The following is a 115,343-nucleotide window of genomic DNA, read 5'->3' on the forward strand; positions in this document are numbered from 1 at the left end:
ACAATTTAATCACAACTATCTGCCATTCGTCAATAAAGGGTTGAAACTGGTCGCCGCGCCAAAACCTATCGCTCCATTCCGCAATCAAAAAAACAAGAAGTGTCTTCAAACCGCTAAACCACTAAACGAGGGATTGATAGCGTGATTCCAGCCGTTCTAGACGGATAAGCCGCTTTTGCCCTATCATCGTTTGTGAATCGCCCTGTTTGAAGACACTCCCTAGCTAACTTCATTTTTTGATCATGACAGAGGCATTAGGAAGGATCGTCAGCTTCCGGTTCACCGAATACCGGATTCCCATCCTCATCCCAGTCGATTTTTTTTATTCTGGCATGGCGATTGGGGTCATACAGTGGATTGCCCACAATCTCCTTATAGCTCCGCGCATGATAGACAAGCACATTCTCCAGCCCGTCCTCCGCAACCGTGAAGCAGCTATGTCCAGGTCCGTATTGCCCTGTCTGCTCGCTCGTCTGAAACACCGGCTGTGGCGATTTGCTCCAAGCAGCCGCATCAAGCGGATCACAGTCCGCATTTGCTGTCAGAAGTCCCATGCAATAATGATGATCCGTTGCGCTTGCGGAATAGGTGATAAACAGCTTGCCGTTTCGCGCTAGCACGGCTGGCCCTTCGTTCACCTTGAAGCCTATGATTTCCCATGAAAGCTCCGGCTTCGTCAGAAGCACCTGCTCGCCGCGCAGCGTCCAAGGATTTTCCAGCTCTGAAATATACAAATTGGAATTGCCTGCAATATGCGGCGCTTTCTGCGCCCATACCAGATACTGCTTGCCCTTATGAGAGAAGCTGGTCGCATCAAGCGCGAACGTGTCCCAGGCGGTATGGATTTTTCCCTTCTCCGTCCAATTGCCTTCCAGCGGATTGGACGAAGCATTTTCAAGGACAAACATGCGATGGTTGAATAAGCCGTCAACGATTTCCTCGGAAGGCGCCGCCGCGAAATAGATGTACCATTTTTCTTCAATGAAATGAATTTCTGGTGCCCAGATTAGAGCGCTCATTGGCCCCATGTCCGGCTTCGTCCATACAACGACTGGCGTACTTTCGGCAAGCTCCGTCAGCCCCTTTGCCCTGCGCAGCTCAATTCGGTCGAATTCAGGCACGGATGCTGTAAAATAATAATATCCGTCCGAATGCCGGTAAATCCACGGGTCCGCTCTTTGTTCGATAAAGGGATTAGGAAAAAGCTGTTTATTTACTGGATTAGCTGCATCTTTCATCGTTGTGAGCCTCATTTCGTCGTTAGCCTTTTACCGCGCCCGCCGTTACGCCGCCAATAATATAGCGCTGAGCGAATCCGTAGAAGATCATAATAGGAATCATGGACAGGATAATAGCTGCGAATGCCATATTCACCTGAGACGTATATTCGCCGAAAAACTGGAATTGCACGAGCGGCAGCGTGGAAACCGCTTTTTTCTGCACAAGCACCATAGAAACAACAAAATCGTTCCACGCCCCCAGGGCGCTAAGTACGATGATCGTCATGTTAATAGGCTTCAGCAGCGGAAAAATAATACTAAAAAACGTACGATACCGTGAAGCTCCGTCCAGCAAAGCCGACTCCTCCAGCTCCCTCGGAACCGTCTTGATAAAGCCGACATAAAGGAAGCAAAAATAACCGATTTGCACGCCCGTCAACGAGGTGATGAGCCCCGGCAGCGTATTCAAAATATGAAGGTCCGCCCAGGTTTTGTATAGCGGAAACATCAGCACCTGAAACGGCAGCATAATGCTCGACATAAATAAATAATAGAAAAACGTATAAAAGCGGTTATTGTTTCGGGCAATGACGTAAGCTCCCATGGAACAGACGAGAATCGTCAGAGCAACCGTCGCCGACGTTGTCACCACACTGTTGCGCAGCGCAAGGAAAAAGTTGGAGGCTTCAATAGCATCCGCATAATTGCTCCATGAAATGTGCTTGGGAAAGCTGAGCGGACTTTCGGCCGTCTCCATCGGCGTCTTAATGGAATAGACGATTGCGATATAGAAGGGGAACAAGAACAGCAGGCCGATTGCATAAAGGATAGCAATGCGAATTCGTTCCACCCACTTAGAGCGCTTGGTTGCTCGCGATGTGTTCAATATTCCACCTCCCTTCTGCGGAAATAGCCGGTAACGAGAACGGTAATAAAGAGAATGAACGCGAAAAGCACAATGGCGGACATCTGCCCGTAGCCTGCCTTGAAATAAGGGAATTCGTAATTGTAGACATACATAGCCATCGTCTGGGAAGACGTTCCTGGACCGCCTTTTGTCGCAACCATCGAATAATCAAATTGCCTCAACCCCGTACCGAGCCACAAAGGAATGCAATACGTAAAGGCAGGCATCAGCAATGGGATTGTAATGCTGCGGAACTGCTGTACGATGCCAGCGCCATCAATGCGGGCCGATTCATACATGTCTTTGGGAATGGTTTGCAGGCCCGCATAATAGATGACCATCGCAAGACCTACCTCTTTCCAGACAGCAATGATGACAATGCCCAGCATGGCAGTTGAAGGATTGCCAAGCAGACCGCTATCGGTGTGGAATAAAATCGGATAAATATCACTGTAAATATAGCGCCAAATAATGGAGGCCAACACAAGGCTGATGACCATCGGCATAAAAATGAACGTCTTTAACAGGTTGACCCCTTTGAATTTGGTATTGAGCGCCACGGCTAGCAAAAGACCCAATACGTTGACGAGAAACGTCGTGGAAAAAGCGAAAAACAACGTATTTTTAATCGGCTCGATAGCATCGGTGTCGCTGAACAGCAGCTTGAGGTTGCGCAAGCCAACATAGTCATAGGTTGGGCTGATGCCATCCCAATTGGTAAACGCAATGTTCAGCCCGCGGAAAAAGGGGAAAATGACAACTAAAGAAAAAAATAAAAGAGCCGGAATCAGGAACGTAAAGGTTACGAGGTTTTTTTTGTATAGTCTCTTCATCCACTCACCGCCAAATCTTTAATAAGAATGTAGAGCTTTTCGGCGCCCCTATACGATTCAAGCGCCGAAAAGCTAGAGCTGTTAATTCATTTTATTGATTTTTGCAAAGCCATCATCCAGCTTCTTAATCGTCTCATCCACATTGCGCTCGGCAGGGTCGGTAACGAGGAAGAAGGTCATCACTTTTTGCCATGTATCGTCATATTGGCCGTACCAAAGCGGCTTCACCTGATTGTTGACAATTTTTCCGGATTGGAAAACGGCTTGGAACTCAGCCGAGATCGGGTCCTGCTGCACTGGTTTAATATCTTTGGATATCGTACTGATGGTCTGTACGCCATCCGCCCAAATTTGCGCTCCCTCATCGGAGGCCATAAAATCAAAGAATTTTTTCGCCAGCTCGACATTCGCCGACTTGGCCCCGATCATCCATGTGTCATCCGTGGAATACGTCATGTAGTTGTCTTCTGGATTATCAGTCGCCGGGTACATAAACACTCCGAAATTGCCACTTGGATTGTAACTGCGAATGCTGCCAATCGCAAAGCTGCCCATAATATCCATCGCTGCTTTGCCTTGTGCAAAATATTGCAGGGAACGGTCATAATCAATATCTTTCGCGTCGCTGTTCGCATAGGCGCTAAGCTGGTTTACGCGCTGCAGGAAGTCTTTATAGCCAGCAACGTCCGAGAAGCTTTTTTCGCCAGCTATAATTTTGCTCGCATAATCTGGGTTGTTCACGAGCAGCGTCCCCCACATGTCCGGCCACATAAAGCTCATGTAGGAAGCTCCATCCTTCCATGAGGCTGCAAATGGCGTAATCCCTTTGGATTGCAGCGTCTCCGCAGCCTTCAGCAGCTCCGAATAGGTTTTCGGCACCTCAACGCCTGCCTCTTTAAATAAATCCTTGTTGTAAATGACGGCATTCGTCATCAAGTCAATCGGCAAACCGTATACCTTGCCTTCATAAGTGACATTTGGAATATAGGCTGGGTCGACCCTTTTAACAAAAGTCTCATTCGTGACGTCCAGGAAGGCTCCAGCCTTCGTCATGTCAACCATGCCTGCAGGGCGTCCAAATATAATGTCAGGCGTATCTCCTGCGCTGACTTTCAACTTAATGTTATCGTTGTATTTATCTACCGGCATAACCGAGATATCGAAGCTTACGTTTGGATTCAGCTCAGTGAATTTGTCTGTCAGCTTCTTGAAGGTATCTACCTTCGGCTTCTCAACCATGTAGTGAACGACGCTCAGCGTAACTTTCTCACCTGCGTCTGTTTTAGCAGGAGCGGACGCCTGCTCCGATGGAGATGCACCTGTCTTGGAGGAATCCTCATTGCCATTGCTTGCACTTCCGCAACCAGATAACATCGTTACTGCCAAAAACAAGGTGCTTGCCATTGATAACGCTTTCGCTTTTCTCATTTTGTTGACCTCCGCTTTAGTTATGGATGGGCATTTCGAATTGTAACCGCTTTCTATTTGGATTATAGAATAAAAAATAGCGATATTATATATCCAATTGGTTATAAAAATCACTTAATTATATTTTTCTTTTAACTCCCTCTATTTTGATGATATAGTATAATTATCTTTCCTTTTGAGGTGGCGCCAATGGGCAAATTGCCTTTATACAAACAAATACAAAGCTATTACAGAGAGCGGATTTTAACAGGCGAATTGCGCTACAAGGACAGAGTTCCTTCCGAGCAAGAAATTATGGAGGAATTCCGGGTCAGCAAAATTACGGTGAAAAATGCCTTGATCTCGCTGGCGGAAGAAGGACTGATCACCCGTATACAAGGAAAGGGCACCTTCGTCGCTCAAGTGAACGATGAGGCCCTCAGCGTAAAAACAGAGCTGCCAAGCCGTCCGCCTGCTGAAGGTTTGAATGACATTATTGGGTTTATTATTCCTACTCTGAAGACGAAGGTCATTCAAAAGCTGGTCGATTACGTAGAGCTTCATGCGAAGGAAGCCGGGTACCAGACGATTTTGCATATTACGAGGGAGTCCTCTGTGGAAGAGTCAAAAGCGATTAACAAATTGACCGAAATCGGGGTAAAGGGAATTATCGTTTTCCCAACCGAGGACGAGAAATACAACGAATCGCTGCTGCGATTATCGCTCGATAAGTTTCCCTTTGTATTTATTGACCGTTACCTGCGAAACATTGATACTTATCAAATTATTTCAGATAACGCAGCCGGGTCCTACGAGACGATCAATTATTTATTAAGCAAAGGGCATCAAAATATTGCTTTAATCTCGCCCGACAATACGAATACAGCGATTGAAGACCGCACGCTGGGCTTTGAGAAGGCATATATCGATAAACGTATCTCCATTGACAAAACACTGTGGTGCCATGTTCCGCTCGATATTTTACGTACAGACCAAGCCGAGCCATACGTCACGGCCTTCCTTAGCCTTCATCCCGAGGTGAGCGCCATCTACGCTTTATCCGCCGAAACGGCTCAAATTGCCTATCAATCGCTTGGGAAGCTTGACCGCCGGGAAACCGAAATCGTCTCCTTCGATAATCCCGACCTTCCGGGCATTTCCTATGTCAGCCAAAACGAAAATCGGCTTGCCCAAGCAGCTGTCACCTTGCTTAAATCGCAAATGGAGGGAGAATATTTGCCGCAGCAAACCGTCATTGAAGTAGAGCTGATCTTATTTGACTAGCTGCACCAGCTGCCATAGAATGAGAAAAAAACCGTTTCAAACCAAGTAAAGCCAAGAGGAAATTCCTCCTGGCTTTACTCGGCTTGACGGCAAAACGTTGCAGTATTGCCTGACTATCAGACCTTCTGGTACGAGAATAACGGTTTGCCTTCCCAAACCTTGCTCGGAATTTCCCGCTTCAATACCGGAATGACATCAGCGGCAAAACGCTCCATCTGCTCGCGCTGCTCCGCCTCCGTCAGCCCATCCACGCTTATGCTCAGCACCTCGTGCCCAAACGCTTGTTGATAATCCAAAATCTTCTCAATCACATGCTCCGCACTGCCGACAAGGGCGGGACCATTCGCAATATTATCCTCCAAATCCTTGAACGGCGATTGATTATGCTTCGCAGAATCCGTTGACTGAAAAGCGTTATAATAGGGGCGGTAGCGCCTAATCGCTTCTTCATTCGTGTCCGCCAAATATAAGCTGCCGGCTCCCGAGCCAACGACCGCATCCTTCGGATCATGCCCGTAAAACGCCCAGCGCTCACGGTAATGATCAATCAGCGCCTTATATTTCGCCTGTGGATGAAAGCTGTTGGAGGAAAAAATCGGCTCTCCGTATTTAGCCGCCAGCTCCGTCGATAGCGGGCTCGATGCGCTCCCATGCCAGATTGGAATGCGCGCTTGGAAGGGGCGCGGCTGCGTCGTCACCTTGTCGAGCGGAGTGCGGTAGCGGCCTTCCCAGCTTACCTCTTCCTCGGTCCAAAGCCGATTAAGCAGGGCATACCGCTCCGCCATCGATTCCCACTGCTCCTCTTCCGTAATGCCAAACAGCGGATAATGCCGCGGATCATTGCCCTTGCCAATAATGAGCTCCAGCCGCCCGCCGGACAGATGGTCCAGCGTTGCATAATCCTCGGCTACGCGCACCGGGTCAAGCACGCTCAATACGGTAACTGTCGTAAGCAGACGAATGCGCGACGTTCTGGCGGCAATCGCCGTGAGAATGACCGGAGGCGACGAGGACAAAAACGGCGCGCCATGCCGCTCCCCCACCCCATAAGCGTCAAAGCCAAGCTTTTCTGCCAGCACCGCCTGATTTAGCACATTTTGAAATTTTTGCTGCGTGGTGAGCGCCTCTCCAGTGACGGCATTGGGAATATTCATCAGCAAGCTGAATAAAGCAAATTTCATGCTTGTGGCTCCTTTCAGGATAAAAAGTCAATATACCACTATTCACATGATTATAATATGAATTAAGTTAAATTCACCTTATCACCTGTTTCCTGCTGCCGTCTAATAGAGATTATTGATTTTCCAATTTAAATAATGAATACGAAAACGAATGGCACTGGGCTCGCGGAAAAGTCGGGGCTCTTTGGATAGTTACTGGGACAAAGGCACGCGATACACGCCTTCACTGCCGCCTGGCGCAGTCCCGATATATAAATAACCGTTATGATTGACCGCTGTCGTTATGCCATAAAGCGTGCCCTCCGGGTCATGCCAGCTCTCAAGCAGCTCCCCTTGCGGGCTGTATTTGGCGACAAGCCCATGCTTCACCGGGGCGCTGGCACCATTAAGCAGCGCTTGCGGCACTTTAGCCATCAGTCCAGCCAGCCACGGGCTGCTGTGCATTTGATCGGCAAACGCCAAGCGGGTCGTGAAAATGCCGACCCAGAAGTTCCCTTGTGCATCGCGCGTTACATTGTCCGGGAAGCCCGCCATATTTTCAGCAAAAATATCCGCCGTCCCCTGCTTCTCGCCCGCAAGCCAATAACGGGTCATCTGATAGTGATACGACTCCGCCACCAGTACATAATCCTCATCAGCAGACAGCGCAATTCCATTGGCAAAATAAAGACCGTCCAGCAGCACCGAGGTTTGCTTCGTCGCCGGATCATATTTCAGCAGCCGTCCATGCGGCTTGTTTTCCGCCATCTCCTTAAAGCTCACCTTGCCATAATTCGATGTATCTGAAAAATAAACCGTGCCATCCTTCGCGATATCGAGCTCATTGGCTAAATAAATCGGCTCGCCATCGACCGAATCGGCAAGCAGCTCTACCTCCCCTGCTGGAGATACCTTCAGCAGGCCTTTCTGTACATCGGTCACAATAAGATTCCCGTCAGCATCAAACATCATGCCATTGGGTGTTCCTTGCGTATCTGCAAATACTTCTGCCTGACCGGGATTGCCCTGCGCATCGAACGGAACCTTATAGATTTTACCGTCGGAATCGCCTGTATAGAGCTGTCCCTCCTTATCAAAGGTAATAAACTCTGGAAAATGCGGGGCATCCGTAACCAGTTGGGCGGAGCTGAGCTTGTCGTTCTGCTGCCAAGGCCCTTCCGCCTCGAAATCAGGCGCGGTTGGCGCGATCCATTTTACCGGGTCGACTGGGGATGGTATTGCAACAAACACCAGCGCACCTGCCACGAGCAGCCCTACTAGGGATAAGGCCACCCGGCTGATGATTTTTCTTTTGGCGGAAGCTTTCGGTTTTTTCACTGTAGTTGTCATTTAAATAACTCCTCTAAGTTGATGTAATTGCGAATGGGATGGTTAGCGCGGCTTCAGCATGCCGCCTACGATACGAAGCGACTGCCTGCGGGTGACGAAGCGCGACAGCTGCGCACCGAGATAATTTTGCATGCCAGGTACAAAATACGACTTGCCTTGCGCCAGCTTGCGCAGCGCCTCCTTGACGATTCTTTCCGGTGTATCTTTTTTCCCGACGGAAGCGGATTCCGTACCTACGACCTTAAAGAAATCCGTATCGGTCGAGCCGGGACAGAAGGCAAAAAATTTCACGCCGCGGTTGCGATTTTCCCACGATAGAGCATCCGTGAACGATAAGACGAAAGCTTTCGTCGCCCCGTAGACGGCCATATAAGGAAGCGGCTGAAAGCCAGCGGTGGATGCTACATTAATGACGGTTCCTGAGCTTCTGCGCAGCATGCCCGGCAAAAATAGATGGGTCAGGTTCACTACCGCTGCAACATTGAGCATAATCTCCTCATGCTGGCGCTCGCCCGATACTTGCTCGAACAAACCATGTGTAGCAAAGCCTGCATTATTAATAAGCAGCTCAATATCCAGCTTCAGCTGCTGGCATTGCTGATACAGCTCGCTCGGCGCACCCTCCTTGGACAGATCCAGCGCAATGACCTTTGCTTGTATGCCGTGCTTCTTGCTAAGCTCGGTGGCCAGACTTTTCAGCTTGCTCTCCGACCGCGCTACAAGCACCAAGTGACTGCCTTTCTCCGCCAATTGTCTGGCGAACTGCTCTCCTATACCTGATGATGCCCCCGTAACAAGTGTCCATTTCCCCTGAATATTCATATAACGTCCTCCTATTAATATACAATGTATTTTTAAAGAAACACTGTTACCAAACCTTTAAAAATAAGCACCATTACCGTGGGTTAGCCAAGTGAGTTTTTGTTTGGTAACAGTGTTTCTTTATAGAACCATAGTAATTCAGTCTGTACATACTGTCAATGCTTTTTTATCAATAAATAAAATTCCTCTACAGCCGGTTTCTAAGCTGCTCGGCCGACCTTCCACCATACTCCGCTTCCAGCCTGCTGTTTATTCGCATTGACAAGCCCTCCCCGTCTGTATAGAATTTGGGTAAGCAATTTGGAAACTCTGTTTCTGATTAAAAACAGATTGACCGAGACGAAGGTGATAAAAATGAGTGAACAGGATCGTTCCCTTAATACGAATAAACGCGAGCTGAAAACCTACCAGGAAGCACGGCTGCAAAATACCGAAAATCTCCGCAAGCTCGTCGTAGATGCTGCGGCTACTATTTTGCAGGAGGAAGGCCCTGAGGCGGTTACCGTTCGTAAAGTTTCACAGAAAATGGGCTGCTCCACCAAAATCATTTACAGCTTGTTTGTGAATAAAGAGGGTCTAGCCCAGCAGCTGTACCTCGATGGCTGCAAAATAATGGCTCGCGAGTTTGAAGCAACGCCTGCACTAGCCGACCCGAGAGCGCATTTGCTCGCTTTAGGCGAAACCTACTGGCAGTTTGCACAGCGCTACACCAGCTACTACAAGCTGATGTTTGGCGGAGCATTCGGCGATTTCAAGCCGGATGAGGAAAGCATGCAGGGCACCGTGACGGCTATGCGGCAATTAATCCATGTCATCGGCAGCGCCCAGCAGCAGGGTCTCTTATCAGCGGCGGCACCGACGGATACGATAGAAATTGTCCGCCTCGTCTGGGGCGCCCTCCACGGTGTCATCCATCTGCAAATGGGCGGGCATTTTGGCGATGTTCCCTCCGCCCACGCCACTTATCAGCAAACGATCTCCCTATTAGCGAGCACCTTGTTCGTTAAACAGGAAGGTTAAAATCGCACCCTGCCACTTAGCTGTTAGTCAAACTGCTAGATGATTAATCCGACGTCCTTATCCCAGCGTGAAAAAGCCGCCAATCCTCTAAACAGGACTGGCGGCTTTCTACCGATTATTTTTGATTCGCCGTCATGACGCTGACGACTTTCTCCAGTTGAAGCTCCAGAGAATACGGATCTTCCATAACGAACTCATCGCCGTTTTCGCCAAAGGTGCCGTATTTATATACTTGGCCCTTTTGCACGGCAGGCAACTGCTTCCACAGCTCGCTGTTCAATATTTCCGCGCTTCCTTCGTCCTCTGCCCCGTATAAGAAGATATGATCGCCCGTATATTGAGACAAAACCTCCAATGAAATACTTGCAAAACCATCCTTCATATCTTTCGCCTGCTGGGTTGGCGGCAGCTCCAGCATTTGATAAATGGTCGAGCTGCCATAATTGCCGCCCTCAGCCGCGATGACATACAAGGCTTTGTATCCGAATTGAACGATGGAGACCGTTTCGCCTTCCTTGACGATTCCGGCTATTTTCGCTTTGGCCTCTTCAACCTTTGTAGCATACTCTGTGATCCACTGTTCGGCTTCCTTCTCCTTCCCGAATATTTTGCTGACGTTCCGGAATTTCTCCAGCGGTCCTGCTGTCTTCAGTTCTTCCCAATAAGGCAGAAACACCGTCGTGCCTACCTTCTCGTATTGCTCAATATTTTCATCAATAGAGCCAATAATGAGATCTGGCTCCAAATACGTCAGCTTCTCCAAATTCATTGGAAAACCGCCCAAATCCTCTATGCCATCCAGTACATCCTGCGAAATGCCGGAATCCCCAAGCCAGGCCTCATTTAACATAAAACTTCTGACCCCAACTGGAATAATGCCCAGCTTCAGCAGATGGCCCATATATTGATCAGCGGCAACTCGCTGCGGATTGGCAGGCACCTCTACGTCTCCTTTAGGCGTAGCTACGATTCTCGTCGCAGCTTGCGGCTCCGCTTGCTGAGCCGCAGGCGATGTCTCCGCATTTGCAGCACCAGCCGACTGGTTAGGCGCAGAACCCGAAGGGCTGACACTTGTATTTGCTGCTCCCCCGCATGCACTTACGAGCAAGGTAAAACACATCACTAAAGCCATAACTGCTATTTTCGTTCTTCTTTGCATCAATAACTCTCTCCCTGTCCGATAATGAAAATGATTTTCAGTATCATTATAAGGATAAAACGGAGGTTGCAGAACGGCAATTCCTTGCATCGATAAGGGCAAATCCCGACCTTTCCCTTCCATGCCAACCTTCTCTCTATATCGAGCTGGAGAAATCCCCTTATATTTTTTGAAGCTGCGGCTTAAAGAATGGGCATCCGGGAAGCCTACGTTTTCGGCAATTTCCTGCAAGGTGGCATCCGTCCGCAGCAGCAGCTGCGTCGTTCGCTGGGTGCGAATCAGGCCTAAGTAATGCATAGGGCTGCTGCCTGTTTTATTTTTGAACAATCTCGATAGATGCCCTTCACTGCATTCCAATGCCGCAGCGATCGTTTCCAGCGTGAGCGGATTATTGTAATGTTCATGAATATAGCGAACGGCCATTGCTGCCAAGTCCGGCCGAATCGGGGCCATTTCCTGCTGATGCCATTGCCAGAGCAGCTCATACACGAACTGGTAAAAGCCCGCCTTCACCTGCAGCCTGCCAAGCCCCGTCTCCTGCCTCCACTCCTCATACAGACGCTCGACTTTATCGAATAAAGCAAGCGGAGCACTGGGCTCAAACGCATATTGATAATGGAAAGGGTTATCCTTCTCTATCCGCTTCGCCAAATCCTGTGCGCTTGGCAGCGCAAGTGTCGGCTTGTACAAAATCATATAATATTCCAGCTCGTCCTCTGCTAAAATAGCCAGATTCATGCCTTTGCCGCCATGAAAAATATGAAATCGCTTGGCCAAATGCATTTGGCGGTCCAGCCAGATTTTCGCGCTTCCGCGCACCGTATACATAAACACACTAGCTGGCAGCCGATAAGAGGACAGCTCTTCCCCTTTGTCCATTGCCGAATAGCGAATATCAATTATTTTAATGAAAACATGGTTCCATAATCGTATATGTTCATTTAATTGCATACTGCCGCTCCACTCCTCTATTGCAAGCCCATCCGAACGATTATATTTAACCCCATTATAATTGATAATCATTCTTAGCGGCGACCTGCCACAATAAAAAACGCTCTGCTCTGAATGATAAGAGCAGAACGTTTTATTTTCAACATAGCCGCCTTACGGTCACTTGCTCGCTGTGGTCGCCAGCAAAGCGTTCGTAATGACATCCAGCTGCGTATTCAAGGAATAAAGATCGGTGTAATAAAATAAGCCAAAATCAGCTTCGATGACTTTTCCAGCCTTCACCGCAGGCAAGCTGCTCCAAACGGCATGCTCAGACAGGTCGTCCATCCCCTCCCATGAGGAGCGCAGCACGTAATCACCCATAAATTGTGGCAGCACTTCCATGGATACCATTTCGCTTTCTACCGTTTTCGTCTTATCGATCTTCTGCTGAATAATCTCCGGCGCTTTCATGCCTAAATAATCATAGACGATTTGCGAGCCCCGTCCGTACTCCTTGCTTTCAATGACCAGCATTTCTTTATTGCCGCCTTCGACAATCGTAATCGTCTTGTCCAGCAAGCCCGCTGTGCGAAGCTTTTCTTTGCTTTCTTCTACTTTGCTCTGGAAGCTGTCCAGCAGCGCCTGCGCTTCCTTCTCCTTGCCGAATACTTCGCCAAGCTTCTTAATCCGCTCCTCTGTCGAGATTTGATCAGCTGGAATAAGCACGGTCGGCGCAATATCCTTGAGCATCCTATAATTATCCTCGGAATTGGCAATAATCAGATCCGGATCAAGCGCCATAACCGCCTCCGGGTTCGCTTCATTCCAGTGGCCCAGCGATTCCACACCTTCCAATTGCTCAGAGAAGGCTGCTCCATCATAAACCTCAGAAATACCGATTGGCTTAATGCCAAGAGCAACCGCATCACCAAGCATATACAGCACAACGATCCGTTTCGGCTCCGCTGGCACAACAACATCTCCTTTTACAGTGGAAATGGTCCTTGTACTCGCTTCACCAGCCGTATCGGCATTGGCCGCAGAAGTTGCTGTTACGTTCGTCGTAGTCTGGGATGTGTTTGAACCCGCATTGGTTCCTCCCGCTGAGCAAGCGCTAAGCAGCAGCGTCAAGCTGAGCAGCACGCTCAATACTAGTGCTGAATTTTTATTTCGTTTCATATTTGTAAACCCTCCGCCATAATATTGATAATGATTATCACCACCATCCATACTATAACGTTGCTGTTCGTACGATCCAATGGACAATTTGGTACTGCCGAATGGACTATCTTCCTTTATGCCGCTGCCTCGCTCCTTGGCCTGATAACGCGCTGGCGATAGGCCCGTCTGCTTCTTAAATAAACGGCTGAAATAATATTCATCCGCATAACCGACATATGCCGCGATATCGCGAAGTGTGGCACCCGTCTCCAGCAGCAGCTTTTTCGCTTCCTTAATGCGAATTTGAATAAGATAGTCAATCGGGCTTGCGCCCGTCTGCTTCTTGAACCTCATCGACAGATACCGCGGACTGTAATTAAAGCGATTGGAAAGCTCATCCAGCGAGATGCCCTCCTGATAATGCTCGTGCAGAAAACGTATCACCTGAGTCACAAGATCCGGCTCGCTGACGGCCGCCTCCGTTGTTTTCAGCTGGCCCAGCACCTCGTGCACAAATTGGTAGAAGAGCCCCTTAATTTGCACGCTGCCGAGACTTCCTTCATTTCTGAGCGTCTGATTCATCGTCGACATCAGCACGAGCATAGCCAGAGGTTCATCGGGCTCAAACCCATATTGCATTTCAAAAGGGCTTCGGCGCTCCAGCAGCTGCCGAATTTCCCTCCAGCCAGAGAAAGCAAGCTTTGCCCGATAATACAGCAAATAAAATTCAAACTCTTCCTGGGCCTCGATTTCCAGCCGCATGCCCTTTGCGCCATGCAGCAAATAAAAACGCCGTGATTTATGAAATTGGCCGTCCAAATGCAAGCTCGCTGCACCTTTTACCCCATACAAAAAACCGCTAGCAGGAAAACGATAGTCGCCCAGACGCTCCCCCGCATTCATGACGATATGTCTGATATCAAATATTTTTACCGCTGTATGATTCCATACGGCTATATGCTCACCCAGCTTCACCCTGCTTCTCCCCTACTGTAGCCAAACCGCTTTTCCCCCATTATAAATGATAAACCTTCTCAATAAAAGTTGAAAAGAATAGCATGTGCCCAATGCGCATGCTATTCATCAATACGATTCACCCGCTTCCTGCTGCGGGAGCTGTTATTATAGGCTGAGCAGGTTTCGTGTTGCCCTTGTTACAATCCGCTTCGTTTGCTTCGATTCGGACTGCTCCTGCCAACGCTTGCAAACCTGAAGCACCCAATTTGGATTCGTTTTGCCAGCATCATTCAGCCAATTGCTTACCGAATCCTGCACATATTTTGCCGGGTCGGAGCAAACAGCCTCCAATAGCGGCAAAACAGGAGCAGGCTCTTCCTTTAAAGCCGCAATATGCTTGGCCCATACGCCTACCGGGCGCGTCGCTTCAATGTCTAACCGCCGAATATGGGGATCGGCATCCGTTACCCAGCCCTTGAAACAAGCCAATGCTGCGCTTAATTCGCGAATAATGGGCTCTCTGACGGCCATCCAAGCGATTTCGCGCACGCCAAAATGAGGGTCTGCTGCATACGGACGGATGCCAGCCAATTTCTGATGCGAGAGCGAAAAGTTAATTTTAGTGAATTCGCCCGCGCTCGTAAGGCCTGAAGTCCTTGCCGAGCCGCATAAGCGCATGCAAAATTTTATCATGCAGGTTCCCGAGCGCCAAATGCTGCGTCAACTGGCTCATGCCGTTCAGGCGTTCGCTTAATACTTGAAGCAGTGATAGCATAAACCGGGGCCGATGCAGCAGAAAATTTTCAAATCGCTTCGGGTCCATTAAGCAAATATGGCTGTCTTCGGCCGCTTCAATGTAATGGTTCCGCATACCAAACGAAATCATCGCCATTTCCCCAAATACATTGCCTTCGCTCAAAATATCCGAGGTGAACTGCTTGCCCTCCGCGCTAAGCTGATACAAGCGCACCTTGCCCTTTTTCACAAATTAAAGTCCTTCGGCAAAGGAGGCCGGCGTCTGAATAAATGTATTTTTCGGAAAAGGCGTAATGACGGTAAGCTCCTCCATCTCGATTAAATCTTCCATCGACAACGAATGAAGCAGATTAAATTGCGACAAATATTGAATTTTATCCACTATGGGCCTATTCGCTTCGCACATAAACGAGCAGCTTCTGCAGCCAAGCGACGTCGCTCTGGATCAAATGGTAGGCATGGTCCGTCAGCAGCTCAAGTGGCTGCTGCTTGTCCTGCGGAATTTGCAGCGTATCCAGATCGGTTTCCTCAATCAGCCTGAGTTTAGCCTGGCGCTTGTCAATCGCTTCCTCGATCAAATAAGCCAGCTTGTGTTTATCGATCTTGTCCAAATAAAAAAGCGTAGCATATAAAGCCGTTATGCTCGTGACGTTCTGATAAGCGGCATAAATTTCGGTTTCCAGCGCTTTGAGGCCTTTATCTGTAATGCCGTAAGTCGTCTTTTCTGGACGATTATCCGATTGGACGACCTCAAGCTTTTGAATAAGCCCTTTTTTTTGCAGCACATCAAATTGGTAATATAGCGTTCCATCGTTTATGGGAATCGTATTGCCGAGCGACTTAAGCAGCCGTTTTTTTATATCATACGGATGGCTTTCCGCTTCGCTCAACGTTCCAAGAATAAAAATTTGCAAGGTCATTGCATCGCCTCCATCACTAGCTTAAAGGGCTGGCAAGCTGCTAATCCGCCTGCCAACCCTTTTATTTTACATGAATTGCGGCTGCGCTGCAGTCGTATTTTCCTCGGTCGTTGTTTTAACCCCTTTAAATTGGTGAATCAGCGTATTGATCAGCAGTGCTCCAACACCAATTAGCGCGAGCCCAAGCAAATACTTTGACATCTGCCCCCCGCCGAAGAGCAGGTTGTAATCCAGCTGAATCGTATAAAACATCGGGGAAATGTAGCTGATGGCTTTGAACAAGCCTGGCATCATTTCCTGCGGCATCATCGCTCCGCCTGCGATGGTCTGCGACAGCAGCAGCGGCATATTAAGCAGCATGCCCGCTTGGCCGGCTAGCATGCAGAAGATGCTCGTAAACGAAATAGCGGTAAATAATTCAAGGGCGTGCACCATCCACACTTTTAGAAAAGTCTCGGCACCATAGCCATGAATGGAGAAATAAATAGTCAAGCCAATGAGCGGAACGATCAAGGCCAGCAGCGCATTAAGGCCCTGCAAACTGAAAAAGGCTTTCCATTTGCCAAGCTGCCCTTTCAACTGCTGCAAGGCGCCAACACTAATCATGGAATAAATCATGGCCCCAACATAACCAGCCATCGCCAGAAACATAGGTGCCATCTGATTGTGCATGCCGGCAGGCTTCGGGTTGGTCACAACCATATTGGGAGTAACTTTGGTCATGACGCCTTCCACCATCTGCTTCGCCTGATCCTCTGACAGCTTCATATTTTGCAGCAGCCCTTCAAAGCTTTGCGTCTGAATTTGGGCGACCATTTTGCTGGAAATTTGGTCAGCCACGCTTTGCATCGCACTGCTTGTCGTAGCCGGATTAGAATCATTCATGAAAAAATCCAATTGGGCCTGTTCACCCGGCTGCGAAAGCTGCTGCGTAAAATTTTGCGGAATATGGACGATTAAATGGACGTTGCGATTGTCCAGCTCGGTTTTGGCCTGCTCCAGACTAAGCGTAGTATTGATATGGAATGGCAGCTGCTCTTTCAATTGCTCAACCATCTTCGCTCCGGTCTGCTCATCCTCGCTTACAATCGCCACCGTGAGATCAGGCAGGTTTTTCGGTACCGCACTGTACCCGTACATAAACATCCCGATCATCGCGATTTGATAAAAAACCATCATAAAAATGCCGCCGATTACAATTTTGTTTTTCAAAAATGCTTTCATGCTCCACTCCACCTTATACTTTATTTTATATACTTTAATTAGAGTAATTAATTTAGTGTATGCTGTCAATGTAAAAGGCTTCCATATTTTGTTCGGTATAAAGTATACCGCTAGCTGGTAATGAGCTTTCCCATCTCGGCAAGCCACGTGCCTGAACAAATAAAGAGACGGGAAGCGGCTGCTCCCCATCTCTTTATTTGTTCACTATAAGGCCTGCTGATTCATTCGCTCCAGCTTATCCGGATTGCGGATAATATAAATATTTTGCAACAGCTTGTTTTTCATATGGAGGAATACGGCGGAGGTTATGCGCGCTTGCTGCCTGAACATGATGGTGGTCTGGCCGTTCAGCTGCTTGATTTCGATGCTGAAGCGATCGTCCTCTCCTTCGCCTGCCTTGCGAATGATGCCCAGCAGGAAACGCGCCACATGCTCGCTCGTCTGGATCGGACGAATAGCGGCACTCACCTTGCCTCCTCCATCGGATAGCAGCATGGCGTCTTCAGCAAGCATAGACAGCACCGTATCGACCTTACCCTCGGACAAAGCTGCGAGAAATTGCTGCGCCCACTCGTCGCTAACTGCGCCTGCCCCCGCAAGCTCCTGCTCCGAAACGCCCATTTTTCCCCGGGCCCGGCTAAGCAGCTTGCGGCAGTTCATTTCACTTTTGCCCGTAATTTCCGCTATAGCGGCATAATCGAACGAGAGCGCTTCTCTGAGCACAAATACCGCCCGCTCGGCCGGAGATAGACGCTCTAACAATGCAAGCATCGCATAAGATAGCAGTTCACCGCGGATGATGGCTTCAAATACATCCTCAGCGTTCATTTGCAGCGGCTCGGGCAGCCATGGCCCAATATACTGCTCCCGGCGTTTGCGCGCAGATTTGAGCAGGTCATAGCAATGATTCGTCATCATTTTGCATAAATACGCCTTTGGCTCCTGCAGCCGCGCCGGGTCCACTCGCTGAAGCTTGATGAATACATCCTGAACTGCGTCCTCCGCGTCACATACCGAACCGGTTAGCTGATACGCCAGCTGGAATAAAAGATTTTTGTACCGTTCATAAAGCTCCGTCACTTCGCATGCCCCCATCTATGCTTGCCTGCACTACTTGTATCGATCATATCAAGCACACCATTAGGCGTCCATACGCATCATTAAGCAAGCCCCTTGTCTCCTGTAAATCCATTTGCCCATATAACGAGGAGAGGCTGGTTTTTGTGACATTTTGTGTTGATTTGAATTTTTGTGTGAAATGAATTATACTTGGCGATATGTTTAAACAATTAAACCATATAGCGGAGGAGTGGAGCCATGAGCGAATTTATCGGCAATCAGAAAGCGATTCACATTTTTGAAAGTTTAAGCCCTTATTTTCAAGGCTTGGGGGACCCTGTTCGCCAGCAAATTATATCGCTGCTAATCGATAAAGACAGTATGAATGTAACGCAAATTGCTGAGCATATTCCGATGTCGCGGCCTACCGTTTCCCATCATCTAAAAATATTGCGCCAGGCAGGGCTGCTTACCGTTCAGAAAAAAGGAACCGAAATGTATTATCGGCTTGAAATCAATGATGCGATTGCGCTTATGAAACAGCTTGTCCAATTCGTAGAAGAGGAATGCCAATGCTAGTGCCAATATGAGGCTAGCTTGCTGCCATTCCTTTTTCAAACGGCTATAGGTTGAATAACTTAAACATATAAACATTTAATCGGAGGTTCATTTTATGAATAGAAACAAGGTTCTTATCGTTGGGGGATATGGAGAAGTTGGCAGGCAGATCGCCCACATTTTACTTGAGCGGCATGCGAATTTGGAAATAGTATTGGGAGGAAGGTCACCGGAGAAAGCGAAAGCCTTCGAGTCTCAACGCGTACATACTGCCGTTGTAGATACGAATGCGGAAGATCCGCTCCAGCATGCAGGCGAGCATATTTCGCTCATCATTAGCGCAGTCAACGATTTGCAGGATAAGCTGCTTCTTGCTGCCGTGAGAAGAAAAATCCCGTTTATCGACGTGACGCGCTGGACGGAGCTATTCGAGCAGGCTTCTGCTAAATTGAGAAAGGTGGAGCTCCATGCTCCTGTCGTGCTGTCTTCGGGCTGGATGGCAGGAACGGCCTCGCTATTCGCTATGCTGCATGCCGATTCGCTTGACAACGTAGCTGTCGATATCCATGCCCTCTACTCCCTACAGGATAAAGCAGGCCCGGATTCTACCGCATACATGGATCGGATGACCATCCCCTTTCATATTACGGAAGCGGGAAGAAACCGGCTTGTCCATCCGATGACCGATCCGGTGAAGGTCCAGTTTCCCAATGGCTACAAGGCAAAATGCTATCGGCTGGACACCCCTGATCATGTGACACTGCTTAAGGCAAGCCATATTCACACAGCCAGCTTCCGCATCTCCTTCGACAGCAAAGCATCCACCTCTCTGCTTGTGGGACTCGTTAACAGCGGCATATGGAAGATAATCAGTGGAAAAAGGTTCCGCTCGTTCAGACAGCGTCTGCTCTACAATCCAGGTACCGGCAGCGCCCATCATGTGCTTATTCACCTAAAGGGACACGACCCTAATGGACGCCTGGTAGAGCGGCGAATCGCCATTTCGGACCCGCTTGGCCAGACTCACCTTACCGCTTTGGGAGCTGCTGTCCAAGCCGAGAAATTGCTGTTGATGCCTGAAAATGAACCGCTCGCCCCCGGCGTTTATTATCCAGAGGACCTGCCGGACTCGCGGATGGACAAGGCTGCGATTATGGGCTTTTTCAAACAATATGGCGTTCTTTTCTCCTACTAAATTAGAGCGTCATGAAGCTTCCGTATTTGGCCAAATACTGTTCCTTTTCTTTATAATCCGGCATAATGCTGCCTACGCGCCGCCAAAAGGAACGATCATGATTCATATGGAATAGATGGCAAAGCTCATGAATAATGACGTAATCAATGACATCAATTGGCGCCATCGCCAGACGATAATTGAAGGTCAAATGCTTAGTTGCGCTGCAGCTTCCCCACTTCGTCGTGGACTCTACGATTTCAACCGTTTTGGGCTTTACCTTCAGCTGCGCCTGATAAATAGGCAGACGTTCGCCAATTATTTTTTTGCAGCTTGAAAAATAAAACTTTTTGAGGTTTTTTCGCAGCTCCTCCTCTGTTAAACCGTTTGTCTCGATTAATTCATGCAGCAAATGCTCTTTGCCAAGGTAGAGAAATTTTTCTTTATCTTGGTATTGCTTCGTTTGGGGCGCTTTATTAGCCTCCCCAAGATGCCGCGTCTGCTCCAAAATCCATTTGCCATGCTGCCCGACGGCCCGTTTAATGACCTCTTCACTTGCCGCCTTCGGCGCTTTAACCGTGATGAAGCCTGAAGGCTCGATCTGAATGGAGATTTTCTTTTCCCGATTGCCATATTGAACATGAAACGATATCGTATGATTTTCAAATTCAATGTTCATCGGCTAGTTATAGGTCATCCAGGCTGTCGTGCCGAGCACTTCAAAGTTTTGTTTATACCAGAAGTTCCGTGATTTATCCAGCGTGTACACATACATTCTCTTTTTCGGATATTTCGCTTTAAGCCAGTTGATAAAGGAAGCCGCATGGCCTTTGCCTTCATATTCCTTCAGCACATCGAGCGCTTCGATAAAAACAAAATCCTTTTTATTTTTAATGTCGATATAAAAGTCTTTTTCCAAATATTTTTCGTCATCGCTAAAATAATCTTTTTCCGCTTTTTCGATCAGCTGCTTGCCGCTCGCATATTCCCAGATGACGCCGTATCCGACCATCGTCTCGTCTGTTTCAATTATATAAATGTTTTCCGGCAGCTCCGCTTGGTCCTTCTGGCTCAATTCGCTTGCATGATAGGTCGTCGTAATCTCGCCGAGTGTGTTCTGCATTTCTTTATCAAATGGTTTCGCTATAATGCTAGACATGATTTTGATCTCCTTTTTGTCTGAAAGCTTATCTTCTAGTCGCTCTGACTCGTGACCGTTATCATACCATATTCGATGTATTGAAAAAATAAAAAAGACACGGAGTGCCCTTTCCGTGTAGATTCTATTTCAATTTATATTTAGCTATTTTATTTGCTTTTTTCAAGTGAGAAAATACAGTATTGTCATTATAATAAATGATCTCAGCATCAGTATCATTTAGTACGAACTCTTGAAGTACAGATAATTTTTTCTGATCAAGAACATATTGAGCTGTTCTAAGATTTAATAATATATTATCGTCTCCTGTAATTTCTGCTAATGGATATATCGGAATTTCAGTATTCAAATTACTAAATGTTTGCTTTGCTACAAGTCCCTTTGTATTATACAATGAGACCGTTTTATTTAAGTAAACCATATAATTGTCTCCGGCTGCAATGATCTCTGAGTTTCCTGGAATATCACGTCCCCACAACACCTTGCCTTTTGATGAAAGGGCTATGAGACGATTGCCTGTTTTGTTCAAATTAGCCCTAAAAATAATATTCCCATTAGATAACAGCAGAGAATAGCTTAGATCTGTATAAGAGCCTTGCGGAAAGTTATAACGAAAAACTCTGTTCATCGAAGAATTGTAGATATCCGCTTTAAAATCTGTAAAGGATGCCGAATGATTTTCTACTATAATTAAAGTATCTGATACTTTTGCAACAGTCCCTTTAATTAATTTTTTAAACAATTGTTTACCTTCCTTATTATATCCATACACCGTACTTGTTTCCTCTCCAGCTTTAGATGAAGTAGAAACGACATGCAGCAATGTGCCATCTTTCATTAAGTGCATTTTTCCTTGATCTGGAAGTCGAATCATCCAATTTTCTTTGCCGCTTGCATGAATTGAAAAGAGAACATTTTCCCATTCAAAGTAGGCGTACACCGTTCCATTGGGAGCGTATAAAAAAGAATTATCTGTATTAAAATAACCAATGCCCGCTTTATAAAAATGATATGTCCATTTAATTTTCCCTGTGTCTAAATCAACAGCCTTCAGAGTATCATAAGGCCATGCTTTGGTATAAACTTTTTCATCTTGCATATGCATATAAACTGTTTTTTTGTTGGGCAACACATGAATGTCCTTTTTTACTTCCAGATAATCAGAGCCAGTCCCTTGTGTCCATTGAGGAGCTGGCAACTTGCTCCACTTTTCTGCCGAAACGCTTGCACTGGATGATAAGAATAATAGGCAAGAAACTAACAGAGCAGCAATTGATTGTTTCATGGAAAACGCAACCTTTCGATCATCAATATTTGGCCCATTTCTTTCATTAAAAATGGAAGAAATGGGCCAACTTTTATATACATAATACGACTATAAACTATAGTAGAAATGCAATTTTAAATTCCCATTTTACAGAAACATATAGGCTATAAGCTGCCGCTTCTGCCTTACATAGTCCCAATCCGCTTCGACAGCTCTGCCAAATCCTGTCCTTTCAGTGCGCCTTCCACAAGGGCAGGAAGCAAGGCGGGTGTACAGGCAAAGCACGGCGTGCCGTCGCGTGACAGCTGTTTGGCAAGTCCCTCGTCGTAAAATGGCTTGCCCTTGTCCGACAAAGCGAGCAGGCACATCGTACGCACACCCGATTCCCGCATTTCACGCATTCGGCGAATAAGCCCGGATTGATTGCCGCCCTCATAAAGATCCGAGACAATGATGAACAGCGTTTTCTTCGGCTCTTCAATAAATTGCTCACAATATTTAACCGACTTATGAATATCCGTGCCGCCGCCAAGCTGAATGCCGAACAGCATATCCACGGGATCGTTGGCACATTGCTCGGTCAAATCCACAACCTCTGTGTCGAATACGACTACTCTTGTATTTAGCGCCGGGATGCTGGCAAAGATCGAGCCGACAACCGAAGCCCAAATAATCGAATCGGCCATCGAGCCGCTCTGATCAATGTCAATAATGACCGTCCATTCCCTGCTTCGCTGCGCCCTGTCAAAATAATAAAATTTCTCAGGTATGATTACCCGCCGCTCCGTATCATAATGCTTCAAATTCCGCTGAATGGTCCGTTTCCAGTCCAGCCCGCTCAGGGACGGCAGCGGCGAATGCTGCCTCTTGTTGAGCGCTCCCGTCACCGCGCGGCGAATATCGGTTTCCAGCAGCTTCACCAGTTCATCTACTACCGCTTTCACAAGCAGGCGCGCCGTATCTTTCGTTTTCTCAGGAATTTTCCCCTTAAGCGACAGCAGCGTACCCACGAGCTGAATATCCGGCTTTACGGATGCGAGCAGTTCCGGCTCGAACAGCAGCTGCTTCCAGCCTTTGCGCTCCATTGCATCATTTTGAATAATAGAAACGACATCCTCGGGAAAAAACGACCTGACATCGCCGAGCCACTTGGACAGGTGGAGCGCCCCATGTCCTGAGCTTGACCCTCTTCCAGCTCCAGTGCCTGAGCCGCCCTTCGTACTGCCGACCGCACCGCTTTCATCATAAATGGCTGCCAGCGCCGCGTCCATAATAAGCTCTTCTTCCGTCAGGCCAAGCTGTCCGTCTTCATTGCAGCTAGCCAATTGGCTTTCCGCTTCTTGTCCCAAAATCAGCCGCCAGCGCGATACTGTATTTTCTTTCCGATTTTCCTCCATACGTTAAAGATCCTCAAAGTCAAAATCATTCAGATCGTCCAGCATTTTTATCTCTTCCTCCATTAGCTCACCTGTTATTATTTCTGCAGCCTGCTCCCCGCTTACTCCCCACAGCTCGCCCAGCAGCTCGCCGATCATCGTCTTCTCCCTTGAAGAGAAGGAGCTGAACGCTCTCCGTAAAAAGACAAGCGCCCGCTTAAACTCATCGTCCTGCAGCGAATTAATGTAATGGTTCAGCTGTTCCCACAAGCTTGTCCGTGAGAGCAGGCTGTAGCGATTGCGCATCGATAGCCCTTCAAACCAGCCTGCACCAAGATCAGCCGTAATGCCTGGGGAAAGACGCCGTGAAACTTCCGCAGCACACTGCTCCGCCGTAATTGCACCCCGTTCCATCAAAATAGCGCAGGCAAAGCCGGACAATTTGGGATTGCGGTCATCCCGCTCCGATAAATGCAGCAGCTCTTGCACCCACTGCTTGTCGTCAATGATTTCACTATGATCCTGCGAAATGCGGTTGAGCTCATTTATCGCCGTAATCATGCCGCCTGCTGCTTCATCATTGCAGCCCGCGCCATCCAGCAAATACAAGGAGCCGCGGTGGAACAGCTGCTCCAGCAGCGGAATAAGCGGCTGTGTATCTACCTTGCGAATATCGCCATAGCCAATAATCATCGATAATCCCCGTGCCGCCGCTGCAATTTGCACGACATCGCGGCTGTCGGCAGCCAGCGTCTGCAGCACTCTGCTGCCCTCCTCCATCTGCGAGGTCATTCCACAGCAGCAGGAAACATGAATGAGCGCCGAAGCTTCTTCAATAGAGCGGCAGGCAAGAAGCTTCTCACGAAGCACATAAGCACACGCTACTTCAATCGTTTCCCCGAGCAGCGTCGCTTCCACAACTTGAATTTCAGCTTCCGGCGACCACTGGATGAGCCAATTTTCCGCCCAGGTTGCTCCTTCCTGACCGCTTGGCTGACTCTTCACAAAAGATATGCCAAGCAATAGCAATCGGTGGCATAAGATGGAACGGTTTAAGTCCAAAAAGGCAGCTTCCACTGAAGCGACCCTGCGGTTTTCTCTGAGATCAAGCGTTAGGGTGCTGGCGACCGTCGTCTTGTACTTCTCCAGCTTTAATCTTTTTAACTGCCGGTTCAAATCGTCTTGAATAGGGGTTTGGCTCACTCCCTCTGCCAAGCGGCCTATCGCCGTTCCCACGTCAACTCTTGCCAGCGCCTCAGCGACAGCAGATAACTCCCCATGCCCGAGCAGCGTTTGAGCAGCATCATGAAGATCGCGCAAAGTAGGCGCACTGCCGTCATGCATTGCAGCGAGCGACTCTGCCATGCGTACAGCTTCAATCACCTCGGCGGTAGAGCGGTGAGTGCCCCCGCTCCTTACAAGTCTGGCAACCGAGGCGAGATAACGGTGTGGAAGCTGCTCCAGCATTCCGCCCTCCATCGCCTCCCACATCATTTGGAAATAGTGGGGCGCATCATTTCCGGCACCATAACCCGACATCGTCGACAGCTTATAATAAGAGTAAGGCATTAACGTATGCTTGGTGCTGCGGGATGGCAGTCCCGCTGCCTCTTCATCGCTCATCGCCGCTGTCAAATCCGCTAGTGCAGCAGCATGATAGGCGCCGCAGACGACCACGATTCGCTGGGGGTCATGACCTGCCGCAATCGTTTGCTGGATTTGCCGCCGCATATAAGACTCCCGTAATGCATTATAGGCATGCTCAGCCGGGTGCTCGCGCTGCTCCTTCGCCTCGCCAAGCTCTCGCATCTCCGCCGAAAAAGCGAGAATGGCTTCCCGGTATGCGCCGGGATTGGCATTATGCTCAAAGCTGCGCTCCCAATACATATCATAATCGCTCTCACCCGCAAGCTCGGCAATCCGGCTGTAAATGGAGCGTTTCTCCTCCCCTTCAGGTACAGCAGAAGGCTTCTTTCCCTTTGACCGGAGTGCATCCTGCAGCGCTAACGTCACGGAAGAAGGAAGGTCAATAAATGCCGCGGATGCGCCATGCTCCTTGGCCCATTTCATCGCCTGAAACTCCGGCGAATATACAGCGAAGGGCCATAACACCGTACGCACGGGAAGCTCTTCGGTAAAGGCTAATATGGCTGCGGGCAGTTCAGTAGCGGCATGTGTCAAGTGCTTGATCTCGCCAGTCGCATCCGAGGGGCCTTCAATAAGCACCGCCGTCGGCTCACGCTCATTCAGGTACTCAAGCAGCTGCTTCGCCCCGCCAGGAGACAAATGGCGCACTCCGAAAATAAACACCTGATCGTCAGCATTTACATTCACTCGTTCATCTCCTTGCACGCTTGATACAAATTCCGCCACTCCGCTCCCCGCTTCTTCATGACGTTGTCCAAATATTCCTTCCAGACGAGCTTGTCCTTATCATCATCCTTGACAATGGCGCCCTGCAGACCGGCAGCCAAATCGCTATCTGTCAGCTCCCCGCTGCCGAAGCTTGCGGCCAGCGCCATGCTGTTGGTCAGCAGAGAGATCGCTTCCGCAGTCGAGATGACACCTGCTGGCGATTTCAGCTTCTCTTTCTTGTCGAGCGTCATGCCGCTGCGCAGCTCGCGGAATATCGTAACCACCTTGAGCAGCGCCTCGTCTGCTGGAAGGGAAGCCTCCAGCTCATAGGACGCCGCAATTTCGCCGACCCTTTTTTTCACGATTTCAAGCTCTGTTTCTAGATCCGATGGTGCCGGAAGCACAATGATGTTGAACCGGCGCTTGAGCGCGGCAGACATTTCATTCACTCCGCGATCCCGGGTATTGGCTGTCGCTATAATCGAGAATCCTTTGCGGGCGCTCGTCTCTTTTCCAAGCTCGGGCACCGATATCGTCTTCTCGGAAAGGATCGAAATGAGCGCATCCTGCACCTCCGACGCACAGCGGGAAATTTCCTCAAAGCGGGCAATGCCGCCATCCTCCATCGCCCGCATAATCGGACTTTTCACAAGCGCCTCAGGCGTAGGCCCATTAGCCAGCAGCATGGCATAGTTCCAAGAATAACGCACCTGCTCCTCGCTCGTTCCGGCAGTTCCCTGCACGACGAGCCCGGAATTGCCATAGATCGCGGCTGCCAAATTTTCCGACAGCCATGATTTGGCGGTGCCCGGCTCCCCAATTAACAGCAAGGCGCGGTCCGTAACAAGCGTAGCAATCGCCATCTCAATTAAGCGGGTATTGCCGATATATTTAGGCGTAATGATTGTCTTGCCGGCTTTGCCGCCAATGATGAACGTCAGCACCGAGCGAGGCGACATTTGCCAGCCTGCCGGAATTTTCCCTTTGTCCGCCTTGCGCAGCGCCTCCAGCTCGTGACTGTACAAAACCTCTGCCGGCAGCCGCATCATATCCTGAAGCTGTTCTTGATCTGTTGTCATTCGTACATCTCCTTTAAGTTTAAATAGGCTGTTGAACATTCAGCGTTAGGGCAGCCCCCTTATTTTCGCAATAAGCCGATAATTTCTTCCAGTTGTCTCGCACAGTCATATCTATAGCTAGGAAGAATAGCTTCCAAACGGTCAGCATAGCTCTTAGGGAAATGAAACATCAAATGGAACAGATAAACGGAGAAGCTGTACAGGCTTTTGTCCTTTGAATCCTCCAAAATCTCCATCAACAGCTCGAGGCGCCGAGTTTCTTCCACTCCGGCATGCTCCAATCCTTTAAAAACATGCACGCCAATTGTATTTAAACCGCTTTTCTTCTTCTCTTTCCACTCTTGCAGGCTCTGCAGTAGAAATTCTTCTACCCTCTTGTGCCCGGGACGTGCAAAAACAGCGACCAGCTCCAAATGTTTACGATCGATGAGCCAGTCCAGCCAGCGGGCATCCCAAGCTTCAACCAGCGGCGCTGCAGTATTTATCTCCCCATTGTAGTAGTCATAGCTGCCTACCATATACTCCATCGTATCGAGCAGTTGGCGCTCGCGAGCGCTTGATGCTTTGGTGACGACCGATTTCAGCTTGCTCGCAGTAGAACCCACATAATGCATGTATACTTCCTCAGGAGGCAAAAGGCGCTTCGCCATGCGGAATGAATACGGCAAATAACGATGATTTTTGTGATCCAGCTCCTGCAGCAGGCTTAATACTTCCATGGAATTCGTTTGTTCCAAATATTGCGCTGCTTTGTCCAGCAGCGTGATCCAGCTTAAAGCGGTGAAACGGTCCGCTTCACGCACAATCTGATCATAAAGCTCCTCAAGCTGGGGCATGCGCACATATTCGAACGCTCTCAAAAACGGCTGGACTTTCGCCCACGCTTTATCGCTAGCCTTCTCATCCTTATTATTCACTGGAGCCTGATCCAGCTCTGCCCTAAACAGGGGAATAAGCCTTTCCGTCAGCGGCTCAGAGGGCCAGCTGTTGAGCGCTTCTGCCGCAAGCTCGATGTCTTTTCCAGAAAACGCCGCAAATAAACGCTCTGTGCCCTGCGCAGAAGCTCCTGCTGCCAAGGCGGCATAAGCCGCTTCACGAATGGGCTTCTTTTTGTCCAGCGTCCAGCCTATTAAGGCATCGGCATACTCCTCATGAGCGGCAAGACATTCAATGGCAGCGACCCTAATTTCATCTGCCCCATTCTCCGCCGCATCAAAGATGAGATCCAGCTCCGCCGCACCACCTGCCTTATAAATAACACGCAGCTTGCGCACATCGCTTTTGCCGCCGGAGCGGTTAAAGCATTGGATCAAATACGGAACTACTGCTGAGCCATAGGCGGGCAAAATTTTATCCATGGCAAATTCGGCCATTTCGGAATAGGGATCGTCCAGTGCACGTATCGCAAATGGAAATAGGCGCAAATCGTTGAACAGCCCTTCGGCAAAAGCATCGGTCACGATTTCGTAGCGGCCGCTGCCTGTCGTAGAAAGCGCCTTTTGCACCTCGGCCAGCTTGCGATAGGAGTAGCTTGTGGATAATGGAACCCCTCCGCCTGCCAGATCCAAAACCTCGCCATCCACCGCTGTATGGCCTTGCGTGTAGAGCACGGAGCCTAGCAGCACGGCCAGCTCTTGCAGCTTCACAGCTGCTCCCGTGCCTTCGGCTGATTCAAGCAGCGCTGCAATGCCCTCTCCCAATTTTTTGAAAATGGCTGCGCGTTCGCCTAGCTGCTCGAATTGCGGCAGAAGGCGCTTCAAACGAAAATCTCCCGCAGCCAGGTCGCTCCCGGCAATATAAAGCCTTCTTACCTCTTGATGAAGCTCTTGCAATAACGCTGTACTCATGGGTTGTCCCCCTAAATTGATAATAGAAGCTAGTATAAAAGCCGGGTTATATTTTCACCCTTTATGATAGTCAGCGGCTGGGCAACAAGCCGCCCTTGGTCCATCCGGTGCTCAAACATGACCAGAACGCAGCAGTCCTTCAGTTGAGTGTCATTCAGGTAAGGCAGCAGAGATACGGTGCCTTGCGGCAGCGCTGCAGCATCCTCCAGCACAAGCTGTCCTCCCGCTTCGTCTATTAGCGCAAACTGCCCGCTTTCGGTTGCTCCGACTTTGGCGGCGTGCAGCAGCATAACTGGCGACTTGTCGCCGAGCGGGTTTTTCAGCTGGTTCTTTACACGCTTGACCGCTTCTGCATAAGTACCGTTCGCCTTGGAAGATACGTTCGCCAAATCAGCAGCTGTCACAGCTCTCGGCACCATTTCCTCAAACCGCACCCGGGCATTCATATCTCCTGGATACTTGTACAAGGAAGGCACCTGAGCGACTTCAAAAAAGCTGTCGTCCTCGCGCATATGCTTTGCCGCTTTGCGGGGGCGATATTGCACGGTGCGGTGAATTTCGCCGCTAGCCGCTTCAAGCCAATAGCCGACATCTACAAACTCTTGTCGGGCATCATCGTCATAGCTGTAGAAGGCCAACTGCAGCAGCTCTGCTTGTTCTGTTACAAGGCCAAATTCCTTCAGCTCGGTTAACTGCCAGGCATGGCCCAGCCACTCCTCAATTGTTGACGTATGGTCCAGCGCAAGCTCCGGATCTTCCAGCTTGGAGAGCAGATAAGCTCGTCCTTTCTTGATAAAAGCATGCAGCCTGGTCAGCTGTTCCGCCGCATCGGTATAACTCGCTTCCCGGTCACGTTGATCGGCGAGCAGCAGCGCAAACCGCCGCAGCTCAACCTGCGCGCCCGACAAATAATAGTTGCCCAATTGCTTAACGTGCTCTTGGATAGCTTTAAGCATTTTGCTGTCGATGGTGCCAAGGCCGCTGCGAACGAGCGAAAGAATGAGCTTTTCCAGCACATCAAGCCCCTCTAACTGGGAAGCTATTTTTTTCTTCAGGGCTGTCTTGTTCACCTTCTTCGGTTTTGGCGGCTCATCACTATTTTCCTTTTGTGCTTTATTTTCAACGCGTTTTTCTGCTTTTTCGCGTTTGCTTATAATATCTTCAGGAATTGGCGCCACTTCAAAGGACAACCCATCCGTGTACGCGTATAATAAGCCTAAGCCATGCTTGCAAGGAAATTGGCGGCTAGGGCATGTGCAGCGAAAGGTCGGCTTCTCTGGGATGACAAAGTCAACCGAGCACTCATAGTTGGACTTGCCGCTGCCTGAGCATTGCCCAAACAATAGCTCCCCTGCCTCGGAACGGTTTAATTGCACAAAGCTGTTTTTCTTAACGAGTCCTTGCCCGTTCTTGATAGCCGCAGCATTCGGAGCAAGCGAATCGACATAGGATGCTGAAATTTCAAGCAAAAAAGATTCCTCCCTACTCATTTCCTATAATTTACTTCACATTCTATTATAAGACATTTGCTATTATTTTTGAAAGAGCATTAGAATCTGAATAAATCATCTATTTTTAAATATTTTGTTATAAAAATAGGTCTTTCTACACAGAAAATATTGTAATTAATCTATTTTTACTATTGTTCATTATCACGTCGGATTAGGCACGCCGCCAGCAAGCCGATGCCGAGCACAAGCGCCAGTAGGAAGAACGTTATGCGATAACTGCTTATTTTCATGAAAAATAACGAAAGCATCGGCCCAAAGCTGGTTCCCGCGAACAAAATAAACGTATAGACGGATACGGCGATCCCCCGCGATTTCCCGCCTAACTGCCCAATCAGCGACACAAGTGACGGGACAGCGAGTGCTATTCCAGTAACAAATATGACGCTCATTACGATTAATAAGGGCAGGCTGCGCGCGAGCCCCAAGGATGCCAGTCCCGCAACCGCTAGCATGAGCCCGCCTCGCAGCACCAAACGGACGCCAAGCCGTTTCGCAAGCGCTCCTGCGAAAGGGGAAACGAGCATACCGACTACTCCTATGGCACGTACGTAAAGCAGCTCCTGTTTGCCTAGTCCAAAAGCCGGTCCGCTTAAATAGCTGCCCAGCACCGTATACATGCTCACGAAGGACATAAGCAGCACGAAAGCGACGATGTAGCTTAGCACCAAATAAGGCTGCTTCCACACGGTTCCCATTTCCCGCAGCGGTGCCCAAACGCTCGCATGCGCTTGCTGCGCATTCCCCTTCGGCAGCAGCGACTGTACGAGCAGTGCTGTCACGGTATATACAACGGCAAGCAGCATAAAGACGGCATTCCAGCCATAATGCTCGCTTATTAGACTGCTCATGACTTGACCAGCGATTCCCGCGACCAGAAATCCGGTGCTAATAAAACCAATCGTCGTTACCCGTCTCTCTATCGGAAACATTTCCACAGCATATGCAAGTGCCACAGGCGAGAAGGTTGCAGCCGCAGCCCCCTGCAAGCCTCTAAGCACAAGGAGCCATGGAAATTGGTCAACTAAACCAATCGCCAATGATAGCACCGTTAGAGCGGCCAGCCCGATAACAATAATCTTTTTGCGGCCATACTTTTCGGATATTGCCCCATACAGCAGACAGCCTATCGCAAAGCCGAGCGAAAAAATGCTGCCTGCGGCGGCAGCTTGGGTCAGCGTTACGCTGAAATGCTCCGCGAATAGAGACAGCAGCGGCAAGGTAACATAGAGACTAGACATAACTGCCATACCGGACCAGCACAAAATCAAGGTCATAACGGAATAGTTGGCAGATCGAGCGGGTAGAGTGACAGATGAAGCATCTTTTTGTAACATACAGCACCTCTTTCAAAAAAATGATTGGATCCTTTATAAGGGTTCACTAATTTAATTAGATTATCTAACTATTATCACAAAAAAATTATCTTCCCACCCCCAGTCTCTTTTCGATGCTTGCATTCAGCTTTACCATTACCTTGTCAAAAACCTGCTGTTCTTCCGGCTCAAGCCCGATTGGCAAAGATGAACAGGTCGACCAAAACACCGGCAATATTCGGCTCACTAAGTCGCGGCCCTCCGATGTAATGCTCACATGAATCATGCGGCGATCAATAGCGCTTTGTTCGCGGGCAATCCAGCTGCGCTTCTCCAGCCAATCCAGCAGAGCCGTTACCGAGGCTCTGCGAATGCCAAGCCGCTCAGCAAGCGCGGATGGCGTCACAAGCTCCCGGCCTTCATGCAGCGTTAGCAGCAGCAGCAGATCGAATTTGCTTTCGGTAATGCCAAATTCGGCTAAGTCGTTATCCATGACGTCCAAAATATGATCGCCTAGCCACAGCATAAGCAGTCCGATTGAAGCCGATTTCCGGTCCGTGTCCTGTGCAGCCGTAGCCTGCATGAGCTCCAGGTAGGGACTTGCTCCGAGCTTTGGCAGCTGCTCAGCCGTAAGCTCCTTATTATTTTTTCTAGCCATTGCGTACCTCCGCCTTTGCGGCTGCCTTGGTATCTCGTTTTTGCAAGGCAACGATTATAGTTAGATAATCTAATTAAATTTAATTTACGCTATTTTTTGCAAAAAGGCAAGGGCGTCTATGAAAAAATAAGCCTTGCCCCGCGGCAAGACTTTCAAATCCAATTTATGACAGAAAAATATTAGATTCCCTAGCAACCTGCAGCGCCTGGACGCGATTGCTCACACCAAGCTTTCTATATATGCTCTTAATATGCCACTTTATCGTCTCGCTCGCATTGCCGAGCTTGGCGGCGATTTCCTTATTTGCCAAGCCATCAGCAATGAGCCGCAGCACCCGCATTTCCTGTTCCGTTAAAATCATTTTCACCTGCTGCTTCTCTCCTGCTTCCACATTCAAAGCAAGAAGCAATGCCCTAACATAATCCAGCGTCACAACGGGCACCCGCTGCTCTTTAACGCTCTTATATGCATGTCTATTCCGTGTATAAGCGATTAGCAATAAGGCCATCCGTTCGCCTTCATCAATGAAGCTGCGAATGTAGCCTTCCGGCTCGGCAAGCCGCAGCGCTCCCTCCAGCTGTGCAAGCGCAGCATCCATCCGGCCCATTTGCTCAAAAATTAAGCTTTGCAAAATCATGCTTTTTATGCGGTCGCGAAGCCGGTCCTCCGTGCTTAATAGCTGAAGCAGCCGCCCTAGCAAATGCAGCGCATCGTCCGGCCTGCCGCAGGCAGCAAGCACTCTGGCCAATATGAGATGCTCAGGCACACGGCCTAGCGATACTTCGTCCGTATGCCGCATGCCGCAATGATGGAGCCAATTTTGCGCCTCTTGGATGAAGCCTTGCCGCAAAGCAAGCCGAGCTTGCTCCGCTTCAATTCGCAAATGGAACAATACCGCATCGGGAGAATCGATATGCGACTTTAGCTGCATGAGCAGCTCCGCGGCCCGCTCGCTATTTCCCTTAGCCTGCTCAATTTGTGAAGCGCTAACCGCTAATTGAATCATAATTCGGGCAAAAGGCTTAATATCGCCGCGTCCAAGTGCTTGATTCGTATAAAACGAAGCGTCATCCAGCCGATTCCATTCATAAAGCAATTTGCTGTACGACACGTTGAGGAAGCCGATAAACGGGTATTGTTTTTTATCCTCCCATGCTTTAATCCATCTCAGTAAAAATGCACCAGCCGCATGAAGATCGTTTATAAATGCCAAGTGGTCGTCAAAAGCATCATAGCCTTGATAGCGATTGCGTCCCATCGTTTGAAAAAAACTGCCCTCTGGCATGTATTGCTCCATTTGCTCCAAATATTCCGACGTCAACTTGAGGTCTTTATGTAAATAGGAAACGATGGAGCAAAAGAAATAAATGTTGCCCATTGCCCGCTTCCAATCCGCTTCAGCTAATTGCTCTTTCAATAAAGCAAAGCGAATTCGGGCTTGCTCTATTTTGCGGAAAGCGGCTTTCCATTCCCCCACCCCGAGCAGAACCGAAATATAAAACATTTCAACCATCGGCTTATCTGCAAAGGTGCTTTCCGGCAAGACGGACAGCCATCTATTTAATACAACGCTTTTCGTTTGCATGAAAGCAATGAGATTTTTCTCTATTAAACGTACGGCATCGCTATACTGCTGGCCCTGCAGAAAATGCTCAACTGCCCCCTGCTCAAACCCCTGGCTCTCCAGCCATTGTGCGGCACGAATGTGCGCTTGCAGCTTTTTATCCGGCTTTTCCCTCAGCAGCAGCTGCTGCAAAAAATCCGAAAGCAAATGATGATACCGATACCAGCCACGCTGCTCGTCAAGCGGGATAATAAATAAATTCAATCGTTCGATTTTCTCCAATTGCGCCTGGCTGTTGGCACAGCCCGTTACCGCCTCGCATATAGAAGCGTTCAACCTTTGTAAAATTGACGTTTCCAGTAGAAAATCGCGCAATTGAATCGGCAGCTGACTAAATACTTCCTCCAGCAAATAGTCCGAAATATGATGATGATGCCCATTAAACTGCTCAATCGATTCCGGAATATTGCCGCTCTGCTTTAAGGAAATGGCAGCCAGCTGCAAGCCGCTGATCCAGCCCTCCGTCTGAAGGCACAGCAGCGCCACCTGTTCTTTCGTTAAATGCAGCTCTGTCAAATCGCGAAAAAAAACAAAGCCTTCCTCCAGCTCAAACCGCAGATCGGGCATCTTGATTTGATGAAATTCCCCTTTTGCCCGCAGCTTTGCTGTAGGAATGGGAAGTTCATTGCGGCTGGCGATATATATATGAATATGGGCAGGCAAGTGCTCCAGCAAATAAATGAAAGAATGCTGAATAGACGGCAGTTCAATAAATTGAAAATCGTCAAGAATGATGGAAAGCTCGCTATCCAAGCCGGCAAGCTCATTCAGCAGCATGCTCATCGCAGGCTCTGCGGATACCGATGGCCCTTTCTCTATCAAGGCTCGAAGGGAAGGAGCAAACCCGGCAACACGGGCTTGAATGGACGCTGTCACATAGCTCCAAAAGGCAATCCAATCATTGTCATGCACATCCAGTGAAACCCATGCCACTGGCGAGCTGCATAATCTCGCCCACCCGCTCAAGGCTGTCGTTTTCCCATAGCCGGCTTGTGCGGAAACGACGGTCAGCTTCGCTTTCATTCCCTCTTCCAGCTTGCTCATCAGCTTCGGCCGAAATACTAAAGGGCTGCGAATAGGAGGAATATGAAGTTTAATGCTTGCCATTACTTGCGGACACCTCCGAAAATGCCTATGTATCAATACCCATTATTTCAGGCCACCCCCTAGTATAGCAGAAAACAGGGCAATAAAAATACGGCACGTACTGTTTGACCAGTACCCGCCGTATTAGATAGGTTAGCTTATGAATTAACGATTGTTGAGGTGTCCCACAGATGGGCAGCGTCTCTAAGTGGAGGCGTTGCCGCGATCTGCAGTATAGGCTGGCACCATTGGAGCTGAGCAGCTCGGCTGATGCCTTGAGAGGCAAAATGCGTCGTATTGTGTCACCGAAAAAAACAATGCTGTATTCTTGTTTATCATAATAGGAAGCAAGCGATTAGAAAATCCCCCGTTTGGGGGGGGGAGGATCAACTCGTTTCTTGAAACAGCTGCTTCGCTGCTTGGATAGCAGCTGCGGCACGCGGCCAGCCCGCGTAAAAAGCAAGATGGGTTAATGCCTCTACGACCTGCTCCTCCGTCAAGCCATGCTGCCTCCCTAGACGAATATGGAAGGGCAGCTGCTCCGTCGATCCGGCGGCCACTAATGCAGATATCGTAAGCAGGCTGCGTTCCCGAAGCGACAGCTGCTCTCTTTTCCAAACCTCTCCGAAGAGCAGCTCCTCCGAATATTGGACAAAAGCGGGCGCTATATCTCCGAACGTTTGCCGGACATTTGAAGCGATCGCTTCTGGAGGGTTAATCATTTGGGCGATCCCGCTGCCGAACGTCCAATCTTCCAGTTCCGTCCCGACGAGCATGATGAATACATCTTCCTCGCGAATGGCCAGTTCGCTCGCCAAACGCTGCGCTACCCTTTTATAAAAATGCTGCTTTTGCACCGTGCTTCTTCCAGATTTCAAAGTAATTTGGATAAAAAGCAACTCTTCGGTCCGCCTAATATTTAGATAATGGGGACTATAATAAAATTCGCTTGCCCGATGCCCATGGAATACTTGAAAAAAATCGTCCTCCGGCACATGGAAATGCTCCATAAGAGCACCCATAATAACCTGACTAATGGCTGACAGCTGTGGCTCATCATATTTATTTTCCAAATAACTGACTCTGACGAATGGCATGCTGGCTTCCTCCTTCAATTGGATGCCCTCATTGTACGCCTTCCTCACTTATTTGTATAATTGAATAAAATCATATTCTTATTCAATTATACCGAATAAGATGGTTGGCTATTTATACAAGGAGCTGTTCAGCAGCAATTTGAAGGAAACAAGGCCTAGGCCTACAGCGCTCACTCTTTTTCCCGCAGCGAGTTGAACCCCTCTCCGAACACTTCGACGACGTCGTGAACGGTAACAAAGGCGTAGCGGTCCGTATCGTGGACCAGCTTTTTGAGCCGGCCTACTTCGGAGCGGCTGACGACGCAGTAAATAATTTTTTTCTCGGCATCGCTGTAACCGCCTTTCCCGTGGAAAAACGTCGTGCCTCGCTGCATTTCCGTGTGGATGCGGGCTGATATTTGATCGGCATGGCTCGTAATGATGATCGCCGCTTTGCCTCTTCCCGAGCCTTCCATGACGTAGTCAAGCACCCGCGTGCCCACGAAAACGGCCACAATCGTATACATCGCCCGTTCCCGATCCAAATAAATAAGCGACAGCACAATAGTGGCGCAGTCGAACATAAAAACGCTTCTTCCGACAGGCCATCCCCAATACTTTTTGAGCACCTGCGCCAAAATGTCCGTTCCGCCGCTCGTCCCGCCATACCGGAAAACAAGGCCCAACCCGACGCCGACCGTCACGCCGGCATATAAGGAAGCCAGCAGCAGATCGCTCATAACAAAATGAAAGTCCCGAAAGATGTATACAAAAAACGAGAACATCAACGTTGCAAAAACGGTATAAGCCAAAGAACGCCCTCCGAGCGCCTTCCAGCCAACAAAAAAAAGCGGGAGGTTAAGCAAAAAATTGGTTACCCCTGCATCCCAGCCAAACATATATTTCAGCAATAAGCTGGCTCCGGTAATACCACCCTCGGCCAGCCCGTTAGCTGCATTGAAATAGTTGATGCCAAAGCCCATAATCGCCGAGCCGACGAGGATGGCAGCACCATTTTTCAAATGCTCGTTCATGCAAATTCTTCCTGGAGCCGCGCTTCGGCCGCCTCGTTCGTGGTCTCTTGGCTGAGGCTCCGGCGCGCTACGCCCGACTGGTAGGCTGCGGCAATGACGGCTTCCCGCACTTTTTCCACAACATGTTGGTTAAATACGCTTGGAATAATGTAGGACTCATTCAGCTCCTCTTCCGTAACGACGGAAGCGATCGCGCTTGCCGCGGCCAGCTTCATCTCCTCCGTAATTCGCGAGGCGCGGCAGTCGAGGACGCCGCGGAACAAGCCCGGGAAGCAAAGCACGTTGTTGATCTGATTCGGGTAATCCGACCTTCCGGTCGCCATCACGCGGACGTACGGCTCCGCTTCTTCCGGCGGAATTTCCGGCGTCGGATTCGCCATGGCGAAAACGATCGGATCGCTGGCCATATTTTGTACATCGTCCACACGGAGCACCTTAGGCCCGGACAGTCCGATGAATATATCGGCGCCGCTGATTACCTCTCTCAAAGTGCCGCTTCGGCCCTCGGGATTCGTATGCTCGGCAAACCATTGCCACGCAGCATTGTCATAGGTTTGCCCCCGCACGATAGCGCCTTGCCGATCCACGCCGATAAGGTTGGTCACCCCGGCGGCAAGCAGCATTTTGGTGCAGGCGATACCCGCCGCTCCGATGCCGCATACGACTACCTTGCAGCGGCCAAGCTCTTTTTTCACCACTTTGACGGCGTTCAGCAATCCTGCTAGCAGGACGACCGCCGTCCCGTGCTGGTCATCATGGAAGACGGGGATATCCAGTTCCTCGATCAACCGATTCTCGATTTCAAAACAGCGCGGCGACGAAATATCCTCCAGATTGATGCCGCCGAAAGTCGGCGCGAGCGCTTTGACAATTTGAATAATTTCTTCGGTGCTCTGCGTATTCAGGCAAATGGGAAACGCATCCACACCGGCCAATTGCTTAAACAGCATCGCTTTGCCTTCCATAACCGGCATCGCCGCCTCCGGCCCGATATTGCCGAGTCCGAGCACCGCAGAGCCGTCGGAAACGACCGCAACCGTGTTGCGCTTGATCGTCAGCGAATGCGCTTTTCTCGGGTCCTCGTGGATCGCCATGCAGACTCGCGCCACGCCCGGCGTATAAACGCGCGACAAATCCTCGCGGTTTTTGATCGGCATTTTCGGCACCATTTCGATTTTCCCGCCGAGATGGATCAGAAAGGTTTGGTCGGAAACATGCAAAACTTTGATGCCTGCCAATTTTTTGACAGCGCTTACAATAAAGTCGGAATGCTTATGATCGCTCACGTGAACCGTAATATCCCGAATCGTCGTCGCTTTGCCGGATTTCGCGACATCGATCGCAATAACATCCCCGCCGGCATCGCCGATCGCTGTCGCGATCTGCCCGAACGTCACCACATCCTTGGCGATTTCCAGCCTAATAATAATACTTGTGCCTCCACTTACACTCGCCTTTACCGTCATTCACGATCACTCCCAGTCCACAAATTGCCGCTGCTGAAATCGGCCATTCCAACCGATCCCAAAGAGCTGCTCCATTTATTGCGCAGGCGGCGTCGCCGCTGATTTTTTGTTTTTCAAATAATAAATAAGGTAACACATGACGACGAAAGGAACTCCGCAATACAAAGCGATGCGCTGAGCAGGATCGAAATACAATCCTATGCAGGACGTCAGACAGAGCAGGAACGCCGCAATGGGCACATAAGGGTACAGCGGAGTCCGATATTTCAAATCCTGAAGCCTGCCGCCCTCCCTAAGAAACTGCCTGCGGAACATAAATTGCGAAGCAACGATGCCCATCCATACGGCTACGACGGCGAACCCGGAGATGGCGATCAGAACGACGTAGACGGTATCAGGAGCAATCACACTGGAGAGCAGGGACAGGCAGGAAACCAGCATGCTGATGATCAGCGCATTCAACGGTACGCCACTCGATGTCACTTTCCCAAGCCACGGGCTGATCATTTTTTCCTGGGAAAGCGCCCAAAGCATCCGCGTCGAAGCATACAGTCCCGAATTGCCCACCGACAGCAAAGCGGTCAAAATGACAAAGTTCATAATGTCGGCCGCATACGGAATGCCGATCTTGTCAAATACGAGAACGAATGGACTCTCGATAACTCCCGCTTCCTTCCACGGGATAAGCCCGGCCAGCACGATAATCGCGCCGACGAAGAAGATCATCGTCCGCCAAACGACTGTGCGGATGGAGCGCGGAATGCTGACGTCCGGATTTTCCGTCTCCCCTGCGGTCACGCCGATCAGCTCGGTGCCGGAGAAAGCGAAATTGACGGATATCATGACGAATAATACCGGCAGGAAGCCGTTTGGAAATAACCCGCCCTGATTCAACAGGTTAGAGAACATCGGCGCCGAGGCGTTGCCTTCCATCGGAATGAGCCCAAACATGGCCGCTCCGCCAAGCCCAATGAAAAGGATAATAACAATGACCTTAAAGCCGGCAACCCAAAACTCGGATTCTGCAAAAAATTTCACGGATAAAGCATTTAAAGCAAACAGTAAAACGGCGAATATCGCACTCCAAATCCAAACCGAGATATCAGGGAACCATCGCTGCATCAGCAGACCCGCCGCCGTAAACTCCGATCCGACCGTCACGACCCACGTCAGCCAATAAAGCCAGCCGATAGTAAAACCCGTAGCAGGCCCGATAAATTTGGTCGCATAAGCCGGGAATGAACCTGTAACCGGCATCGCCACGCTCAATTCGCCCAGACAAAGCATCACTAGATACATAATCAGCGCGCCGACCAAGTAAGCAAGCACGGCCCCTCCCGGTCCGGCCAGGTTCAACGTATAGCCTGTGCTTAGAAAAAGTCCCGTTCCGATGACGCCGCCAAGTGAAATCATGAAAATATGCCGGCTTTTCATTGATCTTTTCAATGTGTGCTGCTCGTTCTCGCCAATTTTGCTCATCCTATTTCGCTCCCTTGTCGAAGTTTTCGAGATACTCAAGGCCCGCAATTCCAGGGGTTGTCATTTCAAAGGGATTTAATATAACATCTAGCTCTTCGGGGGTCAAAAGATTTCTTTCCAGACATATTTCCTTGATCGTTTGTCCGGAATGAAGCGCTTCCTTTACTAGCCTGGCAGCGGTTTCATAACCGAGATGAGGATTCAGCGCCGTCATGACGCCGAAGCTACGTTCCACGTGCAATCTGCAGGTTTCCTCATTCGCCTGAATGCCTTCCACGGCCTCGCGCAGGAAAACGTTGAGCCCGTTGCGCAAGATGAGTAAGGATTGGAGCAAATTATGGGCCAAGACCGGCCCCATCACATTCAGCTCAAGCTGGCCCGCTTCTGCAGCCAAGCAAATCGTATGATCGTTGCCGATCACCTGAAAGGCGATCTGGTTGACCATTTCCGCCATGACCGGATTAACCTTGCCCGGCATAATCGACGAGCCGGGCTGCTTGGGAGGGAATTGAATCTCTCCCAGTCCGGCTCGAGGTCCCGAAGCCATAAGCCTGAGATCATTGCAAATTTTAGACAGATTTACCGCCATAATTTTAAGCGCCGCAGAGAGCGCCGTAAAGGCGTCCGTATTTTGAGTTGCGTCCACCAAATCATCCGCCGCGGTTAAAGGAAGTCCTGTCTGCTCAATCAAATTCCGCACGGCCAGCTCGCTGTACTTCAGATTGGCGTTGAGCCCCGTGCCGACGGCTGTCGCGCCCAGATTAACCGTCAGCAATCCGGCTGCCGCCGCGGTAATTCTTGCAAGGTCCCTGCCGATTACGCGGGAATAGGCGCCGAACTCTTGTCCCATCCGGATCGGAACCGCATCCTGCAAATGGGTGCGTCCCATTTTCAGAACATCGTCAAACTCCTCCGCTTTCCGCGCAAACCCCGCTTCGAGAGCCGCAACAGCGGCCAGCAGCGGTTCGGCGAGCCGGTAAGCGGCGATGCGGATCGCCGTCGGAACCGTATCGTTCGTCGATTGGGACATGTTGACGTGATTGTTCGGCGAGCAGTGGAAGTAATCGCCTTTCCGCTTGCCGAGCCACTCCAGCGCCCGATTGGCCAGCACTTCATTCATATTCATATTGATGGAAGTGCCCGCCCCGCCCTGGATGGCATCGACGATAAAATGCGCCGACAGCTTGCCCGCAGCCGCCTCCTCCGCAGCCTGCACAATCGCGGAACCGATCGTTTTCGGCAGCATGCCGGTTTCCATATTGGCCAAAGCCGAGGCCTTCTTGATCTCGGCCAAAGCCGTCATCAAATGCGGGCTGACCGGGGTTCCGGTAACCGGGAAATTTTCGGTGGCCCGTAGAGTCTGGATGCCGTAGTAGGCTTCGGCGGGCACCGCCTTTTCACCGAGAAAATCATGTTCGATACGCACTGACATGTGGATCTCTCCCCGAAGTCATCTTGGTGGAATACACGTTCGTTTCATTTATTTCGCCATCTGAAAGCAGACCACTTTCGGCTCGGTCATCTCGTGAAGCGCGAAGGCAACGCCCTCCCGGCCAAGTCCGGAGCCTTTAACGCCACCGAAAGGCATGGCGTCAATGCGGTAATCCGAGCTGTCGTTGACCATCACGCCGCCAACGTCAAGCTTGTGAACGGCGGTAAAGGCATGCTCCAGATTTGCCGTGAAAATTCCTGCCTGCAGCCCGAAATCGACGCCGTTGGATTCGCGTATTGCCGTATCCAAATCAGGCACGCTGAAAATCGTCACGACGGGACCGAACACTTCCTCTTTCACGACTTTGCACGTCTTCGGAACGTTGGCCATAACCGTCGGCTCCACGAATGCACCGCGGCGCTGGCCGCCGCACAGCAGTTCTCCGCCCTGCTCTACCGCTTCCCGAATCCAGCTCTCCACGCGCTTCGCTTCTCTTTCGTTGATCATCGGGCCCATGTCCGTGTCCTCTTCCAACTTGCTGCCCATGCGGTACAGCTTCGTTCTGGCGACGAATTGGGCGACAAAGGATGCGTACACCGCCTCCTGCACGTAAATGCGCTGCACGCCCAGGCAATTTTGGCCCGCCGCCCAGAATGCGCCGGATACGGTCGCTTCGACCGCGTCGCTAATATTCGCGTCGTTCAATACGATTGCCGGGGAGTTGGAGCCGAGCTCCATGCCCATTTTTTTTAGTCCGCCCTTTTGCATGATCGCTTTGCCTGTCGTCAGCCCCCCGGTAAACGAAATCATTCTGACATCGGGATGCGTCACCAGAGCATCGCCGATTTCGCTGGCATTGCCCGTTACGACCGATAAAATTTTGGCAGGCAGACCCGCCTGATCAAAAGCTTCCGCCAGCATCAGCGCGCTAAGCGGAGTCGCAGGCGCAGGCTTTACAATAATGGCGTTGCCTGCGGCGATTGCCGGGCCGACCTTGTGCGCAACCAGGTTCAGCGGATCGTTGAAGGGCGTAATCGCCCCGATGATGCCAATCGGAAAACGGTAGTAGTAGCCGAAACGTTTTTCACTGCCCGGCATCTGGTCGAACGCGATCGTCTCGCCATGCAGCCGTCTGGCCTCCTCCGCGCTGATGCGCAGCGTCTCCACGCATCTTCTGACTTCCTTCCGCGCTTCTTTGATCGTTTTGCTGCCTTCGCGGGCAATCGTCTTCGCGTAGTCTTCCTTATGCGCGTCCACCCAGTCGGCTGCGCGGTTCAGAATGGCGATCCGCTCATGCGTCGGCAGCTCCGAGCTCAGCCGGAACCCTTCCTTCGCCTGTTCGATGGCATACAGCATGTCCGCCGTCGAGGCAGCGGGCACGGTCGCGATCAGGCTATCGTCCTGCGGATCGCGGACTTCCATCAAGTTCTCGCGCAGCACCCATTGTCCGGCCAAATACATCTTGCTTTTCTTTTCCATAGTTTCCATAGTCATTGTTTACACCTCATCCTGGTTGTTTAATTTCTATGATTGCAGAAGCTACAGTTGATTGCGGTGAATGTTGATCAGATCAATCAAAATCGAAAAGCCTGTTTCCTTGCGTCCGGCTCCGGCGCCCATCAGCGTGATCGGCCCGGCCAAATCGCAATCGTACGTAACGGCATTCAATGCGCCGCCGACGCCCGCCAGCGGATCGCTAAGCGGAATCGCCTCCGGCCCTACCTTGGCGATGACCTCCTCGCCGTCGCGCCAGCAGCGTGCGATCAGCTTCCAGCGCTTGCCTTCCTGTTTGGCGCGCTCCATATCTTCCCGGGTCAGCTTGCTAATCCCTTCGCAGGCAACGTCCTCCCTTTCCAGAGGCACATTCATCACGATATTGCTCAAAATCGTAATCTTGTACTGCGCGTCATAGCCTTCGACATCGCTGGTCGGGTCCGCTTCCGCATAGCCTAGTCCTTGCGCCTCGGCAAGCGCGTCCGCATAGCTCATGCCCTCTTCCATCCGGGTCAGCATATAATTAGTCGTCCCGTTCAAAATGCCCTTGATCTCGTTGATCCGATTGCCCGAAAGCGCGGTGATTGGCATGCGGAGCGCAGGCGTTCCGCTCATGACCGTTCCTTCGTACCCCCAGCGAACGCCGTTTCTGCGAGCAAGCTCCGACAGCTCCTGATAAGCAAGCGCGACCGGGCCTTTATTGCTCATCACGACATTTTTCTTGCATTTGAATGCGGCGCGGCAGTGATCGATTGCCGGCTGGCCCGTCTTCACATCGGTAAAAGTCAGCTCTACAATCGTATCGGCATTCGTTTCCTGAATCGTCTTGAAACTGTCCCAGCCGCGGTTTAGCCCCGGCTCTTCGGGGTAGGCGTCGAGCCTGCCCGTTTCTTTTACAGCCCGCAGCGCTTCCACGATATTCAAGCCGTCCGGATGATACAAAGAGCCTTTCATCATGTCCGAGATCGCGACAATTTTCGCCTGAAACCCGGTATCGCTGTGCAATGCCTTGCTTTTCTCTTCCAATATTTCCGCCAGCCCCTGGCCTACGACACCAAAGCCAAGCAGTGCAATTTTGAGTTCCATATCGATCTCTCCTTATAGGTTATGGATGCTTAAAGGCATCTGCGATTCTACATAGGCTAGCGCTTGCGACAAGTCGGCGATCAAATCCTCCGTATCCTCGATGCCGACAGAGATGCGCAGCAGGCCTTCGGAAATGCCCAGCGCCTGGCGCTCTTCTAGCGTGCATTCGACATGGCTGGTCGTTCTCGCCGGTCCGTAAATCGTTTCGACGGCGCCAAGATTGCCTGCCCGGTTCGCATACTGGAGCCGCGGCAGCAGCAGCTTGATCGTTTCCATTTCCCCTTTGAGCACAACGCTCAAAATGCCGCCAAAGCCGTTCATCTGCTTTTTTGCAATATCATGATGCGGATGTGTCTCCAGACCAGGATAGTTGACGGACTCGACAAGCGGATGTTTTTGCAAAAAGCGGGCGATCTCCATGGCGCTTTGCGCCTGCTGGCGGACGCGGAGCTTAAGCGTTTTCATCCCCCGCAAAATCAGATAAGCCGCCCACGGATCGAGGTTCGCCCCGTGAATTTCCCGGTAGTGGTACACCTTCTCCATCAAAGCTGCGGACCCGCACACGACGCCTCCGAGCACATCGGCATGGCCGCTTAAAAATTTGGTGGCACTGTGAATGACGAGATCGACGCCGAGCTTCAGCGGATTTTGATTGATCGGCGTTGCGAACGTATTATCGACCATCACCAGCGCGCCGACGGCTTTCGCCGCTTTGGCCAAACGTTCGATATCGGTAATTTTCAGCGTCGGATTCGTCGGCGACTCCAGGTAAAGCACGCTGCAGCCCTTGGCAATCTCGCGCTCGATCTCCTCATGATCACCGGTATTGCACAGCACTGTTTCTACATGAATTTGCGGCAAAAATTCCGTGAAAATTTTGTTCGTTCCGCCGTAAGTGTCCTTGACGGAGACGACGCGGTCGCCAGGCCGCAAAAACGTATAAAGCGCGCTGCTGATCGCCGCCATGCCGGACGAAAAAGCGATAGCCTCTTCCGCCTCTTCCAGAAGCCGCACCTTTTCTTCCATCGCCCGGACGGTCGGGTTCGACATCCGGTTGTAGGTATATCCCGGTTTGTTCCCCAGCGCCACTTCCTGCCATTCGTCAACGTCGCTATAGTCGTAAGCTACGCTGAGCACGACGGGAACCTGAGTGGATCCGAATACTCGGAAATCCTTCTCCCCGCCCCATACCGCTTTTGTGCCTATTCGCGCATTGTTATCGATGTGTTCACGCATTGCTTTCTCACCCTTTGCTATTGTTCATAGATTCTAGGAAAACTTTGCTTGCACCATTATAAATTGTATATTGTATACAACATATGGCGCGATTGCTCCTTTTGACAACGGTATGAATGCCTCCTGATCAATTTTGTATTTTGTATACAATATACAATATCCTTGTTTATGTTTCTGATCATATCATGCATTCTTTTGAAAATCAACAAATTTATGAAGCGCTTTCAAAATGGCCTCGCAGCTTGATCAAACCCTATGACAATGGTACTATGAATCATAGATTTCCCTGCAGATACTGGAAACCGCATTTTTCATTCGTCCTAAAGGAGCGCTACAATGACCATCAAAAAGTACCAGTCTTTAAAAGATCATGTGTACAATTATATAGCAGAAAAAATTCAAAACGGCTCTTTGCTGCCTAATCAGAAATTGAACGAAGCCTCCATTTGCCAAACGCTGGGGGTCAGCCGTACTCCTGTCCGGGAAGCATTGATTCAGCTGGCCTCGGAAAATTTGCTGGAAAATTTGCCCCGCCGAGGCTTCATCGTCAAAGAGCTGGATACGAAAAAGAAGCTGGATGTTTTTCAGGTCGTCGGGGTGCTGGATGCGCTTGCCGCCACTTTATCCGTTTCACATTTAGACGAAGACGATATCGCAACGATGGAGCGGCTGGTTGAAAAAATCGACTTGGCGATCCAGCAGCAAAACTATACCGATTACCAGCATTGGCAGAACGATTTCCATAATGTTTACTTATTGAAATGCAACAACAGCACCTTAACTGAAATATTGAAATCGCTGCAAAACAGCTTTATCCGGCAAATTTACTTAAGCGAGGACAAGCAGCGGCTGTTTTCGGTATTGTCGCAAATGAATGAGGAGCATAAGCAGATTATTCAGCTTTTCAAAGAAAGAGATTCTGCAAAGCTGGACGAGTTTATTAAAACCGTGCATTGGAAAATTGATTACCTCGATATGATATAAACGGCTAAAACCAGTAGACGAGACGCTTGTCCGTGTACTGGTTTTTTCGTTTTCCTTCGGGCTGCGGGTCGCAGTACCGTTTTAGCCCTTTACGCTGGCGATTCGCGAGGAAGATGTTTTCATCATGCTCGTCATCAATTGGATGTCCCTATTGTACGCCTCCCCGTTTATTTATATAATTGAATAAAATAATAACCTAATTCAGTTTTACCGAATGAGATTATTAGCTATTTATATAAGGAGCTGTTCAGCATGGATTTGAAGGAATTAACGACGTTTCAAACGATTGTTCAAGAAGGAAACTTTTCTAAAGCCGCCCTCAAGCTGCATTATGCCCAGTCTACCGTCACTAATCAGGTTCAGCGGCTGGAGAAAGCGCTTGGCATTCAGCTGTTCAAACGGGGCTGGGATGCCGAGCTTACGGCCTCCGGGCAATTGTTCGCCGCCGAGGTAGACAAGCTAATTGGACATTGGCATTATGTAGCGGAGCAGGCGAAGGCTTTGCAGGAAGAAGAAATCGGGACGGTCAGCGTAGGCGCGTTAGAATCGCTCGCAAAGCAGGTACTGCCTGCTTCACTCCGGCGCTTCCAGGCGCAAAAGCCTCGTGTTTCCTGCCATTTTGTTATAGGCAATACCGACACGCTGTCGCGTGCAGTGCTGCAAGGCGGGCTCGACTTTGCCATTTGCGGGGAGCCTGCTGATTCGACTTCCTTTCGCTTTGAGCCCTTGTTCGAGGAAAAAATCGCCTTTGTTGCAGCGAATGACCATCCCCTAGCGAAAAGGGACGGCATAGATTTTGCTGAGCTGCTTGCTTATCCTTTGCTAATTGGGGGAAGTACATGCCTTTATTATTTGCGATTATCCAAGCAGTTTTCACGCTATGACGAATCCCCCCTCCTGCATACGGTCAGCCAAATTTCTGCAATTCCAGCATTTATCCAGCAGACAGCCGCTATAGGCGTTGTTCTTGCTTCGACAGAGCTGGCGCCAAATCTGGTTGCCCTTGATGTAAAGCTCAAGGATGCCTCCATTCCCATCGGCTTGCTGCAGCTGCGCAATGAGAGTTATGCGGCGACCTCCAAGCATCAATTGATGCAATATATCAAAGAGGAGCTGTCACTTGCTTAAAGTAAGCTTATAGGTTTATGATAGTCATACAAATGGCTAAAGGAGGCATTTTTCGTGGATCATGTGGACAAACAAATTTTATTCCATTTGCAAAATCAAGCGAGAATTTCCATGACGGACCTTGGCAAAAGTGTGGGCCTGTCCCAACCGGCTGTAACGGAAAGAGTCAGACGGCTGGAGGAAAAAGGCGTTATCGAGGAATACCGCACGATCATTTCCCCAGAAAAAATCGGCAAGCCCTCCATCGCCTATATGCTGTTTCAGACGCGGGATTGCCATGCCTTTCTTGATTTTGTCCATACCTCTCCCGATGTCATGGAGTGCCACCGCATCAGCGGCCAGCACAATTACTTATTGAAAGTGATGACCGACTCTACCCGATCCCTTGAAGAATTCGGCAATCAATGCGATAAATATGGGACGTATACGATTTTGATCGTCATGTCGTCCCCCATTGATCATAAGCTTCTAATCCCTGTTCTTGCGGAAGCACAGTACCTCACGGATTTAGGCTGATGCTACTCAGCCTCTATTCGAACGGAAACCATGCTCCTTGGCAAGCCAGGCGATGAGCAGAGCGATGATTACCAGCAAGGAAAGTACCCATGGGAAAGAAATAACACCCAGCGTTTCAAGCAAAAGCGCACCGATTAATCCACCCCCGCCAATCGCCAAATTCCAGGCCGTCACCAGCATGGATTGCGCCACATCTGCATGATCGCCAGCGGCTTCGGCCACCGCTGTCTGCAGCAGCGTCGCTGCCCCGCCAAATGTCAGCCCCCACAATGCAATGGCTATATAAATGATCATCGACTCGCTGCTGCCTATTCCCAGCAGAATAGAGGCGACGGCGAAACCCGCGAGGCTTATTAAAACCATAGTCCGCAGCATACAGTCAATCAACAGGCCAATAAGTATGATGCCCGCAACCGATGCCATTCCAAAAACTAGTAAAACAACATCAACGCGCTCCACAAGCCCGACCATAGCCAAATAGGGCGCTATATACGTATAAAGAATGTTATGTGCAAGCATCCAAGCCAGAACGACGGCTAAAACGGGCCTTACTCCCGGAATTGTCATTACGTTGTAGAGGGAACGTTTCTTGGCAGAAGGTTGTCCTGCAAAGTCGGGCATCTTCCACATCATCCACAAGATGAGCAGCATAGCAAGCAGCGACATGATTCCAAAAACAAACCGCCAGCCCGCAAATACACCAAGAAAAGTACCCGCCGGAACTCCCAGTGCAAGCGCAATTGGCGCCCCAAGCATCGCTACCGCCATGGCGCGGCCCTTCAGAGCATCAGGCACCATGCGGCGAGCATAGCCAGCTGACATGCCCCATAATATGCCAGAGCTTACACCCGCCATAAAACGGGCAATCAAGGTCAGCCCATAACTGGAGGAAAACGCCGTTACGCTGTTGAACAGCAAAAAGCCGAACATACATAGCAGAAGCAGAGGCCGTCTACGCCAATTGTTTGTAGCCGCGGTCAAAGGAATGGCTGTCAATAATGTTCCCAGCGCGTACGCGGTGACCAGTTGGCCGGCAAGCGACTCTGAAATATGGAGTCCCCGTCCGATTTGCGGCAGCAAACCTGCGGGAATCGTCTCGGTCAGAATACAAATAAATCCTGCCATAGCAAGCGCTAATAATGCGGCCCATGGCAAACGATCAGTAGCTGGGGTACTCGCTGCCGCTCGGCGGGCAGAAGTAAGTTGATGCTTGTTCAATGTAAAAACACTCCCTTAATAATAGGTTCACTCGTCAGCAAAGCCATCCATCGTTTTGCTGATTTAAGTTTACATATTTAAGAGCTTGATTTACATGCAATGAACAAGGCATACTTGTTATTTTTCAAAGGAATTGCATTTAATTGCCCTTCTCTGCCGTTAATTTAAAAGCGTATCCTCATCCAGCTCTTAATAAAATCGCCGTAATGCCCATTAATGCAAATTTTGCTGGAGCTAGGCGAAATCAAGGAGAAGCTTGTGCTTAGAATTCAACGCGCCCACGACTTTGGTCGGGTGCCGCCACCTGCCGCAGTCTGTTCCCAATCGCGGCGTTCTCCGATACAATATAGCCACATATGTTGGAGGAGCGATTGAAAATGGATTACGAACAGAAAGTGCACAACGAAATTGCCGCTTGGGAGCGCCAGTTGTTCAAGCCGCCCGGTTGGTTGGAGAGAACATCGAAGACGATTGGCAAGCGAATCAACGACTTGATTCCACCCAAGGTGCACAACGTCATGACGGCCACCATAAAATCCATCGTGCGGACAGCGCTGTTCGGTGCGGAATATACGCCTCAGCGACCGGTGCAGCGGACTCTTTCTCTAGAACATGCCGATCAAGAAGCGCAACGCTTGTTTTCCTTATACCAAAAAATCGCGACTGCCGAAGGCGCAGGCACTGGGGCGGGCGGCATTGTGCTTAACGTCGTGGACTTCCCTGCGTTAATCGCAATTAAGATGAAATTTTTGTTTGAATTGGCTCATAACTACGGGTATGACACGAAGGATTTTTCCGAGCGCGTTTTCATTCTTAAGGTGTTCCAAATGGCGTTCTCCGGTCCCGAACAGCGCGCCAAGCTGCTGGTCTCGATTAAGTGTTGGGATATTGAAAAGGAGCAGTGCTTCACGGATACCGATTACTCCAAAAACATGGACTGGGAGACGTTCCAGAAGGAATACCGCGACTCCATCGACTTTCGAAAAATGCTGCAGATGGTGCCGGGGATTGGAGCGGTGGCAGGCGCTTGGGCGAATTATACCATTCTCGAGGAGCTAGGCGAAGCCGCCATGAACGCCTATCGGTTGCGCAGATTGAGCGAGGGCCAATAAAGCATGTTGATTGATTGTCAGCATCGCAGCCAAGCCATTTGACTGGCTGCAATGCTGCTCCTTGATTGTTCAACTCATGTGTCTCGCTAGAGAAGTGGGGCTGTATTACACTATTCCAATATATCGACTATATCGATGTAGCCTTCTGCTGCATTCACGCGAATTCGCTGCCCATCCTTTATGAATTTGGTAGCATTTTCGCCCCCTACTAATCGCTTTTATATTCTAAAATATCGCCAGGCTGACATTCTAAAGCTTTACAAATGGCCTCTAAAGTCGATATCCGAATCGCTTTTGCCTTTCCATTTTTCAGGATAGAAAGGTTAGCCATCGTTATTCCAACCCTCTCCGAAAGCTCTGTTACGCTCATTTTCCTCTTCGCCAGCATTACATCAATATTAATGATTATCGCCATTTCATTCACCTCAGACCGTCAAATCATTTTCTGATTTTATATCAATAGCCTCTTGCAAAAGCCTCTGGAGAACTGCAGCAAACACAGCAATCACCAATGAGGCAAAAATGATGACCAGTCCGATTCCCATGAAGCCTGGGGGATCAACTTTCTGCGCGATCAGATAGAAGAATGGCATGCCTGCCACATACAGGCAGCTGATTAGGATTGCACAAAATTTTATGTTCTTTAAAACACGTACAGATAATTCCGAGAAAGCTTTATTGTGGTCAATATAGCTTAAAAGTTTTAAAGCTTGAAACAGTGCAAAGTAAAAAGGGATCGCTGCTGCATATAAATCGATGAAAAAGAGATATTTCAAATAAGCATGATCTGGATATGACTCTGCTATAAAATTCGCAATTTCTGGCACCAAAAATACGCATAAAGCAAGAACTGGAATGCCCATAAAAATAACCGCTGCCTTTAAAAAGAGTGTTGTTCCTCGTTCCATAAAAAGCCCCTCGCTTAGCATTAAATTTAATTCGACTCTAACATAATATTTATCGTTTTACAATAAAAATTCCATCCTATTTAATATACTTTTGTTGTTTTAAAGGATTCCATTTTCAAACTAAAAAGAGCATTCCTCTTTGCAGAGAAACGCTCTTTCAATCCTATTGCAGGAGGCTAAGCCGCCTCCGTCACTTTCTGACGTTCACGCTTACCACCAAATTTCAATACAAAAATGCCGCCGATAATGACCAATACGCCCAGAAGCTTGTTGACCGAAAACGGAACCTGCTCCAGCCCCATCCAGCCAAGCGAATCCCATAATAGGGCAAATAAAACCTCCGACGTCATGACAATGGCAATCGCGATCGTCGGGCTAAGCCGCTTCATCGCCTGCACGAGGCTCATAACTACACCTACCCCGATCAAACCGCTGAACCAAAACCATGGCTGCATCCCCTGCCAAGCAAACAGCTGCTTCCCTTCCAAAATAAAGCCAATCGTGAGCGAGGCTAGAAACCCGAGCCCCAATACGAGTGTCGTCGTCGCCCACGTCCCTGCCCGCTCATTTACCTTGCTGTTAAAAATCGCCTGTATGCTGACGAGCGCGCCCGCCATTAGCGAAAACAATATGCCTGTCATCATTAGCCCTGCTCTCCCTTCTGATCCGTTAAAGTATAATTGTGATGATTGGCCCGTTTGCTTAACGCTTCCTTATTTTTAATGACAATCCATTGCTTCGTTCGCTCGACGAGGCCTTCCTCGCAAAACTGCCGAATGACCCGGTTCAGGTGCCGATAGCTTGTGCCAATCAAATTAGCGACATCCTTCAAATTGTCCGTGCTGAGCTCCCCTTTAAATTGCTCATCGGATTCGTCGTAGGAAACCGACAGCAAATAGCTCGCCAGACGTACATCCACAGGCTGCATGACATTCAAGCTCATGGAATTGGATTTAAAATAAAACTTCCGCGTAATTTTCTCCAATAAAAATCGCAGCAGCGGCGCATAATCCCTTCCATGCTTATCCAGCCAGCGATGCTGAACCCCAATCATTATTACGGGAGATACAGCCTCCACTGTATTGAGAAACTCCGTGCCGCGAATATATTCCACATCGCCAATGACCTCAAGGGGCGTCTTAAAGGAAATAATGAGCGTCTTTCCCTCCGGCGAGTTCGTATATACTTTAATTTTCCCCTTCACGAGCACAAACATATGCTGGGGCGTCTCTCCTTGGCCGCAAATGAGCTCCTCCTGTTCAAAGCTGTACAAGTTCAAATAAGGAAGCAGCGGCTCATTGAACACCGCCTCCAGCTGATGCAGCTGCAAATATTGACCCAGCAGCTCGCGATCTTTAATTTCAATCATTTCCCCACTTCTTTCATGGCTTAGTTCGCCTTCGGCATCAGCCCTTTAATAAAAACACGCCGCTAATCATCATGCCAATGCCAATCAATTGCGACACCGTTATCCTTTGCTTCTTCAAGCCGAAAAAGCCATTCGTCTCTATTATAACCGTCATGCCGAGCTGGGCAATCAGCAGCATCGATACCATGAGCGTGACGCCGATCTGTTGAATAGCTGTTACATTGCTGAAAATAATAATAGCTGCAAAAGAGCCGCCTGCCAAATAGATAGGCTTCACCTGCTGAAATTCCCGCCATTTTCCGGCACCTACGCTCATCAAAATAATAAAAGCCACGATAAAGCCAGTAAATTGGGTAAGTGTTGCGGCCTGCCACGTTCCGATGCTTTCGCTTATTCGGGTATTGGCTATTCCCTGCAGCGTAATACATGCCCCTCCTAATATCGCAAACAAGATCCCTTTCATGAGTGCTCTCCCCGTCCTCTTCGTTTCCTTAATTAAACGGCAGAACACCGCATATTGGAAAGGACATATGTCCTGAGCAAGAAAAAGAGCAGCTTTATGAAAGGATACATGTGCTTGACTTACTTAATGGAGCTGGCTATATTCCATGTAAATTGTTTAATTCGATACGCCATTTTACCAGTAATCATGATATCCATTCCCCATTTGTGCACCCATGTTAATCCTTTTTCCGGCCCTAGTCCGATGCTGAAGCTATCCATATAGCCGGTATGCCGAGGAGCAGTTCTTCCTTCAAGATCAGCTGCTATCACTTTGCCAAGCCTTACCGCTTGCGGAATAGCCTCCTTGCAGGTCATCCCATCTGAACGGCCCGTATCCGGATCGATTACTTTCGCACAATCTCCTATGCTGTATATGCCGCTGGCAGCCTTAACCCGATAGCTTGCATCAATGTTTACAAACCCGTCCTCTGTTGTCGGCAAGCCCAGCTGTCTTAAAACTGGGTTTGGCATAAGGCCTAATGTCCAAACGCATAAGCCAACAGGCAGTTCTTCTCCACTGGCCAAAAGCAAGCGCCCGCCTGCCGCTGACAGCACTCGGCTTCCATGAACGACTGCTACTCCGTTATTCGTTAACAGCTGCTCCAGTTTCGAGGCCACTTTGCCTGGTCCATTCAAAAATAATCTTTCGTGTGCATTAAACAAGCGAATGTGTACTTGATGCGGATTTAATCCCAGCTGCTCCACATCTGCCCGCACATAATGGGCTAATTCAGCGGCCGTTTCAATGCCGCTTATGCCAGCTCCCGCTACAGCAATCGTCATAAGGCGCTCTCGTTCGGCCGGATTGGCTTCAATTGCGGCCCGCTGTAAATTAGCACGCCATGCTGTCCGAATGTTCACCGCATGTTCCAGCGTAGCAAGCGGAAATCCGCCTTTTTCCTCGTCGAGCTGGCGGATGATACTGCCAATAGCTACTACAAGCACATCGTAGCTTAGCTGCTGCTCCTCCCCATTTGCATTCCGCAGCAGCAGTTGTTTCTCTGCCTTCTTAATTTCAGTAACCGTTGCCTCAACAAGCTCAACACCTTCAGGAAACATTTGGGCAAGTGGTATACAAATATTTTCGTCTGTTACCGCTGGCTTAAATAGGATAACCTTACGCAAGTGATAGCTATTTTTGTCAATTAATACGAATCGGATAGACTGGCTTCTTTTAATGTTAATTAAATTTTTGCGTAACTCCTTCATCGCATGAATACCCGCATATCCCGCTCCAATGACGACACAGGTCAACGTTTCCATTACAACCACTCCCTTTATGTTCGTTTGCTTATTTGCATGTATAACGACAAGAGAGTTTTTTTTGTGACACAGATCCGTTTTGTAGGTCTGGGCTTTTTTGCTATATTTTTATTTCCAACTACCTTGCGCGGAGTGACTGTTCTATGTATAATAATAAAAGTGTCACTCGGGGCCTTAGCTCAGCTGGTAGCATGTTATGCTGGCAGTAATGGGGTCAAAATTGCAAACGGGGCTATAGTTTAGGGGGAAAATAGGTCGCTGGCAGCGATCAGTCCGCGGTTCGATTCCGCGTAGCTCCATATATCTTAAACACAAACGGCAGAAATGCCGTTTTTTTTGCGTTTATTTTGTTCTATTCATGAAAGAAGGGAAAAAAATGAATAAAGAGACAGCCGAAAAAAAGCTGTTCTATTTGGACGGCATTAGGGGACTTGCAGCATTGGCCGTAGTAATTTCGCACTGCGTTAAATGGATGACCGCAACAAAGATTAGGACATCCCATGATGGATTTACGATGTAGACGAAACCAATCCCATAGGCTCCATACAAAAAACGTCACCACTTATCGCGGTGGCGTTTTTTTGTATGGAATGCTAACAGCGCACCCGCTGCACTATTCGATACTTTTCAAGGATTCAATCATATTGATTCGTGACACTTTTCTTCGAAGCAGCAAGCTCGAAAAAATCGTGAGCCCGAATGCAAGAATAACAGATTTCAGCATGACGAACAAACTTATTTGATCCGGGATTTGCTGATGAGTGCTGGAAAGCCCCATGACAACGAGGTCATACATATAGCCACTGATTGGTAACGCTACAAGTACCGCAAAGGCGGTGAGGATGATGTTTTCAAAGAAAATTAACCGGTTTATTTTATGCTTGGGATAGCCTAATACCTTTAGGGTGGCCATCTCACGGTTTCGTTCATAAATGTTTATGGAAGATATCGTATAAATGGCGCCAAAAGAAAGAACGACGGCACTAATGATAAACATGATAAACATAAAACTATTTTGCTTCAAAATAAATTCAGCCGATTTCTTAAGATCATTTTTATCTTCAAATGCATCTACCTGCTGAGTTTGTTCAAAAAATTGGCGAATGCTTGTAAGGCTCGTGGAGCTGGTTTCCACTAATAGCGAGGTTGGCTTGTAGGCGATGCCAAGGCTCTCGAGATAAGCTGTCGTGCAATAAAAGGAAGGATTTGCATACTGGTTGGTTATTTTTACAACCTTCATATCGACTGTTTTATTGGCAAACGCTGACTCGGTGAGCTTGAGTTGAATGGTATCGCCTTCCGCAATCTTATAGTGGTCGGCATACGATTTGGGTACCAGCACACCATTGTCTTCCAAAGCGATTCGATTGTCATCTTCATCGAAGAAAGTAATGAGATTGTTTTCTTTTTCCGTTACCACTAACGTAGCATTTTCGTTATCGCCCTTTATGAATTTTACTGGAAAGGTGGATAGACCATAACTGCTTTTAACGCTGGAGGGCAGTTGCAAAGTATCCAGGGCTGCTCCTTTCTTGAAATCGACTTTTAAATCATAGGTATTCACCTCAGCAACCTGGTCAGCTACCTTTTGCAAGGAAGTTTGAGTACCGAAAGCAGTAATCAATAAAACCGTGCTCACCACTACACCAATGGAGCTCGCTAACGCTTTTTGTTTATTTAAAAATATATTTCTTAAAATGAGCTTGTAGCTGTAGGGAATACGACCCCAAATCCTCGGAATTCGTTCGATGAGCAGCTTTTTCATTTTTAGGGGCGGTTTTGGGCGCATTGCCTGGGCTGCACATTCTCGAAGTATGGCTTTGCTGCTCAAATAACTGGCCAGCATTCCAAATGCACTCGAAAACAGGATAGGTGGAATTACAGAGAAGAAGGAAAGCGAGAATGTAATGTCAGGCAGCGAGTAGGAATTTGCATTTGACGCCCTTACTAATGGAATAAATACATTAGCGGCAATGACGCAACCAAGAATGGAGCCTATGATCCCTACCAGTATCGGGTATCCCATATAATGAAGCATGATGTTTCTGTTTTTTATACCTAATGCCTTCATGATACCTACTTGGTTTCGTTGAGAATCAATAATTCGCGACATAGTGAGGAATAGGATAATCGCTTCAATTATAAAGAGAACCAACGGAATAACACTGCTCATCAATTGATTGTTTTTGATCGTTTGTTGGAGTTGAGAATAATTGAATGATCGCTCTTTACTCATATGTTCGACATAGGAGAGAGACTTGGATTTTGCTTCAATGGCTTGACCCAACCGGTCAATGTTGAAGCCTTCTTCAGCATCAACCAAGATCTCATTATAGTACAAGCTGTCTGTGAGTCGTAGTATTCCCGCTTCAGCCACATACGCAAATCCATTTGCTTTATGATCTTGGATTTCGTTCTTTTTGGCATATTCCACGTTCTCGCCCAAGCCGCTAATGGTGAATATCACATTTTTGTCCTTCACATTTAAATTTAGCTGCTCTCCGATTCGGTACTGATGCTCTTTAGCATAATGGGAATCTAGCAAGATTTCATTGTTATGCGACGGAATCCTGCCCTCAATCATCAAAGGTGTATTGATTTTATTGTTTACAGGGATAGAATGGACCTTTAAGGTCGCTTTCGTATTTTCAAAAGCTTGCGTCGCATTGAAGCTGTACCGTCCTTCGATTTTGTTTATACCTTGGATTTTGCTTAATTCCGCCAAGTCCTGACTTGTAATGTGGTTGTAATAGACATTCAGGTCGCTTAAATTATGCTCTTTAAAATAAGCCTTCGTATAATGATTAAGATTATTGCTTAACGTAATCAGTCCCGCATAGAAAAAAGCGCCCACTGCAATTACCAACACAAAGGCGAAAAATTGCCCGATCGATTGTTTGATGTCCCTTAATGACTTTTTAAATAACTTCATCCTTACCACTCGATCCCTTCAACGCTTTGTTTGTTATGATTCACCGTAATGCTTTCGATCCTTCCGCTTTTCACCTGAATGATTTTATCCGCCATTGGAGCAATCGCCGTGTTATGTGTGACCAACACAACACATTTCTTCGTTTCCTTGTTCAAATCTTGAAGCAGTTTTAAGACGGCCTTCCCTGTAACGTAATCCAAAGCTCCAGTCGGTTCATCACAGAGTAGAAGCAACGGATTTTTAGCGACCGCTCTCGCTATCGCAACGCGCTGCTGTTCCCCGCCAGAGAGCTGGGAAGGAAAATTTCGTATGCGGTCCCTTAGTCCAACCTTATATAAAATGTCTTTGGCATCGAGATGGTTTTGACATACTTCCGTGGCAAATTCAACATTCTCCAGCGCATTTAAATTCGGAATCAAATTATAAAATTGAAATACAAAGCCAACATTTTCACCGCGATATTCAGTTAATTTTCTTTCGCTCAACCTTGTAATTTCTTCATTGCCAACAAACACTTGACCTGAAGTAGCGTTATCCATACCGCCAAGGATATTCAGAATCGTGCTTTTACCGGCGCCGCTAGCACCAAGAACAACGACAAATTCACCCGCATTTATGGAAAAGTCAACACCATTAAGAGCCTTGATAGGCACTTCGCCTATTTTGTATTCTTTCGTTACCTTTTTGAATTCGATTAAAGCTCCCATATTTACAGCTCCCCATATCGTATTGGATTATACTTTCCAAATACTCTATTGGCCAGGTCAGGCCCTAGGTATATTGGTATGTTACTAATGTAGTATACTATAATACCGGATTGGATAACTGTCAATAACCGGAGCTGTTGTAAAAAAAGTTGCCCGTTGTTTTCTCCTGCGTTTGTTTGTTGACAATTGTTTGTACATAAGATATGGTTTGCTACTAGATGGGAAACAAACTACGATGCTGAGTGGTGAGGCAATGAACGTCACTTTCGACGATAAGCAACCAATATATCAACAGGTAGCTGATATAATTGAAGACGATATTCTGAACGGAACCTTTCGAGTTGACGAGCAAATTCTTTCCGTGGCTCAGTTTTCTCAGCTGTTTCAAATTAATCCAGCGACCGTAGTCAAGGGGATTAGCCTGCTCGTAAATGAAGGTGTTTTGTACAAAAAAAGAGGGCTTGGCATGTATGTCTCAACGGATGCGAGACAGAAGATTCAGAATCGGCGAAGAGAGCGTTTCTATAAGGAAATGTTGTCCAATCTGCTGATCGAAGCCGACAAACTCGAGCTGACAACCGGCGATATCGTAGACATGATCAAGCAGTTGAGAAAGGATTGAACGCATCGTGAGCATCGTATTGAGTTGCGACAAATTAATTAAAAAATACGGTCGAACTTACGCCTTACGGAATCTGGATCTACAGCTGGAAGAGAACGTCATTTATGGCTTGCTCGGGCGAAACGGCGCTGGCAAATCGACGTTGCTTAACTTAATCGCAGGCGGAATCCTGCCGAATGACGGCACAATTGAGGTAAGAGGAAAAAAGCTGGGCAGGGGAGAACTTCCGAAAGATTTCTGTTTCGTACCGGAGAATAACAAACGCTTCGGAGGAGCGCGAGTGATCGAAATTTTGCAGTTTGCTGCGAGTTTTCATCCCAATTGGAATTGGACATTAGCTCATAAGCTGCTCCAAACGTTTCGGCTTGATCCGGACAAAAAAATCAGACAGCTATCAAGAGGCGCGGGTTCACTCGTAGGAAACACCATTGGTCTGGCCAGCCGGGCACCATTGACATTATTCGACGAGCCAGTGCTCGGACTTGATTTTTTGATGCGTGAAAAGTTTTACAAAGAGTTAATGGAAGATTACGCAAATTACCCTCGAACGATTTTACTGTCTACGCATTTAATTGACGAAATCGTCCCTGTCGCAGAAAAAGTTTATATCATTGAAGATGGCTCCATTCTGCTTCATGATGATTTGGATCAAATACGAATGGCGGCTTTTTCTATTCGGGGAAATTCGGAAGCAGTGAAATCGTTCACAGCCGGGAAACGCGTACTGTATACGGAATCCTATGGCCACGGCACACTTGCCGCTATTTATGAACCGTTGAACGATAAGGACATGCAGCAGGCCCTCATGATGGACATTTCGATTGAAAATATGTCGCTTCAAAGGTTTTTCTCGTATTTGATCGAAGGAGGTCACTAAAGTGGGGGCATTGACCGTTCATCTAAAGGCAACCTATTTGCAAATGAGGATTTACATCTGGTTTATCATTATTTTAACTGTGCTTGGCAGACTGGCGGAGTTTATTGTTAACCTTCTTGTTAACAATAGTGGAGGTACTATCCTTTCGGCTGGCAACATGCTGATTCTCATTTTGCTTCTTTTGGCTATCGTGCTGCCACTCAGTTATTACAAACGCATCGTACAATTAGGAGCAAGCCGAAAGCAATATTTTTGGGGACTTCAATTCGTCTTTGCTGTCTGGGCAGCAGTGCTCGCTTTGCTTAATTCTTTGTGGACTCATGTTGAAGTAAATGTGCTCCAGGATCACGAGAGCACGGTTGGTCTTATAGAAGCATTTCATTGGGATGATTTTGGCTTGGCAGGTTCTTTTCTCTACCAAACCGTTTTTTATTTGATGGCGATGGCGCTGCTAAGTATGCTGATCTCCGGTTACTACCGCTTTACCGGCTGGCTGCTATGGGCTCTGATCGCTGCGGCGATCCCGGTTGGAACGTCGATTCCATCGCTGCGCGTTCATGTCGTCTCTTTTTTCAAAGCCCTATTATTCAATGGCTCGTTATTGGCGGGCGTTGGATTTAATCTTATTCTTTTCCTCACTTTCGTGGCAGGCGGCTGGCTTTTTACGAGGGGAAGAACGCACTGAATCATAACAAGTCCCGCTTCGAATTAGAAGAGACATTGAAGAGGCATATCCCCTCCCTAGACTGCATATAAAAGAAACGCCACCAACGTCATCATACAACGTTGGTGGCATTTCTTTTATATGGAATGCCTTGGAGCGAACCCCCGGGGTTTATTCCACGCGCACGGAGCGCCACTCCCCTATTGCCTCGACAGCTTTTGAACCATCTGATTCAAAAACAAATCCATCTCCGAACTATTTTCTAAGTTTACGAATTCAGATTTTATGATTTGGTGTCTCATCACTTTGTAATAATCGGATAATGCCTGCTTCAGCGATAAATGATGGAGCATCAGCAGCTTGGGATCAATCATTTTCCTAAGCATCGTGTCCATTTGAATAAGGAGAATAACGGAATTCAGACGCTGAAACACATCATTTTCCATCCCCCTGTCAAAAAACTCCCTCACCTGTTCATTGCGCAGCTCAACCTCATTTGAAAGCCTGTCATATAAGTGTGGATACAGGCTGCTTAACTCCTGCAAGAAAATATCAGACAAGTAAGCCGCTATAAGCAAAGACTGCTGGAACACTTTATCAAAGGATTTGACATAGGACAAATGATCGGTCAAGGTCCAGTCCTGCACCATGTCCGAAATATATGCCACGTAGCGACCTACAACCGCTTCAATGATCTCATCCTTGGAAGCAAAATATTTATACATGGTCGCCTTGCTAATATCCATATATTTAGCTGCATCATCCATCTTCAGCGAGGAAAATCCGTTTTTTTGCAGCACGGGTATAATCTTTATAATTAGCTTTTGGATCGTTTTATTTCTCTTCTCCAATGAAGGGGATTTCGTATCCATGGGGTAAAGCCTCCTAATTCTTCATACCTCGAATTATAACCCAATCCCACAAAAATTTGAACAATGTGTACTAATTGAACTTTTTTAGATTATTTAGTTTACTTTTTAGCTTTTCACGTGCTATTGTTATCTTCAAGAAATGTAGAAATAAAAAGGAGGCTTGAACACCATGGAAGCTTTGGCATTGGGTAGTCAAGGACTGCAAGTATCCCGTTTGGGATTAGGATGTATGGGAATGTCCGAATTTTATGGGGCAACGGATGAGTCAGAGTCTTTAAGCACGCTAAGTCACGCTCTGGAGTTAGGCATTACGTTTTTTGATACGGCGGATATTTACGGTTATGACGAGGACGGCATCGGTGCAAATGAAAAGCTGGTTGGCAAAGGGTTAAGGACGCATCGTCAAGCTGTGCAGATCGCAACGAAATTTGGCTCTTTACGCAATAAAACGCAGCATCTAGGCTACAATGGAACGCCGCAGTATGTGAAGCAAGCCTGTGAGGCTAGTTTGCATCGCTTGGGCACGGACTACATCGATCTGTATTACTTGCATAGAGCAGATCCTAATGTTCCGATTACAGAGACGGTTGGAGCCATGGCTGAGCTCGTGAAAGAAGGAAAAGTCCGCTATTTGGGCCTGTCAGAAGTAACCTCTCAACAATTGGCCGATGCTCACGCTGTCTTTCCCATTACAGCCGTTCAAACGGAATATTCCTTATGGTCCAGAGAGCCTGAACTGGGTATTTTGAATGCTTGCAGAGAATTAGGGGTCGGTTTTGTCCCCTACAGCCCGCTTGGAAGAGGATTTTTGACTGGCACTCTCTCAAGTCGAAGCCAACTGGCACAAGACGACTGGCGCATGTATAATCCCCGGTTTTCTGAAGAGGCATTCGAACAAAATAGGAAGATCGTCCAAGGGATACAGCTGCTCGCCCAGCAAAAAGGAGTGACTCCCGCCCAAATCGCACTGGCGTGGGTAACCGCGCAAGGAAACGATATCGTTCCGATTCCGGGCACAAAGCGTGTGAAATATTTGCAGCAAAATGTAGAGGCATTATCCATCCGCTTAACATCTGAAGAGCTATCCAGCTTGAATGAGCTTGCTCCTGTCGGCAGCACCTTTGGCAGCCGTTATTAAGCATGACAGGCTCATCATATTGAAAATGGATTAAACGCAAAGACGCCAGCCTTAACGGCTGGCGTCTTGTACAAGCTGCTGCATCAGTCTTTTCTGTCGTTGCTTCCCCCTTGCATACCGGCATAATAAGGCTCTCCCGGATCAAGGTCGAGGACGACGCGTCGTGGTGCGGCAAGAGCATATTGATGCTCACAGCGCCAGCGTATGTCCTCGGTTCCGCCGACCGTCTCTCCATCGTTGATAACATCCCCATTTTCAAATAAATAATAGGCGATATTCCCAAAATTTTGGGCTACCTCGTTAGGGTCTAAATCATAAAAGTGGCACTGCACATCCGGAATGCCGATTGCTGCAAGCCCTAGTGTATCCATTAACCATTCCTCGCGCTCGCTAGCTGTTCCTCCTACATTATAGAAGCGAAAATTCATCGCACCGTACAACAAATTACCTTGCTCCAACATATCCAAAAATACCTTCGACTCAACCAGCTTATCGCTCTCCTCTTCAAGAACCTGTTGCTCTTCCGGGCTTAGATCTTCAAACTGCTCATCCTCATGTGTAGTCAACCATTAGCCTCTCCTTATATTTAAATATAAATGCTAGATATCATTTTATTTTAATAGGAAACACAGCCATGAACAACTTCACCAATTATAGGTTCCGATTTCAAATCAAAAAAAAGGCCGAAGCCAGAAGCATCCTCTGCCCCTCACCCCAGCCTTCCTTAGCTATCAAGCTGCTATTGCCGCTATTTCCATACGACTTCCTCGCCGTAGTTTTTGCCCCAATCGTACATCATGCGCAGCACAGGCATCAGGCTTTCGCCGTAAGCCGTTAACGTATATTCCACTCGCGGCGGAACCTCCGCATACACTTTGCGCTCAACCAGTAAATCCTCCTCCAGCTCGCGGAGCTGATTCGTCAGCATTTTCTGGGTGATATGGGGAATCATTTTCTTCAGCTCACTGAAACGTTTCGTTCCTTCAAGACCAAGATGCCACAATATGATCAGCTTCCACTTGCCCCCAATGACGGCCAGCGTAAGCTCCTTCTCGCAGTTGATTTCACGTAAATTAATACGTTCCTTTAATTCCTGAGCCATATCCATTCCCCCTCCTTCCCAGTATACATGATGAAGCAGCTTCCAGCTATGCTGCGCGCCACCTGCTACTCCAGATTCGCGTGATTGCTGTACATGGTGTTGCCGCTAAGCCCTTTCTTCTCCATCAAGCTAAGAATAACCGCATCATAGAAAATTAGAAGGCCTTGTTCAAAAAGAGAAGCCATCGGCTGCACGGTCTGCTTGGCCCCATCCTGCTCTTCCTTCGCCGCAGCTTGCAGCGTTACGACGATATGCGCCGCACGTCCAAGCGCCGACTCTGGATTCGTCGTAATGACAGCCAGCTTGCCGCCGAGCGCCTCCGCCTTTTGTGCCATCGCAATGAGGCTGCTCGTCCCGCCTGAGCCCGAACCCAACACAAGTACATCGTCTTTGCCGAGTGCACGCGTCACCGTCTCGCCAGCCACATAAGCGTCAAAGCCCATATGCACGAGCCGCATTGCAAAAGCTTTGCCCATCAGGCCTGAGCGTCCAGCGCCTGAGACGAAAACACGCGGCGCGCGCATAATCGCATCAGCCAGCTCGCCTGCGGCTTCATCCGGAATGAGCTGCGTCAGCCGCTCCAGCTCCTGTACGATTTCTCCTGCAAGCTGACTAATACGCATCAGCTTTAGGCCTGTTTGATCCACTGCTGCATTTGCGATGCAGTTGCGGATTTATTTTCAACACCCGTAATTCCGCCGCCTACGATAACCAGATCAGGCTTTGCCGAAATAACCTCTTGCAGCGTATCGATTTTGATGCCGCCTGCGATTGCGGTTTTAGCTTGTTTTACAACACGCTTGATCGCTGCCAGCTCTTCGAAAGAGTTTTTGCCTTCTGCCTGGTGATCATAGCCGGAATGGACACAAATATAGTCTACCCCAAGCGCATCAATTTCTGCTGCACGGGCTTCAATATTTTTCACATTAATCATATCGACCATAATTTTGTTGCCCTGCTTGCGAGCTTCTTCAACCGCGCCCCTAATGGTGGAGTCGTCGGAAACACCAAGAACGGTAATAATGTCCGCACCCGCTTCGGAAGCCTTCATCACTTCATAGCCGCCAGCGTCCATAATTTTCAGATCGGCCAGCACTTTGAGGTTAGGGAAAGCTTCTTTAATCGCTTTTACCGCATGCAGACCCTCGTTGATAACGATAGGTGTTCCGATTTCAACGATGTCGATAAACGACTCAACCTCTTTGACCAAAACCTTTGCTTCCTCAATGTTCACCAAATCAAGCGCCAATTGCAATTCCATGTATACGCACACTCCTTCATCAAATGTTGGAAATTGTTAACCTTGCTACAGGTTTTAGTCTAGCCCCTTTCCGACATTTGAGGAAGTACGCACTTGAAAGTGGTGTAGTTACTTGAAGGATACTATTGCGGTTTATCAGGCTTTCTAGACAATTGTATAGTTCACCCAGCTGCCTTGAACCGCATCCATTTTAGCGAAAAATTGTTGGGCCCGCTTATTTTGCGGAGCTGTTATCCAGAACATATGAGCAAAGCCTTGCTCCTGTGTGTACGTTCTGCATGTCAAAAATAGCGCTTCCTCCACTTCCGTATCCCGATACGGCTCCAGCAGAAAAAAGTCATTCATTAGCGTAATCCGCGCTGTCTTCATTGTACTAATCGTAAAATATAAAGTAGCAAAGCCAATCAGCTGCTGCTCCTTCTCTACGACAAACTGGATACCGCCCTGCTTTTCCAGCAGCTGCTCAATTAATTGATGAATTTCTGGTGTGCCCGGCCAAGGATTTTGATAGAAGCCTACGATATAGTCGTGCATTAATTCGGTCAAGCTGCCGATATCCTTCTTTTCCGCCAGCCTAATTTTGAATGACATATAAAAAAACCTCCCTTTCAACAATGAATAATTATACACTTAACTGTTTTAATATTCAACTCACTATTGTTTAAGGCGTTCTAACGCAAAAAAACAAAAAAACAAAAAAACAACGCCTGGAGCGGCGCTGTTTTCTCCAATCTATTCATACCGCTGCTTCGGAAGCAGCATTAGATTTAATCCTTCATTCCATTGGGTGAGCTGTCCTTCGACAGCAGACTGCTAAGCTCCTTCATGAACATATCGATGTCCTTGAACTGCCGATAAACAGAAGCAAAACGGACATAAGCTACTTCATCTACTGGATACAGCTGTCCCATCACCAGTTCGCCAATGACACGGCTCTCCACCTCGGCGTGTGCAGTTGTGCGCAGCTCCTTCTCTACCTCAGAAACGACAACCTCCAGCCTTTCAGCGGGCACGGGGCGCTTCTCGCAAGCACGGATTAAACCACGCAAAATTTTATCACGGCTGAACTCTTCACGGCTGCCATCCTTCTTGATGACAACGAGCGGCGTTTCCTCAATCATCTCGAACGTCGTGAAGCGGCTTTTGCATTTCTCACATTCCCGGCGGCGGCGAATGGACTTGTTCTCGTTAGCGGGACGCGAGTCCAGCACCTTCGTTCCGGAGTAGTCGCAATATGGACACTTCATTCTCTTTTCCTCCCTTCTAAGCTATCCCTAAAAATTACCAAACAATCCCTGTAATGAAGTTCGGATTTTCGCACATAATACTTTTACCAACCGCGAGGAGGTGAACACACATGAGCGCAAACCGCAGCAGCAACCAACTGGTTGTACCACAAGCGACAGCAGCACTCGACCAAATGAAATTCGAGGTTGCTCAAGAGCTTGGAATCGCGATTCCACAAGACGGTTACTACGGTAACATGGCTACAAAGGACGCTGGTTCCATCGGAGGGTACATTACCCGCCGTCTGGTACAAATCGCTGAGCAATCCCTTGCAGGGGGCTCCCATTAATAAATAGCTCTTGTAATAACAGACAGCTTTGGCTGCTTAAGTCCTGAAGTGACGAGCAGCCAAAGCTTCTTCCTGTTTACGGCTCAAGTTCCGGGTACAAGTCTTTGTACTTATTATAATACTTCACAACCTTTTGTACATAATCGCGTGTTTCTTTATATGGAATTTTAGCGGCTTCTTCGAACGTGCCGTCCCATTCCCCCGAATCGAGCCATTGCCGGACTTTACCTGGTCCTGCATTGTAGGCAGCAATGACAACGATATTATTTTCATCAAATTGTTTGTGCAGCGAAGCCAGATACCATACCCCCAGCTCGATGCTCACATCAGCACGATTGCGCAGCGTCTCCTCTGTCACCTGCTCGAAGCCTGCCTTCTCGACAATCCAATTGGCGGTGGTCGGCATAATTTGCATCAGTCCGAGCGCACCTTTCTTCGAAACTTTGCCCGTCTGGAAATTCGTCTCCGCTTTAATAATGGCCGCCACCAGATGGGGATCAACCTGATAGCTAATGGCACTTGCCCGAATATCGGCCTTATAATCAATAGGATAGAGCTTCTTGAGCATCCATGCGGGCTGAGCGACAATAATGACAACTATGATAATAAATAATAGCAAAAACAGCCTTCTACGAGCGACCTTTCTTCTCTTGGCCCTCAGCATGTATGACCCATGCTCTGCCAAAACGCCTGAACCTGCTCCCTCGTCTGCGTCAGCGTTCCACTGTTGTCGATGACCCAATTAGCTCTGCGCTTCTTCTCTTCCATGCTCAGTTGCAGCCCCATGCGCCGCCTTGCTTCCTGCTCATCTACGTTGTTGCGCGCCATCAGGCGCTCCAACTGGATATGCTCTGGCACATACACAACAAGCACGCCTTCATATAAATGGTCCTGCTCCGTCTCATACAGCAGCGGAATATCAGCAACGACCAGCTTGCCTGGATGCTGCCGTTCATAGTCAGCCATTCGCTGCTGCATCGTAGACCGAATAGCCGGATGCAAAATCGCCTCAAGCTGCCCCAGCTGCGCTTTATTATTAAATACGATTTGGCCGAGCGCTGCCCGATCAAGTGTACCGTCTTTATGTAACACAGCTTGTCCAAACGCAGAGGCGACCGCCGCTAGAGCGGGCTCCCCTGGCAAAACAACTTCCCTTGCTACCTGATCGGCATCCACCAGCAGCGCTCCAAGCTCCACTAATAGGTGGGCAACGGTGCTTTTTCCAGTAGCAATGCCGCCGGTTAATCCGATCCTCATGCCCTTCCACCTCATCTTTACAGCAGCTTTGATATTCCAATCATAATAAGCAAAATGCCTGGCAGTACCGCCAGCGCCTGCATGCCCTTCCAATGCGAGAAGCGAAAGCCGAAGCTGATGCCCCCTAGCAAAAATAGGGCGCTAGCCGCAGCAATCACAATCGCTGTCAGCAAAGCAGGCAAACCAATCATCGCGGCCCCGATTCCTGCGCCGAAAGCATCGAGCGATAGCGCTACGCCGAGCATAATCGCCTCGGAGGCGGAAATCGTGCCCGACTTATCAACGTCAGCAGCCTGCGGTGTCCGTAAAATCTGAATGACAAGCCCAATGCGTTTCAGCTCAACAATCACAACGAGCACCGGATGGCTTGCCTCCGCAGCGTTTGTTTCTACTGCCGCCAGATCGGAACGATCCTCTGAAACCGGGCCGCTAGCACCAGAAGCGGCAGACGCATTTTCCACATCCACCTTCTTGCTTTCATGGCGATTTCGCCGCAGCTGAAGCAGCGCCCAACAGCCAATACCCATCAGCACGATGGCGCCAATCAAGCTTGCCGAGCCTGGCGACAAATAATTGGCGATAACGCTGCCTAGCTTCATAGACAATAAAATGATCAGGCCTGAACAGCACGCGATAATCAGCACGGACAGCAACGGGATGCGAATGCGGCGCAAACCATACGTAATGCCAACACCGAAGCCGTCCACGCTCACAGCAAAAGCGAGCACGATCAACGAAACCAGATGCAAAGCCAACCCTCGTCACTCCCTGCATACGCAGGTGCCCCGATTTCACCCTACAGGGCATCTGCCTATTGTTCTTCACAACAGCATATGCAGATGCATGCCTAGGGTGAATGACTACATCATGGAGGGCTTGGCTTTAGTTATCGCGATTAGCCGGCGCTTTGCTCGCCTGCTTGCTCCGGCGCCTTCTGGCAGCTAGGGCAAATATGCGTGCCTCTGCCTCCAACAACAAACTTTTCAATGGCTACTCCGCAAACCGGGCACGGCTCGTCCTTTCGGCCATAAACGAGCAGCTGATGCTGGAACATGCCCATCTCGCCTTGCCCATTTACATAGGATTTGATCGATGAGCCGCCCGCTTCCACCGCTTTGCCAAGCGTCGAACAGATTGCTGCATGCAGCTTATCCCATTCTCCGGCAGTAAGCGAGCTGGCGCTCCGCTCAGGATGGATACCCGCTTGAAACAGTGCCTCATCTACATAAATATTGCCCAACCCGACCACATATTCCTGATTGAGCAGCAGCGGCTTGATTTTCGTAGAGCGCCTTGCCAGCTTGGCATGCAACACATCGCGAGTAAATGCAGGCTCAAGCGGCTCGAGGCCCAGCTTATTCAGCGGCGGCAGCTCAAACTCCGTGCCCGGCGTGAACAAGTGCATCGTGCCAAACTGCCTGACATCTTTATATCTTAAATCCGTTCCATCCTCAAAATGGAACAAGACATGCGTATGAAGCTCGATGGGCTCATCGCTTTGAAATAATCCATAGCGGCCTTCCATGCGCAAATGCGATACGAGCACAAGCCCGTCCATGACGATACGCAAAAACTTTCCGCGCCGCTCGACCGTCTCGATTGTCATGCCGACGAGCGCATCCTCAAATTGCTCCGGCACAGCCGGACGCTGAATAATGCGGGGCAGCCGCACCGTAACCGATTTAATCTTTTTTCCTGCAACAAGCTCAATTAATGTTCGTCTAACCGTTTCTACCTCTGGAAGTTCCGGCATTGCATCTCACCTCAACGTCTATTATACCTGATTTCCGCTCCCAGCGGGTTATTTCGCTTCATACCAGTTCGCTCCAAAACTGACGTCCGCCTTAAGCGGAACATCGAGCTTGATGGCGGATTCCATCACTTCAGGAAGAAGTTTCTTCATCTGTTCCAGCTCATCCTCTGGCACCTCAAATACCAATTCATCGTGTACTTGGAGCAGCATGCGGCTTTTGAGCTTCAGCTCGTGCAGCTTCTTATTCATATGCACCATCGCCAGCTTAATAATGTCCGCTGCTGTGCCTTGGATCGGCGAATTCATTGCGGTGCGCTCTGCGAAAGAGCGTTTATTGAAATTCGAATGATTAATATCCGGCAAATACCGCCTGCGATCGAGCAAAGTCGTCACATAGCCTTGCTTCGCCGCCTCGACTTTAATCCGATCCATAAACGACTTCACGCCTTTGAAGACGCCGAGATATTGCTCAATAAACCGACCGGCTTCATTTCGCGTAATGTTCAGGTTGTTGGACAGCCCAAAGTCGCTGATGCCATACACAATGCCGAAATTGACCGCCTTCGCCGAGCGGCGCATATTGGAATCCACCTGATCCTCGGTTACGCCAAATACGTCCATCGCCGTTTTTGTATGAATGTCCATGTCCTGAATGAACGCTTCCTTCATATTCTCATCGCCGGAAATATGGGCGAGCACGCGCAGCTCAATTTGCGAATAGTCTGCTGCGAGAATGGTCCAGCCAGGCTCGGACGGAACGAATGCTTTGCGGATTTTGCGGCCCTCTTCCAGACGGATCGGAATGTTTTGCAAATTCGGGAATTGGCTGCTCAGACGGCCTGTTGCCGCTATCGTCTGGCGGAAATACGTATGGATTTTGCCTGTCTGCTCGCGAATCTCCTTGAGCAGCCCTTCCACATAGGTGGATTGCAGCTTCGCCAGCGTCCGGTAATGCAAAATCAGCGGAACAATTTCACTGTATGGCGCCAGCTCCTCGAGTACCTCGGCATCTGTCGAGTAGCCCGTTTTCGTCTTTTTCCTCGCGGGCAAGCCCAGCTTCTCGAACAGCACCTCGCCCAATTGCTTCGGCGAATTCAAATTAAATTCCATACCCGCCTGCTTGTAAATTTCCGTCACCAGCGTCGTAAGCTGACGCTCCAATTCGCTGCCAAGCATCTCCAGCTCCGCCTTCTCGACGCTGATGCCCTGATGCTCCATCCCCGCCAATATAACGGAGAGCGGCAGCTCCAGCTCTTCATACAAGCTGAGCATGCCTGTTTCCTTCAGCTCGTCGCGCTGCAAAGGCGCCACTCTGCGCACCGCATCGGCTTTCGTTGCCAGATGCTGATACAGCACGGCCGCAGCTGGTACTTTAAGCTTCGCTCCTTTGCCGTATACCGACTCATCGCTAGGCACAGCTGGCTGTTCGTAGCGATGGGTAATGCCGGAGAGCAAAAGGCTCGATTCCGTCGGATCAATCACATAAGCAGCCAACTGGACATCAAAGCTCACGCCGCTCAGCGTGATGCCCGCCCACTTCAAAGCCAGCTCCACTTTATGCGTATCAAAGCCGACCTTCTTCTTGCTAGGATCAGCGAGCCAGCTCCGCAGCGGCTCTGCGAAAGCTTCCTTCAGCGCGGCGAAAGGCAGCGCATATGCCGCTTCGGCGTTTGCCAGCGCCAGCCCGACCAGCTCAGCCTGATGCGGATTTTCGCCTATCGCTTCCACATATAGACCGAAGCCGCTGTCATCTGCTTCAAGCGCCTTCATCAGCTCATCGAGCTTCGGCGCATCCGCAGCCGACTCTATCGCAATCAGGTTCAGCTCGGCCGCTTCGCCTGCTGAACCGCTTCCTTCGCCGCTCAGTCCGAGCCGTTCCTGAACGGATCGGAATTCCAGCCGGCGCAGCACATCCGCAAGCGCGGGCCCATTAAAGCCGCTGTAGCGAATCGCCTCCGGCTCCTGCTCCGGCGCAAGCGGCACCTCGCGGTGAATCGTCGCGAGCTTCTTGCTCATCACCGCATCCTCTTTATGCTGCTCGACCTTTTCCTTCATCTTGCCCTTCAAGCTCGCTGTATTCGCCAGCACTTCTTCAACCGTGCCGAATTCATGCAGCATCTTGAGCGCTGTTTTCTCGCCAACACCCGGAATGCCCGGAATATTGTCGGAGGCATCGCCCATCAGCCCTTTTAAATCAATGATTTGATTCGGCGTCAGTCCGTATTTCTCCTTAATTTCAGCCGGAGAATATCGCTCCTGCTCGCTCACCCCTTTGCGCGTCAGCGCTACGGTCACATGCTCCGATACGAGCTGGAGCATATCCTTGTCGCCCGTGACGACAAGCGTCTCGACCTTCTGCTCGTCCGCAAGCCGGGTGAGCGTGCCAATAATATCGTCCGCTTCAAACCCGTTCAGCTCAAACTGCGCAATTTGAAAAGCCTGCAGCAGCTCCTTGAGCACCGGAAACTGTTCCGACAGCTCCGGTGGCGTTTTTTCCCGTCCGCCTTTATATTCTGCATATCCTTCATGGCGAAAGGTTGCCTTCCCTGCATCAAATGCAACGAGCACATGCGTCGGCTTCTCGTCTTCCAGCAGCTTAAGCAGCATCGTTGTAAAGCCATATATCGCATTCGTATGTAAACCAGCCGAATTCGTAAGCGGAGGCATTGCAAAAAATGCCCGGTACGCAATACTATTGCCATCTAACAACATCCATTTATCCATTATTGACACCTCATTTATCGGTTCTAATGGTTATCATACCATAACTGCAAATGCCTTTGCTTCCTTCTCGCGCTGGGCAGCCAACATTCCTGAAAACCCGCTTCCGCAGCTAGCATTAGCAAGGCTGCCGTCCACTTCATACATGGCCCATTTCGCGAAAAAAAGCTCTCTCCAAGCTCCATATGGATCGCTCAGAAACAGCTTTTCTCATCCCGGCTATCGCCGCTGGACCAGACCGGCAATCTCGCCCGGGCGCCCTAGCAAATAGCCTTGGGCATAATGCACGCCCATTGCCTTTACTTTGTCCAGCTCCTCTTGATGCTCAATGCCTTCGGCGATAATGCCAATCGCCATTTTGTCGGCCAGCTGGACAAGCGTATGCACAATATGCTCCTTCATCTCGTGCTCATGAATGCCCATAATGAGGGAGCGGTCTACTTTTATATAATCCGGCTTCAGCTCAATAATAGCCTGCAGCGACGAATATCCTGCGCCTACATCGTCGATTGCGATTTGAAAGCCTTGACGGCGATACTGCGCAAGTGTAGCAAGCACGGAGCCATAATCCTGAATAGCCGAACGCTCCGTAATTTCAAAGACGATATGATGGGGCGACAAGCCTCGCTGCTCCATCATTTTGGCGAGCCTGTCGGGGTAAAAGCTTCCTTCATTTAGCAATTGCGCCGTCATATTTAGAAACAGCTTCTGATGCGGCTGAAGGCCGGTGATGCCCTCCACTGCCTGCTCGCGCGCCGTCTGATCCAGCCGTGCAACCTCTCCCGACTCTTCTGCGAAGGCAAACAAGTCGAGCGGACTGGAAAACCATTTATTTTTAGGGAACCGCGTGAGTGCCTCATATCCGAATGCTGCCCGCTCGCTGCCGATTTCCTGTAGCGACATAATCGGCTGATAGACCGGAATGAGCAGCTTGCCGCGAATTAGGCCGTTCAAATATTGAAGCCGCATGGCGCGTGTTAAAGCTTCCTTCTGCTGCCCATATAATAGCGCTCGCTTAGAAGCTTCATACAGGCGGGAGACTGGGCTTCCGGTATCGCCGCGCTCTACCAAACCTACGCCTGCATGCAGGCGCATATCCGGCATGGCTCCAAGCTCGGCGCCACTGAACCCCCGCTCGGCTTCCTCCTGCCATTTGCCTGCGGCTTGCAGCAAATTTCCCTGCAGCTCCTGCTGCTGCAAATCCGGCAAAGCCATTACAATATACAAATCTTCGCCCATCCAAAACTTGTCCCGTACGTGGGCAGCTGTCTCCGGGTTCGCATAAATCATTAACTCTATGTATAGCTTCCATCTCTTCATAAATGAGGGGGGCAGCTGCTCAAAGGTTCCTGCCGACTGTTTACTGTGCCAGGATAAATAGATAACGCCAATATTTTCCGGCTTTTCATCCACTATAAGGTTGCTTCGCTGCACTATCGCTTGATGATGTCCCACGTCTCACTTCGATCCCCTCTGTAGCATTGCGTTCTTGTGTGCAGGAGGTCATATCTTCCATGACATACACACTGCCTTTCTGCATCTTGGCACGCTTCTTGAGCTTCGCTGTTAAAGTGGATATGTGACTTGGCGCCGTCCCGCCGGAAGCAAGCATTAAAGATAGGGACAAAGTAACCCCCTCCTGCTCCACCGTGTTGCCGTGACGATCCTCCACCATGCTGACCTCCACTCCACCGTAATACCTTTTTACCCCGCCGTCAAAACGTTCAATCAACCTGCTGCAAATTTTTTCAGCATAAGAGGCTTCCGTCACCATAATGAAATCATCACCGCCAATATGCCCGATAAAGTCGCTTGCCAGCCCATATTCTTCCTTGATGCCAACTAGCGTATCCGCCAAAAAACGAATGAGCGCATCGCCTTGGCTAAACCCAAAGCAATCATTAAACCATTTGAAATAATCCAAGTCCGCATAAATAACGGCGAACGGCTTGTCGCCACTGCTTCTGCGAGCCAGCTCCAGCTGGATGCCCTCATTGCCGGGCAGACCCGTCAGCGGGTTGGCCGATCTTGCCGCCTCCATCCGCAGCGTCGTAATGCGCTCCAAAATATCGCGAACCGTCGTTGCGCCAAGCAGCTGGCCTCGCGCCGTAATAATAACGACATCATATAAATGGGAAATATCCCGCGCCATCGCCAGCTGAGATACATGCTCAATCGGCATGTCCGCATCCACGATTAATGGCGATGCATTCATAATTTTCTCAACAGGACGAGTGGAATAAAGCGGCAGCCCATATTTCCCAGCTAACAGCTCATGCAGCTTTTGCTTCATCAGCAGGCCGACGGGGCGTCCCTCCTCCTGCAGAATCACGCATTGCTCCTTGCCGTTCATATTGAAAAAATCGGCAACTTCCGTCACGCGCGCCTGCGCTGAAAAGACGGGAAACGGCGCTGCCTGCTCGCCAATGCTCATGCCTGGGGCCGCATAATAAGCGATCGCCGCTTCTTCCGGTTCAAGCGCAACCGCTATCTCCTGCCGACTTTGCCTTTCTTCAAGCGCCAATGCCGCCGTTGTTTCCAGCTGCCTATCTGGACCCGGGCTCTTGGCCGCTTCCACTGCCTGCTTGCTTGAAACCCGCATGCTGCTCATTTCCGCTCGCCGCCAAGCTTCCCTAAGCGCTTTCCATGCGGCTTGCTCAGCCGCTTCATGGCTCTGCCCCGCAGGCGGATATGCGATTACATGGCCTATAATAACGCTCTGCTCCCGGCTTGCGAGCGTATACAGCTCCGCTGCGCTGTCATTCATCGCCTGCTCAGCTCCAAGCCTCGAGCCATTGCAGCCGAGCATAATGTAATACTCCTGTCCAAAGCTGCGCTTCCAGATCAGCTTGAACGGCTTCAGCCTCCGCTCCCATGTCCGCAGCCATGATTCGGGCAAGGCTCGTTCCTCCGTAAGCCGTATATATATGACGCCAATCCCCCCAAGCCGCCAGCTTTCTCTCATCACTTGGAGCAGTTCTATATGGATCAGACCAATTGCCATCTCGTCCATGCCAGGTCTCCCTTTAGTCTTGGTTGTTCTGCTTCTACATTACCAGCCAAATGTGAGCAGAGTAACATATTCATGTAAATTATCTGTAAAGCACAAGACTTTTGCCCTAGCTGCCGCAAGCAGGCTTGAGTGCTACACCTACTTTTTAGCATATAAAAAAACAACTCCATACCGGCTTGCTTAGCAGGCAGAAGTTGTTGCTGGGGCATACAGGGTTTCCTTATGGCTATGCTGGAAGCATGCGCGCAAGGGGATCACCCGAAACGACCGGAAATATAGTCGCTCGTTTCTTTTTTGCTGGGATTCGTAAACATTTTCTCTGTATTTTCGAATTCCACCAGCTCGCCGGACAGGAAAAACGCCGTTTTGGCCGAAATCCGCGCCGCTTGATGCATATTGTGCGTGACAATCACGATGCAGTAGTCCTGCTTCAGCTCCGTGATCAGTTCCTCTACTTTAGAGGTCGAAATAGGATCGAGCGCCGAAGCAGGCTCATCCATCAAAATAATGTCCGGCTTAACCGCAATGGAGCGGGCAATACACAGCCGCTGCTGCTGTCCGCCAGACAACCTAAGCGCCGACGTATGCAAGCGGTCCTTCGTCTCTTCCCAAAGCGCCGCTTTGCGGAGCGATTCCTCCACCAGCTCATCGAGCTCACTTTTATTTTTGATGCCATGGTAACGAGGGCCAAAAGCAATATTTTCATAAATCGACTTGTGAAAAGGGTTCGGCCGCTGCCATACCATGCCGATGCGTCTGCGCAGCAGCACCACATCGGTTTTCGGATTGTTGATATCCTCATCGCCAATCCAAATCTCACCGGTCATTTTGGCATTCGGAATCAAATCGTTCATCCGGTTCAGCGTCCGCAAAAACGTCGATTTCCCGCAGCCGGACGGCCCGATGAGCGCTGTAACCTGTTTATTTTCAAAATCGATCGATACATTTTTAACAGCCTTATTGCTGCCATAATAAACGCTTAAATCGCGTACGGATATGCCATTTTCAGCCATATGCTGCCATCCTCCTATTTCGTAGCGGTAAACTTGCGGTACATGAAGCGGCCGAGCCAGCGTGCGAGCAAATTAAACAGCAGCACCGTGATGACCAGTACAGCCGAAGCTCCAGCAGCAATTTCCGCAGCATCGGGAGCTAGCCCCTCAGAATTGATTTTCCAAATATGAACCGCAAGCGTTTCAGCCGGACGCAAAGGGTTAAGCGGAGATACCGGACTAAATGGGTTCCAATCCGAAAAATCGAGTCTAGGCGAGCTCATGCCTGCCGTAAAGAGCAGCGCCGCCGCTTCGCCAAATACGCGGCCTGCAGCCAAAATCGTGCCCGATACAATAATCGGCAAAGCGATGGGCAGCATCGTTGACGTAATCGTCTTCCACTTCGTCAAGCCCAGCGCCAGACTCGCTTCCTTCTGCTCTCTTGGCACGCTTTTGAGGCCCTGCTCCGTAATCCGCACCATGAGTGGCAGGTTGAATACGGTCAGCGCAAGCGCACCCGCCAGCAAGGAAAAACCAAGACCGAAATAATTGACAAGCATAAGTAAGCCGAACAAACCTACAATAATGGAAGGAAACGAAGATAGTACCTCAACGACAAGTCGGATAAAATCAGTCAGCTTGCTCGGCTTCGCATATTCACTCATATAGATGCCTGCGCCAATCCCAATCGGAACGGTGATGATCATCGTAAGCACGAGCAGGAACAAGGAGTTGAACAACTGCGGCCCAATGCCTCCGCCCTCTCTGAACGATTCAGGAGCCGAGGTCAGGAAGCTGAAGCTAATATGGCCTAGCCCGCGCACAAGAATGAAGCCGAGCAAGCCGATCAGCAGCAGCACGATGAATGCAGCTACGCAAATAATGACGGCTGTGGCAATTTTATCTACTGTTTTTGGTTTCATAGTTTAGACCTGCCTTCCAGCCAGCGTACGATAAATACGAACACGAATGTCATGAGCATCAAAATCATCGCAAGCGACCACAAAGCATTGTTATGCGTTGAGCCGGCAGCAGTGTTGCCCATGCTGAGCGTTATAGCGCTTGTCAGCGTCGAAGCCGACTCAAACAGGGAGCGCGGCACAAAGGGCGCGTTGCCGATAACCATCTGTACAGCCAGCGCCTCGCCGAATGCCCGGGCAATACCGAGCACGACACCCGTCATGAGCGCGGGAAGCGTAGTCGGAATAACGACGCGATAAATCGTTTGCCAGCGTGTGGCACCGAGTGCGTACGAGCCTTCCTTAAGCCCAGCAGGCAAGGATGCTAAAGCATCTGTCGCAACCGTCGTCATCGTTGGCAAAATCATAATGGACAATACAAGGGCGCCCGCAGCTACACCTAAACCTTGTCCAGGAAAAATATCACGGAATAAAGGCACGATGACGCTAAGACCGATAAAACCGTATACAACGGATGGAATGCCCGCCAGCAGCTCAATAACCGGCTGCAAAAATTTACGTCCGAATTTCGGCGTAATTTCAATCATAAAGATCGATGCGCAAATGCTAAGTGGCGCAGCAAGCAGCGCGGCAAGCAGCGACGTGCTGAAGGAGCCGAAGATGAACGGGAATGCGCCGAAGGATGGGGGAGATCCTTCCGGACTCCATTTTAAACCGCCTAACAGCTCAAATACGTTTACATGATCTTTAAAAAAGGTGCTTAGTCCGCGGGAAGCGACAAAATACACCATGGCAATAATCGTCGCAACCAAAAACAGAACACATAAGGTTGTATATACTTTACCGACCCATTCTTCAACAAAATGGTTATTGCCCGCGGTACGGCCATTGCCCGCCGTTTTTTTCGGTATCGTCTGCGCCATAATAATCTCCTCTATACAGCCAGAAAGAGGCAGATTGCGAATCCGCCTCTTGTGCTGGCCTATGAATGATTAGCTATTACTTCTTAGTGATGTTGCCGTCAAGATCGCGAACGACTTGCATTTGGCTAGTTGGGATGTAACCCAGCTCAACAACCAAGCCTTTTTCGTTTTGGATTTCTTCGCTCATCATGTATTCCAGGAAAGCTTTTGCTGCTGCATCAGGCTCGCCTTTTGTATACATGTGCTCGTAAGCCCATACTGGATACGTGCCGTTGGCTACGTTTTCTACGTTAGCTGCTACGCCGTCATAGCTTACTGTTTTGATGGAATCATCAAGGTAAGAAAGAGCAAGGTAACCGATAGCGCCTGGTGTTTCACCGATAATTTTCTTAACGGTACCGGACGAATCCTCTTGGATCGAGCCTTGAAGATCTTCGGATTTCTGGCCAAGTGCATATTTCTCAAAAGTAGCGCGAGTACCGGAGCTTGCTGGACGGTTTACGATTACGATTGCTGCATCATCTCCGCCAAGGTCTTTCCAGTTCGTTACTTTGCCTGTGAAAATATCAATCAGCTGTTGTTTCGTCAGGTTGTCTACTTTTACATCCTTGTTTACAACTGCTGCCATAGCGACTACTGCCACTTGGTGGTCAACCAATTCTTTTGCTTTATCTGCATCCAGCTTCTCTTCTGCATAAACGTCGGAGTTGCCGATATTTGCTTGTCCTTCGGATACTTGCGTCAGGCCTGTACCGCTGCCGCCGCCTTGTACTTGAATCGTAACGCCGCTGTTTTTCTCCATAAACATTTTCGATGCTTGGTCAACCAATGGTTGCAGGGCAGAGGATCCAGTTGCAAGAAGCGAGCCTGTTAAACCAGATGCTTCTGCTGACGGTTCAGCGGAGGGCTCTGTGGATGGGCTGCTTGAGCTTGTTGTGTTGCCAGCTGTTGTACCTCCATTGTTTGCTTGGCCGCATGCAGCCAGTGTAAATGTCAGTACCATTGCCATAATCAACATCAAAGACTTCTTCATTTCTTATTTTCCCCTCTCAATACCTTGTTTGCTTCACAAGACCTATTGTAGATCGGGGGCATTAACCTAATGTTTTCTGTTTGTAAAATTATCAATTAAATCTCATAGATTTTTTCTATGAATGTGGATATGATATAGATAAAATGAAAGATTTCAGGAGGCAGCTCATGAGTTTGTTAAAAATGAAGTTAATGGTCCTCATCGATCGCTATAAACAGATCACGGCGGTGGCCAATGCCTTGCAAATCAAACAGCCTACCGTCAGCTTTCATATGAAGAAAATGGAGGAGGAATGGGGCGTCAAGCTGTTCGAGATGCGAACGGGGAAAGTGCTCCTCACTCGCAATGGAAAGCTGCTGCTTCATTATGCGTCGCAAATCGACCAATTATATAGCGAGGCGGAGTCGAGACTTGGCGCCATTCATGCGGCAGAGAAAAATCGTTTTGTAATCGGCTGTACGACCAGTACCGCCGCTTACCTCACAAACAGTACCGCAATGGGAAAGCTGCGGACCCTTTCCGAAAGCCATGCCGCTATTATGTCCATCGCCGTTCATGATGAGGAGGAGCTTTATCAGAAGCTGCATCTGGGAACGGTTGACTTTATTATGTATGGGGAAGGAAAACAGCAGGTTGATGGCGGCGAATTCCGCTATCAGACGATTGGCGCCTCGCCGCTCCGGGTTATGATTCCTCAGCAGCATCCTTTATATGCTTGGTCAGAAGAAATTTCATTGGACTCCCAGCTCGAGAAATATGAGTTTGCCGAGCTTGCTGACAGCTCCGTCGCACAGCGTATACATGAATGGAGCCGCAAGCACCAGTATTCCTTAACCTCGCATGCGTCCTTCGGATCGGTGGAGCTGCTTATAAATGCCGCCGCAGCCTGCGGTGACCTTGCTATATTGCCCGAATGCTTACTGCCGCAAGCGGCTAAGCTAGATGAGCTTGGATTACAGCTTGCCGCCCTTGACAGTGAGGCAGCCCGGTGGCCGATGATCGCCAGCTGGCGCAGCCAGCACTGGGATCAAGCTTTTATGCAGCAGGTGCTGGATAGAATCAGCTTATAAATTAAGAAAAGGCTCCATTTCCACAGCAGCGTGGAGACGGAACCTTTTTTCACTAGGTTATGAGGCTAAACGTTCAAATCTGGTCTTGTGCCTGTCACAATGTAGACGACGCTCTCCCCGATGTTGGTGGCGTGGTCGCCGAAGCGCTCCAGGTAACGGCCAACAAAGCTAAGCAGCGAGGATTGCGTAATGTTACGGGGATTTTCCATCATTAGCGAGTAAAGCTCACGGGTAATTTGCCCGTACAGCGCATCGACCTGATCGTCATCCTTGGCCATTTTGTAAGCGAGGTCGACATTTTCTTGAATGAAGGATTGGATGGATTCCGTTGTCATCATTTGTACAATTTCGGCCATGCGCGGAAGATCGATGAGCGGCTTGATCAGCTCCTGCCCTTCCATGCGCAATACGACCTTGGCAATATCAACCGCCAGATCGCCCATCCGCTCCAAATCGCTGGCAATGCGGAAGGAAGATAAAATCCGGCGCAAGTCCTTCGCTACCGGCTGCTGCGTCGCAATGAGCTTTGCCCCAAGCTCTGTTACTTTCTCCTCCAGTTGATTGAGCGAAGGATCAGCAGCAATAACCTGCTGCGCGCGCGCCACATCAACGGCTTTTAGAGCTTCGATGGATTCGACCAAAGCATTTTCAACAAAATTCCCCATCTCAATTACAAAATTATGCAGCTGCTCGAGGCCGAGGTCGAACTCCTTGCGTGTTGTCATCATTTTAAATTTCCTCCCAAATGATCAATCTTTACATGGAAAACGCATGAGCCCGCTTATTTGGCATTAGCCAAATTTAGCCGAAGCGTCCGGAAATATAATCTTCCGTGCGCTGGTCGGACGGATTAGAAAACAGCTTTTCCGTATCCGCATATTCAACGACTTCGCCGTTCAGGAAAAATACCGTTTGGTTGGACACCCTAGCCGCCTGATGCATATTGTGAGTGACCATTACAATCGTATATTTATCCTTCAGCTCCTGGGTCAGCTCTTCGATTTTTAAGGTGGAAATCGGATCTAGCGCCGAAGTCGCTTCATCCATCAGCAAAATATCCGGATTTACCGCAATCGCTCTGGCGATACAAAGCCTTTGCTGCTGACCGCCCGATAAGCCCAGTGCCGAGCGCTTCAGGGAATCCTTCACTTCGCCCCACAGCACCGCAGATTTCAAGCTCGTTTCTACAATTTCATCAAGCTCTTTTTTGTTTGTAATGCCGTGCAGACGCGGACCATAAGCCACATTATCATAAATCGACTTCGGAAAAGGATTCGGCTGCTGGAACACCATGCCGATTTTACGGCGCAGCGCTTCTACCTCTACCTCGCTAGAATAAATATTTTGCTGGTCAATGATAATGCTGCCTTCGATCCTCGTTCCTTGAATCATGTCATTCATCCGGTTAAGCGTCCGCAGCAAGGTCGATTTGCCACAGCCGGAAGGCCCGATAAAGGCGGTAATCGCCTTAGCCGGAATCGTAAGCGATACGTTCTTCAGTGCGTGGAACGCCCCGTAATAAAGATTCAGCTTGTCTATGTTAATTAGCGCTTCCAAACGTTCTCCTCCTTATTGCTTTCCATTGCCCGTTTTCCCCTTATTTATGGTTTGTATGTGATTCATGCCGCAACTAGTCTGTTCCGTTCTATATGTTACAGACTGTTTGTAAATCTTATATTGCATTTATGTTAACGTAGTGTTAAAAGTAGACGTTTTATGAAAGAGTGCTCTTTTGCAGGCTGCTCATTTCCTGTGCGACGTGCTGCACTTGCAAATAAGCCTGCTCGGACAATGCCCCGATTTGCCCGGCATTGCCGCGATTTTCAGCCGCCGCATGAAACAGGCTATTGAATGCGCCTTCTACCTCATGCACATGCGCTTCGCTAGACGCCGTCTCCAATCTGCCGTTTTTCGCCAGCTGCGCCGTTTGTTCAATTTCCTGGATAATCGTTTGAATAAGCGATGTAATCGTACCCGCTGATGTTTTCGTCTGGTTCGCCAGCTTCATCACTTCGCCAGCCACGATTGCAAAGCCTCGCCCATGCTCGCCAGCCCGCGCTGCTTCAATCGAAGCATTGATCGCCAGCAAATTGCTTTGTTCTGCCAGCTCCTTAATCAGCCCTGACACCTTGCTAATCGAGCCAGCTTCCGCCTGCAAGGCACGCATTCGCTCCTCCTGAAGCTGGGAGTTGGCCGCGATGGAAGCGAATGCCTTCGTTACGTTATCCAGCTCGTTTTTCCCCTTCAGCGTCAAATCGACCATCACGACCGAAAGCTCCTCGCCTTCCTCCGTGGAGCCGCGCACGCTTTGAATCGCTGATTCGATCTCCTTTACTCGCTCTTCCGCAGATCGAATCGTCCGACGCTGGGCCAGCTCCGCTTCTTCCTGCAGCCTTTTGGAAAGCTTCAGCAAATCGGCAACCGTCAAGACGCCGGTGAACTTGTCTGCATCCGTTACAAGCACGCAATCATAGAGTACTTTCTCCTGACGATTAAGCGCCCGCTCAATGAGATGGTCCGGGGCACTTTCGTAGTCAATAATAAGCGGAGTTGCATCCATCATGACGGTTATCGGCTTTTCATAATATAAATCGGCACTAAAACGATGGCCCAACTTTAGAAAAAAACGATTCCGCATCATGAGTCCCTTCACTCGATCGGCAGCGTCGCAAACGACCACACATTCCGATTCGGGATGCTGCTTGAAGACCGCTATCGTCTCTTTGCAGGTCCGCTCCTCCCGCACAATCGGCGCCTGACGAATAAAATCGGCAAGCCGAGCAGCCTGATGCGACGGAGCGTCTGTCTGCTCTCCCCAACCGGCAGCCTCCGCAGTTAAGACGTTTTCTGCTTGCTGCTCTGGATGCCAGGCTTCTAATTCGTCCATTTCCAGCTTCATATCCATCGGATACGCTAGCTCAGCAGTCGTCATTGGTCATCATCCTTCCGTAATTCCTTCTTCCTTCACTATAGGTCTTTAGCATCAACGGAAATACTTTGCTATGTTAACGCAATGTCAAATTAGACCAAGCCCGCTTCTCGGAAATTCCACTTTAAGGAAAAGGAACAAAAAAACCGCTATTCACGCTGCTGAATGAGCAGGCGAATAGCGGTTTTTAGAGAAAATTAAATTTTAAACTGCGACAATTTTTCCAGCAGCTCCTGAACCATATGGTCCAGTGACTCGGCCGCCGCCGATATTTGCTGCATCGATGCCAGCTGCTCCTCGGAGGCCGCTGCGACATTATGGGAATTGGATGCCGTGTCGCCCGCTATAACCGCCATTTGTTCAACGCTTGCGGTCATTTGCTGCGAGCTTGCATTCATTTGGCCAGCCACCGCTGAAACCTCTTGAATTTGGCTGCTTACTGCGCTCATTTCATTCATAATCGCATTGAACAGCTCGCCGCTTCCCTCTACCGTTTGCGCGCCGCTCGCCACTTCTTTGGAGCCTCTTTGCATCGTTTGCGCCACATGATCCGTATCGCTGCGGATGCCATCCACAAGCTGTGATACTTGATCCGCTGCCTGCTTCGTCTGCTCCGCCAGCTTGCGCACCTCTTGCGCTACTATGGCAAAGCCCCGGCCATGCTCGCCTACCCGCGCAGCCTCAATGCCGGCATTCAGCGCAAGCAGATTCGTTTGTACGCTGATTGCTGTAATCAGGCCCGTCATTTGTCCGATTTGGGTCGAGCGTTCATTAAGCCGTTCAATCGCTGCTTCCGTCTCCGACACCGAATGCTGGATTTGGCCCATTTGACGGACGGCTTCCTGCATCAATTGATAACCATCCGCTGTCTGCAGCGCGACCCCATTCGCTGAGGAGGCTACTTGATCGCTCGATTCAGCTATGCGCTGAACATGGCTGGACATCGCATACATCGCTTCTGCGGTGCCGCCGGCATGCTGATTTTGCGTCTCGGCATCCATCGCTACTGTCTGAATCGATTCGGCTATCGTCTCTGACGCTTTGCTCGTCTGATCGGCGCTAGCTGTCAACTGCTCCGACGTTTCACTTACGGCTAACCCGAGATTCGTTACGAGCTGGAACATGCCCCGCAGCTTCTCCGTCATCCTATTAAAGGAAGCAGCCATCTGGCCTAGCTCATCCTGCTGTTTAATGGCAATCGTCTGGGTAAGATCGCCCTCGGCCATTTTTTCAAGTCCTATATTAAACAAGTTCAGCTTGCGAATAACCATAAAGCGGATCAGGAGAGAAATAATAACACCCAATAAAATCATCGAAGAACAGGCAATTACCAGCGATGTCGTGCGACTGGCATTAAAATCTTCAAATATCGCTGCTTTAGGAACAACGCTCTGGCTATACCAGAATTGATTGCTTCCCGGCAGCGCTATCGGCTCAAACAGCCGCATGACTTCGTCGCCATTCGAATCCGCCGTGTAGCCCGAATAACGCGTACCGCTCATCACATCATCCAGAAGCGCCTGCTTCCCTTCATTATCCCCGAAAGCCTCATTCAGTGCTGCCGAATCATTCGGATTAGCCAAATAATTGCCTTTTTCACTAATCAGGGATACATAACCGCCCATTGGCGAATATTCGGCTGCTGCCTTCTGGAAGCTCTCAATGGATAAGTCTGCTCCGACTATCCCGAGGAAGCTGCCACTTTGATCCAATATGGGAACAACAATTGATGTAATAAGCGTCTGCTGACCGGCTACATTATAAAAATAAGGATCAACGTAAGTTACTTTTTTTGATTGCTTGGGCAGCAAATAATAGTCTCCCGCCCCTTCCACCGTATAATCCGAAAGCGGATTGATTGCCGTCCCACTGCCGTTACGGAAAACATAAGGAATAAAACGGCCTGTTTTATCATCGTATGTCGAGTAATTACTATTGGCCTCGTCTTCTTGGTCAAAAGCATCCGGCTCCCACAACGTATAATACGCCAGCACACGTGGATCATTTTCGACCATGGTTTGCAGCATTTCAACGACCTTTTGACGCGATAGCTGCTTTTCACTTCGCGTTTCCTTTAGGACAAGCATCAGATTTTCCAATTTGGATTCGGTTGCCGTAAGCTCACGCTGTACCGACATCACAAAATCAGTTCCGGCCAACTGCGCTTCCTGCTCGCCTTTCGTCACAGCAAGCGACTCCAGTTGATTAATATTCAGCACATTCATTACAGTAAAAATGACAAGCAAGCAAATGACTACACAGGATACCAATTTAACCGTCAAAGATAAATGCAGCTGCTTCCTTCTCATGCTACCCACTCCTCCATACAAAACAACATGAATCGTTAATCGACAATATGCCTATATTTGATTATAGGTATTTAGAACCATATTCAACGTTTCTCATATTTTAAAATTCAATAAAGCGTATTCCAGCACAAAAGAACCGCGAACGAGGTTCGCGGCTCTCTCATCATTTTGAAACGATTAACGAGATTTACGTTTTAAAATCCGAACATCATACGCAGCAAGTGTGAGTGCAGACTCCGCTTGACCACCATTCAAAACATCCTCATAGGAATGGCTATCGAGCACTACCTGCTGCTCTTGCGGCGTGAAGTTGGATACGAATACATAGTCCGACTCCCCATCGCCACGCAGCTGCGCAGTCACGCCTTCAGGCAGCTCGGTATCGAGCACTTTGCGAATGCCCTCCTGCTCCACAAGCGTCTTGAAGAAATCTGTGAAAAATGGTTCTTTGTTGCGGGAAGCTACATAATACGCTTTCCCCTTGCCCAAGCGGTTCACCGTCAATGCCGGACGGCCAGCATAGAAATCTTCTCCGTATACGGCTAGTGCCTCTGCTCCTTCAAGGTGAATAAGGTCGCACAGCTCATGCGCTTCGTACTCGCCGGACAAGCCCAGTGCATTACCTTCCGTCATGACTACGCGATTCGTCTCGCCGTCATGAAGGGAATCAATTTCCTCCGACCAGATGCCGAGCGTTTTGCGAAGCGGCCCTGGGAAGCCCGTCAGGAAGCATAGATCGCTTTCGTTCACGATGCCGGTCCAGTAAGTCGCAATAAACGTGCCGCCATTTTCAACAAACTTCTCAATAGCCTCGCCCACACCTGGACGTACCATGTACAGCATAGGAGCGATCACGATTTTATAAGAGTCCAATGCGCATTCGGAATCGATAATATCGACCGGAATACCTAGCTCCCAGAACGGACGGTAATGCTTGCGCGCCGTCTCCTCGTAATGAATGCCGCAGTTGCGCGGGCCTTGGGAGTCTTTGACCGCCCAGCGGTTTTCCCAATCGTAAATGATCGCGACTTCCGGCTTAACCGATGTTCCTACGACTCCCCCAAGCTGTGTAAGCGCATGGCCTACATCCGTTACATCTTTAAATACGCGGGTATGCTCATGTCCGACATGGTCAACGACCGAGCCATGCAGCTTCTCGCTGGAGCCGCGGCTTTTGCGCCATTGGAAATATTGCACCGTATCCGAGCCATGGGCAACGGCCTGCATGGAAGAAAGCAAATGCATGCCCGGCTTCTTCAGCTTGCTGACCGGCTGCCAGTTCGTCATGCTTGGCGTGCTTTCCATCAGCATAAATGGCTTGCCGCCTTTGAGCGAGCGGAAAATGTCATGGTTGAAGCCGATCCAAGCCGCCAGCTCGCTATCGCTCTCCAGGCTGTGCCAAGTCGGATAAGCATCCCACGAAATCATATCGAGCATATCTGCAAATTTCCAATAATTAAGCCCTTCAAAGTCGAGCATAAAATTAGTTGTAATTGGCAGCTCCGGGTTGATTGCGCGAAGCGGCTCCATTTCCTTGCGGCAGAAGTCCACCGTCTGGTCCGTAACAAAACGCATCCAGTCCACATTCATGCCGTGAACCGCCCGTTCTCCGCGCCGCGTTGGCGTATCGACTTGGCTCCAATCGGTATACGTATGACTCCAGAACGTCGTCCACCAAGCATCATTCAATGCCTCAAGTGTGCCATAACGCTGCTGCAGCCAGCCGCGGAACGCCTCTGCGCACAGGTCGCAATGGCATTCGCCGCCGAACTCATTGGAAATATGCCAGCCAATAACAGCCGGATGGCTCGAATAACGCTCAGCAAGCTTCGTATTCATAATTTGCACTTTCTCGCGGTAGACCGGAGAGGAGAAGCAGTGATTATGACGTGCGCCATGCAGATTGCGAATGCCATTCTCATCTACACGGAGCACTTCCGGGTATTTGGACGACATCCATGCCGGTCTCGCTCCGCTCGGCGTTGCAAGCAGTGCATAAATGCCGTTGGCCGCAAAGCGGTCGAGCAATTGATCCATCCACTCAAAAGTGAAGACGCCTTCCTCTGGCTCCAGCGCAACCCAGCCAAAAATGCCAACCGACATGACATTGCTGTGCGACAATTTCATTAAACGAATATCTTCCTCTAAAATATGAGGATATTTAAGCCACTGGTCCGGATTATAATCCGCGCCATGAAGCATTTGGGGAATTTTCGAGCTGATTGGTGGAAATTTGCTGCTCATCTGTGTAACCTCCTGTAATAGCGGCATTCGTTTGACGAACGCTCATTCTTTAACTATATTCATATTATATATTTCGTTTTATTGAAACTAAATCTCACAATATTCTTATCTCTATAAAAATATGAAACAGGATGTGCAGCATATGGATACAATCGCATTCCCGCTTGTAACGGATACCGAGCTTGCGCTGCCGCTTTACGTCGACATAATCGGACATTGGGGCAATCAGGAGACGATCGATCGCATGAACGGCTTTCCCCACTATCAATGGCTGCAGGTTGCTTCTGGGGAAGGCGAGCTTATTATCGGAGAAAAAAGCTATTCGGTGAAAAATGGCCAAGGCTTCTGCCTGTTCCCCGGAGTGCCGCATCGTTATTATGCGACCCGCGAGCCGTGGGATGTGCATTTTGTCAGCTTTGGCGGCAGCCTGTGCGAAACGTTGTTCGAGCAGGCCGGCATTACTGAATCCGGCGTCTATGCAACAGCAGACGGAGAAGTATTAATTTCACATATGCGCAGCATATATGCGATGTCGCAGTCGGACCGTCCTTTTCTCGGCCTGGAATGCTCCAAACTGCTCTATGCGATGCTGCTTGATCTCTTGAAGGTTGTTCGTGTCAGCTCCCATTCGGCGCATCAAAGCCTATCGCGGCTCCATCCCGTCATTCAATATATTGAAGCGCATGCCGGCAGCCTCATTACGATTGAGGATTTAGCAGGGGCGATTAATGTGACGCCGCAATATTTATGCCTATTGTTTAAAAAAGCGATGCGCATGCGGCCGATGGAATACGTGAACCGCGAGCGAATTAGCCGCAGCAAGCAGCTGATGTTCCGTGAGAGCACGCTGAAAATGCAGGAAATCGCCAAGCTGTCCGGCTTCGACAGCGCAAGCTATTTCAGCTCCGTCTTCAAGCGGCTGGAAGGTGTTGGGCCCGAGCAGTTTAAAAAAATGCACGGCATGCGTTAAGCCAGCTATTCGCACAACTCTGGGAACAGACGCTTGTACTGTGGTTCTACTGTGGTTCTACTGTGGTTCTACTGTGGTTCTACTGTGGTTCTACTGTGGTTCTACTGTGGTTGATTAGCTTGTTCAGCTTGCCCCCCGCGTATGCCGATGGGTGCCGCTGGCTATCTAGCAGACTGCGCGGCATGTTATAATGCCAGCATCTGCTTTATTTATGATGTGGTTACAAGTGGTTGCTTAGAAAGGAATGAAGAGGATGTTGAATAAACCTGCGATTTTTGAGGAAATCGAGCGTCATAGCGAGGGCTTTAAGGCGATTTCCCGTTCGATTTTTGCGAATCCAGAGCTTGGACATGAGGAATTTGAAGCCTCGGCTGCGCTGTGCGCGGAGCTTGAGCGTCAAGGCTTTAGCGTTGAGCGGGGCACGCTTGGGCTGGCTACTGCTTTCATCGCTACCTATGATACAGGCAAGCCTGGCCCGATCGCCGCTTTCCTCTGCGAATATGACGCATTGCCGGAAATCGGTCATGCCTGCGGTCATCACCTCATCTGCATGATGAGCATCGGCGCCGCAGTCGGCTTGAAATCGGTTTTAGAAGCGGGAAGCATTCGCGTCTATGGGACGCCTGCGGAAGAAACGAAGGGCGCTAAAGTGCCGATGGCAGAAGCTGGCTTGTTCGATGATTGCGATTTCGCCTTGATGGCGCATCCTTACCATACGTTTGAAAAATCCGGCGAATCGCTGGCGATGGATGCCGTGCAGTTCGAATTTACAGGAGCGGCTGCTCATGCGGCAGCCAGCCCTTATGAGGGTATTAATGCGCTCGATGCGGTCATTCAGCTGTTCAACAGCGTCAATGCCTTGCGCCAGCAAACCCGCAGTGATACGCGCATTCACGGCATTATCGACAATGGGGGCAAGGCGCCCAACATTATCCCCGACTATGCCTCGGCGAAATTTTATATTCGCTCGGCTTCGCGCATGTATACGAACGAGTTGACCGCGAAGGTGCTTCGCTGCGCCGAAGGAGCCGCCCTGCAAACCGGCTGCGAGCTGCGCACGAACAATTATGAGCTGTCTTATGATGAGCTGCGCACGAATGAAGCGCTATCGGAGCAATTTTCCGCCAACCTGATTGCGGCAGGCATTCAGGTTGGCGAAATTCAAATCGGCAAGGACCATGGCTCGGTTGACCTCGGCAATGTTTCCACGCACTGCCCAGCTATTCATCCTTATGTGAAAATCGTCGAGGAGCGCTTGCTGCTGCATACGGAAGGGTTTCGTGACGCAGCCATTACAGAGCGCGCCCTGGAGCGCATGATCTTCGGGGCGAAAATGCTCGCTGCCACCGCTGCGGATGTGTATAACGATCCAGCTTTGCTGGCACGCATTAGAGCAGAGTTTGAGCAGCAGACAAACTAAAATAAAGATTAACGATTGTATAGAGTAACTTCAGCAGCAACATTTAATAAGCTGCTACGTTCAACTCACCGCCGTTTTTCTGGTCGATTCAGGCACGCGGACACTCTATCTCGTATTCGGCTTCATCAATCTGGGGCTTGCCGTATGCCCTAGTAGATGTTCGACTTGTTGTTTTATCGCATGGCAAAAAGGCCGGTAGCTGCTCATAAGAACGAGCATACCGGCCTTTTTTAATAATGCATAGTAAAGTTGCGATTCATTGAGTCAATGAACAAAACGCTACTTCAGTTCTGGAATCACATATTGCGGCTCACGTCCATAAAGGCCATCCACAAGATTGCGCGCTGCAAGCATTGCCATATTGTATCTCGTCTGTTGGGTAGCCGAGCCAATATGCGGCAGCAGCACTGCATTGTCGAGCTGGAGCAGCGGATTGTCTTGCGTAACCGGCTCTTTTTCAAAAACATCCAGCCCTGCGCCGCGTATCGTTCCGTTTCTCAGCGCCTCAATGAGCGCCGCTTCATCAACCGTCTCCCCACGCGAGCAGTTAATAAAGATGGCACTGCGCTTCATCATAGCAAACTGCTCCTTGCCGATCATATGCTTTGTCTCCGGCGTTAGCGGCGTCATCAGCACGATAAAATCCGACTCTTGGAGCAGTTGATCAAGCGGGCTGTACTGAACGCCAAGCTGCTGTTCGAAGTCTGGCTTGCGCGAACGATTATAATAGCTGACTTCCATATCGAAGCCGTATTTTGCGCGTCTGGCAATCGTTTCCCCAATGCGGCCCATGCCAATAATGCCAAGCTTGGCGTGATGAACATCAATGCCGAACAAGGAAGTACCGATGCCGCGCTTCCACTCGCCTGCGCGAACGAGCTTATCAAGCTCCGCCACCCGGCGTGCCGCAGCCAGCATGAGCGCCATCGTTAAATCTGCCACCGTATCGTCTAGCACGTAGGGAGTATGTGTACCGATAATGCCGCGTTTTTTCATCGCATCCAGATCATTATGGTTGTAGCCGACGGAAATGTTGCTGACGACTCTCAGCTTCGGCGCCGCCGACAGCAGACGCTCGCTGATTGCGTTGCCCGCAGCAAGCAGACCTTCCACTTCATTAATTTCTTCCGCCAGCTGCGCGCCTGTAATCCCCTGCTCGCCCTCCCACATCCGGCATTCACAATGCTCATCGAGATAGTTTTTCACCTCTGGGGGTATTTTGCTCGAAATAAATACTTTTGGTTTCATGTTATAATCCTCCATTTTCCAGAATTCATGATGTTCCTGCTTTCCTGCTCTTGCCTTTCAGCCCTATCCCCTCTACAATAAATCATATTGCCTCCCGGTACCAACAATCGATTTCGTTCCCTGAAGGAGGAGCAGCCTTGGAAGCTTTTAACGAGCAGGTTCCTTACGAGAACCCGTTGCTTTCTATCCGAATTTTTCGAACACAGCGCTCAACCAGCGAATTGATCAAATGGCATTATCACAAACAGCTGGAGCTCATCTATATTATAAATGGCAGTCTCAAGATCGATATTGAGGACGACAGCTTTGATCTTGAAAGCGGAGACATCGTCGTGCTCGGCTCAAGCCAGCTGCATCGCGACCGTAATGTTGGCAAGCTGGACTATATTGTGCTGCAATTTAATCTCGAGGATTTTTTCGACAACAGCACCATACCTTATATCCGCTATTTTTCCGAGACGGAAAATCCGCTGAGCCGCGCCAATTATATTTTTCGTGAAAATAAAGCCATCCGGCAGCAGGCAAGCGAAGCGATTACTAAGCTGCTGCATGAAGCAACCCACAAGGAAACCGGCTATGAAATCGCCGTCAGCATCCAGATCAAGCAGCTACTGCTGCTTATGCTGCGTGGCGACAGCCAGCGCATCCTGGCTAGGCAGGATGATTTTGACCATATCCGGCTCAAGCCTGTCCTTGACTATGTCGAAAACAATTTGGGCGAGCGCATTCAGGTCGAGGACATGTGCCGAATTGTGAATATGAGCTACTATTATTTCGTTAAGTTTTTCAAAAAAACGATTGGCCTTTCCTTCACCGAATACGTCAATTACCGCAAAATCAAGTGGGCGGAGCGTATTTTGCTAACGAAGGATTTAAGCATTGCCGACGTAGGCGAGCGGATTGGCATGCCGAATATGGCCCATTTTTATAAAACCTTCAAAAAATACAACGACTGCTCCCCCAAGCAGTTCCAGCGAAAAATGCTGGAATGGGACCGCAGCTAAAGCTAATAGCTTCTCTGATTTTGGGTTACCATTTTCGTCTTCGGTTGTTAAGCTCTTTGTCTTTTGCACTTTCGCTCTTCCTGCTTTACAGACTTTGCTTTTTTTATTGATTTTTAGGGAGCGCGAGGAGAGGTGGGGCTGGTGTGGAGGGGAGTGAAAGGTTTGAGCTGGAGAAGCGAAGCGTTCGCTTTTGCTGCCCAATTTCTACGATGCGGAGCATTGTTTAGAGAAATTGGGCAGCAATGGCGATCGTAAGCCAAACCTTTCACGCAGCGCAGCACAGCCCTTCCTCACCGAGCCGCCGCACGCGTCCCTAACGAACGATAAAAAAAGCTTGTCCACCTTAACTTTTAGGTGTGACAAGCTTTTTGTGCATAACGAGCTTATAGCCGACGCCGCGAATCGATTCGATTTGCACCGACTGCTGTCCAAGCTCCAGCTTTTTGCGAAGCGAGCTGACGTGCACATCTACGGTACGCTGACCGCCAATGTAATCGAAGCCCCACACAACATTCATCAGATCATCGCGCGTAATAACCATGCCTGGCCGCTGGACAAGATACAGCAGCACTTCAAATTCCTTCGGACGCAGCGGGATCGATTCCCCATCCAGCACAACCTCATACTTATCCGGATAGATCGACAGCTCGCCCGCTGTAATGATCTTCTCTGTCGTTTCAGGCATCATGTTATCGTCCTGAAGCTGAGTCCGGCGCAGCACCGCAGATACGCGCGCCAGCAGCTCGGCAACGCCGAACGGCTTTGTAATATAGTCATCCGCACCATGCTTCAAGCCTTGCACGACTTCTTCCTCGGCATTGCGGGCTGTCAAAATAATGACCGGCGTCCGCAGGCCATTTTGACGCAGGCGATTTAAAATGTCGAAGCCGTTCATTCCCGGCAGCATAATATCCAAAATAATAAGATCGAAGCTGCGCTGCAGCGCCGTTTGCAAACCTTCTCCACCATGATCGGCGACCGTAATTTCGTAGCCTTCCTGCGTCAAATTGTATGACAGAAGCCTAGCGAGTGTCGGTTCGTCTTCAATGACAAGCACTTTATGCGACATGGTAACCTCCAGCATTATTGCATTTATTCAACCTTATTCTAACATGAAATTATATAGAAGTGGTAAACCTTTTGCGCTAAGTGTGAAACCGCTACTGCTGAAGCACGGGCAGCTCAATAATAAATGTCGTTCCACGGCCCACTTCGCTCGTTACGGAAATCGTTCCTTTGTGCAGCTCGATCAAATGCTTAACGATCGACAAGCCAAGCCCCGTGCCGCCTGAACTGCGCGAACGCGCCTTGTCTACCCGGTAGAAGCGCTCAAAGATGCGCGGCAAATCCTTCTTCGGAATGCCGATTCCCGTGTCGCTGATACGTATGCGGATATGGTCCTCGTTTATGCCTTCCATTTTCACGGTCACCCGCCCGCCCTCTGGCGTATAGTTGATGCCGTTCGAAAGCAAATTCATCACTATTTGCCGCAGCCGGTCTTCATCCGCTTCCATATATAGGCCTGCTTCCAGATCCATTTTCAGCTCAATCACCTTGCGCGATGCCTCCGCCTCCAGCAGCTTGAGCGTTTTATCCATAAATGCATCCATATTGACCGGTGAAAAATAAAGCGGAACCCGCCGCGACTCGATTTTCGACAGCTCCAGTATATCTCCGATCAACCGGTTCAACCGATCGCTCTCGTCAAAAATAATTTGCAGAAACGAACGTGACGTTTCCGCATCATCGACAGCTCCTGCGATCAGCGTCTCTGCGAAGCCTTTAATCGCCGTAATTGGCGTTTTCAGCTCATGCGATACATTCGCTACGAACTCGCTGCGCATCCGCTCCAGGCGGCGAATGGCGGTCACATCCTGCAGCACGAGCAGCATGCCCTCATATTCTTCCCCCTCTTGCTCAATCGGCACCAGATTCAGCTCCAGCAGCCGCTCCTCGGGAAAATAGAACGTAACCTCCTCGCGGATATGCTCGTGCGTCTCCAGCCCCTCCTGAATCATTTGGGCTAGCTCAAATTGCTGCTTGCCTTCGGCGTAATGGCGCCCTACGAGCTCGCGTGCCGAGAAGCCGAGCAATTCCTCTGCATGTCTGTTCATCAGGACGAAACGTCCGGTACGGTCGATCATGACGACGCCGTTGATCATATTGTCCAGCACGCTTTCCAGCTGGCTTTCATTTTGGCGGATTTGCGTCATTTGCACCTGCAGGCTGTCCGCCATGGCGTTAATCGCATTGCCAAGCTCGCCAATCTCATCCTGCTTGGCTACTACCACGCGCGCCTGATAATCCATATTTTTAATCCGCTTCGCGACGCTTGTAATTTGCTCAAGCGGCCGCGTCAGGCTGAGCGCAATGCGGTAGCTGACAAAGGCAGCAGCCAAAAACAGCAGCAGCAGCCCGCCGCCAATAACCGTCCATACGTTGCGGATGCTTTGCTCGACTTCACTTAGGCTCATGGCCAATCGGATAACATTGGAGTTCGGATTGCTGCTATCCGTCAATATCGCCACATAAAGCAGATTCTGATGCAGCGTATCGCTTTTCCTGATCGTTCGGCCAACGCCGTCCTCGCGCGCTTCGGCAACCTCCGAGCGGCTGTTGTGATTGTCCATCGTGGACACTTCATGATCCGAGTCGCCCAGCACGACGCCATCACCGGAAATAAATGTGACTCGGGCGCCGGTGAAGCCTTTAAGACTTTTTGCTTCCTCGGTAAAATAAGGCTCCACCTCGCTCAGCGTGCCCTGCTTCCATTCCATTTTCGCCAAAATGATGTGCATTTCCCGTACCATATTGTCTTCCAACGCACTAATATGATTTTGCTTAAACGTATTTGCCATAATAAGTCCGGCCGCCGTAACGGATAAAGCAATCATTAAAATCATAATAATCGTCAGCCGATTTCGAAAGCTGTTCACGCCAACCACTCCTCGTGTTCTTTGCCACTCGTTTATTATAATACCGGGGGACTGGTGCTTCGCTCCGCGAAGGGTTGGTCTTCCGATCGCCGTTGGTGTTGATTTTCCTGAATTATAAAAACTTCATCGGAAGATAATCCACACCAAAAGCGAACACTCCGTTTCTCCAGACCAACCCTTCACTCCACTCGCTCCATCCACCCGTTTTCTAAAAAAACCTCGTCCATCCTGAACATCTTATCATACAGATATAGAAAAATGGCACCCGCATTTTTCATAAAAAAATCCCTATAGGGCTGCGGCGAGGAGCTTATCTTGACAGATAAGCTCTCCTACTGCAAGCCCTATAGGGATTATGCCCCGCTTTTCAACGTGGGCAATGGCTATTCTAAAGCAAATATATTATTATTGTAAATTCGCTTCTAAACGCCATTTCATACTTTTAATAACCAAATACCTTCCAAGATTGGAGACCAGTTAGCACCGACTCATCGCCAGGAATAAGAACGCGAATTTTATTCGTCTTCACCGGCGTAAAGCTCGTTTCATTGTCTTCATTCGCCTTCAAGCCAAGACCCGATGCTTCCGCTACGTCAAGCCATTGCTCGCCGTCCCAATATTGAACGGAATATTGCTCCGGCAGCTTAATCGTACCTGCACCATCGTACCAATGAACACGAATGCTGCTAATCGTGTAGTCTTGGGCAAACTCGTATTGCGCCCATTGAACAGGCGCTTCAACAGCCTCTGAACCAAGAGCAGGAACACTCGGTGCCTCGGTTGCTGAAGGAGCCTCCGCACTTAGTGCGACAAGCCGAAGCAGATGCAGCCCAACTGCCGCTGCTGGTGTCACCGCACCAGTACCAGTACCAGTACCAGTACCAGTACCAGTACCAGTACCAGTATCAGTACCAGGCTGGCTCTCTGTCTGTTCACCGCTGGACTCCGTTCCTGCGTCCACACCTTGCGCTTCATCCTGCGAAGTCGTCAGTGTGCCTTGCTCTGAAATATCCGCAGCCAGCGAGGAACCGCTGAATATGGAACCGATTTCCGTAGCGCTTAACGCACGGCTGTAAATTTTGAAATCATCCAAAGCTCCATCCAAATACGGATCGCCATATTGAGATTTGCCGAGGTAATTCAAATTCGTATTGCCAAGGCTTGATGGCTTTAAGGTCATCGATGTATTAATTGCAACCTGCACCCCATCGACGTACATTCTGCCCGTCGTGCCCGAAAGCGTCACTGCAACATGCTTCCAGACGCCCGTTGGCAATGCTGTTGCATTAAGCTGCTGTTCCGCGCCATTGCCGCTTGACGTAATGGCAAAGCGCAGCCCGCTGCCGCCAGCACGCGGCGTCAAGAACATATTGGCATTCGTTCCTGTGCCAAAATCGAAAATGCGCGACCAGTCGCTAATGGTATCTAATTTGACCCATGTCGAAATCGTAAAATCATTTACAGCGCTGACGATGCCCGTCGGCAAGGACGCATAGCCGCTCGTGCCGTTAAGGTCGAGCGCATTGCCGGAATGCCCCGCTACCCATGCCGTCGTGCCGGATAACGTTGCATTTTTCCCATTGCCTGAGGAATCTGTCGCTGTCGTTCCGCTTGTCTGATTAAACAAGTAGTTCACAATGACCTCTGGCAAAGGAGCCGCAGGGTTAACCGTATGCGTAACCGTTGCATTCGCGGTCAAGCTGCCGTCACTTGCCGTAAGCCTGAATACATAAGTTCCCGCCGTCGACACCGTCGCCGTCGTATTTACAGCTGCTGCGTTTGCGAATACAGCCGTTCCTGGACCGCTAACAAGCGTCCAGACGCTCGTCAAAGTGCCAGAAGGCAAACCATCATCCGTTGCTGTTCCAGCCAGAGCAACTGGCGATGGCAGCGTGAACGTGCCTGCTGTGCCCGCACTTACAACCGGTGCTGTATTCGTTGGCGCTGTTCCTTGCGCAAGCTCAATGTCATACGTTGCAGCCGTGCCAATGTTGAGGGTAATTACAGCTGCTCCGCTGCTTGAAACGTTTACTCCGCCAGCTACAGCATTGTTAACCAAAATATTATAATAGCCAGCTGCCAAGCCTTTGAACGTTACTTTCGTTGTATGCGCCGTTCCAGAAGTCGAGCTTTTCAAATTGAATTTTACATTGTTTTTGGCCTTCGTAATCGTTGCTGTTGCAATTTTGTCGCGCTCCAGCTCCATGCCAAATTTCTCAGTAATAAGATTGAGGCGCTGGAATACGCCGTCCTTCGGCACAACCGTATAGCTGGTGCTATTGTCGGTTGCATCGCAGCCATAACAGTAGACGCCGAAAATAGGATCAACAGCTACGTCGGAGCTCAAAATTTTAATGGCGCCGAACAAGCCCAGATCTGCTTCTCCCGCCATGCCGCGCCAGCCGTTCTGCAAAGCGCCGCCGCCTACTCCTAGTGCTGCATAGTTGCCTTTTTCCGCTTGATACGTCCAGGCTACAGCACCAAGATCTGCTGCGTCTGCGCTGATCTGACCAGAGTTGATCGCACCGACGTTTGCGATTTTAGCTGCATAGGACAAGCGCTGCTCAACTTCAGCGTTGGTCGAGTTGTTGCGAACCCAATCGTCCATCGCATAGCCTGCGAGCGATACCGTGTACTGGAAATTCCACCAGTTCTCGCCGGTAATTGTCACCGGATCGGCATAATAATACCAGACCGGCATATGACCGCGTGCTGCCCGCGTTTTCATATTGATTTTGCTTTTCATCGTATTGTTGTTGTTCATCTTGGCAAGCGTGTAAACCGCTTCTTCACCCGTATTGTCATAGTTGTACTCCGATCCGTAAGGATACGTCGTGTTCGCGAAATTATTGTATTTGGTCGCCATTTTGGCGATCAAATTATTCGCTTCCGCCGTGTAGCCCTCGTCCTGAAGCGCCTTAATAATGTCCGGCGTCGTCATTTCGCCCATTAGGCCCGTGTTCCAGTTGTAAGCGACACCTGATCCGTACAGGGCGTTGAAAATGTTATAAGCCCGCAGCAGATAGGTATTTTTCGGGTTGTCATACGTAATCAAATTCGGATACAGCTTAGCGATTTTGTACATGCTGAAATACGTGTTGTAAATATGCGGATAAGCGTAGCCACGGTAGGTTGGCGTGTCATTTGGCTCCGGCATCAGGAAGTCGTGGATCAAATAATCCGTCTGATGCTGCGCCATCAGCCTGCCCCAAATAGCGACCGTCAAATAATCGTCAAGCGCCGTAACCTCGGAGGCAACAGGGGTTTGAACATTTTTCTCCGCTAAGAACTGTGCATGGGTGTAACCCCAATCATCGCCCCAGCCCCAATAGCCGTTGAAAATATTGCGTTTGGAGTTTGTATCCATCATCCAGTCGTCAAACACCTTGTCGCGAATATCGCCCGGAACGTTCCACTGCGTGCTGTTCACCATGAAGGTGGAATGCCGCTGGAGCGCTGCATCAACGGGTTCAATCGCATAAAACTGCAGAACCGTCTTTTCCCCGCTTCCATAGTTGACCGTTATTAGATTCTGTCCCAGCTTGTTCATCGTAATCGAATACAGCTTATGATTCGTGCCCGTTGTACCGAGTGACGTAATCGTCGTATCGGACGGGTATTGCGCTGTAATGGAATTGATCGTTTTCGTCGTATGCAGATCGAATTTAGCCGTTTGGTTCGTTGGCACGATCATGCCCGGAACGACCGTTACATCGATATGGCCTTCGTTGTAAAGACGATCCTTCACATCATTTTCGTTCGCTACTTTGAAAAATTTAAAGGCATACGTTTTACTTGCGCCCGGTGCGAGCGTCAGGCTCGTATTCGGCAAATAGCCGCGATTCGTGCTTTTGATCACATTGGAGTGGATGTAGAAAACGTTAAGGCCTTCAATCCAGCCGCCTTGATCCATCGCCCACTTGCTTCCCGGATGCTCCTCGACTCTCCAGCGGTCCTGGTATTCAAAGCCTGCTCCTGTGCTTGCATCAGGAACCATCAGCAAATAAGGGCCGATGCCGCTTGGCCGTGCTGCTGTAATATAGGAGCTGTTGTTGCCGACAAAGGAGTGGGTAAGCACGCGCGTTTCATAAATTTGCTCGTTGCTGCCGCCCGTCCAAAATTCATTGAACGGCAATGGCAAACCAACGTCGCCAAATTCAATCGTTTGCGTACTCGTATTCGTCAGTTCGATTTTCCATAAAAAATAATCGTTTACGAGCGAATACGTATTAACCAGCTTAAAGTTTTTGACGCCATTTGCATTCGTCGAGTTCTGATAAGTAATCGTTACGTTGTTGCCCGTCTGGCTCTGCGTTCTGCCATCGGTGGAGCTTTGTGTCAGTGCCGTCTGCCAAGCTCCAGTACCGAAGCGGTACTTGAACATGAGCTCGCCCAGCCACTGGTGATCGGCCGTGTTCTGATTCGGCGTTACTGTCGGGTTCATCACATATTGCGTGTTGAAGGTGTCTCCCGTCAGGCGAAGCGAATTGATTTCTCCGTTAGTGCCGGTGGAAATGTTGAAATTGCTGTCGGAAAGCGTGTAAGCGGAAGTGATGTGAGGAATCAATATTACCATTAAAGCGGTTACAAAAACAGATGTTGCCAGCTTAAGCATTTGCCTTGAACGAGGTAGCCATTGCATGGTCATGCGGTTTAGCCTCCCTGAACCTATTTTTATAATGCATCTGTCCTCCCCAGGATGTAAAAAGCCATCATTTTCTTGAAATATAGGAAAGTATATGATTTCGCCATACTTTCTCTATATTTCTCGGACTGAACCGCGCCGCCACAGGACGGCGACAGCCGTTTCACCTTGGGGCAGCGTCTTGCACTTCCGGTATGGTACGCCGGTATGCCGCTGTGCCGCCTTGCCGCTTTGTAATCCCCACACCACCTCCTCTCAGCGCTTTTTTCCATCAAAAAAGACCCTATTACTCAGAGCTGCGACTCCGTTAGCCTGCTGCTGGCAATAGGGAAGATGAGGGAGTAACCATTACTCCCTCATCCGGCAAACCATTTCATGCTGTGAACGCTATAGGATGGATCAACTAGGTCTCTATCAACTATACTTCTATCAACTATACTTCCATTTACTTCTATATCGTTTCTCTCACCCAAACGGCCATTTCCCCTGCACCGCGATTTGCCCAAGCAAAATACGGAATAAACTTCAGCTCGGCAGCTTCCTGCTGCCAATCGGCATTATGACGGTACAGCTGTCCTTGCCAGCCGTCCGAAACCTGCCGCTGTCCAAGCCCCGAAATCGTCTGCATGCCTCCTAGCAAAGCAGGCTCAAAAGCGGTACTAAGCTCGCTTCCCGCAGGCAGCGCCAATTGGTAAAGCTGCTCGCCATTGTCCGTTTCCTCCAAGCAATAAACGAAGGGGCCGCGCTGCAAAGCCACTTTGCCGGCATTCTCGCGCACTAGCGGATGGCTTTTCATCCGGTGAATCGGCATCGTAAATACGAGCTCTACCGTATCGCCGCTTTGCCATACACGATCGATTTTCGCGTAGCCATTGTCGATGTCACTGCTGTTAATTTGCTGCGGCTCGCCACCATTAACGACCCACGATGCTGCACCGCACCAATCCGGAACACGCAGCTTGAGCGCAAACGCAATCGGACGCGCAGTGCTGATCGTAAAGCTGACTTCACCGTCCCAAGTATAGGCCGACTTCTGTTCAAGCTGCACTTCCGTATCCGCTACTTCAAGCGTTGCCGCTCCCCCTACATACAAGTGCACATAAATGGCTGATTTCTGTACGGTGTACACATATTGCCCAAGCGAAGCCAGCAAACGCGCGATATTCGGCGGACAGCAGGCGCAGCCGAACCAGCCCTGCCTTTGCCCGCATACATGATGCGTATTTTTATTCCCGGCCAGCTGTGAAGGATTCACCTCCAGCGGATTGACGTAGAAAAAGGTTTTGCCATCCCGCGCCATCCCGCTGACGACCGTATTGTAAAGCGCCCGCTCCATCACATCCGCGTAGCGGCTGTCCGGCTCGATTTGCAGCATGCGGTGGGCGAAGAAAATCAGGCCGATCGAGGCACATGTTTCGGCGTAAGCCGTATCGTTCGGCAGATCATAATCGGAAGTAAAAGCTTCTCCCTCCGCCATTGAGCCAATGCCGCCTGTAATGTACATGCGCTTTGCCACTATGTTGTCCCATAGCTTTTTGCACGCTTGCAGCAAGGCTTCATCTCCCGTTTCAGCGGCCAAATCGGCCATCGCCGTGCACATATAGACGACACGCACCGCATGGCCAACCGCTTGCTCCTGCTCCTGTACCGGAAGATGAGCCTGGCTGTAGGGCAGATCATGGGCGATGTCCAGTTGTGGAAAATGAACCTTCCGCCCGCGCTTCTCCCACTCTTGCTCATAGAAGGACGGCTTAGCGCCCCTTTGCTCTATAAAATAACGGCTTAGCGCCAAATAATGGTCTTTTCCCGTCGCATGGTAAAGCTTCACAAGTGCCAGTTCAATTTCCTGATGACCGTCATAGCCGTTCAGCTTGCCGGGTTCCCGTCCAAATACACGATCAATATAATCTGCAAAACGGCAGGCTACCTGCAAAATCGTCTCATTGCCCGTTGCCTTGTTATAGGCGACTGCCGCTTCTATCAAGTGGCCCGCGCAATAAAGCTCATGGCATTCCGCCAAATTCGTCCACCGGTTTTCAGGCTCCTTCACCGTAAAATACGTATTTACATAGCCGTCAGGCTGCTGGGCTTTCGCAATCAACTCCACGACGCTGTCTGCTACTTGCTGCAGCGCGGGATCGGGCTCTGTTTCCAGCAAATAGCTGACGGCTTCCAGCCATTTCGCTACATCGCTGTCTTGGAATACCATGCCGTGGAAAGCGCCTTCCGCTTCGCCAGCGGCGATTTTGAAATTTTGAATCGCATGGCTTGGCTCAGCTTCCGGCACCCGGTCGTTCAGCGCCTCCCATTGATAAGGCACAACCACCTCGCGCACAAGCCGAATATAGTCGGACCAGAACGGGTCGCTAATTCTCACCTTGTCCAAGGTTAGCGGTTTTGAGCGATCCGCTAGCTTGATTCCTTCCTGCAGCTGCTCATTCATTTGGTTATTCATTCTCTTCCTCTCCTCTTCTATCTATGGTCAGCCTTTAACGCCGCCTACTGTAAGTCCTGCTATGAAAAAGCGTTGAAAAAATAGGAACAGCACCAAAATCGGAATAATCGTCATAATCGAGCCTGCAAGCAGCACCTCATAATTGTTGCTCGTAGGCGACAGCAAGCCAGATAAGCCAATCGGCAAGGTGAATTTCTCAGTTGAGCGCAGTACGATGACCGGCCACAAAAAGTTGTTCCAGCTGAACAAGGCTTGCAAAATCGTCATCGCGCCAAAAGCAGGCAGCATCAGCGGAACCATAATCCGGAAGAAAATGCCGAATTCCGTACAGCCATCTATGCGGCCCGCATCCATAAAGTCCTTCGGCAGCCCAATCGCAAATTGGCGAAAAAAGAAAATCGGCAGCGGCGCTACGACAAATGGCAATATAACGCCCCAAATCGAGTTGATGATCAGCAGGTCAATCGACAGCTTATACAGCGGAAGAATAATAATTTCCACCGGAATCATCATGACGGCAAGCACGAGTGTAAATACGAGCGCCCTTCCTTTGAAGCGGTACATCGCTAGCCCGTAACCAACCATCGAGGAAAGCAGCAGGCACAGGAAGGTAAACAAGAGCGTAATGACAAGGCTGTTGCGATACCAGTCGAAATAATTTTGCGAGCCCCCTTTTCCCGAAAAAATCATTTTGTAGTTGGCCAGCGTCATCACATCAAAGTCCAGCCTCACATTCAGTCCGTAACGAAACAGCTCTGACGCTGGTTTAAACGAAGCTAGCAGCAGTGCAAACAGCGGGAACAGCGCGAGCACTGCAAACGCCCCGAACAACAGCACCAGCAGGAGGGAGAACCCTTTATTCCCCGTTTTTTCAGCCATCTCCCTAATCCTCCTTTTTGAAAAATCCGAGCAAATTCAGCTGGATGACGCTAACGACCAAGGTGATACCCAGCAGCGTAATCCCAATCGTTGAACCAAAGCCTAGATCAAAGTACTGAAAGCCTTGTTGATAAATGTAGCCGACCATCGTCAGGCCAATATTTTGCGGTGACCCCCGGCTCCCCCACAGCATAAAGCTTTCGGTAAACATCGCATAACCGCCATAAATGGTAATCGTGAAAACATAAATGGTGATCGGCTTTAGGAGCGGAATGGTAATTTTGAAAAACTTGCTCAGCGTGCCCGCACCGTCCATGTCCGCCGATTCATACAGCTCACGCGGAATGCCCTGCAGCGCCGACAGAAAGTACAGCATATTAATGCCTGCCCAACGCCAGGTGGCGAGCACGACTAGCGCGAACATGCTAAGCGAGGGGCTAAGCAGCCATTTTTGACTGGAAAGGCCAAACAGCGAAATGAAGGAATTCATAATGGCCCCATCCAGCTCGCTAAAAATAAGCCTGAAAATAATGCCCGCGACCACAATGGAGGTCAAAGCCGGTATAAACAAGCTGGCTCTGAAAAAGTTTTTCGCCCGCATAATGCTGGAGTTCAGCAGTGCCGCAAGCGTGAGCGGCAGCGGAATGAGCACAAGCAGCGTCCAAAACACATAACGCGAATTGTTCCATAAAGCCTGATAAAAGTCGCTGTTCCACAATTTGCGGTAGTTGGCTAAGCCAATAAATTTCACATCGCCTGGCAGCACCTGCTGAAAGCTCATAATGACCGCATGAATGAGCGGATATGAGAAAAACAGCAGAAACGAGACGATAAACGGCAAAATAAACAAATAGGGAGCAAGCTTCTGCGAATTCATGCGCCTGGGCGCTGTTTTTTGCTTCTTAAGGGCGAGCCTGCCCGTGTTGGCATTCATGCTGATTTCACCTCCGACTTGCGCATACTTAGGAGCTGCGAGGAAATTAGCGGTACTTTATTTCGTCGCAGTCTCTTATAGTTAACGTTTTCTGTATAGTCGCAGCGCTTGCGCTGGCTGCCTGAGCAAGCCGGGCTTAAGTTGCAGCCTCTCGGCTAGAGCACTGGCAGCCATGCGAGCGCAGGCGTCTTGCTAAAAACCTGTGTCCCTCTCGAATTGCTCTTTAGCTCTGTGGTTAATTGATTAATTGATTATTTCCCTGTATCCTTGCGAAGCTTAGCTGCGACTTCTGCAATTACGGTTGCTGGATCTTCATTGAATTGGAATATTTTAGGAACAATTTCATTACGTACCGCGTCGAACACAACTGGCGACGTCTCGCGAATGTTAACCGGATAAATTTCATCCTTGATTTCAGTCAATGTTTTGAAAATATCTGTGCCGAAGTAGTCGGTAAATTTATTCGGCTCCGCCATTGCTGGATCGCTCCATACTTCGGTACGGATTGGGTCCATGCCAAGCTGCTTCCATACTTGAATGTTGCCGTCTTTGGACAGCTTCGCATAAGCAAGGAATTTTTTGGACAGCTCCAGATTTTTCGTCTGAACAGTAATCGACAAGCCGGTTCCACCCATGCCTGCTGAACGATTGCCGCCTTCTTCCCATGCCGGCATTGGACGAATGATCATTTTGCCTTTCAAATCAGGCATTTCATCCGTGAAACGGTTCATAAACCAAAATGGCATAAATACCGATGCTGCTCCGCCGCCATTCATAAAGGCTTTGTACTCTGGCGTATCATGACCAACACCTGGTGAGACAGCTGCGATTTTTTCATCTACCAGCTTTTTAAAGAAAGTCATCGCTTCGATATTGCGCGGATCATCAACGGTAATTTCGCCGTTCGGGCCCACCTGATCGGATTTCAGCTGATTGATGGCCGGCCACCATGACCAGTTGCCCGCGCCTTCAAACGTGATGAACGGCACTCCTGTTTTTTCCACTACCGTTTTCCCGTATTTCTCAACATCGGACCACAGCTTAATATCATCCGGGTTGACGCCTGCCTTATCCATCAGCTCCTTGTTGTAATACATGACCGTTGCTCCAACGTGCATATCTACGCCATAATACTTGCCGTCCTTGCTGTAAATATCGACGCGGGATTTAACGATATTCGGAATTTCTGGATCAACGATATCATTGAGCTCCGCAAGCTGAACCTCTCCCTTCATAAAATTCGGGAATTTGCTTTGCTCGATATCAACCAAATCCGGTGCCCCTTCATTCGATTGCAGAGCAAGCAGCAGACGTGTATGCATGTCATCATAAGGAATCGTTTGAGCGTCCAGCGCGATTTGCTGTTCTGGATTGTTTTTGTTCCACTCATCCGCCATAAACGTGTAGAAGTCTGCATGCTGCTGGACGAACGTCCACAGCGTCAGCTTGACCGGGTCTGCTGCAGGCGCCACCGTCTCTGCGGAAGCTGCTGCTGACGGCTCAGTCGTTCCGCTGTTCGCTGGTGCGGCCCCTCCATTCCCATTTCCGCTGCTGCAAGCCGCCATCAGCATTGTGACTGCTAAAATGCTTGCGGTTATACCCAATCTCCCTTTTTGCATTCCATCATCCCCCGTGAACGTTTTTTATGCTTAATCCTTGCGGATTATAGCTGCACATTGGTAAGCGCTTACAGTCAAAAGTTAAACGTTTAGATTTATATTGAAAAGTAACGGATGGTACCGTTTTTCACCATATACTTCCGTATTGCAGCAGGTAGTGGGCAACCATCCGTTATTGTCATACTCATTTTTAATAATCAGGGTACCTATTCATGTGGCAAGCTCAGCTACTGAATCCCGTTCAATCAGCTTGCAGACAGGCTTCTCGCCCGTTTCGACTTTCTCTCCTTGCAGGATATGCGACAGCGCCTCCATGGCCTTATATCCCATTTCATGAAGCGGAAGATCCATCGTTGTAATACTTGGGCTAACGTATTCGCTAAATTCGCGGTTGTCAAAGCCGATAATCGACAGCTGCTCAGGAATTTGGATGCCCAGCTCCTTCGCGGCCCGCATGACGCCGACAGCCATAACATCATTCATGGCCACAATAGCCGTAGGCGGCTCGGGTGTCTCCAGCAGCTCTTTCGCCAGCCGGTAGCCGGATTCTGCCTCCCAGTCGCCCATTTTAATCCACTGTGGATTGAATGGCAGCTCGAATGCCGTAATCGCTTTATAGAAACCGCCCAATCTCAGCCGCGAGGGCATGGAATCCACCGCCCCGCTGATGATTGCAATTCGGGAGTGGCCCTTACTGGTCAAATAGCTGATGGCTTCAAAAGAAGCTTGCTCGTCGTCGTACTGAATGGACACATCGTTTTGCGTATAGCAATACGTATAGACGATGGGCTTGCCTTCCGTATCGAACAATCCCGTCAAATCACGGGGATGCGCGCCGATATAAATCATGCCGTCCACTTGCTTGCCAAGCAGCTCGGACACGGCATCTTCCGCATATTTGCGGTAAGCGTCCACCTGGTCGAACTGGCGGCCTATCCGCTTATCCAGCCGCAGGTTGGTCAGCAATATATGCATGTCGAGGCGATCTGCGCAGTCGTTGATGCCGTCGATAATCTCCGGCACATTAAACACCGTCACATCCTCTGCAATGACTCCAATCGTATTCGTCCGCTTGCGCTTCAAGCTCTGAGCCGCATTGTTAGGCTTGTAGTTCATCTCCTCAATGACCTGCTCGACCCTTTCGCGCGTCTTTCGGCTGACATTTCGCGTGCCATTTATGACATAAGAGACTGTGGCGGTTGAAACTTGGGCTTTGGCAGCGATGTCTTTAATGCTAATAGTCGACAAACCGTCACTCCTTTATGTTAAACGATTAGATTTTGTTCTAAATTGGTTATAACACATGAATTCATTTTTATGCAAGCGCTTTTTTATTAGGCCATGAATTTTAAAAAAAGCCAAGGTCTCAAAATCACCTTAGGCTTGGAAACTCCTTCTTCCTATGAGCATTACATGAAGTGAGTTATCAACTGTTTTACCAAACCGACAGCCTCGTTCTTGTATCATTTTCGCTTGTCACATACTTATGATAAACCTCCCTAACGTATAATCATTGATTTCTCTAAGTGTTCTTTCCTTTTTTGCATCTTTTGCAAAATAAAATGATGGAGCGTCGCCAGCGGCTGCTGCACCATAATAGACAGAACAACCGGCACAGCAGCCAGCGGGCTGAAATAGCCGAGCGCCAGCACCATGCCTAAGGAAATGTTGCGCATGCCTGTCGCAAACGATACCGTAATTTGCACCTCTTTGCTTACTGCACGCATCGTTCCGATAAAGCCGACAGCGTAGCATAGCGAGACGAGCAGCACAACGAGCGGCAGCAGCTTGAACAGGTCGCCCTTAAGCTGCTCGGTATACGGGGCAATTGCCGCTGCATTCAGCGCGACTACCGCCACAAAGCACAGCTTTGAAAGGGGTGCTGCGACAGGCTTAACCTGCTCCAGCAGCCGCCCGCGGCTCAATTGATGGAGCAGCACGCCAAGCATCGTTGGCAGCACAATGATGAGCAGCAGGTCCAGCATCAGCGGCGCACTCTCTACCTCTACTGCCGTTTGGAAAAATAAATGGAGCCCTGCCGGCACGACAAATGGGCATAATGCCGAATCGATAACGACCATCGCGAGCATAAGCGGTACGCTGCCGCCTGACATGCCGACCCATAGAACCGTAGACACGCCAAGCGGAATAATAGTAAACAGCACGAGCCCCACCACATAAGGCGATGATGCACCGAACAGCAGCGTCCCAAGGCCATAGGCAATAATCGGACAGAGCACATGGGCGAGCAGAAACGTCCAGGCAAGCACGCCCGGCTTCTTCATGACCGCACCAAGCTCCTTCACCCCGCAGCCAAGCGCCATCGTCAGTGTCACATAAGCGAACAAATAAGGCACGGCCGCCACCATGCTGCTGAGCCTATCGGCAAATATAAATCCAACAATTAGCGATACGGGAATAATAACGAACATCCATTGCTCAAAATAACGGTTAAAAGCTAGTCCAAACGCTTTCGTAAGCCATCCCTCTTTTGCTAGGTTCTAGAAGTCTATATAAGCCATATTTTCAATAAAAATAAAATCAAGATGCAGGCGCAGCCTAGCTGCCCTTGCGTTCAGCCTTTATAATAGCATAGAACAGCAATCGTCTTTTGCTTTCATATCTATTTTATCGCACAAAGGAGTCAGCATCTCATGGACAGTCATTTTTTTGCTTATATGTACCGCCTGAACTATATTGAGCGCTGGAGCCTCATGCGCAATACGACAAAGGAAAACGTCGCCGAGCACTCCTTCCGCGTTGCCCTGCTCGTGCATATGCTATGCGAAATCGGCAATTCGTTTTTTGCCAAACAATTTAATGCCGATCGCGCGGTGACGCTCGCTTTGTTTCACGATGCGACGGAGGTGTTCACTGGCGATATCCCTACCCCCGTCAAGCATCATAATCCTAAAATGCTCGCCAGCTTTCGCGAGCTTGAAGCCCTCGCCGCTGAGCGGCTGCTCGCGATGGTTCCTGAGCCTATGCAGAAAACCTACGGCCCGCTGCTCGGCAAGCACCACGGCAGCCTTTCTCCCGAGGAGCAAACGCTTCAAGCGATGGTGAAAGCCGCTGATTTGCTCGACGCTTACTTGAAATGCCTCTATGAATTATCAGCAGGCAATCGCGAATTTCTCGTGGCTCGGGGACAAACCGAACAAGCGCTGGCTGCGCTAAGCATGCCCGAGGTCGAATGGTTTCTCGCGCATATGGCGCCAAGCCTCGGCATGACGCTTGATGAGCTGTCTGACTGACGCTAAGCTAGCTCTTATCTAAGCTTAGCGATATTAAACTAACCCAAGCCAAGTCGGGTCCGCAGCTGCTGGATATTGTTGCCCTAGCGTATTCATCTAGGCTGCTCCATACACGAAATGGAAGAAAGGACGGAATAAACCCCGTCCTTTCTTCCATTTTTTTCGCTAAGCAGCCCTAAGCTCAGTCGCGCATTTTCGCTACATAAGTGCTGACTGCTTCATAGAAAGCCTTCCATTCTTCATTCGATTGTTCTGCTGAACTAGTCTCAGGAAGCATCTTCAGCTGATCATCCGAAGGCTGTATAGGGTTAATCGCCCCAAGCTCCTCAGCCCTTGATACTTCGTTTCGTGCATCGTTAGGCACGTCTCCTGCTGCATTTGAAGCTGTGCTCCATGCTTCACTAGAAGCCACTCCCAGCGTTTGGGCCTGCAACTGACCTACTTCGGCCTCGGCTGTTCCTTCGCCGCTGCGCTTGCGGCGCTCGGCCATTACTTTCGTTAGCTGGTCTCTCAGCTTCTCTTCCGCCATCTGGCACTCATCCTTTCAGCCAGTTTTTCCGCAGCTCAAACAGTTCCTTCAGCTCATCTGTAGACAGCTCGGTTATCCACTGCTCAGACTGGCCGACCACTTGGTCATTCAGCGACTGCTTGCGTTCAATCATTTCATCGATTTTCTCCTCAAGCGTGCCTAGCGTAATAAATTTATGAACCTGCACCTCGCGCGTCTGCCCAATCCGGAAGGCGCGGTCAGTTGCTTGATTTTCCACCGCCGGATTCCACCAGCGGTCAAAGTGAAATACATGATTGGCCGCTGTAAGATTGAGTCCCGTACCGCCAGCCTTAAGCGAAAGGACGAAAGCGCTGCAAGGCTGCTCGGGATTTTGAAAGCCTTGAATCATCTCATCTCGCTTTATTTTGGGCACTCCGCCATGCAAATAAGGAACGCTCGTGCCCAGCCGCTCTTCCAGCAGCTTCTTGAGCTGATGGCCCATCTCAACGAACTGGGTAAAAATCAGGCAGCGCTCCCCTTCGGCAGCGACCTCCTCCACCATATCCATCAGGCGGGCGACCTTGTTCGAACGATCTTCCTCCCACTGCTTCGCTCCGCCGTTATCCCCTTCCATCAGGCCGGGATGATTGCAAAGCTGCTTAAGCCGGGTCAAGGAAGCCAGAATAAGACCGCGCCGCTGCATCGCTCCTAGCGTATCAAGCTTCTCCAGCAGATCTGAAACAATATTTTCATACATCGCGCCTTGCTCTGCCGTGAGCGAAATATATGTCTTGCCTTCGAACTTCTCCGGCAACGACAGCTGGATAGCCGGGTCCTTCTTAATGCGGCGAAGCATGAACGGCTTCACCCAGCGCTGCAAGCCTGCGATCATCTTCTCATCCCGCGTCCGTTCGATTGGAGCGACAACTTCCTTGCGGAACTCATTAACCCCGCCCAAATAACCTGGATTAATAAAATCATAGATGGACCACAGTTCGGTCAACCGATTTTCCATCGGTGTGCCCGTCAGCGCTACCCGGTGCCTTGCAGGCAGCTTGCGAATGGCTGCCGACTGCTTCGTGTAAATGTTTTTTATATTTTGCGCCTCATCCAGACATAATGCATCCCAAGATACGGCGCCTAAATCCTCTTCATCCAATTGGGCCAGCGAATACGAGGTAATGACCAGATCCATGTCACGTACAGCCTCCTCGAACGCTTCGCCCTTCTCCCGCTTCGGGCCATAGTGAAGATGAACCTTAAGCTGCGGAGCAAATTTCTCCAGCTCCTTCTCCCAGTTGCCGATTACCGAAGTTGGGCATACAAGCAGCGAAGGCGCGTGAGCTAATGCCAAGGAAGCTCCGAGCTTAAGCTGCTGCTCGCGCTGCTCCTTCACATAAACGAGATAAGCCATGAACTGAATCGTCTTTCCGAGACCCATATCGTCTGCAAGGCAGCCGCCAAAGCCGAATCTCCGCAAAAACAACAGCCAAGAAACCCCTTGCAGCTGGTAAGGACGAAGCTCGCCAAGGAAACCTTCCGGCTTGTCGATAAGCGGAATTTCCGACGTATGCTGAAGCTGTTCCAGCCATCTGGACAGATGTTCATTGAGCTCTACTTCGGCCCGCAGGTCATGGACCTGCTCCTCCTCTTCCTCCAGTACAGCTCCGCCCATCAAGTGCATTTCCATGACATCGCGGAAGGACAGACCGCTTTTCTTGCCCATTTTCGAAACCCAGCTGCGGATTTGCGCCACATCCTGCGGATCTAAATGCACCCATTCGCCGCCAATTTTCATCAAGCGCCGGTTTTCCTCTGCGAGGCGCATAAACTCGGCTTCCGACAGATCGACATTGCCGAGCGCCATTTTCCAATCGAATTGCACGATTTGGTCGAGTCCGAACATCGGCTGCGCATCCGAGCCAACCGATGATTTGACCTTCGCCTTTAGCCGCAGCTTGCGTGATCTAACGGCTTCCCACCAGCTTGGCAGCAGCACGGGACAGCCCGCGTCAAGCAGCGTCAAGCTTGCCGATTCCATGAAGCTCCATGCTTCATTGTCTGACAGCCGCAGCTTGATTTGTCCGGCTGCTGCCGGATCCTGCCAACCCGGCAATGCGCTAACCCACTTCGCTTCCTCTTTCGCAAGCTTTGCGGGCAGCAGGGGCAGCCACTCTTCGGGCAGACTCGCCTCAGCCTCAGCAGGCCCTAAACCTTCCGTCCCCGCCTTCCACGAAAGCGGAGATTCAGGCTCGCTGTCCGCAGTCAGCTCCCATGCTCCGGCAGCGCCGCGTACTAGCGGCAGCCAAGCACCGCCGCTGCGGCTTTGCAAAGCCGGCCGCAGCGTCCATTCCGGCTGCTCGCCCGGCTCCACGAGCTGCAAAGCCACCTTAAACGGCAGCGAATCTTTACGCAGCCCAAGCGCAATCAGCCAATCTTCCTCCTCGGCCGCTTTGCGCAAAACGACGATTTCGCCGCCAGCAGCTGTGCCGACCTTCTGCCACGCTTCCGCAGCCAAGCTATCCGGTTGCTGCAAAACCTCTTCTATCGCCAAGCTTAGCCAGCGCTGCACATCAACATCTCCCGCATGCCCGGCTTCCTGAATAAGCCGTTCCCACAGCGTATTTGCCTCGCCGCCTGTCTTCGTTTCCGGCACATTCAGCTTCCACGCCCGCTGCTCCTCCGACCAGCCGCTCCAATCCGGCATAAACCAGCCTTGCAGCAGTGCCTCCCGAATCAGGGAAGCCAGCTCTCTCAGCCGCTGGGCTCGCTCCGTCCACTCTACCTGCAGCAGCCGTGCATGCTTGGGCTGCGACAAATAATCGACCGCCAGCAGCGGCGACAGCAGCAAAGCCTTGCGATCGCCATGCTGGGCATCCTCCACCTCCGTGCCGTACCAGGATGCTTTGTGCCAAGCGAATAGCACGGAACGCAGACGTATCGCCGACTCCTGCTGGTCGCTAGCAAACAGAGCTATCCGGTATTCGCCGCTCTCCGCTTTCATCCAGCAGGCGTCCATCGTTAAAATTCCAGTGCCAATAGATGCTCTCATGTCACAATTTTTCCTTTCCACAGCTCCTCTTGGAACGCGCGCAGCCGCTGGTATTTACGGCTGACGCCCGTAATATAAACCTGCCATCTGTCCATTTCCTTCTCGGCTTTATATATACGCTCCAGCTTTTTGAGCTGCTTCACCGCCATTCGATAGCCTTGGCGATTGCGCGAGCTGATCCAATTGTCGATGGCCTGATGATAGAGCGGCATCATGACGCGCGGGTTCACCTTTGACACCTCGCGCACATCCTGAATCGGCAAATCATCGGGCTGGGCGCCAATCAGCATTTGCAGCTCAGCCCATTCCTCGTATTTTTTCTGCGCAAACCAATGCTCCGTAAGCTCCGAATAAGAATGCGGCAGCAGCGACGTCATGTAGGACGTCCATTTCAAATTATCCGGTTGATCCGTATCCGCGCGGCGGCATAAAGTTAGAAACGGTCCCACTGTCCTTCCGCTCCGAATCGCATAAATTTGCTTGTAAAGATAGGTCATCCACGCCTCAAACGGCTCCCAGTCGCCTGCTTCCAGCCGCTGAGCTGCGCATGTATATACCATTTTTTGCGAACCTCTAAAATCCGTTTTCCCGAAATGGGCCAAAGCTTCCTCATCCTGCCCATCGAAAAAATACATCATCGCAATCGCCGTATGAATAAATGTGTCGTTTACTTGCTCATCAGCGTTCTCCGTCTGCTCACCTGCCGATGCGAGCATCGAAGCCAGCTCACGCTGCTGCCAGTCCCGGTTTTCCGACATCTTCCCGCACAGCGCCAAATAAATATAAGGCCAGTCGAACAGCTGCTGCTCCTTGCGCAGAGCTCGGTTATAGGCATATCCAACAACCGCATCAGCCCATTCACGCTCATCCTCCAGCATTTCGGCAGGAGACAGCTCCAGTACGAGCGTATAATAATGCTCCAGCCATGGCTCAGCCATACGGACGAACGACATTTCGTGATAATAGCGGCTGAATGAATCTACCGCTTTAATCGCCAGCTCCGCCTGATCCAGCACGAATAAAATGACATTCATCCAGTGCAGGCGCTGCTTTTTTTTATCCCAGTCTTTGGACGTGCCTTTGAGTGCAGACAGCACGGGCTGCAAGGAGTGCAGCGAGTGGCGGCATACGCGCCATGAATCGCCATACTCCTGCTCCATCCACTCCTGCCAATCTGCAGGAGACGCATCCATGCCCGGGGTAGAGGCTGCTCTCCCCCGCTGCTCCACAACGACAGCCGCCCGCGGCGCAGGCTCCGGCTGAAGCCCGGTCAGGCGCCGATACGCAGACTCCGGAGTGCCATGAAGCGCCTGATTTTGATCGCAAAAAGCAAAAAATACGGCGGACATATGCTTGCAGAACCCGCCATACGGACACGTACATCTGCTATATGCAAAATCCATCACATCAATGCTTACCGCATACAGCTCCGACCCTGCAACGACGCCTGTCAGCAAATGCTGATCATGCACCTCCACTTTTCGAACATAGCCTTTACGAAAATATTCCCAGCCGCGCTCGACAATAACCTGCTGCATATGCTCCCTGATATTGCCTTCTAACAGCTTCAATAGCTGACCGTCATTTCTAGTCAAAGCTTTGTTCACCCGCTTCCTTCCGCTCAAGTAACATTCTTTCCATTATAACACATGAGAAGACGACTTTCCGAGAAGTCTGCTGCGCTGACAAGAAGAGACAACCAACCTTTATGGTAAGATGCAAACCATCATCAGCTTGATAAGAACTTTAATCGAATTGGAAAAGGCGGCTATTTCACTTGAGGATGCCAAAATCAGGCTTATGACATCATAAAAAAACAAGGAAATCCCCAGCAGTCAACGCCGAAGAATTGCCTTGTTTTTATTTATAATGAGAGAAAAACTACCTCCTTTTTTTGAAGGACTGAGGTTCCGCTATTCTGGCTTATAAGAAGATTTGAGGTCGTGCGCGGACAGGAAATCCGTTATTTCCTTGATTTTCCCTTCAAAATAATGTTTGGCAGCGCATTAGCGTCTACTGAGTCCGCATCCTCAACCAAAACCTGTGATTCGGCTGGAATAGCGGCCGCTGTGTCCACCAAAGGTCCATGCACGAAGCTGCCTTTCGGTGCGCAGGTTCCTGCTCATTTCTGTACTCATCACTGCCAGAAAGAGCCTAGAAAAAAAGCCTCTAGCCGAGCTGCTTAATTAGCAGTCGTGCCAGAGGCTAATAGATCATACTCGCTACCATTCATTAAGCCTGAAATGCCGTCTTAACCGTCTGTTCTACCTGCTGCAAGTTCGCTTTCAGCTCCGCTTCGCCGATTTGGCCAATGCTGCCGAAGAACAGATGTCCAACGGACTTTATGCCGACAAAATCAAAAATGCCCGTATCGGAAGTCATTTTCATGCCGGCAGTCATGCCGTTTTGATCGTAAATTTCACTTGGCGTGCCGTGCGTATTAATAATAAAGCCTTTTTTGCCGGTAAGCAGCTTGTCAATGCCGGTTTCTCCATACGCATAAGCGTAACCGTAAGCAAATACGCGATCAACATAGCCTTTCAAAATAGCAGGAAGACCCGTCCACCAAATCGGAGAAATAAAGGTAATCGCATCTGCTTCAGTCACATACTTCTGCTCTGTCAAAATATCTTCAGGCGTCTGGCCAGCACGCATGGCTGCTGTGTCTTCCAGGGTAAGCACCGGCTGAAATTTCAGCGCATACAAGTCACGCACCGTTACTTCATGACCTTCAGCTTTCAAGCTTTGTACCGCTGTGTCCAAAATGGCACGGTTGTAGCTATCTTCGTTCGGATGGGCAAATACGATAAGATGTTTCATAGAAAAATGCCTCCTAAATAATCGTTGGATTTTTTAAAACCGGCTGTGTACTTGCTCCAGCAGCTGCTCTAGCTGCAAGCTCTGCTCCTCACTTAAGCCGCCGTAAATCACGTCATTGACCTGCTGGGAAATAGCTAGAAAAATCGGTTCCAGCCCTAGGCCCCTCTCGGTTAAAACGATCAGTGAGACTCGGCTGTCCCTCTCGTCCTTTGCCCGCT

100 protein-coding genes, 1 tRNA gene and 1 pseudogene (1 of these 102 only partly in view) are annotated in these 115,343 nt (G+C 49.7%); 20 read left to right on the forward strand and 82 right to left on the reverse strand.

Annotation, left to right across the window (positions count from 1 at the left end; genetic code table 11):
- Positions 1-254: 254 nt before the first annotated feature.
- The 4 genes from ASF12_RS04335 to ASF12_RS04350 form a co-directional block, all read right to left on the reverse strand.
- Positions 255-1,238 (reverse strand): glycoside hydrolase family 43 protein, encoded by a 984-nt coding sequence (locus ASF12_RS04335; RefSeq protein ID WP_056030012.1) that lies wholly within the window; start codon positions 1,236-1,238, stop codon positions 255-257.
- A gap of 22 nt (positions 1,239-1,260) precedes the next feature.
- Positions 1,261-2,106 carry a carbohydrate ABC transporter permease gene (locus tag ASF12_RS04340; protein WP_056030015.1) on the reverse strand — a complete coding sequence of 282 codons (846 nt, stop codon included), beginning with the start codon at positions 2,104-2,106 and terminating at the stop codon, positions 1,261-1,263.
- Positions 2,103-2,960, reverse strand: coding sequence for a carbohydrate ABC transporter permease (locus tag ASF12_RS04345; protein ID WP_056030017.1), 858 nt, complete (start codon positions 2,958-2,960; stop codon positions 2,103-2,105). Before ASF12_RS04345 ends, ASF12_RS04340 begins: the two co-directional genes overlap by 4 nt.
- 81 nt (positions 2,961-3,041) lie before the next feature.
- The gene (locus ASF12_RS04350) at positions 3,042-4,388 is read right to left on the reverse strand and encodes an ABC transporter substrate-binding protein (RefSeq protein WP_056030019.1); all 1,347 of its coding nucleotides are present in this window, start codon (positions 4,386-4,388) and stop codon (positions 3,042-3,044) included.
- Positions 4,389-4,577: 189 nt separating this feature from the next.
- On the opposite strand from ASF12_RS04350, the gene ASF12_RS04355 reads away from it, so the two are divergent.
- Positions 4,578-5,651: a GntR family transcriptional regulator gene (locus tag ASF12_RS04355; protein ID WP_056030022.1), complete on the forward strand. Its 1,074-nt coding sequence runs from the start codon at positions 4,578-4,580 to the stop codon at positions 5,649-5,651.
- A 116-nt stretch (positions 5,652-5,767) separates the two neighbouring features.
- Here ASF12_RS04355 and ASF12_RS04360 read toward each other — a convergent pair whose 3' ends face one another.
- The 3 genes from ASF12_RS04360 to ASF12_RS04370 form a co-directional block, all read right to left on the reverse strand.
- Complete coding sequence (locus ASF12_RS04360) at positions 5,768-6,832, reverse strand: LLM class flavin-dependent oxidoreductase (protein ID WP_056030024.1); 1,065 nt, start codon at positions 6,830-6,832, stop codon at positions 5,768-5,770.
- A gap of 192 nt (positions 6,833-7,024) precedes the next feature.
- Positions 7,025-8,161 carry an SMP-30/gluconolactonase/LRE family protein gene (locus tag ASF12_RS04365; RefSeq protein WP_056030026.1) on the reverse strand — a complete coding sequence of 379 codons (1,137 nt, stop codon included), beginning with the start codon at positions 8,159-8,161 and terminating at the stop codon, positions 7,025-7,027.
- Positions 8,162-8,203: 42 nt separating this feature from the next.
- Positions 8,204-8,983 (reverse strand): SDR family NAD(P)-dependent oxidoreductase, encoded by a 780-nt coding sequence (locus ASF12_RS04370; RefSeq protein ID WP_056030029.1) that lies wholly within the window; start codon positions 8,981-8,983, stop codon positions 8,204-8,206.
- Between the two features lie 354 nt (positions 8,984-9,337).
- On the opposite strand from ASF12_RS04370, the gene ASF12_RS04375 reads away from it, so the two are divergent.
- Positions 9,338-10,003: a TetR/AcrR family transcriptional regulator gene (locus ASF12_RS04375; RefSeq protein ID WP_056030032.1), complete on the forward strand. Its 666-nt coding sequence runs from the start codon at positions 9,338-9,340 to the stop codon at positions 10,001-10,003.
- 115 nt (positions 10,004-10,118) lie between these two features.
- Here the strand turns inward: ASF12_RS04375 and ASF12_RS04380 are convergent, their stop codons facing one another.
- From ASF12_RS04380 to ASF12_RS04410, 8 genes and pseudogenes are all read right to left on the reverse strand, one after another.
- Complete coding sequence (locus ASF12_RS04380; protein ID WP_235533040.1) at positions 10,119-12,185, reverse strand: AraC family transcriptional regulator; 2,067 nt, start codon at positions 12,183-12,185, stop codon at positions 10,119-10,121.
- An 87-nt stretch (positions 12,186-12,272) separates the two neighbouring features.
- Positions 12,273-14,231: an AraC family transcriptional regulator gene (locus ASF12_RS04385; protein ID WP_056030035.1), complete on the reverse strand. Its 1,959-nt coding sequence runs from the start codon at positions 14,229-14,231 to the stop codon at positions 12,273-12,275.
- A 147-nt stretch (positions 14,232-14,378) separates the two neighbouring features.
- Positions 14,379-14,810, reverse strand: a pseudogene (locus ASF12_RS04390) (DNA alkylation repair protein); the annotation flags it as partial.
- A gap of 22 nt (positions 14,811-14,832) precedes the next feature.
- Positions 14,833-15,198, reverse strand: a complete 366-nt coding sequence (locus ASF12_RS04395; protein WP_056030043.1) for a Crp/Fnr family transcriptional regulator — start codon at positions 15,196-15,198, stop codon at positions 14,833-14,835.
- A gap of 3 nt (positions 15,199-15,201) precedes the next feature.
- Positions 15,202-15,375, reverse strand: a complete 174-nt coding sequence (locus ASF12_RS34210; RefSeq protein ID WP_155972766.1) for a hypothetical protein — start codon at positions 15,373-15,375, stop codon at positions 15,202-15,204.
- Positions 15,359-15,889: a PadR family transcriptional regulator gene (locus tag ASF12_RS04400; protein ID WP_056030046.1), complete on the reverse strand. Its 531-nt coding sequence runs from the start codon at positions 15,887-15,889 to the stop codon at positions 15,359-15,361. The genes ASF12_RS34210 and ASF12_RS04400 overlap by 17 nt, the downstream gene beginning before the upstream one ends.
- Positions 15,890-15,955: 66 nt before the next feature.
- A complete protein-coding gene (locus ASF12_RS04405; RefSeq protein ID WP_056030048.1) occupies positions 15,956-17,113 on the reverse strand; it encodes a YhgE/Pip domain-containing protein in 1,158 nt (385 codons plus the stop codon).
- A 204-nt stretch (positions 17,114-17,317) separates the two neighbouring features.
- The gene (locus ASF12_RS04410) at positions 17,318-18,193 is read right to left on the reverse strand and encodes an RNA polymerase sigma-70 factor (RefSeq protein WP_056030051.1); all 876 of its coding nucleotides are present in this window, start codon (positions 18,191-18,193) and stop codon (positions 17,318-17,320) included.
- A gap of 237 nt (positions 18,194-18,430) precedes the next feature.
- Here ASF12_RS04410 and ASF12_RS04415 point away from each other — a divergent pair, with 237 nt between their 5' ends.
- Both ASF12_RS04415 and ASF12_RS04420 read left to right on the forward strand, forming a co-directional pair.
- Positions 18,431-18,751, forward strand: coding sequence for an ArsR/SmtB family transcription factor (locus tag ASF12_RS04415; protein ID WP_056030054.1), 321 nt, complete (start codon positions 18,431-18,433; stop codon positions 18,749-18,751).
- A 94-nt stretch (positions 18,752-18,845) separates the two neighbouring features.
- Positions 18,846-19,925: a saccharopine dehydrogenase family protein gene (locus ASF12_RS04420; protein WP_056030057.1), complete on the forward strand. Its 1,080-nt coding sequence runs from the start codon at positions 18,846-18,848 to the stop codon at positions 19,923-19,925.
- Between the two features lies 1 nt (position 19,926).
- On the opposite strand, the gene ASF12_RS04425 is transcribed toward ASF12_RS04420, so the two are convergent.
- From ASF12_RS04425 to ASF12_RS04520, 19 genes are all read right to left on the reverse strand, one after another.
- Positions 19,927-20,583: a M48 family metallopeptidase gene (locus ASF12_RS04425; RefSeq protein WP_056030060.1), complete on the reverse strand. Its 657-nt coding sequence runs from the start codon at positions 20,581-20,583 to the stop codon at positions 19,927-19,929.
- A 3-nt stretch (positions 20,584-20,586) separates the two neighbouring features.
- Positions 20,587-21,063 (reverse strand): GNAT family N-acetyltransferase, encoded by a 477-nt coding sequence (locus ASF12_RS04430; RefSeq protein WP_056030063.1) that lies wholly within the window; start codon positions 21,061-21,063, stop codon positions 20,587-20,589.
- A 124-nt stretch (positions 21,064-21,187) separates the two neighbouring features.
- Positions 21,188-22,348, reverse strand: coding sequence for a PQQ-binding-like beta-propeller repeat protein (locus ASF12_RS04435; protein ID WP_155972769.1), 1,161 nt, complete (start codon positions 22,346-22,348; stop codon positions 21,188-21,190).
- Positions 22,349-22,515: 167 nt separating this feature from the next.
- Positions 22,516-23,727 carry a VWA domain-containing protein gene (locus ASF12_RS04440; protein ID WP_056030068.1) on the reverse strand — a complete coding sequence of 404 codons (1,212 nt, stop codon included), beginning with the start codon at positions 23,725-23,727 and terminating at the stop codon, positions 22,516-22,518.
- A gap of 3 nt (positions 23,728-23,730) precedes the next feature.
- Positions 23,731-26,040 carry a DUF5682 family protein gene (locus ASF12_RS04445; RefSeq protein WP_056030071.1) on the reverse strand — a complete coding sequence of 770 codons (2,310 nt, stop codon included), beginning with the start codon at positions 26,038-26,040 and terminating at the stop codon, positions 23,731-23,733.
- Positions 26,037-27,140, reverse strand: a complete 1,104-nt coding sequence (locus tag ASF12_RS04450) for an ATP-binding protein (RefSeq protein WP_056030074.1) — start codon at positions 27,138-27,140, stop codon at positions 26,037-26,039. Before ASF12_RS04450 ends, ASF12_RS04445 begins: the two co-directional genes overlap by 4 nt.
- Before the next feature lie 59 nt (positions 27,141-27,199).
- Positions 27,200-28,987, reverse strand: coding sequence for a hypothetical protein (locus ASF12_RS04455; protein WP_056030077.1), 1,788 nt, complete (start codon positions 28,985-28,987; stop codon positions 27,200-27,202).
- A gap of 29 nt (positions 28,988-29,016) precedes the next feature.
- Positions 29,017-30,456, reverse strand: coding sequence for an SWIM zinc finger family protein (locus tag ASF12_RS04460; RefSeq protein WP_056030080.1), 1,440 nt, complete (start codon positions 30,454-30,456; stop codon positions 29,017-29,019).
- A 170-nt stretch (positions 30,457-30,626) separates the two neighbouring features.
- Positions 30,627-31,832: an MFS transporter gene (locus ASF12_RS04465; RefSeq protein ID WP_056030083.1), complete on the reverse strand. Its 1,206-nt coding sequence runs from the start codon at positions 31,830-31,832 to the stop codon at positions 30,627-30,629.
- A gap of 85 nt (positions 31,833-31,917) precedes the next feature.
- Entirely contained in the window at positions 31,918-32,469 is a 552-nt protein-coding gene (locus ASF12_RS04470; RefSeq protein WP_056030086.1) for a MarR family winged helix-turn-helix transcriptional regulator, read from the reverse strand.
- Between the two features lie 163 nt (positions 32,470-32,632).
- Positions 32,633-35,200: a LuxR C-terminal-related transcriptional regulator gene (locus ASF12_RS04475; RefSeq protein ID WP_056030089.1), complete on the reverse strand. Its 2,568-nt coding sequence runs from the start codon at positions 35,198-35,200 to the stop codon at positions 32,633-32,635.
- Positions 35,201-35,565: 365 nt separating this feature from the next.
- Positions 35,566-36,276 (reverse strand): tautomerase family protein, encoded by a 711-nt coding sequence (locus ASF12_RS36275; RefSeq protein ID WP_081418606.1) that lies wholly within the window; start codon positions 36,274-36,276, stop codon positions 35,566-35,568.
- A 170-nt stretch (positions 36,277-36,446) separates the two neighbouring features.
- Positions 36,447-37,289, reverse strand: a complete 843-nt coding sequence (locus tag ASF12_RS04490) for a YitT family protein (protein ID WP_056030091.1) — start codon at positions 37,287-37,289, stop codon at positions 36,447-36,449.
- Positions 37,286-38,755, reverse strand: coding sequence for an NAD-dependent malic enzyme (locus tag ASF12_RS04495; protein WP_056030094.1), 1,470 nt, complete (start codon positions 38,753-38,755; stop codon positions 37,286-37,288). Before ASF12_RS04495 ends, ASF12_RS04490 begins: the two co-directional genes overlap by 4 nt.
- 75 nt (positions 38,756-38,830) lie before the next feature.
- The gene (locus ASF12_RS04500) at positions 38,831-40,234 is read right to left on the reverse strand and encodes an amino acid permease (RefSeq protein WP_056030097.1); all 1,404 of its coding nucleotides are present in this window, start codon (positions 40,232-40,234) and stop codon (positions 38,831-38,833) included.
- A gap of 1 nt (position 40,235) precedes the next feature.
- Positions 40,236-41,666 (reverse strand): aspartate ammonia-lyase, encoded by a 1,431-nt coding sequence (gene aspA / locus ASF12_RS04505; protein ID WP_056030100.1) that lies wholly within the window; start codon positions 41,664-41,666, stop codon positions 40,236-40,238.
- Positions 41,667-41,714: 48 nt separating this feature from the next.
- Positions 41,715-43,160, reverse strand: coding sequence for an aldehyde dehydrogenase family protein (locus ASF12_RS04510; protein WP_081418607.1), 1,446 nt, complete (start codon positions 43,158-43,160; stop codon positions 41,715-41,717).
- A 45-nt stretch (positions 43,161-43,205) separates the two neighbouring features.
- Complete coding sequence (locus ASF12_RS04515) at positions 43,206-44,246, reverse strand: homoserine dehydrogenase (protein ID WP_056030103.1); 1,041 nt, start codon at positions 44,244-44,246, stop codon at positions 43,206-43,208.
- Between the two features lie 12 nt (positions 44,247-44,258).
- Entirely contained in the window at positions 44,259-45,482 is a 1,224-nt protein-coding gene (locus ASF12_RS04520; RefSeq protein WP_056030106.1) for a cystathionine gamma-synthase family protein, read from the reverse strand.
- Positions 45,483-45,818: 336 nt separating this feature from the next.
- Here ASF12_RS04520 and ASF12_RS04525 point away from each other — a divergent pair, with 336 nt between their 5' ends.
- The 3 genes from ASF12_RS04525 to ASF12_RS04535 all read left to right on the forward strand — a co-directional run bounded on the left by ASF12_RS04525 (position 45,819) and on the right by ASF12_RS04535 (position 48,110).
- Complete coding sequence (locus ASF12_RS04525; RefSeq protein WP_056030109.1) at positions 45,819-46,466, forward strand: GntR family transcriptional regulator; 648 nt, start codon at positions 45,819-45,821, stop codon at positions 46,464-46,466.
- Between the two features lie 252 nt (positions 46,467-46,718).
- Entirely contained in the window at positions 46,719-47,594 is an 876-nt protein-coding gene (locus ASF12_RS04530; RefSeq protein WP_056030112.1) for a LysR family transcriptional regulator, read from the forward strand.
- A gap of 54 nt (positions 47,595-47,648) precedes the next feature.
- Positions 47,649-48,110 carry an Lrp/AsnC family transcriptional regulator gene (locus ASF12_RS04535; protein WP_056030116.1) on the forward strand — a complete coding sequence of 154 codons (462 nt, stop codon included), beginning with the start codon at positions 47,649-47,651 and terminating at the stop codon, positions 48,108-48,110.
- A 6-nt stretch (positions 48,111-48,116) separates the two neighbouring features.
- On the opposite strand, the gene ASF12_RS04540 is transcribed toward ASF12_RS04535, so the two are convergent.
- Positions 48,117-49,328: an MFS transporter gene (locus tag ASF12_RS04540; protein WP_056030119.1), complete on the reverse strand. Its 1,212-nt coding sequence runs from the start codon at positions 49,326-49,328 to the stop codon at positions 48,117-48,119.
- A gap of 377 nt (positions 49,329-49,705) precedes the next feature.
- On the opposite strand from ASF12_RS04540, the gene ASF12_RS04545 reads away from it, so the two are divergent.
- Positions 49,706-50,440 (forward strand): EcsC family protein, encoded by a 735-nt coding sequence (locus ASF12_RS04545; RefSeq protein ID WP_056030122.1) that lies wholly within the window; start codon positions 49,706-49,708, stop codon positions 50,438-50,440.
- A 208-nt stretch (positions 50,441-50,648) separates the two neighbouring features.
- Here the strand turns inward: ASF12_RS04545 and ASF12_RS04550 are convergent, their stop codons facing one another.
- The 6 genes from ASF12_RS04550 to ASF12_RS04575 form a co-directional block, all read right to left on the reverse strand.
- Positions 50,649-50,855, reverse strand: a complete 207-nt coding sequence (locus tag ASF12_RS04550; RefSeq protein ID WP_056030125.1) for a helix-turn-helix domain-containing protein — start codon at positions 50,853-50,855, stop codon at positions 50,649-50,651.
- A 10-nt stretch (positions 50,856-50,865) separates the two neighbouring features.
- Entirely contained in the window at positions 50,866-51,348 is a 483-nt protein-coding gene (locus ASF12_RS04555; protein ID WP_056030128.1) for a DUF2975 domain-containing protein, read from the reverse strand.
- A 176-nt stretch (positions 51,349-51,524) separates the two neighbouring features.
- Complete coding sequence (locus ASF12_RS04560; protein ID WP_056030131.1) at positions 51,525-51,992, reverse strand: DMT family transporter; 468 nt, start codon at positions 51,990-51,992, stop codon at positions 51,525-51,527.
- The gene (locus ASF12_RS04565) at positions 51,992-52,717 is read right to left on the reverse strand and encodes a Crp/Fnr family transcriptional regulator (RefSeq protein ID WP_056030134.1); all 726 of its coding nucleotides are present in this window, start codon (positions 52,715-52,717) and stop codon (positions 51,992-51,994) included. Before ASF12_RS04565 ends, ASF12_RS04560 begins: the two co-directional genes overlap by 1 nt.
- Before the next feature lie 37 nt (positions 52,718-52,754).
- Positions 52,755-53,180, reverse strand: a complete 426-nt coding sequence (locus ASF12_RS04570) for a DMT family transporter (RefSeq protein ID WP_056030137.1) — start codon at positions 53,178-53,180, stop codon at positions 52,755-52,757.
- Between the two features lie 119 nt (positions 53,181-53,299).
- Positions 53,300-54,484: an NAD(P)/FAD-dependent oxidoreductase gene (locus ASF12_RS04575; RefSeq protein WP_056030139.1), complete on the reverse strand. Its 1,185-nt coding sequence runs from the start codon at positions 54,482-54,484 to the stop codon at positions 53,300-53,302.
- 228 nt (positions 54,485-54,712) lie between these two features.
- Between ASF12_RS04575 and ASF12_RS04580 the strand changes: the two genes are divergently transcribed.
- Positions 54,713-54,783: transfer RNA gene (locus ASF12_RS04580), tRNA-Ala, on the forward strand.
- Between the two features lie 77 nt (positions 54,784-54,860).
- Entirely contained in the window at positions 54,861-55,004 is a 144-nt protein-coding gene (locus tag ASF12_RS34215) for a hypothetical protein (RefSeq protein WP_155972772.1), read from the forward strand.
- A 93-nt stretch (positions 55,005-55,097) separates the two neighbouring features.
- Here ASF12_RS34215 and ASF12_RS04585 read toward each other — a convergent pair whose 3' ends face one another.
- Together ASF12_RS04585 and ASF12_RS04590 are read right to left on the reverse strand one after the other, a co-directional pair.
- The gene (locus ASF12_RS04585) at positions 55,098-57,416 is read right to left on the reverse strand and encodes an ABC transporter permease (protein WP_056030141.1); all 2,319 of its coding nucleotides are present in this window, start codon (positions 57,414-57,416) and stop codon (positions 55,098-55,100) included.
- Between the two features lie 2 nt (positions 57,417-57,418).
- The gene (locus tag ASF12_RS04590; RefSeq protein WP_056030144.1) at positions 57,419-58,123 is read right to left on the reverse strand and encodes an ABC transporter ATP-binding protein; all 705 of its coding nucleotides are present in this window, start codon (positions 58,121-58,123) and stop codon (positions 57,419-57,421) included.
- A 235-nt stretch (positions 58,124-58,358) separates the two neighbouring features.
- On the opposite strand from ASF12_RS04590, the gene ASF12_RS04595 reads away from it, so the two are divergent.
- Genes ASF12_RS04595 through ASF12_RS04605 form a run of 3 tightly spaced genes read left to right on the forward strand, consistent with a single transcriptional unit; the run spans position 58,359 to position 60,307 of the window.
- Positions 58,359-58,745, forward strand: coding sequence for a GntR family transcriptional regulator (locus ASF12_RS04595; protein WP_056030147.1), 387 nt, complete (start codon positions 58,359-58,361; stop codon positions 58,743-58,745).
- Between the two features lie 7 nt (positions 58,746-58,752).
- Positions 58,753-59,622 (forward strand): ATP-binding cassette domain-containing protein, encoded by an 870-nt coding sequence (locus tag ASF12_RS04600; protein WP_056030152.1) that lies wholly within the window; start codon positions 58,753-58,755, stop codon positions 59,620-59,622.
- Between the two features lies 1 nt (position 59,623).
- A complete protein-coding gene (locus tag ASF12_RS04605; RefSeq protein WP_056030154.1) occupies positions 59,624-60,307 on the forward strand; it encodes a hypothetical protein in 684 nt (227 codons plus the stop codon).
- Positions 60,308-60,486: 179 nt separating this feature from the next.
- Here ASF12_RS04605 and ASF12_RS04610 read toward each other — a convergent pair whose 3' ends face one another.
- Positions 60,487-61,158 (reverse strand): TetR/AcrR family transcriptional regulator, encoded by a 672-nt coding sequence (locus tag ASF12_RS04610; RefSeq protein ID WP_056030157.1) that lies wholly within the window; start codon positions 61,156-61,158, stop codon positions 60,487-60,489.
- 169 nt (positions 61,159-61,327) lie between these two features.
- Between ASF12_RS04610 and ASF12_RS04615 the strand changes: the two genes are divergently transcribed.
- Complete coding sequence (locus ASF12_RS04615) at positions 61,328-62,296, forward strand: aldo/keto reductase (protein ID WP_056030160.1); 969 nt, start codon at positions 61,328-61,330, stop codon at positions 62,294-62,296.
- Positions 62,297-62,379: 83 nt separating this feature from the next.
- Here the strand turns inward: ASF12_RS04615 and ASF12_RS04620 are convergent, their stop codons facing one another.
- From ASF12_RS04620 to nrdR, 6 genes are all read right to left on the reverse strand, one after another.
- A complete protein-coding gene (locus ASF12_RS04620) occupies positions 62,380-62,862 on the reverse strand; it encodes a DUF4261 domain-containing protein (protein WP_235533041.1) in 483 nt (160 codons plus the stop codon).
- Positions 62,863-63,044: 182 nt separating this feature from the next.
- Entirely contained in the window at positions 63,045-63,398 is a 354-nt protein-coding gene (locus tag ASF12_RS04625) for a winged helix-turn-helix transcriptional regulator (RefSeq protein WP_046230239.1), read from the reverse strand.
- 65 nt (positions 63,399-63,463) lie between these two features.
- Complete coding sequence (hxlB, locus tag ASF12_RS04630) at positions 63,464-64,021, reverse strand: 6-phospho-3-hexuloisomerase (protein WP_056030164.1); 558 nt, start codon at positions 64,019-64,021, stop codon at positions 63,464-63,466.
- Positions 64,022-64,026: 5 nt separating this feature from the next.
- A complete protein-coding gene (hxlA, locus tag ASF12_RS04635; RefSeq protein ID WP_056030167.1) occupies positions 64,027-64,659 on the reverse strand; it encodes a 3-hexulose-6-phosphate synthase in 633 nt (210 codons plus the stop codon).
- Between the two features lie 144 nt (positions 64,660-64,803).
- Positions 64,804-65,250 carry a GNAT family N-acetyltransferase gene (locus tag ASF12_RS04640; protein ID WP_056030170.1) on the reverse strand — a complete coding sequence of 149 codons (447 nt, stop codon included), beginning with the start codon at positions 65,248-65,250 and terminating at the stop codon, positions 64,804-64,806.
- 176 nt (positions 65,251-65,426) lie between these two features.
- Complete coding sequence (nrdR, locus tag ASF12_RS04645) at positions 65,427-65,906, reverse strand: transcriptional regulator NrdR (protein WP_046230243.1); 480 nt, start codon at positions 65,904-65,906, stop codon at positions 65,427-65,429.
- 110 nt (positions 65,907-66,016) lie between these two features.
- On the opposite strand from nrdR, the gene ASF12_RS04650 reads away from it, so the two are divergent.
- Complete coding sequence (locus ASF12_RS04650; protein ID WP_046230244.1) at positions 66,017-66,235, forward strand: alpha/beta-type small acid-soluble spore protein; 219 nt, start codon at positions 66,017-66,019, stop codon at positions 66,233-66,235.
- 76 nt (positions 66,236-66,311) lie between these two features.
- On the opposite strand, the gene ASF12_RS04655 is transcribed toward ASF12_RS04650, so the two are convergent.
- The 11 genes from ASF12_RS04655 to ASF12_RS04710 form a co-directional block, all read right to left on the reverse strand.
- Entirely contained in the window at positions 66,312-66,854 is a 543-nt protein-coding gene (locus tag ASF12_RS04655) for a lytic transglycosylase domain-containing protein (RefSeq protein WP_327204894.1), read from the reverse strand.
- A 38-nt stretch (positions 66,855-66,892) separates the two neighbouring features.
- Positions 66,893-67,492 (reverse strand): dephospho-CoA kinase, encoded by a 600-nt coding sequence (coaE, locus tag ASF12_RS04660; RefSeq protein WP_056030176.1) that lies wholly within the window; start codon positions 67,490-67,492, stop codon positions 66,893-66,895.
- Between the two features lie 17 nt (positions 67,493-67,509).
- Complete coding sequence (locus tag ASF12_RS04665) at positions 67,510-68,247, reverse strand: MntP/YtaF family protein (RefSeq protein WP_056030179.1); 738 nt, start codon at positions 68,245-68,247, stop codon at positions 67,510-67,512.
- A 140-nt stretch (positions 68,248-68,387) separates the two neighbouring features.
- The gene (gene mutM, locus ASF12_RS04670; protein WP_056030182.1) at positions 68,388-69,245 is read right to left on the reverse strand and encodes a DNA-formamidopyrimidine glycosylase; all 858 of its coding nucleotides are present in this window, start codon (positions 69,243-69,245) and stop codon (positions 68,388-68,390) included.
- A 48-nt stretch (positions 69,246-69,293) separates the two neighbouring features.
- On the reverse strand, positions 69,294-71,969 hold the full coding sequence (gene polA, locus ASF12_RS04675; protein ID WP_056030185.1) for a DNA polymerase I: 2,676 nt from the start codon (positions 71,967-71,969) through the stop codon (positions 69,294-69,296).
- 216 nt (positions 71,970-72,185) lie between these two features.
- Positions 72,186-73,421: an EAL domain-containing protein gene (locus ASF12_RS04680; protein WP_155972775.1), complete on the reverse strand. Its 1,236-nt coding sequence runs from the start codon at positions 73,419-73,421 to the stop codon at positions 72,186-72,188.
- Positions 73,372-74,979, reverse strand: a complete 1,608-nt coding sequence (locus ASF12_RS04685) for a GGDEF domain-containing protein (RefSeq protein ID WP_056030191.1) — start codon at positions 74,977-74,979, stop codon at positions 73,372-73,374. The genes ASF12_RS04680 and ASF12_RS04685 overlap by 50 nt, the downstream gene beginning before the upstream one ends.
- A 254-nt stretch (positions 74,980-75,233) precedes the next feature.
- The gene (gene pstB, locus ASF12_RS04695) at positions 75,234-75,992 is read right to left on the reverse strand and encodes a phosphate ABC transporter ATP-binding protein PstB (RefSeq protein ID WP_056030197.1); all 759 of its coding nucleotides are present in this window, start codon (positions 75,990-75,992) and stop codon (positions 75,234-75,236) included.
- 14 nt (positions 75,993-76,006) lie between these two features.
- A complete protein-coding gene (gene pstA, locus ASF12_RS04700) occupies positions 76,007-76,894 on the reverse strand; it encodes a phosphate ABC transporter permease PstA (RefSeq protein ID WP_056030200.1) in 888 nt (295 codons plus the stop codon).
- Positions 76,891-77,814: a phosphate ABC transporter permease subunit PstC gene (gene pstC, locus ASF12_RS04705; RefSeq protein ID WP_056030203.1), complete on the reverse strand. Its 924-nt coding sequence runs from the start codon at positions 77,812-77,814 to the stop codon at positions 76,891-76,893. Before pstC ends, pstA begins: the two co-directional genes overlap by 4 nt.
- Before the next feature lie 76 nt (positions 77,815-77,890).
- Positions 77,891-78,847 (reverse strand): phosphate ABC transporter substrate-binding protein, encoded by a 957-nt coding sequence (locus tag ASF12_RS04710; protein WP_056030206.1) that lies wholly within the window; start codon positions 78,845-78,847, stop codon positions 77,891-77,893.
- A 167-nt stretch (positions 78,848-79,014) separates the two neighbouring features.
- On the opposite strand from ASF12_RS04710, the gene ASF12_RS04715 reads away from it, so the two are divergent.
- The gene (locus ASF12_RS04715; protein WP_056030210.1) at positions 79,015-79,917 is read left to right on the forward strand and encodes a LysR family transcriptional regulator; all 903 of its coding nucleotides are present in this window, start codon (positions 79,015-79,017) and stop codon (positions 79,915-79,917) included.
- Between the two features lie 65 nt (positions 79,918-79,982).
- Here ASF12_RS04715 and phoU read toward each other — a convergent pair whose 3' ends face one another.
- The 5 genes from phoU to ASF12_RS04740 all read right to left on the reverse strand — a co-directional run bounded on the left by phoU (position 79,983) and on the right by ASF12_RS04740 (position 87,399).
- Positions 79,983-80,642 (reverse strand): phosphate signaling complex protein PhoU, encoded by a 660-nt coding sequence (gene phoU, locus ASF12_RS04720; protein WP_056032815.1) that lies wholly within the window; start codon positions 80,640-80,642, stop codon positions 79,983-79,985.
- A gap of 76 nt (positions 80,643-80,718) precedes the next feature.
- Complete coding sequence (gene pstB / locus ASF12_RS04725; RefSeq protein ID WP_056030213.1) at positions 80,719-81,474, reverse strand: phosphate ABC transporter ATP-binding protein PstB; 756 nt, start codon at positions 81,472-81,474, stop codon at positions 80,719-80,721.
- Between the two features lie 157 nt (positions 81,475-81,631).
- The gene (locus tag ASF12_RS36280) at positions 81,632-82,849 is read right to left on the reverse strand and encodes a methyl-accepting chemotaxis protein (RefSeq protein WP_056030216.1); all 1,218 of its coding nucleotides are present in this window, start codon (positions 82,847-82,849) and stop codon (positions 81,632-81,634) included.
- Between the two features lie 194 nt (positions 82,850-83,043).
- Positions 83,044-85,155 carry a methyl-accepting chemotaxis protein gene (locus ASF12_RS04735; protein ID WP_056030219.1) on the reverse strand — a complete coding sequence of 704 codons (2,112 nt, stop codon included), beginning with the start codon at positions 85,153-85,155 and terminating at the stop codon, positions 83,044-83,046.
- Between the two features lie 177 nt (positions 85,156-85,332).
- Positions 85,333-87,399 (reverse strand): beta-galactosidase, encoded by a 2,067-nt coding sequence (locus tag ASF12_RS04740; RefSeq protein ID WP_056030222.1) that lies wholly within the window; start codon positions 87,397-87,399, stop codon positions 85,333-85,335.
- 142 nt (positions 87,400-87,541) lie between these two features.
- Here ASF12_RS04740 and ASF12_RS04745 point away from each other — a divergent pair, with 142 nt between their 5' ends.
- Together ASF12_RS04745 and ASF12_RS04750 are read left to right on the forward strand one after the other, a co-directional pair.
- Positions 87,542-88,369, forward strand: coding sequence for an AraC family transcriptional regulator (locus ASF12_RS04745; RefSeq protein ID WP_056030225.1), 828 nt, complete (start codon positions 87,542-87,544; stop codon positions 88,367-88,369).
- Between the two features lie 253 nt (positions 88,370-88,622).
- Positions 88,623-89,789 (forward strand): M20 family metallopeptidase, encoded by a 1,167-nt coding sequence (locus ASF12_RS04750; protein ID WP_056030228.1) that lies wholly within the window; start codon positions 88,623-88,625, stop codon positions 89,787-89,789.
- Positions 89,790-90,068: 279 nt separating this feature from the next.
- On the opposite strand, the gene ASF12_RS04755 is transcribed toward ASF12_RS04750, so the two are convergent.
- Positions 90,069-91,037 (reverse strand): 2-hydroxyacid dehydrogenase, encoded by a 969-nt coding sequence (locus ASF12_RS04755; protein WP_056030231.1) that lies wholly within the window; start codon positions 91,035-91,037, stop codon positions 90,069-90,071.
- A gap of 137 nt (positions 91,038-91,174) precedes the next feature.
- On the opposite strand from ASF12_RS04755, the gene ASF12_RS04760 reads away from it, so the two are divergent.
- Positions 91,175-92,041 (forward strand): helix-turn-helix domain-containing protein, encoded by an 867-nt coding sequence (locus ASF12_RS04760; RefSeq protein ID WP_056030234.1) that lies wholly within the window; start codon positions 91,175-91,177, stop codon positions 92,039-92,041.
- A gap of 343 nt (positions 92,042-92,384) precedes the next feature.
- Here ASF12_RS04760 and ASF12_RS04765 read toward each other — a convergent pair whose 3' ends face one another.
- From ASF12_RS04765 to ASF12_RS04805, 10 genes are all read right to left on the reverse strand, one after another.
- Complete coding sequence (locus ASF12_RS04765) at positions 92,385-93,110, reverse strand: response regulator transcription factor (RefSeq protein WP_056030237.1); 726 nt, start codon at positions 93,108-93,110, stop codon at positions 92,385-92,387.
- A 91-nt stretch (positions 93,111-93,201) separates the two neighbouring features.
- Positions 93,202-94,977 (reverse strand): two-component system histidine kinase PnpS, encoded by a 1,776-nt coding sequence (gene pnpS, locus ASF12_RS04770; protein ID WP_155972778.1) that lies wholly within the window; start codon positions 94,975-94,977, stop codon positions 93,202-93,204.
- A gap of 442 nt (positions 94,978-95,419) precedes the next feature.
- Positions 95,420-99,553 carry a DUF5695 domain-containing protein gene (locus tag ASF12_RS04775; protein ID WP_235533095.1) on the reverse strand — a complete coding sequence of 1,378 codons (4,134 nt, stop codon included), beginning with the start codon at positions 99,551-99,553 and terminating at the stop codon, positions 95,420-95,422.
- A gap of 183 nt (positions 99,554-99,736) precedes the next feature.
- Entirely contained in the window at positions 99,737-99,868 is a 132-nt protein-coding gene (locus ASF12_RS36130; RefSeq protein ID WP_268795402.1) for a hypothetical protein, read from the reverse strand.
- A 205-nt stretch (positions 99,869-100,073) separates the two neighbouring features.
- Positions 100,074-102,077 (reverse strand): glycoside hydrolase family 127 protein, encoded by a 2,004-nt coding sequence (locus tag ASF12_RS04780; protein ID WP_235533042.1) that lies wholly within the window; start codon positions 102,075-102,077, stop codon positions 100,074-100,076.
- A 27-nt stretch (positions 102,078-102,104) separates the two neighbouring features.
- Positions 102,105-102,956 (reverse strand): carbohydrate ABC transporter permease, encoded by an 852-nt coding sequence (locus ASF12_RS04785; protein WP_056030239.1) that lies wholly within the window; start codon positions 102,954-102,956, stop codon positions 102,105-102,107.
- A 4-nt stretch (positions 102,957-102,960) separates the two neighbouring features.
- Positions 102,961-103,890: a carbohydrate ABC transporter permease gene (locus ASF12_RS04790; RefSeq protein WP_056030242.1), complete on the reverse strand. Its 930-nt coding sequence runs from the start codon at positions 103,888-103,890 to the stop codon at positions 102,961-102,963.
- A gap of 251 nt (positions 103,891-104,141) precedes the next feature.
- On the reverse strand, positions 104,142-105,509 hold the full coding sequence (locus ASF12_RS04795; RefSeq protein ID WP_056030245.1) for an ABC transporter substrate-binding protein: 1,368 nt from the start codon (positions 105,507-105,509) through the stop codon (positions 104,142-104,144).
- Between the two features lie 210 nt (positions 105,510-105,719).
- The gene (locus ASF12_RS04800) at positions 105,720-106,757 is read right to left on the reverse strand and encodes a LacI family DNA-binding transcriptional regulator (protein ID WP_056030248.1); all 1,038 of its coding nucleotides are present in this window, start codon (positions 106,755-106,757) and stop codon (positions 105,720-105,722) included.
- A gap of 251 nt (positions 106,758-107,008) precedes the next feature.
- On the reverse strand, positions 107,009-107,941 hold the full coding sequence (locus tag ASF12_RS04805; protein WP_056030252.1) for a bile acid:sodium symporter family protein: 933 nt from the start codon (positions 107,939-107,941) through the stop codon (positions 107,009-107,011).
- Positions 107,942-108,163: 222 nt separating this feature from the next.
- On the opposite strand from ASF12_RS04805, the gene yfbR reads away from it, so the two are divergent.
- Positions 108,164-108,763, forward strand: coding sequence for a 5'-deoxynucleotidase (gene yfbR / locus ASF12_RS04810; protein ID WP_056030255.1), 600 nt, complete (start codon positions 108,164-108,166; stop codon positions 108,761-108,763).
- 181 nt (positions 108,764-108,944) lie between these two features.
- Here the strand turns inward: yfbR and ASF12_RS04815 are convergent, their stop codons facing one another.
- The 5 genes from ASF12_RS04815 to ASF12_RS04835 all read right to left on the reverse strand — a co-directional run.
- Positions 108,945-109,292: a hypothetical protein gene (locus ASF12_RS04815; protein ID WP_056030258.1), complete on the reverse strand. Its 348-nt coding sequence runs from the start codon at positions 109,290-109,292 to the stop codon at positions 108,945-108,947.
- Positions 109,293-109,299: 7 nt separating this feature from the next.
- Complete coding sequence (locus tag ASF12_RS04820; protein ID WP_056030261.1) at positions 109,300-112,305, reverse strand: DEAD/DEAH box helicase; 3,006 nt, start codon at positions 112,303-112,305, stop codon at positions 109,300-109,302.
- Positions 112,302-113,912 carry an SWIM zinc finger family protein gene (locus ASF12_RS04825; protein ID WP_056030264.1) on the reverse strand — a complete coding sequence of 537 codons (1,611 nt, stop codon included), beginning with the start codon at positions 113,910-113,912 and terminating at the stop codon, positions 112,302-112,304. The genes ASF12_RS04820 and ASF12_RS04825 overlap by 4 nt, the downstream gene beginning before the upstream one ends.
- A gap of 625 nt (positions 113,913-114,537) precedes the next feature.
- Positions 114,538-115,125, reverse strand: a complete 588-nt coding sequence (locus ASF12_RS04830) for an NAD(P)H-dependent oxidoreductase (RefSeq protein WP_056030267.1) — start codon at positions 115,123-115,125, stop codon at positions 114,538-114,540.
- A 33-nt stretch (positions 115,126-115,158) separates the two neighbouring features.
- On the reverse strand, positions 115,159-115,343 hold the final stretch of the coding sequence (locus tag ASF12_RS04835; protein WP_056032827.1) for a MarR family winged helix-turn-helix transcriptional regulator. 241 nt of this gene lie beyond the right edge of the window; only the last 185 of its 426 coding nucleotides appear in the window; its start codon lies off the right edge, out of view — the gene reads right to left on this strand; it ends in the stop codon at positions 115,159-115,161.

Source organism: Paenibacillus sp. Leaf72 (assembly GCF_001422685.1).
Taxonomy (GTDB): Bacteria; Bacillota; Bacilli; order Paenibacillales; family Paenibacillaceae; genus Pristimantibacillus.

Bases quoted from the DNA above. Each gene is read 5' to 3' on its own strand.
- ASF12_RS04335 (WP_056030012.1), bottom strand. From the start codon at position 1,238: ATGAAAGATGCAGCTAATCCAGTAAATAAACAGCTTTTTCCTAATCCC.
- ASF12_RS04345 (WP_056030017.1), bottom strand. From the start codon at position 2,960: ATGAAGAGACTATACAAAAAAAACCTCGTAACCTTTACGTTCCTGATT.
- ASF12_RS04350 (WP_056030019.1), bottom strand. From the start codon at position 4,388: ATGAGAAAAGCGAAAGCGTTATCAATGGCAAGCACCTTGTTTTTGGCA.
- ASF12_RS04355 (WP_056030022.1), top strand. From the start codon at position 4,578: ATGGGCAAATTGCCTTTATACAAACAAATACAAAGCTATTACAGAGAG.
- ASF12_RS04360 (WP_056030024.1), bottom strand. From the start codon at position 6,832: ATGAAATTTGCTTTATTCAGCTTGCTGATGAATATTCCCAATGCCGTC.
- ASF12_RS04365 (WP_056030026.1), bottom strand. From the start codon at position 8,161: ATGACAACTACAGTGAAAAAACCGAAAGCTTCCGCCAAAAGAAAAATC.
- ASF12_RS04370 (WP_056030029.1), bottom strand. From the start codon at position 8,983: ATGAATATTCAGGGGAAATGGACACTTGTTACGGGGGCATCATCAGGT.
- ASF12_RS04375 (WP_056030032.1), top strand. From the start codon at position 9,338: ATGAGTGAACAGGATCGTTCCCTTAATACGAATAAACGCGAGCTGAAA.
- ASF12_RS04380 (WP_235533040.1), bottom strand. From the start codon at position 12,185: ATGATTATCAATTATAATGGGGTTAAATATAATCGTTCGGATGGGCTT.
- ASF12_RS34210 (WP_155972766.1), bottom strand. From the start codon at position 15,375: ATGTGCGAAGCGAATAGGCCCATAGTGGATAAAATTCAATATTTGTCG.
- ASF12_RS04400 (WP_056030046.1), bottom strand. From the start codon at position 15,889: ATGACCTTGCAAATTTTTATTCTTGGAACGTTGAGCGAAGCGGAAAGC.
- ASF12_RS04405 (WP_056030048.1), bottom strand. From the start codon at position 17,113: ATGAAAGCATTTTTGAAAAACAAAATTGTAATCGGCGGCATTTTTATG.
- ASF12_RS04415 (WP_056030054.1), top strand. From the start codon at position 18,431: ATGAGCGAATTTATCGGCAATCAGAAAGCGATTCACATTTTTGAAAGT.
- ASF12_RS04420 (WP_056030057.1), top strand. From the start codon at position 18,846: ATGAATAGAAACAAGGTTCTTATCGTTGGGGGATATGGAGAAGTTGGC.
- ASF12_RS04425 (WP_056030060.1), bottom strand. From the start codon at position 20,583: ATGAACATTGAATTTGAAAATCATACGATATCGTTTCATGTTCAATAT.
- ASF12_RS04430 (WP_056030063.1), bottom strand. From the start codon at position 21,063: ATGTCTAGCATTATAGCGAAACCATTTGATAAAGAAATGCAGAACACA.
- ASF12_RS04435 (WP_155972769.1), bottom strand. From the start codon at position 22,348: ATGAAACAATCAATTGCTGCTCTGTTAGTTTCTTGCCTATTATTCTTA.
- ASF12_RS04440 (WP_056030068.1), bottom strand. From the start codon at position 23,727: ATGGAGGAAAATCGGAAAGAAAATACAGTATCGCGCTGGCGGCTGATT.
- ASF12_RS04450 (WP_056030074.1), bottom strand. From the start codon at position 27,140: ATGACAACAGATCAAGAACAGCTTCAGGATATGATGCGGCTGCCGGCA.
- ASF12_RS04455 (WP_056030077.1), bottom strand. From the start codon at position 28,987: ATGAGTACAGCGTTATTGCAAGAGCTTCATCAAGAGGTAAGAAGGCTT.
- ASF12_RS04465 (WP_056030083.1), bottom strand. From the start codon at position 31,832: ATGTTACAAAAAGATGCTTCATCTGTCACTCTACCCGCTCGATCTGCC.
- ASF12_RS04470 (WP_056030086.1), bottom strand. From the start codon at position 32,469: ATGGCTAGAAAAAATAATAAGGAGCTTACGGCTGAGCAGCTGCCAAAG.
- ASF12_RS04475 (WP_056030089.1), bottom strand. From the start codon at position 35,200: ATGGCAAGCATTAAACTTCATATTCCTCCTATTCGCAGCCCTTTAGTA.
- ASF12_RS36275 (WP_081418606.1), bottom strand. From the start codon at position 36,276: ATGCCATTCGTCAGAGTCAGTTATTTGGAAAATAAATATGATGAGCCA.
- ASF12_RS04490 (WP_056030091.1), bottom strand. From the start codon at position 37,289: ATGAACGAGCATTTGAAAAATGGTGCTGCCATCCTCGTCGGCTCGGCG.
- ASF12_RS04495 (WP_056030094.1), bottom strand. From the start codon at position 38,755: ATGACGGTAAAGGCGAGTGTAAGTGGAGGCACAAGTATTATTATTAGG.
- ASF12_RS04500 (WP_056030097.1), bottom strand. From the start codon at position 40,234: ATGAGCAAAATTGGCGAGAACGAGCAGCACACATTGAAAAGATCAATG.
- aspA (WP_056030100.1), bottom strand. From the start codon at position 41,666: ATGTCAGTGCGTATCGAACATGATTTTCTCGGTGAAAAGGCGGTGCCC.
- ASF12_RS04510 (WP_081418607.1), bottom strand. From the start codon at position 43,160: ATGACTATGGAAACTATGGAAAAGAAAAGCAAGATGTATTTGGCCGGA.
- ASF12_RS04515 (WP_056030103.1), bottom strand. From the start codon at position 44,246: ATGGAACTCAAAATTGCACTGCTTGGCTTTGGTGTCGTAGGCCAGGGG.
- ASF12_RS04520 (WP_056030106.1), bottom strand. From the start codon at position 45,482: ATGCGTGAACACATCGATAACAATGCGCGAATAGGCACAAAAGCGGTA.
- ASF12_RS04525 (WP_056030109.1), top strand. From the start codon at position 45,819: ATGACCATCAAAAAGTACCAGTCTTTAAAAGATCATGTGTACAATTAT.
- ASF12_RS04530 (WP_056030112.1), top strand. From the start codon at position 46,719: ATGGATTTGAAGGAATTAACGACGTTTCAAACGATTGTTCAAGAAGGA.
- ASF12_RS04545 (WP_056030122.1), top strand. From the start codon at position 49,706: ATGGATTACGAACAGAAAGTGCACAACGAAATTGCCGCTTGGGAGCGC.
- ASF12_RS04550 (WP_056030125.1), bottom strand. From the start codon at position 50,855: ATGGCGATAATCATTAATATTGATGTAATGCTGGCGAAGAGGAAAATG.
- ASF12_RS04555 (WP_056030128.1), bottom strand. From the start codon at position 51,348: ATGGAACGAGGAACAACACTCTTTTTAAAGGCAGCGGTTATTTTTATG.
- ASF12_RS04560 (WP_056030131.1), bottom strand. From the start codon at position 51,992: ATGATGACAGGCATATTGTTTTCGCTAATGGCGGGCGCGCTCGTCAGC.
- ASF12_RS04565 (WP_056030134.1), bottom strand. From the start codon at position 52,717: ATGATTGAAATTAAAGATCGCGAGCTGCTGGGTCAATATTTGCAGCTG.
- ASF12_RS04570 (WP_056030137.1), bottom strand. From the start codon at position 53,180: ATGAAAGGGATCTTGTTTGCGATATTAGGAGGGGCATGTATTACGCTG.
- ASF12_RS04575 (WP_056030139.1), bottom strand. From the start codon at position 54,484: ATGGAAACGTTGACCTGTGTCGTCATTGGAGCGGGATATGCGGGTATT.
- ASF12_RS34215 (WP_155972772.1), top strand. From the start codon at position 54,861: ATGAATAAAGAGACAGCCGAAAAAAAGCTGTTCTATTTGGACGGCATT.
- ASF12_RS04585 (WP_056030141.1), bottom strand. From the start codon at position 57,416: ATGAAGTTATTTAAAAAGTCATTAAGGGACATCAAACAATCGATCGGG.
- ASF12_RS04590 (WP_056030144.1), bottom strand. From the start codon at position 58,123: ATGGGAGCTTTAATCGAATTCAAAAAGGTAACGAAAGAATACAAAATA.
- ASF12_RS04595 (WP_056030147.1), top strand. From the start codon at position 58,359: ATGCTGAGTGGTGAGGCAATGAACGTCACTTTCGACGATAAGCAACCA.
- ASF12_RS04610 (WP_056030157.1), bottom strand. From the start codon at position 61,158: ATGGATACGAAATCCCCTTCATTGGAGAAGAGAAATAAAACGATCCAA.
- ASF12_RS04615 (WP_056030160.1), top strand. From the start codon at position 61,328: ATGGAAGCTTTGGCATTGGGTAGTCAAGGACTGCAAGTATCCCGTTTG.
- ASF12_RS04625 (WP_046230239.1), bottom strand. From the start codon at position 63,398: ATGGCTCAGGAATTAAAGGAACGTATTAATTTACGTGAAATCAACTGC.
- hxlB (WP_056030164.1), bottom strand. From the start codon at position 64,021: ATGCGTATTAGTCAGCTTGCAGGAGAAATCGTACAGGAGCTGGAGCGG.
- hxlA (WP_056030167.1), bottom strand. From the start codon at position 64,659: ATGGAATTGCAATTGGCGCTTGATTTGGTGAACATTGAGGAAGCAAAG.
- ASF12_RS04640 (WP_056030170.1), bottom strand. From the start codon at position 65,250: ATGTCATTCAAAATTAGGCTGGCGGAAAAGAAGGATATCGGCAGCTTG.
- nrdR (WP_046230243.1), bottom strand. From the start codon at position 65,906: ATGAAGTGTCCATATTGCGACTACTCCGGAACGAAGGTGCTGGACTCG.
- ASF12_RS04650 (WP_046230244.1), top strand. From the start codon at position 66,017: ATGAGCGCAAACCGCAGCAGCAACCAACTGGTTGTACCACAAGCGACA.
- coaE (WP_056030176.1), bottom strand. From the start codon at position 67,492: ATGAGGATCGGATTAACCGGCGGCATTGCTACTGGAAAAAGCACCGTT.
- mutM (WP_056030182.1), bottom strand. From the start codon at position 69,245: ATGCCGGAACTTCCAGAGGTAGAAACGGTTAGACGAACATTAATTGAG.
- polA (WP_056030185.1), bottom strand. From the start codon at position 71,969: ATGGATAAATGGATGTTGTTAGATGGCAATAGTATTGCGTACCGGGCA.
- ASF12_RS04685 (WP_056030191.1), bottom strand. From the start codon at position 74,979: ATGGACGAGATGGCAATTGGTCTGATCCATATAGAACTGCTCCAAGTG.
- pstB (WP_056030197.1), bottom strand. From the start codon at position 75,992: ATGGCTGAAAATGGCATATCCGTACGCGATTTAAGCGTTTATTATGGC.
- pstA (WP_056030200.1), bottom strand. From the start codon at position 76,894: ATGAAACCAAAAACAGTAGATAAAATTGCCACAGCCGTCATTATTTGC.
- pstC (WP_056030203.1), bottom strand. From the start codon at position 77,814: ATGGCGCAGACGATACCGAAAAAAACGGCGGGCAATGGCCGTACCGCG.
- ASF12_RS04710 (WP_056030206.1), bottom strand. From the start codon at position 78,847: ATGAAGAAGTCTTTGATGTTGATTATGGCAATGGTACTGACATTTACA.
- ASF12_RS04715 (WP_056030210.1), top strand. From the start codon at position 79,015: ATGAGTTTGTTAAAAATGAAGTTAATGGTCCTCATCGATCGCTATAAA.
- phoU (WP_056032815.1), bottom strand. From the start codon at position 80,642: ATGACAACACGCAAGGAGTTCGACCTCGGCCTCGAGCAGCTGCATAAT.
- ASF12_RS36280 (WP_056030216.1), bottom strand. From the start codon at position 82,849: ATGACGACTGCTGAGCTAGCGTATCCGATGGATATGAAGCTGGAAATG.
- ASF12_RS04735 (WP_056030219.1), bottom strand. From the start codon at position 85,155: ATGAGAAGGAAGCAGCTGCATTTATCTTTGACGGTTAAATTGGTATCC.
- ASF12_RS04740 (WP_056030222.1), bottom strand. From the start codon at position 87,399: ATGAGCAGCAAATTTCCACCAATCAGCTCGAAAATTCCCCAAATGCTT.
- ASF12_RS04745 (WP_056030225.1), top strand. From the start codon at position 87,542: ATGGATACAATCGCATTCCCGCTTGTAACGGATACCGAGCTTGCGCTG.
- ASF12_RS04750 (WP_056030228.1), top strand. From the start codon at position 88,623: ATGTTGAATAAACCTGCGATTTTTGAGGAAATCGAGCGTCATAGCGAG.
- ASF12_RS04755 (WP_056030231.1), bottom strand. From the start codon at position 91,037: ATGAAACCAAAAGTATTTATTTCGAGCAAAATACCCCCAGAGGTGAAA.
- ASF12_RS04765 (WP_056030237.1), bottom strand. From the start codon at position 93,110: ATGTCGCATAAAGTGCTTGTCATTGAAGACGAACCGACACTCGCTAGG.
- ASF12_RS04775 (WP_235533095.1), bottom strand. From the start codon at position 99,553: ATGGTAATATTGATTCCTCACATCACTTCCGCTTACACGCTTTCCGAC.
- ASF12_RS04780 (WP_235533042.1), bottom strand. From the start codon at position 102,077: ATGAATAACCAAATGAATGAGCAGCTGCAGGAAGGAATCAAGCTAGCG.
- ASF12_RS04785 (WP_056030239.1), bottom strand. From the start codon at position 102,956: ATGGCTGAAAAAACGGGGAATAAAGGGTTCTCCCTCCTGCTGGTGCTG.
- ASF12_RS04790 (WP_056030242.1), bottom strand. From the start codon at position 103,890: ATGAATGCCAACACGGGCAGGCTCGCCCTTAAGAAGCAAAAAACAGCG.
- ASF12_RS04795 (WP_056030245.1), bottom strand. From the start codon at position 105,509: ATGCAAAAAGGGAGATTGGGTATAACCGCAAGCATTTTAGCAGTCACA.
- ASF12_RS04805 (WP_056030252.1), bottom strand. From the start codon at position 107,941: ATGTTCGTTATTATTCCCGTATCGCTAATTGTTGGATTTATATTTGCC.
- yfbR (WP_056030255.1), top strand. From the start codon at position 108,164: ATGGACAGTCATTTTTTTGCTTATATGTACCGCCTGAACTATATTGAG.
- ASF12_RS04815 (WP_056030258.1), bottom strand. From the start codon at position 109,292: ATGGCGGAAGAGAAGCTGAGAGACCAGCTAACGAAAGTAATGGCCGAG.
- ASF12_RS04820 (WP_056030261.1), bottom strand. From the start codon at position 112,305: ATGAGAGCATCTATTGGCACTGGAATTTTAACGATGGACGCCTGCTGG.
- ASF12_RS04830 (WP_056030267.1), bottom strand. From the start codon at position 115,125: ATGAAACATCTTATCGTATTTGCCCATCCGAACGAAGATAGCTACAAC.